Consider the following 110,833-nt stretch of genomic DNA (forward strand, 5'->3'; position numbering starts at 1 on the left):
TATTATTTTAGAGAGTACGAGGACGACTACGAGCACCACCTAGGCCTTCGTCGGCGGCGTCAGATGTGTATAGGGGCACCCGCCGACGGGCGCTGGATTCCGCCGGGTGCCCCGGGCAGCAACTGGGTGTCGCGCGGCAACGGATCGACGACCGAGTACGTCGGCAGGCGCCGGGCCCCAGAAGCCGAGGACGATGTCGTCGGCCCGGTCGCCGAGCCCGACCTCTCGACACCGCCGCCCGAACCGCCACGTGGCAGACATTCGGCGCCGCCGGCCAGCGGCGATTCGCGGCGCCCCGCGCAGCAGACCGTGCCCACAGAACCGCCGGAACCCTCCCCGGAATCACCGGCTCCCACCGGGCGGCGGCACCGCAACGCCGACGACCCCGACACCGCCGGACAGTCCGTCGCCGAACTGTTGGCCCGGCTGCAGGCGAGCCCCACACCGGGCGGGCGTCGCAGACGCCGCGAGGAGTGAGTTAATCTCGTAGCGACCGTCCGGTACCCGCACCGCGGGACTGGAACGTACACCCATCAACTCGCAGCGAGGTCGACTTCATGGTCGCCATGGGGACCCCACCTGGCGGATTCCGCCCGGCGCGGCTCACTGTCGGCATCGTTTCGGCAGGTCGTGTCGGTTCCGCGCTGGGTGTCGCCCTCGAGCGCGCCGAGCACGTCGTGGTGGCGTGCAGCGGGGTTTCGCGTGCGTCGCGCGACCGCGCCCAGCGCCGGCTGCCCGACACCGCGGTGCTTCCGGTCGACGAGGTGGCCAGCCGTTCCGAACTGCTGATCCTCGCGGTGCCCGACGCCGAGCTCGAGAAGTTGGTGTCCGGTCTGGCCGCGACCGGGTCGGTGCGGTCGGGCACGATCGTCGCGCACACCTCCGGTGCAAACGGAATCGCCGTGCTGGCACCGCTGACATCGCAGGGCTGCATACCGTTGGCCATCCATCCGGCGATGACCTTCACCGGCACCGACGAGGACATCGACCGCTTGGCCGACACCTGCTTCGGGGTGACGGCCGCCGACGAGGTCGGATACGCGATCGCCCAATCGCTTGTGCTCGAGATCGGCGGGGAGCCGTTCCGGGTCCGCGAGGACGCGCGCACGCTCTATCACGCGGCACTGGCGCATGCCAGCAATCACCTGGTGACGGTGCTGCTCGACGCGGTCGAGGGCTTGCGGTCGGCGCTGTGGGGCCAGGAGCTGCTCGGCCAGGAACTGGTCGGCGATGCGCCGGGCGGTCTGCCCGAGCGGGTCGTCGGCCCGCTGGCGCGCGCGTCTTTGGAGAACGCGCTGCAACGCGGGCAGGCGGCATTGACCGGCCCGGTGGCACGCGGGGACGCCGCCGCTGTGGCGCGTCATCTGGAAGCCCTGACGGAGGTGAATCCCGAATTGGCGCAGGCATATCGGGCGAACTCATTGCGCTCCGCCCAGCGTGCGCACGCACCGGACGAGGTGGTCGCCGTGCTCGCCGCCGATCCGGACCGCGGCGGGAGCTCGCGACGGACGGAGATGGGCCGATGACCATTCGCAAACCGCAGTTCACGGCGGGCGAACTGAACGTCTACTCGAAACCCGGTGACGTCACGGCGGTCACCAGGGCGCTGCGTGCCACCGGTCGGCGCGTGATGCTGGTCCCGACGATGGGCGCTCTGCACGAGGGTCACCGCATGCTCATCCGCTCCGCAAAGCGTGTCCAGGGCGCCGTCGTGGTGGTGTCGATCTTCGTCAACCCGCTGCAGTTCGGGGCGGGTGAGGACCTCGAGGCGTATCCGCGCACGCTCGACGACGACCTCGCCGCCTTGGGCGAAGAAGGCGTCGAGATCGCGTTCACGCCGACCGTCGCCGACATGTACCCCGACGGCACCCGCACGTCGGTCCATCCCGGGCCGCTCGGTGCCGACCTCGAAGGCGCTTCTCGGCCAACGCATTTCGCTGGTGTGCTGACGGTGGTGCTCAAGCTGCTCAACATTGTCCGTCCCGACCACGCGTTCTTCGGGGAGAAGGACTACCAGCAGTTGGCGCTGATCCGGCAGATGATCGCCGACCTCAACGTCGACACCAGGATCGTGGGTGTGCCGATCGTGCGGGAGGCCGACGGGCTGGCGATGTCGTCGCGCAACCGGTATCTGGACTCCGAGCAGCGCGAACATGCGGGCGCGCTGTCGGCCGCGCTGCTGGCCGGGATGTACGCCGCGGGGGAGGGGACCGCGGCAGCGTTGGACGCCGCACGTGCGGTGCTCGACTCGGTGCCGGCCATCGAGGTCGATTATCTCGACGTGCGCGACCCGATGCTCGGGCCCCCGCCGGAGGTCGGGGCGGCGCGCATGTTGGTGGCCGGCCGGCTGGGGCCCACCAGGCTGGTGGACAACATCGCCATAGATATCGGGGTGCCGTCGGGGGCTGGCCCGGACGTCGCGTTTGACGAGCACGAACTTCCTTGGAGGAACTGATGTTACGGACAATGCTGAAATCGAAGATCCACCGCGCGACGGTCACGAAGGCCGACCTGCACTACGTCGGATCGGTGACCATCGACGCCGACCTCATGGAGGCCGCCGACCTGCTCGAGGGGGAGCAGGTGACGATCGTCGACATCGACAACGGCGCCCGGCTGGTGACGTATGCCATAACCGGTGAGCGTGGCAGCGGCGTGATCGGGATCAACGGTGCGGCGGCGCATCTCGTGCATCCCGGGGATCTGGTTATCCTGATCGCCTACGGCACCATGGAGGATGCCGAAGCCAGGGCGTACCAACCGCGGATCGTGTTCGTCGACGCCGACAATAAGCAGGTCGACCTCGGTCACGATCCGGCGTTCGTACCGGCCGACGCGGCCGAGTTGATATCGCCACGGTGAGACCGTGTTACTAGCCATCGACGTCCGTAACACCCACACCGTCGTGGGTTTGGTGTCGGGTTCCGGAGAGCACGCCAAAGTGGTGCAGCAGTGGCGGATTCGCACCGAATCGGAAGTCACCGCCGATGAACTCGCCCTGACCATCGACGGACTGATCGGCGACGACTCCGAACGCCTGAGCGGGGCGGCCGGGCTGTCGACCGTCCCGTCGGTGATGCACGAACTGCGCGAAATGTTGCGCCAGTACTGGCCGTCGGTGCCGCATGTGTTGATCGAGCCCGGTGTCCGCACGGGGATCCCGCTGCTGGTGGACAACCCGAAGGAAGTCGGCGCCGACCGCATCGTGAACTGCCTGGCCGCCTACCACAAGTACGGCACCGCGGCCATCGTCGTCGACTTCGGCTCGTCGATCTGCGTCGACGTGGTCTCGGCGAAGGGCGAGTTCCTCGGCGGCGCGATCGCTCCCGGTGTCGAGGTGTCGTCTGACGCGGCTGCGGCGCGATCGGCGGCGTTGCGTCGCGTCGAGCTGACCCGACCGCGTTCGGTCATCGGGAAGAACACCGTCGAGTGCATGCAGGCCGGTGCGGTGTTCGGATTCGCCGGCCTGGTCGACGGCCTCGTGCAGCGCATCCGAGACGACGTCGACGGCTTCGGGGGCACCGACATCGCGGTGGTCGCCACCGGGCACACCGCGCCGCTTCTGCTGCCGGATATGCGCACGGTTCAGCATTACGACCAGCACCTCACCCTCGACGGCTTGCGTCTGGTGTTCGAGCGCAACCGCGACAACCAGCGTGGCCGCCTCAAACAGGCCCGCTGAAGGATGATTTCGGTGCCCAACCGGTTGCCAGGTCAGCGTCGACGCACCGAAATTCCTCGTCGGCGCACGTTCATTTAGGCTGGCACGACGTGACCGAACCCGACCCCTCCCGCACCGCACCGGCCGCGGACGCCACAGCCGAGCCTGACCTTCCGGAGCAGTACCGGATCCGTCAGGCCAAGCGTGAGCGGCTGCTCGCCGAGGGGCGCGAGCCGTATCCGGTGGAGATCGCGCGCACCCATTCCCTGGCCGAGATCCGCGCGGCCTATCCGGATCTGGCCGCCGGCGACGAGACGGGCCAGATCGTGGGTGTGGCCGGACGGGTGATGTTCGCCCGCAACTCCGGAAAGCTGTGCTTTGCCACGCTGCAGGAGGGGGACGGCACCCAGCTGCAGGCGATGATCAGCCTCAACAAGGTAGGACAGGAATCGCTGGACGCGTGGAAGGCCGACGTAGACCTCGGCGACATCGTCTTCGTGCGCGGTGAGGTGATCAGCTCCCGGCGCGGCGAACTCTCGGTCCTTGCCGACTCGTGGCAAATGGCTTCGAAGGCCCTTCGGCCGCTGCCGGTGGCGCATAAGGAGATGAGCGAAGAGGCCCGGGTTCGGCAGCGCTACGTCGATCTCATCGTGCGTCCCGAGGCCAGGACTGTCGCTCGCCAGCGGGTCGCGGTGGTGCGCGCGGTGCGGACGGCGCTGGAACGGCGCGGATTCCTGGAAGTCGAAACTCCGATGCTGCAGACACTCGCGGGCGGCGCTGCGGCGCGGCCGTTCGTGACGCACTCCAATGCGCTCGATGCCGACCTATATCTGCGTATCGCGCCCGAACTGTTTCTCAAGCGCGCACTGGTAGGTGGATTCGAGCGCGTCTTCGAGTTGAATCGGGTGTTCAGAAACGAAGGCGCCGATTCCACGCATTCTCCGGAATTCGCGATGCTCGAGACATATCAGGCATACGGGACCTACGACGATTCCGCCGTCGTGACCCGAGAGATTATTCAAGAAGTCGCAGACGAGGCGATCGGAACACGTGAGGTGCCATTGCCTGATGGCACTGTCTATGATCTTGATGGCGAATGGCAGTCCGTCGAAATGTATCCGTCACTGTCTGAAGCTCTGGGCGAAGAGATCACACCGGAAACACCGGCCGAGAAGTTATGGGCGATCGCCGATCGTCTCGGAGTCGAGATCCCTCGCGACCGGGGTTACGGTCACGGGAAATTGGTCGAGGAACTGTGGGAGCACACCGTCGGGAACACCTTGTGGGCGCCCACGTTCGTCCGTGATTTCCCCGTCGAGACGACCCCCCTTACGCGGCCGCACCGCAGTATTGAGGGCGTCACCGAGAAATGGGATCTCTATATCAGGCGTTTCGAACTGGCGACCGGCTATTCGGAGTTGATCGATCCCGTAATCCAACGCGAAAGGTTCGAAGCCCAGGCGAGGGCGGCGGCCGCAGGTGACGACGAGGCGATGGTCCTTGACGAGGATTTTCTGGCAGCCCTGGAGTATGCCATGCCGCCGTCGACGGGAACCGGAATGGGTATCGACAGATTGATGATGGCCCTGACGGGACTGTCGATTAGAGAGACGGTTTTGTTCCCGATTGTTCGGCGCCACGGCAACTGAACGCCGCGGCGTATGATCTTTGTTGTATAGCGCACACAGATATGGCACATTGGTGCCGGGTTCGATACTTTACTGCGGTCCTGTGATCGCGCAGAAGGGCGTGTTTAAATGGCGAAGAAAGTTACCGTCACCTTGGTCGATGATTTCGACGGCGAAGGTGCGGCCGACGAGACTGTTGAATTCGGCCTCGACGGGGTCACCTATGAGATCGACCTTTCTTCGAAGAATGCCGCAAAACTGCGCGACGCCCTGAAGCCGTGGGTCGATTCCGGTCGTCGGGTCGGCGGCCGTCGGCGCGGACGTGCCGCCGGGTCGGGCCGCGGGCGGGCGGCGATCGATCGCGAGCAAAGCGCGGCGATCCGCGAGTGGGCCCGGCGTAACGGACACAATGTGTCGACGCGTGGGCGCATTCCCGCCGATGTGATCGACGCCTTCCACGCCGCCACGTAGAGGTGCTCCTCACGCGCGCCGTGTCGGTTGTTCGCTAGCCGCGAAGCCATCGGGGCTCGATTGGGAAACGAATCGGCCCACCGATGCGTTGCTCTCCCATAGCGGCGGGTATTCGATCCCGTGCGCGTCGATGCCCCCCGGGTGTCCGCTTAGAGCAGACCGGCGGGCGGGACGCGCCGCCCTACTGCCCACTAGAGTGGACGGTGGTGTGGTGCGTACTCGAGACCGTTGGGCGCGCGTGGCACCGACCAAATGATGGAGAGCAGGTAACCACCGATGTTTGAGAGATTCACCGACCGTGCCCGCAGGGTCGTCGTCCTGGCTCAAGAAGAGGCCCGGATGCTCAACCACAACTACATCGGCACCGAGCACATCCTGTTGGGACTTATTCACGAGGGTGAGGGCGTAGCGGCCAAGTCGCTGGAGTCGCTGGGCATCTCGCTCGAGGGCGTGCGCAGCCAGGTCGAAGAGATCATCGGCCAGGGCCAGCAGGCGCCGTCGGGCCATATCCCGTTCACCCCGCGCGCCAAGAAGGTGCTGGAGCTGAGCCTCCGCGAGGCGCTGCAACTCGGCCATAACTACATCGGCACCGAGCACATCCTGCTCGGCCTCATCCGTGAGGGCGAGGGCGTCGCAGCCCAGGTGCTCGTGAAGCTGGGCGCCGAGCTCACCCGCGTGCGTCAGCAGGTCATCCAGCTGCTTTCGGGCTACCAGGGCAAGGAGACCGCGGAAGCCGGCACCGGCGGACGCGGCGGCGAGGCGGGCAACCCGTCCACCTCGCTGGTGCTCGACCAGTTCGGCCGCAACCTGACCGCGGCCGCGATGGAGGGCAAGCTCGACCCCGTCATCGGCCGCGAGAAGGAAATCGAGCGGGTGATGCAGGTGCTGAGCCGTCGCACCAAGAACAACCCGGTGCTGATCGGCGAGCCCGGCGTCGGCAAGACCGCCGTCGTCGAGGGCCTGGCGCAGGCCATCGTGCACGGCGACGTGCCCGAGACGCTGAAGGACAAGCAGCTCTACACGCTGGACCTGGGGTCCCTGGTGGCGGGCAGCCGGTACCGCGGCGACTTCGAAGAGCGCCTGAAGAAGGTCCTCAAGGAGATCAACACCCGCGGCGACATCATCCTGTTCATCGACGAGTTGCACACGCTGGTCGGTGCGGGTGCGGCCGAGGGCGCCATCGACGCCGCTTCGATCCTGAAGCCGAAGCTGGCCCGCGGCGAGCTGCAGACCATCGGCGCCACCACGCTCGACGAGTACCGCAAGTACATCGAGAAGGACGCCGCGCTGGAGCGTCGCTTCCAGCCGGTGCAGGTCGGTGAGCCGACCGTCGCGCACACCATCGAGATCCTCAAGGGTCTGCGCGACCGCTACGAGGCGCACCACCGTGTCTCGATCACCGACGGCGCCATTGCCGCGGCGGCCACCCTGGCCGACCGCTACATCAACGATCGGTTCCTGCCGGACAAAGCGATCGACCTGATCGACGAGGCCGGCGCCCGGATGCGCATCCGGCGTATGACCGCGCCGCCAGACCTGCGCGAGTTCGACGAGAAGATCGCCGACGCGCGCCGGGAGAAGGAGTCCGCGATCGACGCGCAGGACTTCGAGAAGGCGGCCAGCCTGCGCGACAAGGAGAAGCAGCTCGTCGCGCAGCGTGCCGAGCGCGAGAAGCAGTGGCGCTCAGGTGATCTCGACGTTGTCGCCGAGGTCGACGACGAGCAGATCGCCGAGGTGCTCGGCAACTGGACCGGCATCCCCGTGTTCAAGCTGACCGAGGAGGAGACCACCCGGCTGCTGCGCATGGAGGAGGAGCTGCACAAGCGGATCATCGGCCAGGAGGACGCCGTCAAGGCGGTCAGCAAGGCGATCCGGCGTACCCGTGCAGGCCTGAAGGACCCGAAGCGGCCGTCCGGTTCGTTCATCTTCGCCGGCCCGTCCGGTGTCGGTAAGACGGAGCTGTCCAAGGCGCTGGCCAACTTCCTGTTCGGCGATGACGACGCGCTCATCCAGATCGACATGGGCGAGTTCCACGACCGGTTCACCGCCTCGCGGCTGTTCGGCGCCCCTCCGGGCTACGTCGGCTACGAGGAGGGTGGCCAGCTCACCGAGAAGGTGCGGCGCAAGCCGTTCTCGGTCGTGCTGTTCGACGAGATCGAGAAGGCCCACCAGGAGATCTACAACAGCCTGTTGCAGGTCCTCGAGGACGGCCGCCTGACCGACGGCCAGGGCCGCACAGTCGACTTCAAGAACACCGTGCTGATCTTCACGTCGAACCTGGGCACGTCCGACATCTCCAAGGCGGTCGGGCTGGGCTTCTCCCAGGGTGGCGGAGACAACAACTACGAGCGGATGAAGCAGAAGGTCAACGACGAGCTGAAGAAGCACTTCCGCCCGGAGTTCCTCAACCGTATCGACGACATCATCGTGTTCCACCAGCTGACCCGCGACGAGATCATCAAGATGGTCGACCTGATGATCGGCCGCGTGTCCACTCAGCTGAAGGCCAAGGACATGACGATGGAGCTGACGGACCGGGCCAAGGAGTTGCTGGCCAAGCGCGGGTTCGATCCGGTGCTCGGCGCGCGGCCGCTGCGGCGCACCATCCAGCGCGAGATCGAGGACCAGCTGTCGGAGAAGATCTTGTTCGAGGAGATCGGCCCCGGCCAGCTCATCACGGTCGACGTCGACAACTGGGACGGCGAAAGCGCCGGAGAGGACGCGGTGTTCACCTTCAAGGGCACCAAGCGGCCGGCTCCGGTGGCCGAGCCGGACCTGGCCCAGGCCGGTGCGGCAGGCGCTGCAGGCCCAGCCGAATAGCGGCATCACGCAGAGAGAACGGGCGGTACCCACACGGGTGCCGCCCGTTTTCCGTCCGATCCCGCTACCGCTGGACCGAGTGGTTAGGATGTGCGATGTTATCGGCGGGCGAAGGAATCTGGTGAGAATCCAGAACGGTCGCGCCACTGTGTCAAGTCAGACCCGACGCTCGCCGTCACCTTAGAACTCGGGACGCGAAAATCCCGGAAAGGACACCGACATGACCTCACCCGACGCCCGCAAAAGCGTTGCACCCGCACTCGACCTGTCCGCCACCGGAGCGGCCGTGTGGCTGTCGGCAACCACCTTCCTGGCGCTGTTGGTGCTCTACTTCATCGGCTTGGACCAGGGCGCGACGTCGGTGTTCGGTGCGGACAACACCGCGATCCACGAGTTCGTGCACGACGCTCGCCACCTGCTCGGCTTCCCCTGCCACTGACGGGCCGAGGTAACCGAACATGGAAAAGCAGATCATCTGGCGTGGCCTGCTCGCAGGTGCCGTCGCCGGCGTGCTCGCGTTCGTCTTCGCGCGCATCTTCGTCGAACCGCAGATCGACCTGGCCATCGCCTATGAGGACGGTGTCGGGGCCGCGCACGAGGCGCTGGAACACGCCGAAGGCGCGGGTCATAGCCACGGTGAGGGCGGCGGATTCGAGCGCGCCGTTCAGATGAACATCGGTATGGGGCTGGGCGTATTGCTGTTCAGCCTGGCGATCGGCGCGATCTTCGCGGTGATCTTCGCCGTGGCCTACGGCCGCATCGGCAATATGTCGGCACGCCTGCTGTCGGTGTATGTGGCCGGCGGAATGCTGTTGAGCCTGTACGTCGTTCCCGCCCTGAAGTATCCCCCCAGCCCGCCTGCTCTGAGCCTGGACGAGACCATCCGCCAGCGCACGCTGCTGTACCTGCTGACGGTGGTTTTGTCGGCGGCGCTTCTGGTCGGCGCGGTGTATCTGGGCCGACGGCTGGCCGAACGCCTGGGGACATGGAATGCGGCGCTGGCCGCTGCGGGGTCCTACATCGTCGCGGTGGCGGTCGTGATGCTGGTGCTGCCGAGCATCAACGAGACACCGGGACCGTTGACCGACGACGCCGGAAACATTGTCTACGAGGGCTTCCCGGCGGATGTGCTCTATGAGTTCCGGCTGTACTCGTTGGGCACCCAGATCGTCATGTACACGACGATCGCATTGGTCTTCGGTGCGATGGCCGCGCGGCTGCTCGAACAGAACCGCCGGGAGAGCATCCCTGCGTGAGTGAGGTCGTCCGGCTGACGCTCGTATCGCACGCGCTGACCGATGCGATGTCGGCCGGACGATTCCCCACCGACGAGCCGTTGAATCCGACCGGCCATCGGCAGGTCGACGCGTCGATCAACCTCGGCGTCGTCGACGCGGCTCTGTGCGGTCCCGAGAAGCGCACCAGGCAGACCGCCGAACTGCTCGGCCTGCAGGCCGAGGTGGAAGGGCGGTTGGCGGACCTGGACTGCGGCCGGTGGCGCGGCGACGTGCTGAGCGGGGTGCGACCGGCGGATCTAGCGATCTGGCTGACCGACCCCACCCGGTCGCCGCACGGCGGCGAATCGGTTGTCGAGGTGGTCGACCGGGTTCGCGACTGGATGGACTCGTTGACCGACCGTCGCAGCAGGCTCGTCGCCGTGACACATCCGGCGGTGATCCGTGCCGCGATCCTCATCGCGCTGGACGCTCCGCCGAAGTCGTTCTGGCGCATCGACATTGCCCCGGTGAGCCGGACGGTGATGCACTTTCGCGGGCACGCCTGGACGCTGCGGTCGAACCGCTGATCAGCCTGAGCGGTCGAACCGCTGATCAGCCTGAGCGGTCGAGCTAGAGCGGTCGAAACGCCGTTCAGCCGATCGGCACCAGGTCGAAGGTCTGGCGCACGATCGACAACAACCACCCCGCGGCGGTGGGGCTGCGGTAGCGGGGCCAGTTCAACTGGAAGCTGACCACCCACGGCTGCCCCGTGTGGTCGACGGCATACCAGCTGAACGTCAGATCACCGGGCAGGTTTCCACCCTTGGCGCCGATGTAGCCCCACTTGGACCCGTCGAGATCGATGCCGGGTATCGCCGACAGGATGTCCTTCACCGGCGCGGCCTCACCCACGGCGGCGGCCTGCAGCGCGATGTGCACACGGCAGATGTCGGCGGCGCTGCCGTACCACTCCGCCCCGAAGTTCGACGCCGGGGTATGCGTGCGCTGCGGATCCGGTTCGTACGGGCGGGAATTGGTCTGCTGGAGCAGTTGCGCCCGGACTTGCGGACCACCCTTTTCGACCGCTTGGCGCCACTGCTCGCGCAGATCGGGCCGGCCCCAGCCGACCGAGAACATCTCGTGCATGGTCGGAAACGGCGTCATGCTGGCCGGGTCGTGATGGCGCGCCAGGACCAGTGCCCGCTCCACAGCGCCGGTCCCCAGACGGTCGATGAGAAGGTCGGTGGCCATGTTGTCGCTGGCCGAGATCATCTGCTGCGCAGCGGTTCTCACCGACACCCGGGAGCCGGGAGGGAGTTCTTCCAGGCCCGCGGAGCCGACCGCCTTGGCTCGTTTCGTGACGGTCAGCGGGTCGGTCCACTTCAGGGTGCCCGCCTTGACCGCCTCGGCGACCGCGAGCAGCACGTAGAGCTTGAAGATCGATGCCAACGGCAACGACAATTCGGTGTTGGTTCCGGCCACCACATCGCACTTCGACTGGTCGGCAACGACCTTCGACACCTGGTACGAGTAGCGGGCCCCAGATTTCGTGATCTCGGTGTCGATATCGGACCATTCGTCGATCTCCGGCGGGCGCAGCGTCACATCGAACCGGTCGACCATGCCGGCGTCGTTGGTGCGAAGGTCGATCTCCTGGGCGACGCCGTACGACGTCACCACCCCGACCTCGGCTTGTCCGGCTCGGATGTCGACGTCGGTCACCTTGAACGGCCGGTCCCACCAGATCCGGTCGAGCTTGGCGACGATCTCGTCGACCTTCTCGGGCTCCGCCATCGTGCGCACGCCCACGGGTCCGATCGGCCAGTCGGAGTTGAGCATGTCCAGCGTCTGCTTGGCCCGCAGCCCCTGGGGTGTGTTGATCTCGATGGGCGTGCCGTACGCGGCGTCGGCCGGTGCAGGCCCGACTTCCGCGCAGCCGCCGACGGCGACGACCAACGAGGCCGCGACCGTCAGCGCGAGCGCCCGGCACGCGATGAGCGAGCCTTTACTTGTCAGCACCCGCAACGTCGAGGACGACCTCGAACTCGAGCAGAGACGCACCGGTGGCCACCGGGTTGGCCTGCTGGCCCTTGTGGGCTTCGATGGCCGGGCCCGTCGCCCAGGCCTGGAACGCCTCCTCGGACTCCCACTGCGTCACCACGAAGTAGCGGTCCTCGCCCTTGATGGGGCGCAGCAGCTGAAAGCCGAGGAAGCCGGGCTGGTTGTCGACGGCGTGGGCCCGGTGCGCGAAGCGCTTCTCCAGTTCGGGACCGGCATCGGGCGGTACCTCGATCGCGTTGATCTTCACGACGGGATTCTGGCTTGCCATGCGCATCAGGCTACCGAATGCATCGGGGTCACCCGGAGGCACGATGATGTCGGGATGCAGTCACCAGGCGGTACGCGGGCCCCGCTCACCCACCGCGGCGGCAGGGGGCGACCGCTCGTCCTGGTGCACGGGCTGATGGGGCGCGGCAGCACGTGGTCGCGCCAGTTGCCGTGGTTGACCCGGCTGGGTGAGGTCTACACCTACGACGCGCCCTGGCACCGCGGCCGCGACGCCGACGATGTCGGGCCGATCAGCACCGAACGGTTCGTCGCCGAACTCGGCGACGCGGTGGCGAGCATCGGCCAGCCGGCGGTCATGATCGGTCACTCGATGGGCGGTTTGCATTCGTGGTGCCTGGCCGCGACGCGACCCGATCTCGTGGAGGCGTTGGTGGTCGAGGACATGGCACCGGACTTTCGCGGCCGCACCACCGGGCCCTGGGAGCCGTGGCTGCATGCGTTACCGGTCGAATTCGATTCCGCCCAGAGGGTTTACGACGAGTTCGGTCCGGTGGCGGGCCAGTATTTCCTCGAGGCGTTCGATCGCATTCCAGGCGGTTGGCGCTTGCACGGCCGAACGGACGTCTGGATCGATATCGCCGCGGAATGGGGCACCCGCCACTACTGGCGCGAGTGGCAGGGCGTCCGCGTGCCGGCATTGTTGATCGAGGCGGGTAACTCGGTCACCCCGCCGGGACAGATGGCCCAGATGGCGGAGTCCGGCCCGCACACGACGTATCTGCGGGTGCCCGAGGCCGGTCACCTCGTCCACGACGATGCGCCGCAGGCCTATCGGCAGGCGGTCGAGTCGTTTCTAGCGACGCTCTCCGAGCGCACCTGAGGAAGGCCAGACGGGGTGGCGCTCAAAACGGGTGCGGATCGCGTCGATGTCGCGCTCGAGACGCAACAGGTCGCGGTCGTCTTCGAACACCCGGCCTGCCATCGGCGCGGCCATGCGGAACTGGTCGCGGTGCAACCGCAGGTACCCGGAGCGGCTGGCCGCCCAGGCGAACGCGGCTGCGACCGCGACCGGGGAAACGAGAACCAGAAGTGCCAGTAAAGTGCTCATGGCAGTAATTCTTCGACAGGCAAAATCCCGCCAACAGTGGCAGCAATGACACTTTGCGATAAAATGCTGCCATGTCAATCAGGAGCGTATCGACGCTCGTCCTGGACGATCTGGCGATATTCGAGTTCGGCGTCATCTGCGAAGTCTTCGGCATCGACCGCTCCGGCGACGGCGTCCCCAACTTCGACTTCAAAGTGTGCGGTCCGGTTCCCGGCAAGCCGCTTCGCACCTCCGTCGGCGCGACGCTGACCCCCGACCACGGCCTGGACGACCTGATCGGCGCCGACCTGGTCGCCATCCCGGCGATCGGAGGGTCCCAGTACCTGCCCGAGGCGTTGGCCGCCGTCCGGGCCGCCGCCGAGTCGGGATCGATCATCCTCACCGTGTGTTCGGGAGCGTTCGTCGCAGGCGCCGCCGGTCTCCTCGACGGAAGGAAGTGCACGACGCACTGGATGCACGCCGACGAACTCGCGCGCAGGTACCCGACGGCCAAGGTCGACCGCAACGTGCTGTTCGTCGACGACGGAAACCTGATCACCAGCGCGGGCACGGCAGCAGGTATCGACGCGTGCCTGCACCTGGTCCGGCGTGAGCTGGGCAGCGAGGTCACCAACAAGATCGCGCGCCGCATGGTGGTGCCGCCGCAACGAGACGGTGGTCAACGCCAGTACATCGACCAGCCGATTCCAGTGCGGTGTTCGGAACGCTTTGCGCCGCACCTGGATTGGATACTGAGCAACCTCGACAAGCCGCACACGGTCGCCACCCTGGCCGCCCGCGCGCACATGTCGGCGCGTACTTTCGCCCGCCGGTTCGTGGAGGAGACGGGACGTACCCCGATGCAGTGGGTGACCGACCAACGCGTGTTGTACGCGCGAACCCTGTTGGAGGAGACCGATCTCGACGTCGACCGGATCGCCGAGCGCAGCGGTTTCGGGACAGCGACGCTGTTGCGGCACCACTTCCGCAGGATCATCGGGGTGACACCGTCGGACTACCGCCGCCGGTTCTCATGCAGCACTTGTGAACCCGAGCCCGACACCGATACGGAAATGGCCTCGGCCTGACCTCATGCCGTGCGCGCTCAGCCGCCTTCACCGGCGAGTGCGAAGCGGCCGTCGGCGGTCTGTTCGACGAGGCCGTCGACCAGAAGCGAGTCCAGCGCGCGGTCGCGTTGTGCGGTGTCGGACAGCCACGCGACGTCCAGCTGCGCTCGGGTGACCGGAGAGGCGTTGTCCCGCAGGACATCCAGCAGCCTGCCCCGGACCTGCCGGTCGGTGCCCGCATAGCGTTGAACGCGCCGTGCCGGCGAAGGCGACGCAGGGAAGCCCCGAGACCGCCACGCGCACGTACTCAGCGGGCACAGCCCGCAACGGGGCGCCCGCGCGGTACACACCGTCGCGCCCAACTCCATCAAGGCGATAGAGAACTTGGGCGCCAGAGCGGTTTCGGGCAGAAGAGCCTCGACATCGGCAAGGTCGCGCGTTGACGACGCCGCGTCAGCTCGACCGTGGACGACCCGGGTTACCACCCGCCGAACGTTGGTGTCGACCACCGGTACCCGGTCGCGGTATGCGAAGCAGGCGATGGCCCGCGCGGTGTAGGCCCCGACGCCCGGCAGCGTCAGCAGCGTCTCGACGTCCGACGGTACGACGTCGTCGTACTGCTCGGCGATCACCGTCGCGCATTCGTGTAACCGCTTGGCGCGGCGCGGATAGCCGAGCTTGCCCCACGCCCGCAGGATGTCTGCGGCGCTTGCCGCCGCGGTCGCCGACGGTGTGGGCCACCGCTGCACCCACGCGAGCCAGACCGGTTCGACGCGTGAGACCGGCGTCTGCTGCAGCATGAATTCGCTGACCAGGATCTGCCACGGGGTGACCCCCGGCCGGCGCCACGGCAGATCTCGCTGTTCGCGGTCATACCAATCCACCAACTGGGGCACAATGTCGGTCATGCCCAACACCAGCCCAGTGACCGCGTGGAAAGCACTCAAAGAGGGTAACGAGCGCTTCGTCGCCGGCAAGCCCCTGCATCCCAGCCAAGGCGTCGAGCACCGCGCCAGCCTGGCCGGTTCCCAGAAGCCGACCGCGGTGGTGTTCGGCTGCGGAGACAGCAGGGTCGCCGCCGAGATCATCTTCGACCAGGGGCTCGGCGACATGTTCGTGGTGCGCACCGCCGGGCACGTGATCGATTCGGCGGTGCTGGGCTCGATCGAGTACGCGGTCGCGGTGCTCGACGTGCCGCTGATCGTCGTGCTCGGCCACGACAGCTGCGGGGCGGTGAAGGCAACGCTGGGGGCGCTCGACGAGGGCGTGGTGCCTGGCGGTTATGTCCGCGACATCGTCGAGCGCGTGATGCCGTCGATCCTGTTGGGTCGTCGCGACGGGCTGACCCGCGTCGACGAGTTCGAGGCTCGTCACGTCAGCGAGACCGGCGCCCAACTGCTGTCCCGCTCCACGACCGTCTCCGAACAGGTGGCCGCGGGCGAGCTGGCGATCGTCGGCGTCACCTATCACCTCGCCGACGGCCGGGTGGTGTTGCGGGACCACCTCGGCGACATCGGCGAAAGCTGAGGGCGACACGCCGAGCGACCTCGACCGATAAGGCGTGACCTGGCCTTACCGTGAGGTTGTGCTGGATCTGGAACCGCATGGCCCGCTACCGACGCAGATTTACTGGCGTCGCAGGGCACTGGCGTTGGGCATAGCGGTCCTCGTGATCGGCGTGATCGCGGCCATCGTGGTCGTGGTCGTGAAGAACACCGGGGGCTCCGAGACGAAGGGCGCCGACGCGTCCGCCCCCGCTGCGGCAGGCGAAACGACGCCGCTGCCGGGGGAGAACCCCGAGGTGAAGACGCCGGTGATGCCGCCGGCGCAGGACGCACCGCCGCCCACCCCGACACCCACCGCGGCCGTCACACCGCCACCGATCCTCAACGAGGGCGACGACTGCCCCGACTCGACACTGGCGGTCAAGGGCATCACCAACCAACCGCAATACGTCGTCGGTGAGCAGCCCAAGTTCACGATGGTCGTCACCAACATCGGGCTCGTCGGCTGCAAGCGCGACGTCGGCGCCGCGGTGCTGGCCGCCTACGTCTACTCGCTGGACAACGCCCGGCTCTGGTCCAACCTCGATTGTGCGCCGTCGAACGAGACGCTGGTCAAGGCGTTCCAGCCCGGTGAGCAGGTGACCACCGAGGTCACCTGGACGGGCATGGGATCGGCTCCGGGCTGCCCGCTGCCGCGTCAGCCCATCGGGCCGGGCACCTACAACCTCGTCGTCCAGCTGGGCAATCTGCGGTCGGCGACGGTGCCGTTCATCCTCGCCGCGCCGCAGTCGCCGGAGCACGGTCAGGGCGTCGCCCCGCCGCCGGGACCCGTCCCCAACTGAGGTTCGGCGCAGATTCAGGCCAGCCGGTCGGCGATCGTCGACTCGGCCAATTGCGACAGGCCCTCCCGGATGTGGCGCGCCCACATCGAGCCGATGCCCTCGACCGACTGGAGGTCGCCGGCGCTGGCCGCCAGCAGGCCCTGTAACGACCCGAACGAGCGCACCAGCAGGTCGACATGCGCGAACTGCAGGCGGGGGATGCCGGCCATCGCGCGGTAGCCGCGCGAGCTCATCGCCGAATCCTGCGCCTCGATCGTGGACGGATAACCGAAAACCCTTGCCAACGTCGTGAAGTCGAGGAGCTCACTGTCGGAGAGCCCGTCGAGCTCCTCGAGGGTGGCGCTCACCTGCGCCGCCGATGGAGGGTCCGGGTTGGCGTGATAATCGCGCACGATGAGCTCGCGGGCGGTGTCGTTGTCGCCGACGAGCTCGTCGAGCTGCAGTTTGAGCTGGCGGCCGTCTGTGCCGAGTTCGACCACGTACGAGTCGATTTCGAGGCTGATGCGGCGCACCATCTCGAGCCGCTGCACCACGGTCATCACGTCGCGCAACGTGACGAAGTCTTCGATCTCGGCGGTCGAGAGCTGCCTGCTGACCTCGTCAAGACGCGTCTTGTACCGCTCGAGGGTGTCGATCGTCTGGTTCGCGCGCGACAGGATCGTCGCCGAGTCGGGGACCACGTGCCGCTCACCGGCGACGTACACGGTCACGATGCTCATGGAGTGACTCACCGAGATCACCGGATAGCCGGTCTGGATCGCCGTGCGCTCGGCGGAGCGGTGCCGGGTTCCGGATTCCTCGGTCGGGATCGACGGGTCGGGCACCAGTTGCACGTTGGCCCGCAGGATGTGGGCGCCGTCGCTGGACAGCACCACCGCGCCGTCCATCTTCGACAGCTCCCGCAAGCGAGTCGGCGCATAGCGGACGTCGAGGGAGAAGCCGCCGTCGCAAATAGCCTCGACGCTCTCGTCGTAGCCGATCACGATCAGGGCGCCGGTGCGGCCGCGCAGGATGCGCTCCAGGCCGTCGCGCAGCGCCGTTCCCGGGGCCAAGCGGGCGATCGTCTCGCGCATGGTGGGTCGCGCCAACGGCACCACCGTGCGTCCCGATCTGCCACCCGACTTCACGGCCATCGCCCCTCCCTAGGATCGGCCGTCATTGCTCTATCTTTGCTGATCTTTGCTGATATCGCGCAAAACTCGCAACGCCGAGCCGATGTCGTGGGCGGCGATCGCCCGCAATCCCGCGGGCACCGATGTCACGCCGGGTGGTACGACCGCCGAGGTGAAGCCGAGCCGGGCCGCCTCGGCCAGGCGGCGGTCCATGCCGGTGACCCGCCGTAGATCGCCCGCCAGGCCCACCTCGCCGATTGCCACCGCGGCGGCCGGCACGGGCAGGTCCATCTTCGAAGACGCGATGGCCACCGCGATCGCCAGGTCCGCCGACGGATCGGTCAGCCGCATGCCGCCCACGGTCGACAGGTAGATGTCGTGGGCGCCCACCGACAGGCCCGCGTGCTTGTCCAGGACCGCGGTAATCATCGCGGCACGCGAGGAGTCGATTCCGCTGACGGCGCGGCGGGCGGTCCCGTTCGCAGGCGCCCCGATCAGCGCCTGCACCTCTCCGATCAGCGGACGCTTACCGTCCAGGGCGACCGTGATCGCCGTTCCCGCAACGGGTTTGGGTCGTTGGTCGCGAAACAGGCCGGACGGGTCGGCCACGCCTTCGATCCCGTTGTCGTGCAGAAGGAAACAGCCGACTTCGTCCGCGGCGCCGAAGCGGTTCTTGATGCCGCGGACCATCCGAAGCGACGATGCGCGGTCGCCCTCGAAGTGCAGCACGACGTCGACGAGATGTTCGAGCGAGCGCGGCCCGGCGATCACACCGTCCTTGGTCACGTGGCCGACGAGGATCAGCGCGACGCCGGATGTCTTGGCCGCCATCGTCAAAGCGGTGGTCACCGCGCGTACCTGGGTGACGCCGCCGGTGACGCCGTCGGCCTCGGTGGTGGACATGGTTTGCACCGAGTCGACCACCACCAGGCTGGGCTGCACCTCGTCGATGTGTGCAAGTGCTGTGCCCAGATCCGACTCCGCGGCCAGGTACACCTCGTCGTGAGTGCAGCGCGTGCGTTCCGCCCGCATCCGGATCTGGCCTGCCGACTCCTCACCCGAGAGGTACAGCGCCCGTTTCCCCGCCGCCGCCCACCGGTGCGCGACCTCCAACAACAGCGTCGACTTGCCCACGCCGGGATCACCGGCGAGCAGCGTCACCGATCCGGGCACCAGGCCGCCACCGAGCACCCGGTCCAACTCGGTGACACCGGTGTGGCAGTGACGGGTGCGCCCGGGATCGATCGAGCTGATCGGCACGGCCGCTGAGGAGGGGGCGACCGAACGTCGCGCTCCGGCTCCGGCCACCGCGGACAACACGGCCACCTCGTCGACGGTGCCCCAGGTGCCGCATTCAGGGCAGCGGCCGACCCATTTGAGGGTTACGTGGTGGCACTCCGAGCAGCGGTACTGCGAGCGCGCTTTGGCGCCACTTTTGGCCACGCGTTGACGGTAGCCGTCGCCTCCGACAGACAGCGACAGAAACTCAGCGCCGAGCGGTCGTGTCGCGGACTTCGCTCAGTGCCCGCCGCCGTGTCCGCCCGCTTCGGCGGCTTCGCCTCGACGCGGCGACTCACCGGCGGAGATCGGCACCCGCACGGTCGCCTCGCCTGCCTTCTGGAACTTGAACGTGAAGTCGTAGAGCAGGCCGTTGGTGATCGGCTTACTCAAGGTGACCATGGCTTCGGCGGCTTCTGCGGCCTCGACGCTCTCCAATGGGGTGATCTGCCCGTCCGGTGCGCCAACCGTGAGCATGCCGCCCGCGGGCACAGTGGTGTCACCGGTCAGGGTCACGGTGCCGACCTCGGAAGTGACCGACTCCAACTTGTCGGCCTCTTCAGGCGAGGTGTTGGCCGCCACGAAGATCAGCTCGACCTCTTTGCCCGGCCGGACGAAGTCGGTCACTTGCTGGGCCCGCAGGTGAACGTTGCGCAGCGCGATCTCGCCGAGGTTCGCGCTGGTGCCGTTGACGGCCGGCTCCTGCGTGGTCATCTGGGAGACCTGTCCCGAACTGCAGCCGACGAGCGCAACGGCAGCGGCCAACCCGCAGGCGGCCAGTTTGAAGCGGTCCACTCTTGCCTCCTGCTCGGGCCGTCGAAGCGACCGATCCGGTCGGTCGCGGGATTCGACTATGCAGAGTAGTAGGTGCGTGCGGGCGGCGGTAGCTGAGGTCCGGCACGCCGTCGGGAATACGCGGGCGGCACCGCGAAAGTGGCACCGGAAGTGCCACTGCCCCATGCTCGATGCCCCGCCCCAGCTACTGGATGGACGTCTCGAAGACGCCTGAGCCATGCATGGATTCGTCGGCGTGTCAACCCCTAACGTTCCCCCGAGGTGCCCCTGACCTGCACCGTTGGTCCACCCCTGTCTGGGCACCGTGCTAGCATTGAGGTGTGAAAGGGGCTCGAAACTGATGATTTTCAAGGTCGGAGACACCGTTGTTTATCCCCACCACGGTGCTGCGTTAATTGAGGCGATCGAAACCCGGACCATCAAAGGCGAACAGAAGGAATACCTCGTCTTGAAGGTCGCTCAGGGGGACCTCACGGTTCGAGTGCCAGCCGAGAACGCAGAGTATGTCGGGGTGCGCGACGTCGTCGGACAGGAGGGCCTGGACAAGGTTTTCCAGGTGCTCCGTGCCCCCCATACCGAGGAACCGACCAACTGGTCGCGGCGGTACAAGGCCAACCTCGAGAAGTTGGCCTCGGGTGACGTGAACAAGGTCGCCGAAGTGGTCCGCGACTTGTGGCGACGCGATCAGGAGCGTGGCCTGTCGGCGGGTGAGAAGCGGATGCTGGCCAAGGCGCGACAGATCCTGGTGGGCGAGCTTGCTCTCGCCGAGAACACCGATGACGAGAAGGCCGCGACCATCCTCGACGAGGCACTCGCCGCCGCTTCCTGAAGCCGATGACGAGCCTGCCAAGGGTCGGGCTCGGCACCGACGTACACCCCATCCAGGCGGGGCGGCCGTGTTGGCTGCTGTGTCTGCTGTTCGACGGGGCAGACGGCTGCGAAGGCCACTCCGACGGTGATGTCGCGGCGCACGCGCTGTGCGACGCGCTGCTTTCCGCCGCCGGTCTCGGCGACCTCGGCGAGGTCTTCGGAACCGGTCGCGACGAGTGGCGCGACGCTGGCGGCGCCGACATGCTTCGGCACGTCCACGGGCTCGTCACCGATCAGGGCTTTCGGATCGTCAACGCGGCAGTGCAGGTGATCGGCAACCGTCCGAAGGTCGGTCCGCGCCGCATCGAGGCGCAGACGCTCCTGTCCGAACTGCTCGACGCCCCCGTGTCCGTCAGTGCGACCACCACCGACGGCCTGGGTCTGACCGGCCGTGGTGAGGGTCTGGCGGCGATCGCGACCGCGTTAGTGGTCGACCGCGATTAGGCCTGTAAGCTGGCCCTTCGTGATTGGGGGCGAACGATTGGGTGCCGTGAATCAGACGAACGGTTGGGCGGTCAGCGCGTGACCGACCTGCGGCTGTACGACACCATGAGCGGTGCCGTCCGCGACTTCGTTCCCGTGCGTCCCGGGCACGCCTCGGTCTACCTCTGCGGAGCCACGGTTCAGGGTCTGCCCCACATCGGACATGTGCGCAGCGGAGTCGCCTTCGACGTGCTTCGGCGCTGGCTGATGGCCAAGGGCTACGACGTCGCCTTCATCCGCAACGTCACCGACATCGACGACAAAATCCTCAACAAGGCCGCCGACGCGGGACGGCCGTGGTGGGAGTGGGCAGCCACCTATGAGCGCGCGTTCTCGGCCGCCTATGACGCGCTCGGGGTGATGCCGCCGTCGGCCGAACCGCGCGCCACCGGACACATCACCCAGATGGTCGAGCTGATCGAGCGGCTGATCGAGCGGGACCACGCGTATGTCGGTAACGGCGACGTCTACTTCGACGTACTCAGCCTGCCGGGCTACGGCAAGCTGTCCGGTCACAAGATCGACGATGTGCACCAGGGTGAGGGCGTAGCGACCGGCAAGCGCGACGAACGCGATTTCACCTTGTGGAAAGGCGCCAAACCCGGTGAACCGTCCTGGCCGACGCCATGGGGTCGTGGAAGACCGGGCTGGCATACCGAATGCGTCGCGATGTGCCAGGCGTATCTCGGCGCGGAGTTCGACATCCACGCCGGCGGCATGGACCTGGTGTTCCCTCATCACGAGAACGAGATCGCCCAGGCCGAGGCGGCCGGCGACCCGTTCGCCAGGTACTGGCTGCACAACGGCTGGGTGACCATGGGCGGCGAGAAGATGAGCAAGTCGTTGGGCAACGTGCTCGCGATTCCCGCTGTGCTGCAACGTGTCCGGGCCGCGGAGTTGCGCTATTACCTGGGCAGCGCGCACTACCGGTCGATGCTGGAGTTCTCGGAGACGGCGCTGCAGGACGCGGCGCGGGCCTACAGCGGTATCGAGGACTTCCTGCACCGCGTGCGCAACCGGGTTGGCGCCGTCGTGCCCGGCGAGTGGACTCCGAAGTTCGCCGAGGCGCTCGACGACGACCTGTCCGTTCCGATCGCGCTTGCCGAGGTGCACGCCGCGCGCGCCGAGGGCAATCGCGCGCTGGACGCCGGTGACCACGAAACCGCCCTGGCACAGGCGATGTCGATCCGCGCGATGATGGGTATTCTCGGCGCGGACCCGCTCGACGAGCGCTGGGAATCCAAAGACGAGACGTCGGCCGCACTGGCCGCGGTCGATGTGTTGGTGCGCGCTGAGGTCGAACGGCGCGAGGACGCACGGGCGCGGCGGGACTGGGCCGAGGCCGACGCGATCCGTGATCGCCTCAAGGAAGCCGGGATCGAGGTTACCGACACCGGCGATGGTCCGCAGTGGACGCTGCTCGACGGGCACACGAAGTAGATGGCCGGAAACTCCAAGCGCAGAGGCGCGGTACGCAAGCCGGGAACGAAGAAGGGCCCGACGGTCGGGTCCGGCGGCGTTAGGCGGCGCGGTCTGGAAGGCCGCGGTGCCACTCCGCCCGCGCATATGCGTCCGCACCATCCGGCGGCGAAGCGGGCGGCCAAGGCCGCGAAATCCCAGCCGCGTCGGCAGGGCAAGAAAACCGACGACACCGAGGTGGTGCTGGGACGCAATCCGGTCCTGGAGTGTCTGCGCGCAGGGGTGCCCGCGACGGCGCTGTACGTCGCGCTGGGTGCGGATGCCGACGAGCGGTTGACCGAATCTGTCCAGATCGCCGCGGACGCGGGGATCTCGATCCTCGAGGTCGCGCGCCACGACCTCGACCGCATCGCCGCCAACGGTCTGCATCAGGGTGTGGCGCTTCAGGTTCCGCCGTACTCGTACGCGCATCCGGACGATCTGCTCGCGGCCGTGACGGCCGATGGCGCCTCGGCGCTGCTGGTCGCATTGGATAACATCTCCGACCCGCGCAATCTCGGTGCGATCGTGCGTTCGGTCGCCGCGTTCGGCGGTCATGGCGTCCTGATCCCGCAGCGCCGGTCGGCCTCTGTGACCGCGGTTGCGTGGCGTACCAGTGCGGGTGCCGCCGCGCGGCTTCCGGTCGCGCGGGCCACGAATCTCACCCGCACACTGAAGAACTGGGCCGACGAGGGCCTGCAGATCGTCGGCTTGGACGCCGATGGCGACATCACGGTCGACGAATTGGACGGCTCGGGACCGATCGTCGTCGTGGTCGGCTCCGAAGGTAAGGGGCTTTCGCGCCTGGTGCGGGAGACCTGCGACGCCGTGGTCTCCATTCCGATGGCCGGCCGCACAGAGTCGTTGAACGCCTCGGTGGCCGCGGGCGTCGTGCTCGCCGAGATCGCCCGTCAGCGCCGAGGCTAGAGGCCGAACAACCGTAACCCCACCCACAATCCGGTGACCGCGGCCACCACCGTGGCGGGTACCGTGCACAGTCCGATGCGGCTGAACTCGCCTGCGGTGGTTGTCATTTCGCGGCGTACTGCGCTACGCCAGAGCAAGTTGGCCAGCGAGCCGACGTAGGTCAGGTTCGGTCCGATGTTCACTCCGATCAACACCGCCAGCACGGCGCCCGGTCCCGATGCCGATACCAGCGGCAGCAGCAGCAGCACCGCGGGCAGGTTGTTGACGACGTTCGACAGCAGCGCCGCGACGGCCGCGATCCCAAGCAGGGCGAGCAGTCCGTGACCGCTGGGCAGCAGGCCGCGCATCGCGCTGTCGAGACCGTTGACCATGACGGCGTCGACCACGATGCCGAGGCACAACACGAACAGCAGAAACGGCGCATCGGCTGCGGCTGCCATCCGCGCCACGGTCGTGTGCCGTCGCGCCAGGCTCCGCCCGCCGAGCACCACCACTCCGCCAAGTGCCGCCCAGGCGGGCGAGACTCCGAGCATCGAGGTGACGACGAATCCGGCCAGCGTCAAGCCCAGTACGACAAGGGGGAACACGGGGACGTGCACCGTCTCGTCGGGCACCGGCCGGGGCGCGATCGAGAGCTGCTTCCTGAAAAGCAAACGCAGCACAACGAATTCGACGAGGATGGCCAACAGCCAGGGCAGTGTCATGAGCGCGGCGAAGTGCAGGAAGGTAATGCCCGCCGCGGTGAACGCCAGCAGATTGGTCAGGTTCGACACCGGTAACAGCAGCGACGCGCTGTTGGCCAGGTGCGCGGTCGCATAGGCATGCGGTGTGGCCGGCACCGACAGCATGCGAGCAGTGGCAAGCACGACGGGGGTCAGCAACAGCACGGTGGCATCCAGGCTCAGGACCGCCGTCGTCGCCGCGGCGATCGCGAATACCCCTGCCAGCAAGCGGTTCTGGCTGCCGTCGGCGGCACGCGCCAACGCCGCACCCGCTGCGCGGAACACTCCCTCGTCGGCGCACAGCCGCGCCAACACCAGAACGACCGCCAAAAAGCCCACCACCGGCACCAGGCGACCGACCTCCGCGGCGGCCTCGTCCAGCGAGACGATGCCGGCGCCGATCAGCAGCGCGGCCACGGGTACCGCCACGACGGCTTCCGGCCACTTGTGCGGGCGGGCCACCGCGAAACCCAGTATGACCGCCAGGGCGGCCACCGCCAGGATCAGATCCACGGATCGGCAGGCTGCCACAGCGTGGGCAGGTGCAATGCGACGCCATCGTCGTAGGCCAGCCGCGACAACACCCGCATCGAGACGTCGAGGTCGTCGGCTGCGTAGGGGAGCGCGCGCAGTGGTTCGTGCAGGGGACGGAAGAAGTCGTCCCAGTGGATGAGCACCACGCGGCGCGCGCCCACGGTCCGCACGGTTTCGCGCCAGTAATCACGCAGGTAGCGCTCCGGTTGCAGCCCGAGCTGGCCGACTCCGAGGTACACGACATCGGCGCGGTGTCCGGCCAGGGCCCCGGCAACGAATCCCGCACTGCCGACGATCAGCAGACGACGATCCGACGGACGGTGACGAACGAGTGTGGACCACGCCTCACCGCACCGGTACGCCGACACTCTGACCGGCGGCACGACCGGACCGGTGATGACACCCGGAAACCGGTCGGGCGGGCAGTGATCCCCCTCGATGAGCGTGACCTCGTAAGCGCCCAGCGCGACGGGGTCGCCGGGACTGACCACCACGATGCGGTCCTCGGGCAGCCGGTGGCCGCGGCCCACGTGGGCGGCGGATAGGCCGCCGACAAGTCGCGCGCCGGTCCGCTCGGCGACAGCCGCACTGTCCATCGCGTGGTCGTAGTGGGTGTGTACGGGAAGGACGGCCTCCAGCCGGTCGATCCGCAGGCGGGTGAGGCAGCCGTCGATGCGCGGCTCCGCCGGTGACAGCCGCCGCAGCCCGACTTCGGCCAGGCTCGGGCGTGAGAAGAAGCCGTCGGTCAGCAGCGCCGATTCGCCATCGTCGATCAGCAGCGTTGTGACGCCCGCCCAGGTGACCCTCAGCGGCGTATCCGCACCCGCCGGCGGGACGTCGAAATAGCGCTCGTAATCCGCCAGGTTGGGCCTGCCGAGTTTGAGACGCATAGCGCCAACTCTAAGTGGCCCACGCGATGGTGCGCTCGATCGTGACTGTCGACCGCGTCCTTCACCGATCCTCCCCTTCGTGGCGGCTGCTGATTTCGCCGGCATGTTCGGCCCTGTCGTCACACGGATCCTCGTGCCAGTCGCCGAAAGGGTCTGCATATGCGGGCCATTCGTGTGGGCGCGCCCATTCCTCGTCGGTGATCAGTGCCGCGCGCAACGCGTCGACGATGTCCTCTGGTTCCGCTCCGCGCACCAACACGGTGATCGAAACGTGACGGTCGCCGAGACGGCCGTCCCAGTCGGCGGCAGCGAGCGCAACACGTTGCGGGTCTGCGTAGGTCCGTTCGGTTTCGGTCATGGCGGCCAGCCATCGACCCGCATACTCGAACCGCATACCTCCGCCGGCTGATTCGAGCCACATGACATCGTCGAACCGGTTGGCCAACCACAGCCGTCCCCTCGTGCGCACCACGCCGTCGAGAAGCACCTCCAGCGCGTCGTGCAGTCGCTGGGGATGGAATGGCCGACGGGCGGAGAACAGCAACAACCCGATCTCGCCGTCGGCATCCAGTGACGGCTGTCCGGCGAGCAGCGGGTCGTGCGGGTGGTCGCTGCGTCCGCGCCTGCTGTCAGGCTCGAGGTTGGCCAGCGCCATCTCGATGCGTTCGGAACCGACCGTCAGGCGCGCACGAGGTGCCAACCGTCGCAGTACTTTCAGCGTCTGCGCATGAGCTTGGTCCAGTACGAGCGCGTCGGCGAATTCGGCCTGCCCGACAGCCACCTGCGCCACGGTCCGTCCGTCGTGGAGGTCGTGGTCGCCGGTCGCCTGAGCCAGCCAAACGGCAGAGTCGACGCAGGTCACCACCGCCTCGATGCGCACGTCACGAGCCGCTGGTGCGTCGATGTAGCCAGGACCCACGTGCACCCGCACGTTGTTGATTGCCCAGCACACCGGTTCGGGCTCAAGCCATGGCATGAGTTGCACCGCAATGCGATTGACATCGCAGCGGCGGTGTAGTCGGCGCAACAGCGCCAGTAGGTCCTCGCGCACGGTGCAGGTCACGCATCCGCGGACCAACTCGATGTTCCAAGCCGTGGTGCCCGACGACGTCGTGACGGTACGCACCACGACTTGACCGTCGTATCCATGTCTGACGACCACCGTGCCGGTCGCCCGGGCCAGCACGGTGGCGACGCCTTCTGTGTTGCCTTGCCCGCAGATCAGCACCAGTGGAGTGCGCACAGCGACCCCTTCCTCAGTTGAAAATGATTTTCATTAACGCTAGGTTACCGCCGAAGGAGGAATATGTCCGCGCACTGTCAGGTCACCGGCCGAGCACCAAGTTTCGGCAACTCGGTATCGCATTCGCACCGACGCACGCGTCGTCGCTGGAACCCCAACATCCAGACGAAGACGTATTACCTGCCGTCCGAATCGCGCCGGATCAAACTGCGGGTGAGCGCGAAGGGCATCAAGGTCATCGACCGAGACGGCGTCGAGGCCGTCGTGGCGCGGTTACGGAAGGAGGGGAAGAAAATCTGATGGCGCGCACCGATATCAGGCCCACCGTGAAACTGCGTTCGACGGCCGGTACGGGCCACACATATGTCACACGCAAGAACCGGCGCAACGACCCGGATCGATTGGTGCTGCGCAAGTATGACCCCACCGTCCGCCGCCACGTCGACTTCCGAGAGGAACGCTGATGGTGGCCTGTCCTCGTCCGGCGCACAGCCCCGCAGACGATCGGCAGTGGCTGTTGCACGCACGGTGCCGTGGGCTGCCGACAGAGATCTTCTTCGCGGCCGAAGGTGAGCGCGGGCAAAGTCGAGTAGCACGCGAAGAACAGGCGAAAAGAGTTTGTCGGCCGTGTCCCGTGCAGCCCGACTGCCTGCGGTACGCACTCAGAGCCGTGGAGCCATGGGGCATCTGGGGCGCAACGACGCCAACAGAACGACAGCGGCTCACCGAGCCGGCCGAGCCGTCGGGACGAGCGCCCACCGACGCCCGTGTGGCAGGATCATGCCCGACAGGCGATCGCGACTCGAGGAAGCCGGTGTGAATCCGGCGCGGTCCCGCCACTGTGACCGGCGAGGTCTTTGCGATCGACCCGGGAGCCAGATACTCACCGCGGTCGCCTCCTCATAAGGCTGGGGCGGATTTCCCCGGTGAGGCTGACCTCGGCGTACCGAGAGCGCTTCCCGTGGCATCCGCGCACGACGGAAGGCACGGCATATGGCGCGTCGACATCTTGCGGCGGCGGTGATCTCGGCGCTGCTGCTTACCGCGTGCGGCACTGCGAGCCCGCCGGCCGGCACCACCGCTGCCGAAGCCGTGGCGGGATTCCCGGTGAGCGTCACCAACTGCGGCATCACCACAACCTACGACCGCCCACCGCGCCGGGCCGTGGCCTTGAACCAGCACTCGGTCGAGACGATGTTGGCGCTGGGACTTCAGAAGTCCATGGTGGGCACCGCATTCCTCGACGATCAGGTGCTGCCCGAATACCGCGACGCCTACGAGGGCATACCGGTGATCGCCGAGGAATACCCGTCGTACGAGACACTGCTCGCCGCCGAACCCGACTTCGTCTACGGCGGTTGGGAAAGCGCATTCGACGAGAAGGAGGGGCGTGGGCGCGAGCGGTTGCGCGATGTCGGCATCGACACCCACCTCAACCCTGAGAACTGCTCTTCTGAGCCGATGACGTTATCTGCGGTGGACGACGAAATACGCACCATGGGGCGGATATTCGGTGTCAGCTACCGAGCCGAGTGGGTGGTCGAACGCCAGCAGCGGAGCCTGCAGGATACCCGCCAGCGCGCGCGCGACCTGGCACCGGTCGATGTGGCCGTCTACGACAGCGGTGAGGCCACCGTGTTCACCTCCGGCGGGCAGGGCATCGGCAACCAGATCATCGAATCCGCGGGCGGGCGCAACCTGTTCGCTGACGTACCGAAGGTGTGGGCCGACGTCTCGTTCGAACAGTTCGCCGAACGGGCGCCCGAGGTCATCCTGATCTATGACTACGGCGATCAATCGGTCGAGCAGAAGAAACGGTTTCTGCAGGACAACCCGCTGCTGCAGCGGGTACCTGCCGTCCGCGACCAACGCTTCGCGGTGTTGCCGCTGTCCGAGATCACCGCAGGCGTGCGTGTCGGGCGCGCGGTCAAATCCCTTGCCGAACAGCTACATCCGGAGCAGGCGCGATGACGGCCGTCATCCTGGACAAGCCGGTGCGGTCGGTGACCCTGGGCTCGCAACGCGTTCCGTACGGCCTCGTGCTGACCATGCTCGCGGGGCTCCTTCTGTTGTGCGCGACCGCAGGGGTCACCATCGGGTCGGTGGCCCTTCCGCCCGGGCAGGTGTGGCAGATCCTGCTCCACCAGCTCAATCCGATGTTGGTCGACCCGACATGGCCGCCGGTGCGTGCCTCGATCGTGCTCGACGCACGGCTACCCCGGGTTGCGTTGGCGGCGGTCATCGGAGCCGGCCTGGCATGCTGCGGGATGGTGCTGCAGGCTGTCGTGCGCAACCCGTTGGCCGACCCGATGCTTTTGGGTGTGTCGTCGGGTGCGTCGGTGGGTGCGGTTGCGGTGCTGGTGGCCGGCGCAGGGCTCGGCGTGTTCGTGCTGCCGCTGGCGGCGTTTCTCGGAGCGTTGGTCGCGTTGGTCGCCGTCTACTTTCTCGCTCGTACGGGCGGACGGATGACCACGCTGCGTCTGATACTCGCCGGTGTCGCGGTCGCGGAGGTGCTGTCGGCCGTCGCCAGTCTGCTGATCGTCACTTCTGACGACCCGCACAAGGCCCAGTCCGCGGTGCGCTGGATGCTCGGCGGCCTCGGTGGGGCCACCTGGTCGACGGTGTGGATCCCGGCTGTGGCCGTTGCCATCGGTATCGCGGTGCTGCTCGCCGTCACCCGGCCGCTGAATCTGCTGTACACCGGTGAAGAGGCCGCTGCGGCACTGGGTTTGGACGTTCATCGCTTTCGCGGGGCGATGTTCGTCGTGGTCGCGTTGATGGTGGGCGCCATGGTCGCGGTCAGCGGTGCGATCGGATTCGTCGGCCTGATCATGCCGCACATCGTGCGGATGCTCGTCGGCGCCGACCACCGTCGCGCCTTGCCCGCGGCCGCGCTGCTCGGGGCCTCGTTCCTGATCGTGTGCGACATCGCCGCGCGAACCGTCGCCGCACCGGAGGAACTGCCGGTCGGCGTCCTGACCGCCCTCGTCGGCGGCCCGTACTTCCTGTGGCTCATGCGGCGCAAGGTTTCGGCGTGACCGGCGGAGTCCTCATCGACGATGTGACGGTGACGAAGGGGCGAAAGACGTTGATCCGCAACGTCTCCATGCGGGTGGAGCGCGGTGAGATGGTGGCGGTCGTCGGACCCAACGGCGCCGGTAAGACCACGCTGTTGCGCACGCTCTACCGCGCTCAGCGGCCGACATCGGGGCGCGTGCTGGTCGGCGGCGAAGACGTCTGGCAGATGTCGGCCAAGCGCGCGGCGCGCCGCATCGCGGCGGTGTTGCAGGACGCGCCGGGCGATTTCGCGCTCACGGTGTTCGACGTGGTCGCGATGGGCCGGACCCCGTACAAGCGCGCGTTCGACGGTGACAACACCGACGACCGCCGCATCATCGCCGAGGCGCTCGAATCGGTGGAGGTATCCGGTCTGGCGAACGAACCGTTCGACCGGCTCTCGGGTGGTCAGAAGCAGCGCGTGATGATCGCTCGTGCGCTCACACAGAGAACCGACACGATCGTGTTGGACGAGCCGACCAACCACCTCGATCTGCGCCACCAGCACGATGCCCTGCACCTGCTGCGGAACACCGGCGCCACCGTCATCGCGGCATTGCACGACCTCAATCTCGCTGCGGCATACTGCGACCGGGTCTGCGTCCTCGATACCGGCCGCGTGGTGTCGATCGGCACTCCCCCACAGGTCCTGACCGAGGACATGCTCGCCGAGGTCTACGGCGTCGCGGCCAGGGTCGGCCTCGATGCGGGCACCGATCGAATCCGGGTCGACGTGACACCCAAGGAGTGGACCCGGTGAGGATCGACGCTCAACTCACCGAGATCGCCCGCTACGGAGGGTTCTTCGCCATCGCCCATGGGAGCGCCGAAGCGGGTTGGCGGCCGGTGAACGCATGCTACACCGACGGATACCAGGACCTGATCGAGGCGACGGCTAAACGCTACCGCACGAGCGACCTTCGCATCAGTGCGTCGGCGGTGCAGTTGAGCCACGCGTCGAGGCTGTGGTCACCGGTGCTCGCGTGCGCCGTCGCATACGGTGTGGTCCCCGACCTTACGAGCCTGCAGCGTGCGGAGGACAGCCCAGCGTTGAGAGTTACTGTCCCCGAGGGTAATCAGCTCGTCCGGGATCCGTCGGTCACGCTGTACCGCATCGTCGTCGAGGAGCACCTGGAGCGGTTGGCCGACGGGCTGCGTGTCAAGGTCGCACCCGGCCTGCTCTACGGCAACATCGCCTCGGCGTTAGTGGCCGCGACCAGAGCGCTCTACTCGGTGCGGCCGCAGCTGCGCGATTCCGCGACCGCCCTGGCGCGGTCTCTGCTGGAGACCGGCAGACTCACCGGAACCGGAACGGTCAAATACAACTTGGCGTTTCGTCGCCGAAGCTGCTGTCTGTACTACCGCGTGAGCGACGGATCGAAGTGCGGAGACTGTGCGTTGCGCTGAATCAGGTGAAGGGGGCGATCTCCACGCCCTCGGCCAGCAGCCTGTCGCGTACTGCCGTGGCGATCTGCACGGCGCCCGGTGAGTCACCGTGCACGCAGATCGAATCGACGGTGATCGGAATCGTCGAGCCGTCGACCGCGTCGACGCGCCCGTCCGACACCATCGACGCGATCCGGTCGGCGATGACGTCGGTGTCGTGCAGGACGGCACCGCGCTGGCGTCGGTCCACCAACCGGCCGTCGGGACGATAGGCCCTGTCGGCGAACGCCTCGGGCACCGTGCGCAATCCGAGCTGTTCGGCCTCGCGGAAGAACGCCGAGCCGGTGAGCCCGAGCACCGGAAGGGCGGGATCGACGTCGTGCACAGCCTCCGCGACCGCTCGGGCCTGATCGTTGTTGGTCACGATCGCGAAGTACAGCGCCCCATGAGGCTTGACGTAGGTGACGGTGGATCCGGCAGCGTGCGCGATCGCCTGTAGCGCACCGATCTGGTAGATCACGTCGGCCTTGAGATCCTCGGGTGTCGCGTCGATGAACCGGCGGCCGAAGCCGGGCAGATCGCGATAGCTGACCTGCGCGCCGATCCGCACGTCGCGCTCGGCCGCCGCTCGGCATGCCCGCAAGAGCAGGGCCGGGTCGCCGGCGTGGAAGCCGCAGGCGACGTTGGCGCTGGTGACGATGTCGAGCATGGCATCGTCGTCGCCGAGGCGCCAGACCCCGAAGCCCTCACCGAGGTCGGCATTCATGTCGATGGTTCTCATGTCGGAAACTCCGCGGATGTCGATGACGGCCAACGGTTTTCGGCGACGAATTCGGTCAACGGGCGTCCAGTCGTCCATTCGTCGATCTCGAGCTGGGGACGATCCGGAAACTCGGGGACCGGGCCGAGGCACAGGATCGCCACGGGCTCAGCGCCGTTGGGCATGCAGAGCAACTCGGCGAGCCTGTCCGGTTCGAAGATCGACACCCAACCCATGCCGAGCCCCTCTGCGCGCGCGGCGAGCCACAGGTTCTGTATCGCGCAGGAGACCGAGGCCAAATCCATGTGTGGAAGGGTGCGACGCCCGAACACATGCTCGTGTCTGCCGTCGCCCAGCGCGACGACGAGGAGCTCGGCGCACTCCAGGATCCCTTCGACCTTGAGAGCCAGGAACTCCTCGCCACGTGGCCCCAACGCCTCGGCGGTCCGCACACGCTCCTCGTCGACGAGGTCATGGATGCGTGCCCGCAACCGGTCGTCGGTGATCCGGACGAATCGCCATGGCTGCATCAGGCCGACGCTCGGTGCGGCGTGTGCGGCCTGCAGCAGCCGCACCAGTACGTCTTCGGGTATCTGCGTGCAGGGCAGGAACCGGCGCATGTCGCGGCGTTCGGCGATCACCCGATAAACCGCGCGGCGTTCTTCGACGTCGAACGCGTGCTGGTTCACGCGGCCAGCTTAGACATCCGGGGCCAGCGTGACGCCCGCTGCGCGGTCCGGGCAGCGCCCACTAATGGAAACGGTTATCGTTATCGGTGTGATGACCCCCCGCATTGCCCGCACGATCCTCGCCGGTGCGGTGCTGGCCGCGCCGTTCGCCTTGGCGGCGTGCGCCGGCAGTGACGAGCGAGCCCAGGAGGCGAGTACCGTTCCGTGTCCGGTCCGGCCGGTCGACGTCGTCGTCAGCGTGGATCAGTGGGGTGACATCGTCTCCCAGTTGGGCGGTGCCTGCGCGGAGGTCTCCACGGTGCTGGCCGGCTCGGCGGCCGACCCCCATGACTTCGAGCCCGCACCGTCGGATGCGGCGAAGTTCGACGGGGCGCAGCTCGTGGTCCTCAACGGAGGTCACTACGACGAGTGGGCGGTCAAGCTCGCCGCGAGCACGGCCCCGGACGCGCCGGTCGTGGCGGCCATGGCCGTCGACCACGAAGACGGGGCCAACCCCCATGCCTGGTACGACCCCGCCGCGGTGACGGCGCTGGCCGACGCGGTCACCGCGCGACTACGCCAACTCGCGCCGGAGGCGGCGGGCTACTTCGACGAACGTCGCGTCGCGCTCGCGCAGAACCTCAAGCCGTACCATGAGCTCATTGATTCCCTGAGGGCCAAAGCGTCCGGCAAGAGCTATGCGGCGACCGAGACGTCATTCGATGACATGGGTGCGGCGCTCGGTCTGGCCAACCGCACCCCGCGCGGCTATCAGGTCGCATCGTCCAACGACTCCGAACCGTCCCCGGCCGACCTCGACGCCTTCTTACAACTGTTGTCCGATCGCGGCGTTGACGTCCTGGTCTACAACGTGCAGACCGAAGGCTCTGTCCCGCAACAGCTTCGGGCAGCGGCCGAGCAGTCGGGGGTTCCGGTGGTCGAGATCACCGAGACGCTGCCGCCGGACGCCGATTCGTTCCCGAGCTGGCAGGTCGACCAGTTGATCGCACTCGGCGAGGCGCTCGGTGTCGCAACATAGTTCCGAACCTGAGGCCGAGCCCGACGTCGAGCAGACGGCGCTGACCTTCGAGGACGTCAGCGCGGCGCGCGGCGGGCGGCTGATCTGGTCGGAGGCGACGTTCGAGGTCCCCGCCGGCGGCATCGTGGCCGTCATCGGGTCGAACGGGGCCGGAAAGACGACGCTGCTGCAGATCGTGCTCGGTCTGGTGCCGCCGGCGTCCGGACACGTCCGCGTCTTCGGCCAACCGGCCGGTGCGCTCAACAAGTCGATCGGTTACGTCCCGCAGAACTACGCGTCGGCCTCCGGCGAGGCGATCCGGGCGCGCGACGCCGTGATGCTCGGCCTCGTCGGGCACCGGTGGGGTTTCGGCTGGCCGAGTCGTGAGGACAACCGTCGCGTGGACGAGGTGCTCGCCGCCGTCGACGCGACCGCGGTGGCGGACAAACGGCTCTCCCAACTCTCGGGCGGCCAGCGCCAGCGGGTCGCGCTGGCCGAGGCGCTGGTCTCCAAGCCCCGCATGTTGATCCTCGACGAGCCGTTGGCCGCACTCGATCTGCGCAGCCAGCGCGAGATCGTCGCCGTGCTCGAGCGGATCAGCAAGGAGTTCGGGGTGACGATCCTGGTCGTCGCACATGACCTCAACCCACTGCTGGGCGTGTTGACCAGCGCCATCTACCTGCTCGACGGACACGCGCACTTCGACACGTTCGACGGCCCCGTCGACGAGACACTGCTGAGCCACCTCTACGGCACCCGAGTCGAGGTCGTTCATACGCCGCAGGGCGATCTCTACGTGCGGAGGCCGTGATGAACACGACCATCGTCGCGCTTGGCTACCAAGACCATTGGTGGCAGATCCTCATGTCGTCCTTCATGCGCAACGCGTTGATCGGCGGCACGATCGTCGCCCTGGCCGCCGGCCTGATCGGTTACTTCGTCGTCGTGCGCAACACCGCCTTCGCCGCCCACGCGCTCGCTCACATCGGGCTGCCGGGCGCGACGGGAGCGGTACTCGTCGGCGTCCCCGTCGGGGTGGGGCTCGGCGTGTTCTGTATCGGCGGCGCCCTGGTGATCGGAGTGCTGGGCCGCCGGGCGGCCGACCGCGAGGTGGCCACGGGAACCGTACTGGCGATGGCGACCGGTCTCGGGTTGTTCTTCAACTCGCTGGCGACCAAGAGTTCGAGCACGCTGACCAACGTCCTGTTCGGCAACCTGCTGGCGATCTCGCGCCAGCAGATCATTACGTTCGCGGTGCTGGTGGCGGTGCTGGCGGTGTGCATCGCGCTGATCTACCGGCCGCTGCTGTTCACGTCCGTCAACGCCCAGGTGGCCGACGCCAGGGGAGTGCCGGTGCGCGCGCTTTCGGTGGCGTTCATGGCGCTGCTCGGCCTGGCGGTGACGATGGCCGTGCAGGCAGTCGGCACGCTGCTGCTGTTCGCGCTCGTGGTCAGTCCCGCTGCGGCGGCGATCATGCTGACACCGCGACCGGGCAAGGCGATCGCCCTGTCCACGGCGTTCAGCTTCGCAGCGGTGTGGGTGGGTCTTGGGCTCTCGGCGATGTTCAACGCACCGCCCAGCTTCGTGATCGTGACGGTCGCGTGCAGCGTCTGGGCGGTGGTGTGGGCCGGGCAGCGCGGGCTGCGACGAACCGCCGATCAGGTGCTGGTCACCTGAGCTTGAGCCGTGGTCGGCTACCCTCACGGAGCATGCCGAGGAGTCCCACGCCGCGACGGCGTGCCACGCTGGCTTCTCTGGCCGCCGAACTGAAGGTCTCCCGCACCACGATCTCCAACGCCTACAACCGGCCGGACCAGTTGTCGGCCGAACTCCGCGATCGCGTACTGGCCACCGCGAAGCGGCTGGGATACCCCGGCCCCGACCCGGTGGCGCGTTCGCTGCGCACCCGCAAGGCCGGTGCGGTCGGTCTGATGATCACCGAACCGCTCAACTATTCCTTCAGCGATCCAGCCGCACTCGACTTTGTGGCCGGCTTGGCCGAGTCGTGTGAAGAGGCCGGGCAGGGACTGCTGCTCGTCGCGATCGGCCCCAATCGCAGCGTCAGCGACGGGACGGCGGCGATCCTCGCTGCCGGGGTGGACGGTTTCGCAGTCTATTCGGCCTCCGACGACGACCCGTATCTCGCGACCGTCCAGCAGCGGCACCTCCCGATGGTGGTGATCGACCAGCCCAAGGACGTGCCCGGTGCCTCGCGCGTGTCCATCGACGACCGTGGCGCCATGCGCCAACTCGCCGAACACGTTGTGCAGCTGGGTCATCGGGAGATCAGCCTGCTGACGATGCGGCTGGGCCGGGATCGGCCGAAGGGCGGGGCAGGGCCCACGGTGGCCGACCCGCAACGATTGCAGACTCCGCATTTTCACGTACAGCGCGAGCGCATCGCAGGGGTTCGTGACGCGATGAGTGCAGCCGGGCTCGACCCGGAATCGCTGACCGTGGTGGAGAGCTACGAGCACCTGCCGACGTCGGGCGGGGCGGCCGCGGCAGTCGCCTTGACCGCCAATCCCCGGCTCACCGCGTTGATGTGCACTGCGGACGTACTGGCCCTCTCGGCGATGGATTACCTACGGGCGCGAGGCATCTACGTTCCCGGCGAGATGACGGTCACCGGATTCGACGGAGTGCCAGAGGCGCTGCGGCGCGGTCTGGCCACGGTCGCACAGCCCAGCATCGAGAAGGGTCGCCGGGCGGGACGGCTGCTGCACCACCCGCCACGATCGGGTCTGCCGGTCGTGGAAGTCCTTGACACCGAGCTGGTCCGGGGCCGCACGGCGGGACCGCCCGCCTAGAGCGCGGTGACCGGCGAGGATGCCCGCCACTGCTGGACCATCGGTGCGATACCCGAGGTGAGCATCGGCAGCTCGGGAGCCATCGCCAGCGCCGCGACTATCGCGAGCCTGCCGGCCGCCTCGGTGATCCGCAGAACACGTTCATCGGTCGGGCGCAGCCCCATGGAGACCGCCGCCGCGTCGTAGGCTGCGAGGGCGTCGGCGCCCACCGTCGCGAGGTCCGATTCGACCGCACCGAGCGTCACGAGTTCGAAGTCCGACCACAGCTCGCCGTGTGGTGTGGTGATCATGTTGTGGTATGGCGCGTCACCGTGAATGGGCTGAACGCCGACTCCGGGGAACGCGGACTGAAAGGCCGTGCGCGAGGCCAACACTGGGCCGATTATATCCCATTCACGTTGCGCCCGTTCGAGATCGGACGTTGGAATGAGTTCGGGCAGGTCCCTTAACGCCGCCAGCCCCTCCGGTATGTAGGAGCCGAACGGCGCCCAGAAATCCAGCTTCCCGTCGTAGTCGCGCAACGCGGCGTGTAGCTGCGCGGTCTGCTCCATGCGGTGACTCAAATCCGGGTTCGTATCGGGGACCTGCTCGACGAACTGCCAGAATGTCATCGAAAACCCGTCGCGGCGAACAGGTTCGGCGGGAACCAGTGGGGTCGGTGCCACTACCGGATGCCCGCGCTCGGCGAGCCATCTGGTGACGGCGAGCTCTGCGCGCTGTTGTCTGGTCTGCACATCCGGATTTCGGGTGTACGACGGCGGCAGGACCGTGGGCACCCGGACGACGACCGGCTCGGGATGAAGGTGGACGATCACGGAGAACACGTCGTAGAGCACGCGGGGATCGTCGCAGCGCAGGCCGAGGTCGGCCCCGGCGGCAACGGCCGCGGCGACTGCGGAAGCGGTCCGCTCGGCGATCTCGGCGTCGGTCAGCACCGTCAACCCGATTGTGAGCGGCGCGCGTCGAGCAGGTAAGCCAACGCTGCCGCAACGTCTTGCGGCGATTCGACGCGATAGGCCGCCAACGTATCGCCCGGCCCGATCTTCACCCCGACGTCGTCACCGCGAAGACGACGGAACGCCTTCTCATCGGTGACATCGTCGCCGAAGAACACCACGGCGTTCGCGTTCTCCTGCTCTCGCAGGATGTCGATCGCCTCGCCCTTGTCCGTCCGGATCACCGCGAACTCCAGCACTTCCTTGCCTTCGGTCAGCTGGGCATCCCAGTCGGTCGACGCCTCGCGAGCCGCGGAGAGCGCGGCCGCGCCGTCGTCTGCCGAGGCGTTGCGCACGTGCAGCGCGACGCTGGCCGGTTTGGTCTCGACCGTAACACCCGGCTTACCCGAGGCGATCTCGCGCAGCTCCGCCGTGATGCGCTGCAGCGCAACATCGTCGACCTCGTGCGTGAAGCCCGTGTCGAACTCGGCACCGTGGCTGCCGACGAGATGCACCGCAGGCGGCATCCCCGACAACTCGCGCAGCACCTCGAGCGCGCGTCCGGAGATCAGCGCGGAAGCCGTGTCGGGCAGGTCGGCGAGCGCGACCAACGCGTCCGCGGCCTCGGCGAGTGGCCGGGCGTCGCCCGGGTTACTGACGATCGGCGCCAGCGTGCCGTCGAAATCGGAGGTGATCAGCAGCCGTGGCGCCGCAGCAGCCGAAGCGAGCGCGCGCTGCAGATCGGCTGGAAGCACGCCTAGATCTTAGGATGCTCTCCGTCGCCGATCAGCAACCGCACCGCGAGGTCCAACCGCTTGCTGACGTCGGTTGCCGAGGCCCGCCTGGTCAGCCAGGCGAGCAGGTTGGACAGCCAGACATCGGAGATGACGCGCGCGATGTGGTACTGGTCCTCGGTGGGCTCACCGTCGCTCATGGCGCGGGCGAACATCGAGTCCATCAGCTTGCCGACGTGGTCGACCTCGCCGGCCGCCGACGCGTCGGCGAACACGAACGCTCGCGTCATCGCCTCGGTCAACAGCGGATTGCGCTGCATCGCGCGGTTGAGCTTGCCCACCATGATGTTCAGCCGCTGATACGGCGTGCCACCGGCCAGCGAGGCGCGGTCGGTCTTGGCGTCGATGCGCTCGAACTCGCGACCCAGTGCGGACACCAGCAGGTGCACCTTGGACGGGAAGTACCGGTAGAGGGTGCCGACCGCGACATCGGCCCGTTCGGCAACAGCCCGCATCTGGACGGCTTCGTAGCCGCCCTTGGAGGCGATGGCCAGCGTCGCGTCCAGGATGCGCTTGCGGCGCTCGCGCTGGGCTTCTGAGCCGAGCTCTGACTCGGACAGGACCGCCACGTTCATCACCTGGCGTGGTCGAGATTCCGACCCCGAGCCCGGGTTGGCGGCTGCTGGCTGGGACGGGCCGGACATGCGGCGGGCTTCTCCTTCGTTACGCGTTCTCGCTGGAAACGATACGCATGCCGATGCACTTTTTCTCACCCCGATGTCGCCGATGGCACCGACGTGTCCTGCTGTAATGGCGGTCGACTTGACGGTCGGTCGCTGGCACTATTAGAACACGTTCTAGTGAGGAGCACCGCCTTCTCACCCAATAGCTAGGAGTGGACGGTGTCGCTCGCATCCCCGGGGACCATTGCCGACGACCAGGCAGCCGTGAGGGAGCTGGTGCGTGACTGGGCAACAGCTTCTGACGTCGTCACCGCCGCGCGAGACGTCGAGCAGGGGCAGGCGGACGCCTGGCGCCGGGCCTATGCGGGGATGGCCGAACTCGGGATCTTCGGGGTGGCGTTACCGGAGGCGCAAGGCGGCGCCGACGGCACGGTCGACGACCTGTGCGCGATGGTCGACGAGGCGGCGGCCTCGCTGGTGCCCGGCCCGGTAGCGACGACCGCACTGGCCACGCTCCTGCTCGAATCGCCGGAAGTGCTGCAGGCGCTGGCTTCGGGTGAGCGGGTTGCCGGGGTGGCGTTGACGGCCGACCTGCGCTTCGCTGACGGCCGCGCCTCGGGCACAGCGGACTACGTGCTCGGCGCTGATCAGGCGGGGGTGCTGCTGCTTCCGGCAGGCGACGTCTTCCTCATGGTCGATGCCGGCGCGGACGGCGTGACCGTCGAGCCGCTGAAGGCCACCGACTTCTCCCGACCGCTTGGGCGCGTCGTGCTCGAGTCCGCGCCTGCCGAGGCGGTCAGCGCTCCGGCGCAGCGAGTGATCGACGTCGCCGCGGCCGTGATGGCGGCCGAGGCCGCGGGTCTGGCCCGCTGGGCGCTGCAGACCGCGACCGAGTACGCGAAGGTGCGCGAGCAGTTCGGCAAGCCCATCGGCAGCTTCCAGGCCATCAAGCACATGTGCGCGGAGATGCTTCTGCGGTCCGAGCAGGCCTCGGTGGCCGCCATGGATGCGGCTAGAGCCGTTTCGGAAGGCGACGAGAACCAGCTCTCGATCGCCGCTGCGGTGGCGGCTGCGGTCGGAATCGAGGCCGCCAAGGCCAACGCCAAGGACTGCATCCAGGTGCTGGGCGGCATCGGGATCACCTGGGAGCACGACGCGCATCTGTATCTGCGCCGCGCCTACGGCATTTCGCACTTCCTCGGCGGAGCGCCGCGCTGGCTGCGCCGGGTCGCGGCGTTGACGCAACAGGGTGTGCGCCGGGATCTGCGTATCGACCTCGAATCGGTTGAGGGTCTGCGACCCGAGATCGCCGCTGCCGTCGCGGAAGTCGCTGCCCTGCCCGTCGAGAAGCAGCAGGCCGCACTCGCCGACGCGGGCCTGCAGGCACCGCACTGGCCCATCCCGTACGGCCGCGGGGCCGGGCCCGCCGAACAGCTGCTGATCGACCAGGAATTGGCGGCCGCCGGTATCACCCGGCCCGACCTGGTGATCGGATGGTGGGCCGCGCCAACGATTCTCGAACACGGCACCCCCGAACAGATCGAACAGTTCGTCCCCGCGACGCTGCGCGGCGAACTGCTGTGGTGTCAGCTGTTCTCCGAGCCGGGCGCCGGATCGGATCTGGCCGCGCTGCGCACCAAAGCCGTACGCGTCGACGGCGCGACCGCGGGCGGCGCAAAGGGCCCGGGTTGGAAGTTGACCGGCCAGAAGGTGTGGACCTCCGCGGCGCACAAGGCCGCGTGGGGCGTCTGCCTGGCGCGCACCGACCCGGACGCGCCGAAACACAAGGGGATCACGTACTTTCTGGTCGACATGAAGTCGCCGGGCATCGACATCCGCCCGCTGCGCGAGATCACCGGCGACAACCTGTTCAACGAGGTGTTCTTCGACGAGGTGTTCGTGCCCGACGAGATGGTCGTCGGTCAGGTCAACGACGGATGGCGGCTGGCCCGCACCACGCTGGCCAACGAGCGGGTCGCGATGGCTCACGGCACCGCGCTCGGCAACCCGATGGAGGAGTTGCTCAAGCAGGTCGCCACGCTGGACTTCGACGTGGCCGGTCAGGACCGCTTGGGTTCGTTGATCGTGGCGGCTCAGGTCGGCTCACTGCTGGATCAGAAGATCGCCGAACTCGCTGTGGGAGGGCAGGATCCGGGCCCGCAGGCCAGCGCGCGCAAGCTGATCGGCGTGCGCTACCGGCAGGCGCTGGCCGAACTGCGGATGGAACTGTCCGAAGGTGGCGGCGTGGTCGAGAACTCGACGGTGTTCGACTTCCTCAACACGCGCTGCCTGACCATCGCGGGCGGCACCGAGCAGATCCTGCTCACCCTCGCGGGTGAACGGCTTCTGGGCCTACCCCGCTAACTGAACGAGGCCTGCGCGCACGCGTCCGGCGAGGTGATGTTGACCCCGCTGTAGACCACCTGGATGTGCGAGCACACGATCAAGGGAACGTCGGTGCGCGGCGCTCCCGTGCGCTGATCGACCGGCCAGGCGATCCCGCGGAGCTGGAACTTCTCGGGCGGTCCGCCCCCGAAGTAGATGGTCGTGAACTCCACGTCGGTGAGCGATTTGAACGACCGGGTGTTCGGGGCGTCGAAGTTGAAGTTTCCGACGTACACGCCCCGGTCCATGGTGCGCAGCGTGGTGGTCTGGCGGGCCCACAGGTCGCCGGGGAAGCCGAGAACGTCCGGGCCGCGGCGCAGATTGGCCCTGGCGTCGAACAAGCACTTGGCCTCGGCCGCGATGCAGTTCGCGGTCGCGTGCATCTCGAGGTTGGTGCCGGGGTCGACCGGGATCGACGAGTCCGCGGTGTCGACGGCCGCGGCCGCCGTCGGGGTGGGTGCCATGAACGTCAGCGCCAGCAGCACCGCCGAGATCGCCGCAGCGACGCCGGTCAACCGGTTCGTCACGTTTCTCCCCTTCCACGTGCGGCGAATGCTAGCCCGCGCGCTATTCGTCATAGGTGACTTCGATCGAATCCGAGCGGGGTAGGGCCTGGCAGCCCAGGATCAGACCCTCATCGAGGTCGGACTGCTCGAGGACGTCGTTGACGTCCATCTCGACCTCGCCGCTCTTCTTCAGCACGGCGCACGCGCCGCAATGGCCCTCGCGGCAGGAGAACGGCGCGTCGAGTCCCTTGTCCAGCAGCACGTCGAGCAGTTTGGCGTTGCGGGGCCAGCGCACCTCGTGCGTTTCGCCGTCGAGCGTGACGATCGCCGTGGCCGGCCCCTCGTCGCTGTCGTCCTCCTCGATGACCACCGCCGCGAACGGGTCGGAGTCCAGCGACTTGAACACCTCGATGTGCACCCGTTCGGCGGGCAGTCCTGCGCCCTTGACCGCCTCCTCGGCCGCGGCCATGAACGGCCCGGGACCGCAGATGTAGGCGTCGTGGCTCGTGTAGGGAGCGGTCAAAGCGGCCAGCGCCGCCGCGCTCGGCAGACCCTGCACCGTTTCCAGCCAGTGCACGACGACCAACCGTTCGGGGTACTTCTCACTCAGCTCACGCAGCGCCGAGCCGAAGATCACCGACTTCTCGTCGCGGTTGGCATAGACGAGCACGACCTTGCCGCTGCCCTCGGCCAGCGCTGACTTGCAGATCGACATCATCGGCGTGATCCCGGAACCCGCGGCCAGCAGCAGGAAGTCGGTGTCCAGCGTCTTGGGCACGAACGTGCCCGAAGGCGCGAGGACGTGGATCTTCATGCCGGCGTGCGCGTGGTCGCACAACCAATTCGATGCGTACCCGTCGGCGGTGCGCTTGACGGTGACGGTCAGCCGGTCGTCGGTGAACGGGGAACTGCACAACGAATAGCACCGCGCCACCGAACCCGTCCGGTCGCTGGGCACGCGCAGGGTCAGGAACTGGCCCGGCGCGTACCGCAACCGTTCGGCGGGGATGTCGGCACCGGAGGGCACGCTGAACACCAGCGAGCGCGCATCGTCGGTCTCGGTGACGACATCGGCAAGTTCCAACTCGAGCACGTGGCTGCCGAGTGGCTCGTCGGTCACTTTTGCGTCCACCTCTCACGTCCGCCGACCCTGCGATCCAGGGCAATAACTAGAACAGGTTACAGAAATGCATGTGTGCAGGTCCAGGTCCTACAGGTATGCCCTACTCGACATGAATCGTAACGTGTTCTAATCTGACGGCTAAGCGGTTCGCGCTTCGCGTGCGTGCTCATCGCAGTCCGTCCTATCGGGAGGCACATCAGTGACGTCCATTGAACAGCGTGACGTGCAGTCGGTCCTAGCCGGGATCGACGACCTCCGGCCGCTGATCGCCAAACGCGCACAGGCGACCGAAGACCTGCGCCGCCTCCCCGACGACACCGTCAACGAACTGAACGAGGTCGGCTTCTTCAAGCTGCTTCAGCCCGAGCAGTGGGGCGGGATGCAGTGCGATCCGACGCTCTTCTACGAGGCGGTGCGCCGCCTGGCCAGCGCCTGCGGTTCGACCGGTTGGGTCAGTTCGATCATCGGCGTCCACAACTGGCATCTCGCGCTGTTCGACCAGAAGGCGCAGGAGGAGGTATGGGGCGAGGACCCGGCCGTGCGGATCTCCTCGTCGTATGCCCCGATGGGTGCGGGCACCGTCGTCGACGGCGGCTACATCGTCAACGGCTCGTGGAACTGGTCGTCCGGTTGTGACCACGCCACGTGGACGTTCGTCGGCGGCCCGGTGATCAAGGACGGCAAGCCGGTCGACTTCGGCAGCTTCTTGATCCCGCGCTCCGAATACGAGATCGACGACGTGTGGCATGTGGTCGGCCTCAAGGGAACCGGAAGCAACACCCTCAAGGTCAAGGACGTGTTCGTGCCGCGGCACCGCTTCCTGTCCTACAAGGCGATGAACGACCGCACCGCGGGCGGGCTCCAGACCAACACCGCCCCGGTCTACAAAATGCCTTGGGGCACAGTGCATCCCACCACCATCTCCGCTCCGATCGTCGGTATGGCGTACGGCGCGTACGACGCGCACGTCGAACATCAGGGCAAGCGTGTGCGCGCGGCGTTCGCGGGGGAGAAGGCCAAGGACGACCCGTTCGCGAAGATCCGCATCGCGGAGGCCGCCAGTGATATCGACGCGGCCTGGCGCCAGCTGATCGGCAATGTCGGCGACGAGTACGCCCTGCTGAAAGCGGGCGAGGAGATCCCGTTCGAGTTGCGCGCCCGCGCCCGCCGCGACCAGGTCCGCGCGACCGGCCGCGCGATCGCCTCGATCGACCGACTATTCGAGGCCTCCGGCGCCACCGCGCTCAGCAACGACGCACCGGTGCAACGGTTCTGGCGCGACGCCCATGCCGGGCGCGTGCATGCCGCCAACGATCCCGAACGCGCCTACCTGATCTTTGGCAACAACGAGTTCGGGCTGCCGCCGCAAGACACGATGGTTTAACGGAAGGCCAGATGACCTCATACATCCAGGAGACCGAGCAGCAGGTCGAGGTCACCTTCGAATCGACGTCTCGGTACGCGCAGGTCCGCGCCGGTGAACGAGACATGCGGCTGCACTACCACGAGGCCGGTGTCGGCCACTCCGAGACGGTGGTGTTGCTGCACGGCGGCGGGCCGGGAGCGTCGAGTTGGTCGAACTTCTCCAAGAACATCGCGGTGCTGGCCAGGCACTTTCACGTCATCGCTATTGACCAGCCCGGTTACGGTCACTCGGACAAGCACACCGAACATGAGCAGTACAACCGCTACAGCGCGAACGCGGTGCTCGGGCTGTTCGACCACCTGGGCATCGAACGTGCTGCGCTGGTTGGTAACTCGCTCGGTGGCGGGACCGCGGTGCGGTTCGCGCTCGACAACCCCAAGCGGGCGGGCCGGCTGGTGCTGATGGGCCCCGGCGGGCTGTCGGTCAACCTCTTTGCGCCCGATCCCACCGAGGGCGTCAAGCTGCTGGGCAAGTTCACCGCCGAGCCCACGCGCGAGAACATGGAGAAGTTCCTGCGCATCATGGTTCACGACCAGAAGCTGATCACTCCCGAACTGATCGACGAACGGTTCGAGATCGCCAGCCGGCCCGAGTCGCTGGCCGCGGCCAAGGCGATGGGAATGTCGTTCGCGGGTGCGGACTTCGAGCTCGGCATGATGTGGCGCGAGGTGTACAAGCTGCGTCAACCGGTGCTGTTGATCTGGGGTCGCGAAGATCGCGTCAACCCGCTCGACGGCGCGCTGGTGGCGCTCAAACAGATTCCGCGGGTTCAACTGCATGTCTTCGGGCAGTGCGGACACTGGGCTCAGCTGGAGAAGTTCGACGAATTCAACAAGCTCACCATCGACTTTCTGACGGTCAAACCCAAGGAGGTTGCGCGATGACCATCAAATCGCTTGGCTACCTTCGGATCGAGGCCACCGACGTCGCGGCGTGGCGCGAGTACGGCCTGAAGGTACTCGGCATGGTAGAGGGCTCCGGCCAGACCGATGGTGCGCTCTATCTGCGGATGGACGAGTTCCCGGCCCGGCTGGTGATCGTGCCAGGAGAACACGACCGGTTGCTGCAGTCCGGCTGGGAAACCGCCAACGCCACTGAGCTGCAGGACATCCGGAACCGGCTCGACATCGAAGGCGTACCGTACAAGGAGGCCTCGGCTGCCGAGCTGGCCGAACGCCGCGTCGACGAGATGATCCGCTTCGACGACCCGTCCGGTAACACGCTCGAGGTCTACCACGGTGTCGCGCTCGAGCACCGTCGCGTCGTCAGCCCGTACGGCCACAAGTTCGTCACCGAGCAGCAGGGCCTGGGCCACGTGGTGCTGACCACCCGTGACGACGCCGAGACGCTGCACTTCTACCGGGACGTGCTGGGGTTCTACCTGCGTGACTCGATGCGGCTACCACCCCAGCTCGTCGGACGGCCCGCCGACGGCGCGCCCGCGTGGCTGCGCTTCCTCGGGGTCAACCCGCGCCACCACAGCCTGGCGTTCATGCCGGGTGAGACGCCGAGCGGCATCGTTCACCTGATGGTGGAGGTCGAAAGCGCCGACGATGTCGGGCTCTGTCTGGACCGCGCGTTGCGGCGCAAGGTGCCGATGTCGGCGACGCTGGGTCGCCACGTCAACGACAAGATGCTGTCGTTCTACATGAAGACGCCGGGCGGCTTTGACGTCGAGTTCGGTTGTGAGGGTTTGCAAGTCGAGAATGAAGACTGGGTCGCGCGGGAAAGTACCGCGGTCAGCCTATGGGGCCACGACTTCAGCGTCGGCTTCAAGTGACGGTGAAGACCACTCGATAATGGCGGCCGAACCGATCGATCCGCGCACATTCCGCAGCGTGCTCGGACAGTTCTGTACGGGCATCACGGTGATCACGACGATCCACGACGGCGTGCCGGTCGGGTTCGCGTGCCAGTCGTTCGCCGCGCTGAGCCTGGATCCACCGCTGGTCCTGTTCTGCCCGACGAAGATGTCGCGGTCGTGGCAGGCAATCGAGGCCAGCGGTAATTTCTGCGTGAACGTGCTGCACGAGAATCAAAAGGACGTTTCGGCGCGGTTCGGCTCGAAGGAACCCGACAAGTTCGCCGAAATCGAGTGGTATCAGTCCAAACTCGGCTCGCCGGTCATCGAAGGCACGCTCGCTCACATCGACTGCTCGGTGCATTCGGTGCACGACGGAGGCGACCACTACGTCGTATTCGGCGCCGTGCATTCGCTGTCGGACGTCCCGCACCGCAAGCCGCGGCCGCTGCTTTTCTACCGCGGGCAGTACACCGGTATCGAGCCGGAGAAGAACACGCCCGCCCAATGGCGTGACGATCTCGAGGCCTTCCTCACCGCGACCACCGACGACACCTGGTTGTAGGCGCGCTACAACAACCCGTCGATGAAGTCGACGATCGCGGCCGCGACCTCTTGGTGCATGGTCTCGTTCAGAATGTCGTGACGAGCCCCCTCGAACTCGGCGAGGCGCAGCGCGTCGATCTGCTCGGCGTAGGCACGTACCGCCCCGACCTGGGCGAGGGGGTCGTTTGAACCGTGCACGGCCAGTGTCGGCACCGTCAGCTTCGGCAGCACCGCGCCGAACCGGTCCCAGGCCCGGTCGAGCTCCCGCACCAGCGCCACACCGTCGGCGTCGACGAACGTCAGTGGATCGTTCGCCAGCAGGTCGAGGTAAAACGTGTCCTCGGACAGCCAACTCGGCTCGAGGGCCAGTGAGGTGTCATTGTCGAGCATCGCCGCCGTCGGTACCAGCGGAGCGCCGGAGACGATACCGCCGGCGTAACGGTCGGGCTGGTCGAGCAACCGGAACAGCGTGACGATCGAGCCGAACGAATGTCCTTGTGCGATCAACGGTATTCCGGGAGTGGCGCTTTCGGCGAGCGAGATCAGGTCGTCGGCCAGTGAGGAGCTGTCCTCGGTCGATCCGAAGTCACCGCGGGTGCCCGGGCTCAGCCCGTGGCCGAACTGGTCCACCGCCCAGAGGTCGAAGCCCGCGGCGTTGAGTGCGAAGCCGTAACGGTGGTAGAGACCGGTGTGCTCGCCGAAGCCGTGCAGGAAGATCACCGCCGCGCGGGGCTGCGGCGACGCCCAGTGGCGGTAGTAGGCCCGACCCTTCGGGTGGTCGATGAACGGCATACCGACGACGTTAGCCCTTGCCCAGTAACACGTCGTGCTGGTCGTCCATCCGATCGCGAATAGCGTCGACGACGGCCGCCACCTCCGGCCGCCGCAGTGTTTCTCCTCGGGTGACGAGCCAGTACGTCAGCCGCACCGAAACCTCGGTGCGCAGGACGCGTACGAGATCGGCGTGGCGGTCGGCCATGAAGCAGGGCAGCAGCCCGAGGCCCGCGGCCGCGCGGGTCGCCTCGACGTGGACGAAAACGTTCGTGGACGTCACGGATTCGCGCATCGCGGGCGCGAAGCTCGTCGCCGCATCGAGGTCGTCGACCTGCAACATCGAGTCGATGAAGTACACCAGCGGATAGCGGTTCAGATCGGCTACGGTCCTCGGCGTACCGTGCTCGGCCAGGTAGTCGCGGGACCCGTAGAGGCCGAGGCAGTAGTCGCCGAGCCTGATCGCCCTGGCCCGATGGACACGGGGTTCGCCGACGACCACCTCGACGTCCAGCCCGGACCTCTGCTGGGTCGCACGGCGGGTGGCGGCGACGATCTCGACCGCCACATTCGGATGCTGCCGCTGAACGCGCGCGGCGGCGGGTGCCGCGATGTAGGCGGAGAAGCCGTCGGTGGCCGAGATCCGGACGACACCCTCGAGCGCGCGCTCGCCGGCGGGATCGACGGCAAGTGATCGCACGGCCGACTCGATGGCCTCCGCGGCGGCCAGGGCGTCGCGTCCGAGTTCGGTGAGTTCCCATCCGCCCGCGCCGCGGGCCAGCACCCGTCCGCCCACCGACTCCTCGAGCGCGGCGATGCGCCTGGAGATCGTGGTGTGGTTGAGGCCGAGTTCCTCGGCGGCCGCGTTGTACCGCCCTGATCGGCCGACGGCCAGCAGCACCAGGAGGTCATCGGCGCTCGGTCGTCGCCGAGCCGACGGCTGCGTCATATGTGCATTTTTGCAGATACTCCCTGCGCCTTTCGCCATTGCCCGAGGGCGTATCTGCGTGAATACTCACAGGCGACTTGTCTGCCATCACAACCCGAAGGAGTGTGCGATGGGTGTCACCAACGCCGACAGCGGCGCCGCGCCGGTCCCCCCCGGGCTCAAACGCGTCGTGGTCGCCTCGATGGCAGGCACCGTCGTCGAGTGGTACGAATTCTTCCTCTACGCCACCGCCGCCACCCTGGTGTTCAACAAGGTGTTCTTCGCAGAAGGCACCAGTGAGGCCAGCGGCCTGATCGCCGCACTGTTGACCTACGCAGTCGGATTCGTGGCACGGCCGCTGGGCGGCATCGTCTTCGGGCACTTCGGCGACAAGTACGGACGCAAGAAGCTGCTGCAGTTCGCGATCCTGCTCGTCGGTGCCGTCACCTTCCTCATGGGCTGCCTGCCGACCTACGCGCAAATCGGCGTGTGGGCGCCGATCCTGCTGGTGGTCCTGCGGTTCATGCAGGGGTTCGCGGTCGGAGGTGAATGGGGCGGAGCGGTCCTGCTCGTCGCCGAGCACAGCCCCAACGACAAGCGCGGCTTCTGGGCCAGCTGGCCGCAGGCGGCGGTGCCGGTGGGCAATATGCTCGCCACTGTCGTCCTACTGGTGCTGACCGCCGCGCTGCCGGAGACGGCGTTCCTGTCCTGGGGATGGCGGGTCGCGTTCTGGCTGTCGGCCGTGGTGGTGCTGATCGGGTACTACATCCGGACCAAGGTCACCGACGCCCCGATCTTCGTGGCCGCACAAGAGGAGGTCGAGCGCGCCAAGGCCGTCTCGTACGGCGTGGTCGAGGTGCTGAAGCGTTATCCCCGTGGAGTTTTCACCGCGATGGGCCTGCGGTTCGCCGAGAACATCATGTACTACCTGGTGGTCACCTTCTCGATCGTGTACCTCAAGACGCACGTCGGCGCCGACACCAGCGACATCCTCTGGTGGTTGCTGGTCGCGCACGCCGTGCACTTCGTGGTGATCCCCCAAGTGGGGCGCTTGTCTGATCGGTTCGGTAGGCGGCCGGTGTATATCGTCGGGGCGATCCTCGGAGGCACGTGGGGCTTCTTCGCGTTCCCGATGATGAACACCGGTTCCTATGGGTTGATCATGGCCGCCATCATCCTCGGACTCGTCATCCACGCGCTGATGTACTCACCGCAGCCGGCGATCATGGCCGAGATGTTCCCGACCCGTATGCGGTATTCCGGTGTCTCCCTTGGCTATCAGGTGACATCGATCGTCGCCGGATCGCTCGCGCCTGCCATCGCCACCTGGCTGCTCGACAAGTTCGACTCGGCGGTGCCCATTGCTCTCTATCTCGCAGGCGCCTCGGTGATCACCCTGGTGGCCGCGTTGTTCAACCGGGAGACCAAGGGCCTCGATCTGGAGACGGTCGACGCCGCCGATCGCGAGCAACTCGCCAAGGCCGGTGTCATATGAGCGATCTCGACGGGCGCACCGCGCTGGTCACCGGTGGCGCAAGCGGGATCGGTGCGGCTTGCGCGCGTGCGCTGGCCGAGCGAGGCGCTTCGGTCACCGTCGCGGATCTCGACGAGGCCGGTGCCAAGGAGGTTGCCGACGAGATCGGTGGAAAGCCATGGGCGGTGGACCTTTCCGAGGTGGCGGCGCTCGAGGACCTTCGGCTGCAGATCGATATTTTGGTCAACAACGCCGGGGTGCAGCACGTCAGCCCGATCCACGAGTTTCCGCCCGAGCGCTTCCGCTTCATTCTGGCGTTGATGCTGGAAGCGCCGTTCCTACTGATCCGCGCGGCGTTGCCACACATGTACGAGCAGGAGTTCGGGCGCGTCATCAACATCTCCTCGGTGCACGGTCTACGCGCCTCGGAGTTCAAGAGCGGCTACGTCACCGCCAAGCACGGTTTGGAGGGGCTGTCGAAGGTGACCGCTCTGGAGGGCGGGCCGCACGGCGTCACGAGCAACTGTGTCGACCCGGGCTATGTGCGGACCCCGCTCGTGACCAAGCAGATCGCCGATCAGGCCCGCACCCACGCGATCGACGAGGATAAGGTGGTCGCCGACATTTTGTTGAAGGAGAGCGCGATCAAGCGACTTGTCGAACCCGAGGAGGTTGCCTCCCTGGTCACCTGGCTGGCCTCGCCGGCCGCAGTGATGGTGACCGGAGCGTCGTACACGATGGACGGCGGATGGAGCGCCCGATGACCGCCACTCCGCAATGGACACCCACCGAGGACGATGTGGCCGGAGCGCGCGTCACCGACTTCGCACAGTTCGTGCAGCGCCGCACCGGCCGAAATCACCCCGACTACGAGTCGCTGTGGCAGTGGTCGACCGACGAGCCCGATGAGTTCTGGGCCGCGTTGTGGGACTACTTCGACCTCGGTGAACGCCCGGAGCTGGTGCTCACCTCTGCTGAAATGCCTGGAGCGCAGTGGTTTTCGGGCGTGCAGCTCAATTATGTGGATCAGGTGATTCGCAACGCCCGGTCGGACCGGCCCGCCATCCTGTACCTGCGCGAGGGTGGGGATCCCGTCGAGGTGTCATGGGCCGAGTTGTTGGGACGCGCGGCGGCATTCGCCCAGACGCTGCGCGACCTCGGTGTGCGCGCCGGCGACCGGGTCGTCGGATATCTGCCCAACATTCCCGAGGCCGTGATCGCGTTCCTGGCGACCGCCAGCATCGGCGCGATCTGGAGTGCGTGCGGCCAGGACTATTCGGCCAAGGCCGCACTCGACCGTCTCGGTCAGCTCGAACCCACCGTGCTGGTGACCACCGACGGCTATACCTACGGCGGGAAGTTCCACGATAAGGCCGCCGAAATCACCGCGCTGCAGAAGGGATTACCTACGCTGCGTGCGACGGTGATGGCACCCGACATGGCGGGCAGCAGTAGCAAGGAGTTGACCACGACGCCGGTCGACTTCGCCCACCCGCTGTGGATCCTGTTCTCCTCGGGCACCACCGGGCTGCCCAAGGGCATCATTCACGGCCACGGCGGTGTGCTGGTCGAACACCTCAAAGCCGTGAGCCTGCAGTCCGATATCGGGCCGGACGACATCTTCTTCTGGTACACCAGTCCCAGCTGGATGATGTGGAACTTCCAGGTGGCGGGCCTGCTGGTCGGGTCGACGATCGTCTGCTACGACGGCAGTCCCAATGCACCGCGTCCGGATGTGCTCTGGGAGATCGCGGCGCGCGTCAAGGCGACGGTGCTGGGGACGAGCCCGGGCTATGTGTTGGGCTGCGCGAAGGCAGGCGCGGTGCCGCGCAAGGAGCATGACCTGTCGGTGCTGCGCACGGTCGGCATCACCGGCTCGTCATTGCCCCCGTCGTCGTCACTGTGGTTGCGCGACAACGTCGGTGAGCACGTGCAGGTGTCCTCGATCAGTGGCGGCACCGACGTGGTGTCCGCTTTCATCGGCGGGGTCCGCACGGTTCCGGTGTGGCCGGGCGAGCTGTCGGCGCCGTATCTCGGATGCGCTCTGGACTCGTGGGACGAGTCCGGACAGCCGGTGCGCAACGAGGTCGGCGAGCTCGTGGTGACCAAGCCGATGCCGTCGATGCCGGTCGGGTTCTGGAACGATCCCGACGGGTCGCGTTACCGCGCAGCGTATTTCGAGATGTTTCCCGGAGTGTGGCGGCACGGCGACTGGATCACGATCACCGATCACGGCAGCGTCATCGTGCACGGCCGGTCGGACTCGACCTTGAACCGGCACGGCATACGGATGGGCAGCGCCGACATCTACCAGGCGGTCGAACGGCTGCCCGAGGTGGCCGAAGCCTTGATCATCGGCGTCGACGAACCCGACGGCGGGTACTGGATGCCGCTGTTCGTGGTCCTCACCGAGGGCGCCGAACTGACCGACGAGGTGCGCGACCGCATCAAGAACACCGTCCGCGAAGAGGTCTCACCGCGGCATGTACCCGACGAGATCATCGCTGCGCCAGGTGTTCCGCACACCCGCACGGGCAAGAAGCTCGAGGTGCCGATCAAGAAGATGTTCCAGGGCGCCGACGCCGCGAAGGTGGTCGAGCGCAGCGCCGTCGACGACCCGGACCTGCTGGACTGGTACGTCACGCAGAAGCGCTGAGTTATCCCGACTCATTTCGGTGTCCATTCGTGTCGCCCTGGCGTGGCATAATCGAATATGTGTTCGAAGATGTGGATGAAGCGGGGTTGGTGGCCACCATCGAAGAGGCCACCCGCGCCGAAGCGTCCGCGAGCGCATTGCGCACGGCGGCGATTGGGGAGCTGATGTCGCGCCGCGGTGTCGGCGACGAGGATCATCCGCGCGCGTTGTGGGCGTGTGATCCGTGGGCTTCGGCCGCTGCCGAGGTCACCGCGGCCATGAACATCAGCCACGGCAGGGCCTGCGGCCAGATGCGCATCGCCGAAACCCTGCGCGATCACCTGCCCAAGGTCGGCGCGCTGTTCGGCGCGGGTCGGCTCTCAGCGCGGGTGATCGGGATACTCACCTGGCGTACCCGGTTGATCGCCAACGACGCGGTTTGGGCGCTGGTCGACGCGGCGCTGGCCGAACGGGCGGATGAGTGGGGACCGCTGTCGGAAGAGGATCTGCGCATCGGCGTGGACGCGTTGGTGCTGCAGTACGACCCCGACGCGGTGATCGCCAGCCAGGCCCGCACCCGTGGCCGCGATTTCAAAGTCGGGTCCTACGAAGACGAGCACGGCGCCACATCGGTGTGGGGCAAGTTGCAGCCCGCCGATGCCGCGGTCCTCGACCGCAAGGTCGCCGCGATGGTGGCCACCGTGTGCCCTGATGATCCGCGTTCGTCCGGCGAGCGTCGCAGCGACGCAGTCGGGGCGCTTGCGAACGGCAACGACCACCTACCGTGCGAATGCGGCTCCCCGGCCTGCCCGGCGCGGGCGGCCCAGCCCGCCCCGTCATCGTCGGTGGTGGTGAATGTTTACGCCGACCAGACCGCCGTCGATGCCACCCACGCGACACAGGAGTCCGTCCGCCGCACCGCGGCCTGCCGACGGGACGCGGGCACCGCAGTGATATCCGGAGTCGGGGGCCCCGAGGTGCTGACCACGCCGATGCTGGCCGCGCTGCTGCGCAACGGTGCCACGCTGCGGCCGCTGGGCGCACCGGACGAACAGCCCGAGCACGGATATCGGCCGTCGGCCAAGCTGGCCCGTCGCATCCGCGCCCGGGATCTGCGCTGCCGCTTTCCGGGATGCCATCGGCGAGCGGAGTTCTGCGATATAGACCACGTCACGTCCCATCCGAACGGGGCAACGCATCAGTCGAATCTGGCTTGCCTCTGCCGTCTTCACCACCTACTGAAAACCTTCTGGGTCGGTGACTGGTCGTATCTAATGCGAGCAGACGGCGCCGCGGTCTGGACGTCACCGACAGGCCGTACATATACGTCGTATCCAGGGTCTCGAAGTCTGTTCCCCGGATGGGACACCAGGGCAGCCGAGCTGCCGCCGCGGGCCACCAGCCCACCGCATGGTGCCGGCCCGCCACCCGACAACCGCGGGTTGAAGATGCCGATGCGCAAGAACACCCGATCGGTCGAACGTGCCCAACGGATTAAAGCCGAACGGGCACAGAACGCCTCGGAGTCGCCGTCGTTTTGACTCCGGTCGACGTGCGCACCGGAATGCTAATGCTGCAGTTGACCCAGCCAGCTGCCGATTCGCCGTAGCGCCTCGGTGATGTCGCCCGCCGGCCCGGCGAACGACAACCGGACGAAGGATCCACCGCGGGCCGGGTCGAAGTCGATGCCCGGTGCGATCGCAACTCCGGTGTCGGCGAGCAGCTTCGAACAGAACGACAGCGAATCCGATGTCAGATGCGACACGTCGGCGTACACGTAGAACGCTCCGTCGGTTGGGGCCAGGCGATCGATGCCGAGGGCGCGCAGGCCGTCGAGCAGCATCTGCCGGTTGGCGGCGTAGTGGTGCAGCAGCGCGTCGGACTCCGCGATCGACTCCGGGGTGAACGCCGCGATCGCGGCATACTGCGGCAGTGTCGGCGGGCAGATCGTGAAGTTTCCGGTGAGACGGTCGACCGCCCGCTGCAGTTCCTTCGGCACCAGAAGCCAGCCGAGCCGCCAGCCGGTCATCGCGAAGTATTTCGAGAAGCTGTTCACCACAATCGAATCCCGTGATGTCGCCCAGGCGCAGCTGACGGCGGGAGCACCCTCGTAGACCAGCCCGTGGTACACCTCGTCGCTGATCAGCCGGACATCGCGCGACGCGCACCACGAAGCGATCGCAGCGAGCTCGTCCGGCGGAATCACCGTGCCTGTCGGGTTGGCGGGGCTCGCCACGATGACACCCTGTACGGCCGGGTCGAGTTCCGCGAGCATCTGCACCGTCGGCTGAAAACGGGTCGCGGGGCCGCAGGGTATCTCCACGACCTCACAACCCAGCGCGGAGAGGATGTTGCGGTAACAGGGGTATCCGGGGCTGGCGATCGCGACGCGGTCACCGACGTCGAAGCAGGCCAGGAACGCCAGCAGAAAGCCACCCGACGAGCCCGTGGTGATGACCACGTCTTCCGGGTCCACCTGCAGGCCATGCCGATCCAGGTACGAATGGGCGATTGCTGCGCGCAGCTCCGGGATCCCGAGCGCGACGGTATAGCCGAGGACGGTGGTCTCCAGTGCCTCCTTGGCCGCTGCCCGCACGGCTGCGGGAGCGCCCGCGCTCGGTTGGCCCGCGGACAGGTTGACCAGGTCGCCGTGACTGCGCTGCCGCTCGGCGGCGGCCAGCCAGACGTCCATGACGTAGAACGGGGGGATCCCTGCGCGCAGTGCGACGCTCATCGGGGGCATTCCGTCAGCTGGTCGAGATCGTGGAAGAACCCGTGCACGTCGGCGTAGTAAAACGGTTTGAGGGCGCCGTACACGCCGCTCCAGTCGGGCACCCAGGTGAGCAAAGCGTCGAGAAGCGTTGCACAGGAGGCGTTGTCGACTGCTTCTTTGACGAGGACGACCGGAGGCCTACAGTTGTCGTATCGAGCGACGATCCTGGTCGTCGACGCGTTCTCGGGTGTCATCTTCCATACATCTTCGAGGACCATCGTCGCCCGAACTCGCCCGGAGACAACGGCATCGATCTGTCCCTGCCAGGGGGGAACCGCAACGAAATGCATCGCGAGTTTCCGCTGGCCGGTGAACAGAATGGCGGGAGCGAAGTAGCTCGATGTGCATGAAGTGTTGATGTAACCGCATTGCGCTCCGGCCAGGTCGTCCAGTCCGCTAGCAGCGTCGTCGCGTCGGACGACGAGCACGCTGGTCTGGCGGGGCTCACCGGTGAACTTCGATGTTGCGATCGCCAATCCCCGGTAATGGTGATCACCGCTTCGGAGCAAGCGGTGCAAGCTGGGTGCCGGGACATAGGCGATGTCCGGCTGATGTTGCGCCAGCGCCCGGTCGATGCCGGCGAGGTCGGTGCTCTCGGCTGCGGAGATCCCCTCCGCGGCGAGAAGTGTGGTCCACGGCTCGTCGCAGGCGGGCAAGCCGAGGTTCTGATCCACGACGAAGCTCAACATTGCCGCGAGCCTACGTCGGAAGCTCGACAGCCAACGCTAGAACACTTCGGATTCGAGGCGGCGCAGATGATCGCGCGGAGCACCGAGCAACTGGGCACTGCCGTGCGCGCGCTTGAAATACAGCTGAATGTCGTGCTCCCAGGTGATCGCGATGCCGCCGTGCATCTGGACGGCTTCGGCGGCGACGTTGGTGAACGCCTCGCTCGCCGAGAACCGGGCCAGCGCAGCCGAGGTCGGTGACGGCGCGGCGATCGCCTCGTCGACGACGGCACGCGCGGACTGAACCGCGACGTACAAGTCGGCCATCCGGTGCTTGAGCGCCTGGAAACTGCCAATGGGCCTGCCGAACTGCACCCGGTCCTTCGTGTACTGCACCGTCAGGTCGAGGCACCGCGACGCCGCGCCGATCTGCTCGGCGGCCATCAGCAACGCAGCGGTGTCGGCCAGTCCCGGATCCGAGCCGATGTCGGTGCTCTGTTGGACCTCGACGCGCGCCAGCCGGCGGGTCAGGTCCATCGCATCCAGGCGCGTCGCGGTGAACTCGGTCCACCGGGCCAACAGGTCGCCGTCCGCCCCGATCACCACGTCGGCAATGTCGCCGTTGATCACATAGTCGGGGTCGAAGACCACCGTGCCGACGATGGCGCCCTCGGCCATACCCTCGAGCGCTTCGGTGTCCGGCTCGTCGCCGGCCAGTAGTGCGAGCTCGGCGAGAGTGGTCCCCAACAGGGGAGTCGGAACCAGTGCCTTGCCGAGCTCCTCGAGCACGACCGCCGCATCGGCAAGCTCACCGCCCGCGCCGCCCAGCTCCTCGGGCACCACAAGCGCCGCCGCACCGACCTGCTCGCACAGCAGCGTCCACAGCGATTCGTCGTATCCGCGTTCGGATTCCATCGCCTCGCGCACCGCGGCGGGCGACGCGTGCTTGTCGACCAGCGCGGCGACGGTCTCGCGTAGCAGTTGGCGTTCTTCACTCATCAGAGGGCCTCCAGTACGCGCCGACGGTGGACAGCGGGATCCCCCCACGCCGAGCGCAGCGCCTGCGCACGCAACAGCCACAACGACAGGTCGTGCTCCTGGGTGAATCCGATCGCGCCATGTGTCTGCAGTGCCGAGCGGGCCGCCAGCAGTGCGGCGTCGCTGGCCGCGGCCTTGGCGGCGCTGACATCGCGCGCCGTGTCGGCGGATCCGTCGGCAAGCGATAGGGCCGCGCCGTACACCAGCGGTCGGGCCAACTCCACCGCGATGTGCACGTCGGCGAGTTTGTGCTTGATCGCCTGGTAGGTGCCGATGACCTTGCCGAACTGGCTGCGCTGCTTGGCGTATTCGACCGACGTGTCCAGCATCGCCTGGCTCGCGCCCACCAGTTGGGCCGCGGTGGCGAGCACGCCGAACTCATAGGCGCGGGCCACGTCGGCTGGTCTGCCATCGCCTGACGTGTTGACGTCGAACAGCTTTCGGCTCGGGTCGACCGATTCGTGCTCGGCTCCCGCGGCGCCGTCATGTACTTCACCATCGTCGGCCACGAGGATGAGCCCCGCGGTGTCGGCGTCGACAGCCCTCGGCACCTGTGGCGGCAGGGCGACGGTCGCGATCAGCTCGCCGGAAGCCAAGCCGGCGCAACGCTCGTCGTCGGCGAGCAGGATCGGCGCGACCGCGATGGATTCGACCACCGGGCCGGGAACGCACCACCGGCCGAGTCGCTCGATGGCGACCACCAGGTCGACCGGATGAGCCTCGATGCCGTCGTACTTCTCGGGCACCAGAAGCGCCGTGACGCCGAGGTCGGTCAGCTGCGCCCACACCTTGCGGCCCGGTGACGTGTCCCCGGCGGCCCACGCGCGAACCGCGCCCGGCAGGTCGGCCGCACTCAGTGCGGCGTCGATGCTGGCGGCGAAATCGCGCTGCTGTTCGTCCAATTCGAAGTTCATGTGGTTACTTTCGCGGCAGGCCCAGCAGGCGCTCGGCGATGATGTTGCGCTGAATCTCGTTGGTTCCGGCGTAGATCGGTCCGCCGAGCGAGAACAGCAAGCCTTCGGTCCAGTTGTCGGCGAGCTCGGCGTCGGGACCGCGCATGTCCAGGGCGGTCTGGTGGATGGCGACGTCGAGGTCGGACCAGAACACCTTCGTCACACTCGACTCGGCGCCCAATTCGCCGCCTGCGGCGACGCGCGTCACGGTGCCGAATGTGTGCAGGCGGTAGGCCTGGGCCTTGATCCAGGCATCGGCCACGCGGTCGGCGTAAGCGGGGTCGGGGTTCTCTTTCCATTGCGCGACAAGCCGTTCGGCGGGGGCAATGAAGCGAGCCGGGCTTCGCAACGACATGCCGCGCTCATTGCTCGACGTGCTCATCGCGGCGCGCCAGCCCTCGTGCACCTCGCCGATGACGTCGTTGTCGGGCACGAACACGTCGTCGAGGAAGATCTCACCGAAACCGGTGTCACCGCCGAGTTGCGCGATGGGGCGGACCGTGACGCCGTCGGCCTTGAGGTCGAACATGAAGTACGTGAGGCCGCGGTGGCGTTCGGCCTCGGGGTCGGAGCGGAACAGCCCGAAGGCGCGTTCCCCGAACGGCGCGCGTGAACTCCAGATCTTCTGCCCGTTGAGCAGCCAGCCGCCGTCGGTGCTGGTGGCCGTCGACCGCAGCGACGCCAGGTCGCTACCCGACTCGGGTTCCGACCAGGCCTGCGCCCAGATCTCCTCACCGCTCGCCATTTTCGGCAGGATGCGGTCGAGCTGTTCGGTGGTGCCGTGGGCGAACAGAGTCGGCGCCAGCATCGACGTGCCGTTGGCGCTGGCGCGGCCGGGAGCCCCGGCGCGGAAGTACTCTTCTTCGTACACCACCCACTGCAGCAGGCTGGCGTCGCGGCCCCCGTATTTCTCCGGCCAGGTGATCACGGACAGCCCGGCGTCGTAGAGCACCTTGTCCCAGCGTCGGTGCTGTTCGAAACCTTCGGCGGTGTCGTACGACTTAGTCGGGAAGCGGTCCTTGTTCTCGGCCAGGAACTCGCGCACCTCGGCCTGGAACTCTCGCGTCGCGTCGTCGATATTCAGGTCCATCAGGAAGATCCAGCCCTCTCACGCAGCAGCGGTTTGACTACCTTGCCCCCGGGGTTTCGCGGCAGCGCATCGAGAAACTCGACCGAGCGGGGAGTCTTGAAGTTCGCCAGATGCTCCCGGGTGTAAGCGATTACGGTTTCCTCGTCGAGTTCGGCGCCGGGCTTGACCACGATATAGGCCTTGCCCACCTCACCGAGCCGTACGTCGGGCACGCCGATCACCGCGGATTCCGCGACGCCGTCCAGTCGCGCGAGCACCTGCTCGATCTCGGCGGGGTAGACGTTAAACCCGCCGCAGATGTACATGTCCTTGAGGCGGTCGGTGATGCGCAGGTTGCCGTTGTCGTCGACGGTGCCTACGTCGCCGGTGTGCAGCCAGCCGTCGGAATCGATGGCCGCCGCGGTGGCGTCGGGGTCGTCGAGGTAGCCCAGCATGACATTCGGTCCACGCAACAGCACCTCGCCCGCGTCGTCCTCGCCCGGGCTGTCGATGCGCAGTTCGAAATCCGCGATCGGGCGGCCCGATGTGGTGGCCACGGTGACGGCGTCGTCGTCGGGACGGCACATCGTTCCGAACCCACTCGCCTCGGTGAGGCCGTAGGCGGTCAGCACGATGTCGATGTCCAGTTCGGTTTGCATCCGCTCGATCAACACCACCGGGATGGTCGCCGCGCCGGTGACGGCGAACCGCAGCGAGGTCAGGTCAAAGTCGGCGCGATTGGGATGGTCGAGCAGCGTCTGATAGATCGTCGGCGGCCCCGGCAACACGGTGATGCGGTGCTCCTGCACGGCGGACATCGTCTTCTCGGGATCGAACGTCAGCTGCGGGATCAGCGTGGCGCCGGTCTGCAGGCAGGCCAGGATGCCCGCTTTGTAGCCGAAGTTGTGGAAGAACGGGTTGATGCACAGGTAACGGTCGTCGCTCGTCAGTCGGCCGCACTCGGCCCACGCCGCCGGGGCGTCGAGCGACTGGCGGTGCGCGCACAGCACGCCCTTGCTGCGGCCGGTGGTGCCGGAGGTGAACAGGATGTCGGAGACGTCGTCGGGTTCCACCGCGTCGGCACGCGCATCCACCGCGCCGAGGTCGGTGCCGCGGGTGAGGAACTCGTCCCAGGTGCCATCGTGCTTCTCGATCGGCACCCGGACCACGTGGTGTAGCTGCGGCAGGGCGTCGCGGTCGATGGAGGCGGCTTTGTCGGCGCCGAGGAACTCACCCGATGCGAACAGCAGCGGGGCGCCGGTGCGCGAGAGGATGTCGGTGGCCTCGCTGGCGGTGTAGCGGGTGTTGAGAGGTACGACGACGCCGCCCGCGTAGTGGGTGGCCAGGCAGGCGACCACCCAGTGCCAGGTGTTGGGGGACCAGATCGCGACGCGGTCACCGGCGTAGATGCCGAGGTCGATCATGGCTGCGGCCGCCCGGCGGACCTCGTCGCGCAGCTGGGCGAACGTGAACGTCCGGTCCTCGGTCAACAGGGCCGGGTGGTCGGCGAATCGGTCGGCAATGTGGTCCAAGACCTGGGGAATGGTCCTTGGATCCGAACTCATCGCTGCTCCTCTAACAAAGCAAGTGCTTGGTAGGTTAGCCTACAAGGGTGATTGAGGTCGAGGAGTTCCGGGCCGAGGTCCGCGACTGGCTCGCCGACAACCTCGTCGGGGAGTACGCCGCACTCAAGGGCCTCGGCGGGCCGGGCCGAGAACACGAAGCATTCGAGGAACGCCGAGCGTGGAACCAGCATCTGGCGGCGGCCGGACTGACATGCCTGGGCTGGCCCGAAGAGCACGGCGGTCGCGGTCTGTCGGTGGCGCACCGGGTGGCGTTCTACGAGGAGTACGCGATTGCGAACGCTCCTGCGAAGGTCAACCACTTCGGTGAGGAGTTGCTGGGACCGACGTTAATCGCGTACGGCACCCCCGAGCAGCAGAAGCGCTTCCTGCCGAAGATCCTCGACGTGACCGAGTTGTGGTGCCAGGGCTACTCCGAACCGGGTGCCGGCAGCGACCTCGCCAACGTGTCCACGACCGCCGAACTCGACGGCGACCAGTGGGTGGTCAACGGGCAGAAGGTGTGGACCTCGCTCGCGCACTGGGCGCAGTGGTGCTTCGTCGTCGCCCGCACAGAGAAGGGCTCCAAGCGGCACGCCGGTCTGTCGTATCTGCTGGTGCCGCTGGATCAACCGGGCGTGGAGATTCGCCCCATCGTGCAGCTGACCGGCGACTCGGAGTTCAACGAGGTTTTCTTCGACGACGCCCGCACGGATGCGTCGCTGGTGGTCGGCGAACCGGGTGACGGCTGGCGGGTCGCGATGGGCACGCTGACGTTCGAGCGCGGGGTGTCGACGCTGGGCCAGCAGATCGAGTACGCCCGCGAGCTCTCCGGTGTGGCGGAGTTGGCGAAACGCACTGGCGCAGCGGATGATCCGTTGGTCAGGGAGCGATTGGCGCGGTCGTGGGCCGGCCTGCGGACGATGCGGTCGTACGCACTGGCGACCATGGACGTCGAGCAGCCGGGTCAAGACAACGTTTCGAAGCTGTTGTGGGCCAACTGGCATCGCGAGCTCGGCGAGATCGCGATGGACGTGCTCGGCCGCGAGGGTCTGACGCTGACCGACGGCGACTTCAGTGAGTGGCAGCGGCTGTACCTGTTCTCGCGGGCGGACACGATCTACGGCGGGTCCAACGAGGTGCAGCGCAACATCATCGCCGAGCGGGTGCTCGGTCTCCCCCGAGAGGTCAGGCCTTCGTGAACCTGTCAGAAGCCCCGAAAGAGATTGAGGGACACGGCCTGCTGACCGGCAAGGTGGTCGTCGTGACGGCGGCTGCGGGCACCGGCATCGGGGCCGCGGTGGCACGCCGGGCGCTGCTCGAGGGCGCCGACGTGGTTGTCTCCGACCATCACGAGCGGCGCCTCGGCGAGGCCCGCGATCAGTTGCTCGAACTCGGGTTGGGGCGGGTCGAAAGTGTCGTATGCGACGTGACCTCCACCGCACAGGTGGATGCGTTGATCGCATCTACGACGGCGCGGATGGGCCGACTGGACGTCATGGTCAACAATGCCGGCCTCGGCGGGCAGACCCCCGTCGTCGACATGACAGACGAAGAGTGGGACCGCGTCCTCAACGTCACGCTGACGTCGGTGATGCGTGCGACGCGGGCGGCGTTGCGGTACTTCCGCGACGCCGACCACGGCGGCGTGATCGTCAACAACGCCAGCGTGTTGGGTTGGCGCGCACAGCATTCACAGTCGCACTACGCCGCAGCCAAGGCCGGGGTGATGGCGCTGACTCGGTGCAGTGCGATCGAGGCCGTCGAGTACGGGGTGCGAATCAATGCGGTCTCACCGAGCATCGCGCGGCACAAGTTCCTCGAGAAGACCAGCAGCGCGGATCTGTTGGACCGGTTGTCGGAGGGCGAGGCGTTCGGCCGCGCGGCCGAGCCGTGGGAGGTCGCCGCGACGATCGCATTCTTGGCCAGTGACTACTCCAGTTATCTGACTGGAGAAGTGATTTCGGTGTCGAGTCAACGGGCCTAGGTGGTAGTCCGACCGTCGACAGCCCGACGCGCCGGCTTTGTAGGATCCCAGATACACCATCGCGATGACGCCCAGGGTCAGCACGGTCACCAGGGCGAGCTGCACTTTCTGTCCGGCCGCGATGGGTCGGTGGGCCAACGCATCGCGATATCCGAGGGAGAAGGCGCTGAATAAGACGATGGCGCCCATACCAACCGGCTCGCCAACCGGGACGCAAGTAGCCAAGCAAGCGCTTGGTTGATATCATGTGTCGGTGGATCAGGTGCCACAGAAGCAGCCGGCGAGTCAGCCGCCGACACGCCGCGCCGAGCTACTCGAGCTCGCCGCGACGATGTTCGCCGAGCGAGGCCTGCGCGCGACGACGGTGCGCGATATCGCCGACTCCGCGGGCATCCTCTCAGGCAGCCTGTATCACCACTTCTCATCGAAGGAAGAAATGGTCGACGAAGTCCTGCGGGGCTTCCTCGACTGGTTGTTCACGCGCTACCAGGAGATCGTCGACACCGAACCCAACCCGCTGGAGCGCCTCAAGGGTCTGTTCATGACCTCGTTCGAGGCGATCGAGCACCGGCACGCGCAGGTCGTCATCTATCAGGACGAGGCCAAGCGGTTGTCCGGGCAGGAGCGGTTCTCCTACGTGGAGCAGCGCAACAAAGAACAACGCAAGATGTGGCTGGACCTGCTCAACCAGGGTGTCGAAGAGGGCTACTTCCGGCCCGACATCGACGTTGATCTGGTGTACCGGTTCATCCGCGACACCACCTGGGTTTCAGTCCGCTGGTATCAGCCGGGCGGACCGCTCACAGCCGAAGAGGTCGGCCGTCAGTATCTCGCTATCGTTCTTGGTGGCATCACGAAAAAATGAGGAAACCATGACTCCAACATCGCAGGCTTACGTCATCGACGCGGTTCGCACCGCAGTCGGCAAGCGCAACGGATCGCTGGCCGGTGTGCATCCCGTGGATCTGGGCGCTGCCGCATGGCGGGGCCTGTTCGACCGCGTCGAAGTGGATCCCGGCGCGGTCGACGATGTCATCGCCGGTTGCGTTGACGCGATCGGTCCGCAGGCCGGCAACATCGCCCGGCTGTCGTGGCTGGCGGCCGGCTACCCGGAAGAGGTGCCGGGCGTCACCGTCGACCGACAGTGCGGGTCCAGCCAGCAGGCCGTTTCCTTTGGTGCACAAGCGATCATGTCTGGAACGGCCGACCTCATCGTCGCCGGCGGCATGCAGAATATGAGCCAGATCCCGATCTCGTCGGCGATGACCGTGGCCGAGCAGTTCGGCTTCACCTCGCCGACAAACGAGTCCAAGAGCTGGCTGCACCGCTACGGCGATCAGGAGATCTCACAGTTCCGCGGCGCCGAGCTGATCGCGGAAAAGTGGGACATTTCGCGCGAGGAGATGGAGCAGTACTCGCTGACGAGCCACGAACGGGCACAAGAGGCGATCCGCTCCGGTTACTTCGAGAACGAGATCATTGCGGTCGACGGGTTCGCCACCGACGAGGGTCCTCGCGACACCTCGCTGGAGAAGATGGCCGGCCTCAAGACCCTCGTCGACGGCGGCCGGCTGACCGCCGCGATGGCCAGCCAGATCTCCGACGGCGCCAGTGCGGTGCTGCTGGCCTCCGAGCAGGCCGTCAAGGACCACGGACTCAAGCCCCGCGCCCGCATCCACCACATCAGCGCCCGCGGCGCCGACCCGGTGTTCATGTTGACCGGGCCGATTCCGGCAACGGAGTACGCGTTGAAGAAGACGGGCCTGTCGATCGAGGACATCGACACCGTCGAGATCAACGAAGCCTTCGCGCCGGTCGTGATGGCCTGGCTCAAGGAGACCGGCGCAGACCCCGCGAAGGTCAACCCCAGCGGCGGCGCGATCGCGCTCGGTCATCCGCTGGGTGCGACGGGTGCGAAGTTGTTCGCGACGATGCTGAACACGTTGGAGCGCACCGGCGGTCGCTACGGCCTGCAGACGATGTGCGAAGGCGGCGGCACCGCCAACGTCACGATCATCGAGCGCCTCTAGGCCTCCCGCGGCCTCGCACTGTCGCCCTCGACGAGCTCTCGCATCGCCGCAAACCCGTCATGGCGGTGCGCACCGAGCGCCCACACCACGGCGATCACGGGCAACAGTGCGAAGGCCGCCCACCAGTTCGCACCGGCCGGCAGTAGATCGGCGATCACTTCCGCTCGTGGCGTTCCGTTCACGTCGGCCGGCAGCCACTCGTTGAGCAGGACCGCCAGCATGCGGGAGGTCTGGAACGGCCCGACGCTGGTCGCGATAATCCAGCTGGCACAGGAGATCCCAAGCGACCACGGCCATGCCAGCAGCAATGATTGTCTGTCGACCAGTTCGGCGGCGCAGCGCACGGTCTCGGCAAGGTAGGCAACGCCGAGCGCAGCCAGGAGCACTCCGATCTGCGCGGTGAGCAGGTCGTTGACCACCGGATGCGCCAGCTCGTCGTCGGGCCGCGTCGGCAGCCCGATCGCCAGGGCGATGAGGCCGGCCACCAATGCGAGCGTCGCCAGGCGCGCGGCCGTATCGCTGACGCGGTCGAACGAGTCGACGACGGTACGAATCACCAACCGTGACGCCGTAGCCGGCGCGGTTCGATACACGACCACCAGCACGAGACCGGACACCACGATGGCGATCAACCACGTCATCACAGCCGTGCCCACAGCCGTCAGGGCCAGCGATCCCAGAAGCGGAACCAGCACGTCGTCAGTGCTGACGCTACTGCGAATGACGATCAGCGGCACGGCGCCGAACGCCACCGCACCCGCCAAACCCAGGACCAACGGGACCGTGAATCGCGTGAGATCGGCGGGATTGAGGTCCAGCTTGCGATTGCGGACGGCGTGAATCTCGGTGCTCAGCACCGACCGCACATGCGACAGCCAGCGCACTATGCCTCCGACATCACGTCAGTGGTCGTGGATGATCACGCCGCGGATGTTGCGCCCCGCGAGCATGTCGTCGTAACCCTCGTTGATGTCGTTGAGTTTGTATTCGGCAGTGACGGTTTCGTCGAGCAGAAGCTTGCCGTCGCGGTAGAGGTTGAGGAGCCGCGGGATGTCGGCGCGCGGATTGGCCTCGCCGTAGAGGCTGCCCAGCAGGCGCTTCTGGAACAGCGTCATCATCGCCATCGACAGCGTCGGCGTGACGTCGGCCATCGACGCGATCGCCGTCATCACAACCGCACCGCCCTTGCGGATGATGTTGAGCGCCTCGTCGATCATCCGCCCTTCGAGCACGCCCATGGTCAGCAGCGCGGAGTCGGCCATCACGCCGCGGGTGAGCTCGGCGACCAGTTCCATCGCCTCCGGCATGGAGGTCACGAAGTGGGTGGCGCCGAACCCGAAAGCTTTCTCCCGCTTGCTCTCTACGAGGTCGACGACCACGATGTGTTCCGCTCCGGCCAGCCGCGCACCTTGAATTGCGCCGCTGCCGATCCCGCCGCACCCGATGATAACGACCGTGTCACCGGGGCTGACGTCTGCGGTGTTGACGGCCGAACCCCACCCCGTCATCACCCCGCAGCCCAACAGGCAGGCCCGGGCCAGTGGCAGATCGTCGTCGATCTTGACGACCGATGCCTCCGACAGCGTGCCGAACTGCGAGAAGCTGCCGATGCCCGACAAGACGCCGACGTCCTGACCGCGGACCTTGCGTCGGTATGTGCCGTCGGCCTGCAGGCCAATCAGGATCAGCGCGCCGAGGTCACACAGGTTCTGATGTCCGCTGGCGCACCAACGGCAGCGTCCGCACGCCGGCAGGAACGACGTGACGACGTGGTCACCAACGTTGAGGTCGCGCACGCCGGGACCGACTTCCACGACGACGCCCGCGCCCTCGTGGCCACCGATGATCGGCAGCGGCACATCGGCGAAATCACCCGTGACGACATGGTGGTCCGAGTGGCACAGCCCGGTGGCCTCGAAGGAGATGAGGACCTCGCCCTCCTTTGGGCCATCGAGGTCGATCTCCTCGATGCTCCACGGCTCGTTGAGTCCCCACAGAACGGCGGCGTTGGTCTTCATGGGCGCGAGTGTAGGAAACGTGGGGCCGGATTACGGGCGAATCGAAAGGCTTACTGTTCAGTGCGCGAGAGCCAGGCCGCCGAGCGCGACGATCCAGCTGGCGAAGCTGCCGACGAGGAAGTACTCGGTCACTTCGTCGATTCCGATTCCTCCGTTTTCGCGTGCCTTCTGAGCGTTGATCTCCGGGAATCGGATGATGCTCTTGGCGGCGACGACGGCCGTGGCCGCGGCGAGCTGGCCTGCCAGGCCCAGCCCGAGGATGAGCACCCGCTCCATCGGACCGAGGAGCCGCCCGCCCTTCAACCGGTCAGAGGCCTGCGGCTCGCCCGTCGGTTTGACCGAGCCGACAGAGCCAAGCACCAAGCGCACCAACTGATTCCCGGTTACGAGTTGCATCAGCATCACACCGACGATCATCAAGAGCCGGTCGGGGGACACCGCGATGCCGACCCAGTCCGGCCACCGCGCCGCCACACCTGCCACCTCCGAACCCCAGCCCGAGAGCAGGATCAGCACCCCGAGCGCACCGCCGAACACGACCAGCGGGGCGATCTGTCGGCGTCCGGTGCGTTCGGCTCGCGCGCTCAGCACCACCCAGCCGACGCCGGCCACCGCCGCCACGACGAGCAGCACGATGTCGCCCCGCCGCCACAACCCGGCCATCGCCGCGCAACCGATCACGACCAGGGGTGCCGCCGCGGCGGATAGCCACACGCGATCGACGAGCCGCCGAAGGACATCGGCGACACCGATCGCGATCAGCAGCACCGCGACCGCGCTCATGGCACGTCCCGCAGATACTGCGCCGCGAGCAGGATGAGGTCCAACCCGTCGCGGCCCGCGCGTTGGGATACCGCCGACGCGCTGATGCCCTCGTCCGCCGCGATGTCCTTCTTGGTCTTGCCGGTCAACAGTCCCTTCACAATCCTCAATGAGCGGTCATCGAGCGATCCAATCAGATGGTCCCGACACAGCAGCGCGGCGTTGATCGCGTTGAGGTCGCGGCGGCTCTCGCCTTCGGCCCGAAACGACGTGCGCACCAAGGCCAGCCCCGGTTGGCGTTGCGCGGAGGCGGTCCACTCGATCGCTTCGCGGGCAGCCCACCATCCCGGCCCGTCCTGGATGCCGGAGTTCGCATCCAATACGGTCACTGAACCCCAGCCGACACCGAATCGAACGTCGATCCCGGGCGCGACGGCCAGCCGAATGACGAACGCCGCTTCGATCGCCGCGCCGACCGTTCGATAGCTGCCCTGGAACTCATCACCGACCGTGAATGCGGGTGCGTCGATGGCGTCGCCGCCGGCGTCGGCGAGCGCCTTGTCGAGTGCGCGATGCGTGGCGGCGCGATCGGCTACGTGGCGCGAGCCGATCACGTCGCCGATCAATGTGGCGCGCGAGCGCGGTGAAGGGGATCGCTTCAGTGCTGACACATGAAGATTATAGCTTCACTACTACAGAATTAAGTGATATCCTTCACTCGATGTAGCCGCTGGCTTGTCGCAGGTGCTTGACCGCATCGGCAACGATCGTCTCGATCAGTTCCGCACACGACGGCAGATCGTCCAGGATGCCTGCGACCTGGCCGGAGGCCAGTACCCCCGCGTCCGTATTGCCCTCGACCAGACCGGCTTTGAGCAACATCGGGGTGTTGGCGGCCATGACCACCTGCGACCAGGTCAACTCCTTGCCGTGCCGCATTGCCAGGCCGTCGCGGATCATCGACCGCCATGTCATACCCGACATCTTCTTGAACTTCTGCGCGTTTCGGACGGCCGCGGAGAATCCCCGAAGTCGTGATCCGCTCTCCAGCTTCTCGACCAGGCCGGTGCGCAGCACGCGGTGCGGCATCCCGTCGACACGGGTCGATACGACGGTGCCGTCCAAGCCCGATTCCAGGTAGCGGCGCTTGACCGCATCCGGCACCGTGGAGTCCGACGTCAGCAGGAATCGGGTGCCCATCGCAACTCCGGCCGCGCCGTAGGACAGCGCCGCCGCCAGCCCGCGGCCGTCGAAGAAGCCACCGGCCGCAATGACCGGGATCTCGACAGCGTCCAGCACCGACGGCAACAACAATGTCGTCGCGATCGGCCCCGTGTGGCCGCCGCCTTCACCGCCCTGCACGATCACCGCGTCGGCGCCCCAGCCCGCCACCTTCTTGGCGTGCTTGGCTAGGCCGACCGATGGAATCACCACGACGCCGGCGTCTTTGAGCTTGGCGATCAGATCGGGTTTGGGAGCCAGGGCGAATGAGGCGACCTTGACGCCCTCGCGAATCAACAGGTCGATGCGTTCTCCGGCATCTCCCGCGTCGGCACGGATGTTGATGCCGAAAGGCTTGTCTGTGGTGCTTTTGACCTTGGTGACCGCCGTCTGCAGTTCCTCGAGCGTCATGGTCGCCGACGCGAGGATTCCCAGGCCGCCGGCGTTCGACGTCGCCGAGACCAGCCGTGCGCCCGCGACCCAGCCCATGCCGGTCTGGACCACTGGATGTTCGATACCGATGAGCTCGGTCAGCGGTGTGCGAAGTGTCGGCTTACCCGGCGTGCTCACCGAATTTCCTTGTCCCGCAGTCCCTTGGGGTCGATCACCTCGCGGATCAGCCTCTGCTCGTCGTCGGTGGGGAGCCGGGTCTGCTCGGCGGAGTCCAGCCCGTGCACCTCGAACGAGGTGTTCTCGGCGACCTGTTCGGGCTCGATACCGGGATGCAGTGACACGGCCCGCATCTGATGATCGGGACCGTTGAAGTCGAACACACCGAGGTTCGTGATCACCCGGTACACGTTGACGAACCGGTACGCCGGGTTGTCGGGATCGATTTTGTCCCAACCGATACCGGAGACGATGTCGACGGATTCACCGAACACGCGCGTCGAGTGGTTGCCCACCCAGTAACTCGTCGCGTGGTTGATGGTGTTGCCCGGTGCCCCGCGCACACCGAACATCTGGCGGGTCGGATGCTGCAGCGGCCCGAACGCCGACAGGTTCTGGTTGCCGTAGCGGTCGATCTGGTTGGCGCCCATGACCACATGGCGCCGACCCCAGGCCAGCGTCTCGAAGACCCGACCGAACGGCATCCAACCTTCGATCGCCCCTGCGGCGCCGAGTGCGGGCGTGTCGGCGAGCAGGCGCGCCTCACCGTCGGTCAGCAGGATGTCGGGGGAGAAGGTCAGCCGGGCCAGTCGGGCGCCGATCGAGACCATGGTCGTCATCGGGCTGACCATGATCTCACCGGCGTCGCGGAACAACTCGGCGCAGGCGACTGCGCACACTTCGGCACGGGATACCGACATCATTGATCCTCCTGCAGCTTGCGCACCGCAGCCTGGTAGTCGGCCTCGGTGCCGGACAGATAGGTCTGCACGAACTCCTGCCACGACTCGTCGGATTTTGCCGCTTCGGCGTAGTGGCGCTGGAACTTCTCGTCGCGACGGTAGTCAGGCTCGGCCGTCGTGAAGTGCGCACCGTTGGGTGCCTCGACGACGGCGTCGACCATCATCCGGTTGATCAGAAGTGCCTGCGGCGGAACGGCCTTGACCAGTTCGTCGGTCGGAACCACTTGCTCGACCGACAGGAACCGGCGTTCGGCCGCCATCAGGTACAGATCGTCGAAGTAGGGGTCGATGCCGGTGTAGGCAGCATTGCCCGCAGCGTCGCCGAGATTCATGTGGACGAACGCGGCGTCCAACGTGAGCGCGGGCATCGCGACGAGTTCTTCGTAGGCCTCGCCGGTGGGGTAGGGGGACCGCACGGTCTTCAGCTCGTCGCCCCAGAACGCGCGGACGTCGCTGCCCAGCCCGGCCCGGATCGGGAGAAACGGCAGTCGCTGGGCCGCGGCCTGCAACCCGCACCGAAGCATGCCCTCGTCCATCTCGCGGGCCTCGATCGCGGGGGTGGTGCGCGCCTTGGCGAACCACGGGTCGTAGAACGGCGGCGAGTCGAGCGACACGAAGCCGTAGTAGGCACGTTTCACCTTGCCCGCCGAGCACAGCAGCCCGAGGTCGGGTCCGCCGTAGGTGACGACCGTGAGGTCGGTGACGTCAGTGCGCAGCAGCGCCCGCACGAACGCCATCGGCTTACGCCGAGAACCCCAGCCGCCGATTCCGATCGTCATCCCACTGCGAATCTGCGAGACGGCGTCGTCGAGAGTTGTTCTCTTGTCGCTCATTTGGACCCCTTTTCGGTGCCGGCGAACGCGTCGCGGTGCTCGTCTGACACGCCTGCGAGGTTCAGCTCGAACGTGAAGCCCTGCTCCATGCGGTAGCTGGAGTTCACCCTCTGTACGTCGATCAAGTTCAGCGCCTCCTTGGCCGCCCGGATCACCCGGGTGTCCTTGGCGGCGATGTCGCGCGCGACGCGCAGCGCGGCCTCGTCGAGTTGATCGCGGGGAACCACCTCATGCACCGAGCCGAAGTGGTGCAGCGTCGCCGCATCGACCGTGGCGGCGGTGAAGAACAACCGGCGCATCATGTGCTGGGGCACCAAACGCGACAGGTGCGTCGCCGCGCCGAGCGCGCCACGCTCGACCTCGGGCAGGCCGAAGGTCGCGTCGTCCGAGGCGACGATGACGTCGGCGTTGCCGACCAAACCGATGCCGCCCCCGACGCAGAATCCGTTGACGGCGGCGACCACCGGGACCGCACACTCGTAGACCGCCTTGAACGCCGCATAGCAGCCGCGGTTGGCGTCGATCAGCGCGGTGAAGCCCTCCGTGCGTTGCATCTCCTTGATGTCGACACCGGCGTTGAAGCCTCGGCCGGTGGCGCGCAGGATCACGACATGCGTTTCCGGATTGGCTCCCGCCTTGGTGATCTCGTCGGCGAGTTCGAACCAGCCGCGCGACGGAATCGCGTTGACCGGCGGGTAGTCGACGGTGACCGAGACGATTCCCGGTTCGGTGATGGTCGAGTTGATAGTCATCTGAGCTCCCGAGCACTTCCTGGGTCCGGTAGGAAAGCAAGCACTTGCTTGGTACGCTAGCACAGTGACCGACCTGCAAAACATGAACCTCGGCCTCGACGGCAGGGTGGTGCTGGTGACCGGCGGTGTGCGCGGGGTCGGCGCCGGCATCAGCGCCGTGTTCGCCGATCAGGGCGCCACCGTCGTCACGTGCGCCCGCCGGCCAGTCGAGGGCCTGCCGTACGAGTTCCACGCCTGCGATGTGCGTGACGACGACGCGGTCGCCGCTCTGGTCGAGACCGTCGCTGAGCGTCACGGTCGTATCGACGTGGTGATCAACAATGCCGGCGGATCGCCGTACGTGCTCGCCGCGGAGTCGTCGGCCAAGTTCAGCCGCAAGATCGTCGAACTCAATCTTCTGGGGCCGCTTTCGGTGTCCACCCACGCGAATGCGCGGATGCAGAAGCAGGAACGTGGCGGGTCGATCATCAACATCGCGAGCGTGAGCGGGCGCAGGCCCACGCCGGGCACCGCATCCTACGGGGCGGCCAAAGCCGGCATGGAAAGCCTCACCTCCACGTTGGCGGTCGAGTGGGCGCCGAAGGTTCGCGTCAACTCGGTCGTGGTCGGGATGGTTGAGACCGAACAGTCCGAACTCTTCTACGGCGATGCGGATTCCATCGCGGCGATCTCGCGCAACGTCCCGCTGGGCCGGCTCGCCAAACCGGCGGACGTGGGTTGGGCGGCGGCATTCCTGGCCTCCGACGCGGCGTCATACATCAGCGGCGCATCGCTTGAAGTGCACGGCGGCGGCGAGCCGCCGCACTACCTCGCAACCACCACTGCCGATATCAAATAGTCAAGGGAGACAACGAATATGGGATTGCTCGACGGCCGCGTGGTCATCGTGACGGGGTCCGGCGGCGGCATCGGTCGCGCACACGCTCTCGCGTTCGCCGCCGAGGGCGCCCGCGTGGTGGTCAACGACATCGGTGTGGGACTCGACGGGTCACCCGCCGGCGGTGGTAGCGCCGCGCAAAGCGTCGTCGACGAAATCACCGCAGCCGGAGGGGAAGCTGTCGCCAACGGTGCCAACGTCGCCGACTGGACCCAGGCCGAGGGCCTGATCCAGACCGCGGTCGACACGTTCGGTGGGCTCGATGTCTTGGTGAACAACGCCGGCATCGTCCGCGACCGGATGTTCGCGAACACCAGCGAAGAAGAGTTCGACGCCGTCATCGCCGTGCACCTCAAGGGGCACTTCGCCACCATGCGGCACGCCGGGGCGTACTGGCGCGCGCAGTCCAAGGCCGGCAATCCCGTCGATGCCCGGATCATCAACACGAGCTCGGGCGCCGGCTTGCAAGGCAGTGTGGGACAGGCGAATTACAGCGCCGCGAAGGCGGGAATCGCGGCCCTGACCCTGGTGGCCGCTGCGGAGATGGGTCGTTACGGCGTCACGGTCAACGCGATCGCGCCGTCGGCACGCACCCGGATGACCGAGACCGTGTTCGCCGACATGATGGCCACCCAAGGTCAGGACTTCGACGCGATGGCGCCCGAGAACGTCTCGCCGCTGGTGGTCTGGCTGGGAAGCGTCGAATCCAAAGATGTCACCGGCCGCATGTTCGAGGTCGAAGGCGGGATCGTCCGGGTCGCCGAGGGCTGGGCGCACGGGCCCCAGGTCGACAAGGGCGCGCGGTGGGATCCGGCCGAACTCGGTCCGGTGGTCGCCGATCTGCTGGCGAAAGCGCGTCCCCCCGTGCCGGTCTACGGCGCGTGAGCGGCCGGGTCGTCGGTCAGGGTTCGCACACCACCAACGGGATCACGCGGTCGGTCCAGGACTGGTAATCCTCGTACGTCGGGTACATCTCGACCAGCCGTGGCCAGTACGTCGCACGTTCCTCTTCGGTCGCGTCGCGCGCGGTCAGGTCGAGTACCTCGCTTTTGATCTGCACCTGGACGCGGGGATCGGCCTTGAGGTTCAGGTACCACATCGGGTGCTTGTCGCTGCCGCCCTTCGACGCGGCGACGATGACCTTGTCGCCGTCGCGGTGAAAGTACAGCGGGCTGACCCGCGGTTGGCCGCTCTTGCGCCCGGTGGTCGTCAGCAGGGCCACCGGGATGCCCTGGAACTCGCCGCCGAGCCCTTCACCGTTGTTGCGGCGATACATAAAGGTGTTGAGCCTCGACATCTGTTTGACGAAGAAGTCCGAAGCCTTCGTATCCATGAAGCGTGGCCGCGACTTTGGCATGGCCGCCATCCTATGCTCGATCGATGGGCACAGTCTCTGACACCGATCGCATCGCCGCTGCGGAGTCCTATATCGATGCGCTGGTCAGCCATCGCGGCGACGACGTCCCCTTCGCGCCGGACTGCATCAGGATCGAGAACGGTCTCAAGACCGGCTTCTCGGGTGCGCATCTGCGCCGCAGCCTGAATGGCGGACCACAGTTCCGGATCATCTCGGCGATCGTCGATCGTGAATTCCGCGTCGACGGCGACGAAGTGCACGCGACGTTCACCGTCGTCACGAAGCCGCGAATCGCGGGTCGCCGCGTGGGTGCCCGCACCGAGGAGACCTTCCTCATTCCGGCTGACGACGGAAAGATCCACCACATCCACGCGCGCGTGCGACCGGTACTGCTGCGCGACTGAGCACGCGCAAACTGCCTCTCTGTCCGACGGTTTCGGGCAGGAGGTGCGACTAGATCCGTTCGATGATCGTGCCTGTGGACAGCGCACCGCCGGCACACATCGTGACCAACGCGGTGCTCTTGTCGGTGCGCTCCAACTCGTGCAGGGCGGTGGTGATCAGCCGGCTGCCGGTGCTGCCGACGGGGTGGCCGAGCGCGATCGCGCCGCCGTTGACGTTGACGCGGTCCATGTCGGGTTCGTGTACCCGGGCCCACGACAGGACGACCGAGGCGAAGGCCTCGTTGATCTCGACGATGTCGATGTCGCCCATCTTCATACCGGCCTTTTCGAGCACCTTCGCCGTCGACTGAACCGGCCCGTCGAGGTGGTAGTACGGTTCGGCGCCGACCAGCGCCTGGCTCACGATGCGCGCCCGCGGGCGCAGGCCGTGGGCTTTGGCCACATCACTGTCCATCCACAGCACGGCGGCCGCACCGTCGGAGATCTGCGACGAGGTGCCGGCGGTGTGGATGCCGTCCTCGAGTACCGGCTTCAGCGATGCCAAACCCTCGAGGGTGGTGTCGCGTAGGCCCTGGTCGCGCGTCACGACGTGGCGCTCACTGGTGGGCTGTTTCTGCTCGTCGAGCACGGGAGCCTCGATGCCGCTGATTTCGCGGTCGAACCGGCCTTCGGCCCATGCCTGCTTGGCCTTGCGCTGGGACTCGAAGCCGAACTGGTCGATGTCCTCGCGGGTGATCCCGCGCCGTTTGGCGATCCGCTCGGCGGCGGTGAACTGGTCGGGCAGGTCGATGTCCCACGACGCCGGCCGCAGGATGCTGCGGTCGGGGCCGGCGTTGGCGCCGAGGCCGACGCGGCTCATCGCCTCGATACCGCAGGCGATGCCGATGTCGATGGCGCCCGCTGCGATCAATCCGGCAATGAGCCCGTTGGCCTGCTGGCCGCTGCCGCACTGGCAGTCCACGGTCATCGCGCCGACGTGCTCGGGCAGGCCGGCCACCAGCCAGCTCACCCGGGTGATGTTGTTGGACTGTTCGCCGTACTGGGTGACACAGCCCCCGACGACCTGTTCGACATCAGCGGCGTTGATCCCGGCCTTCTCCACGAGGGCCTTCTGGGTGGCGCCGAGCAACTCGGTGGCGTGTAGACCGGATAGCCAGCCGTTGCGCTTACCGATGGGGCTACGGGTGGCTTCGACGATGACAGGGTTACCCATTCCGTCAGGCTAGAACACGTTTCATTACTCTGACAAGCGGCGTTGATGACCTGCCTTTTATCTGCGCAGAAGGCATGTTTTACTGGCACTAGAACATGTTGCAATAACTGTTGCGGAGGAGCTTCCCCCATGCCTTGCCCGAATATCCCAGCCGACTTCGACTTCCTCGACGCGAGCCTGAACCTGGAGCGCCTGCCCGTCGAAGAGCTGGCCGAGTTGCGCAAGTCCGAGCCGATCCACTGGGTCGACGTGCCGGGTGGCACCGGTGGCTTCGGCGACAAGGGTTACTGGCTGGTGACCAAGCACGCCGACGTCAAAGAGGTCTCGAAGCGCAACGACGTCTTCGGCAGCTCACCGGACGGCGCCATCCCGGTCTGGCCGCAGGACATGACGCGCGATGCCATCGATTTGCAGAAGGCCGTCCTGCTGAACATGGACGCGCCGCAGCACACCCGTCTTCGCAAGATCATCTCGCGCGGCTTCACGCCCCGCGCCGTGGGACGGCTCGAAGACGAACTGCGTTCTCGGGCGCAGAAGATCGCCGAGACCGCCGCGGCCGAGGGCTCCGGCGACTTCGTCGAACAGGTCTCGTGCGAACTTCCGCTGCAGGCCATCGCCGAACTGCTCGGCGTCCCGCAGGACGACCGCGACAAGATCTTCCGTTGGTCCAATGAGATGACCGCCGGCGAAGACCCCGAGTACGCCGACGTCGATCCTGCGGTGTCGTCGTTCGAGTTGATCCAGTACGCGATGAAGATGGCCGAGGAGCGGGCCAAGAACCCGACCGAAGACATCGTCACCAAGCTGATCGAGGCCGACATCGAAGGCGAGAAGCTTTCCGATGACGAGTTCGGCTTCTTCGTCGTGATGCTCGCGGTCGCCGGTAACGAGACCACCCGCAACTCCATCACCCACGGGATGATCGCGTTCTCGCAGAATCCCGACCAGTGGGAGCTCTACAAGCGCGAACGCCCCGAGACCGCCGCCGACGAGATCGTGCGTTGGGCCACCCCGGTTTCGGCCTTCCAGCGCACCGCGTTGGAGGATGTCGAGCTGGGTGGCGTGCAGATCAAGAAGGGGCAGCGGGTCGTGATGTCCTACCGCTCGGCCAACTTCGACGAAGAGGTCTTCGAGAACCCGCACAAGTTCGACATCCTGCGCGATCCCAATCCGCACGTCGGCTTCGGTGGCACCGGCGCGCACTACTGCATCGGCGCGAACCTGGCGAAGATGACCATCAACCTGATCTTCAACGCGGTCGCCGACCACATGCCCGATCTCAAGCCGATCGGCGAGCCCGAGCGGCTCAAGTCGGGCTGGCTCAACGGCATCAAGCACTGGCAGGTGGATTACACCGGAAAGTGCCCGGTCACCAACAGCTGACGACGTAAGTTGTAGCGACCGCGAAATTTCCCGGTATCAAGGAGGATTCGGGTGGACTTCAGTCCAGACGAAGGGCAGCAGGCTGTCGCCGACGTGGTGACCTCGGTGCTGACCCGGGACAACAGCTGGGACGCACTGGTGTCCGGCGGCGTGACAGCCCTGGCGGTTCCCGAGCGTCTCGGCGGCGACGGCGTCGGCCTGCCCGAGGTGGCCACCGCGCTCACCGAGATCGGCAGGCACGCCACGATCAGCCCCGCGTTGGCCACGCTGGGTCTGGGGTTGTTGCCCCTTCTCGAATCGGCGACCGACGAGCAGCAGGACCGCTATCTGTCCGGGGTCGCCAAAGGCGCAGTCCTCTCGGCCGCGCTCAACGAGTCGGGGGCGCCGCTACCGGATCGGCCCGCGGTCACGTTCGCCGATGGCCGGCTCAACGGTACGAAGGTCGCCGTTCCCTATGCGGAACAGGCGGATTGGCTCGTCGTCACCACCGACACCGCCGTGGTGGTGGTGTCGCCGAAGGCCGACGGCGTGGTGGTGACGAAGACGCCGACCTCCAACCACGGTGACGAGTACGCGGTGACGTTCACCGATGCCGCCGTCGACGGCACGCTCGAGGGCGCGCAGCCGCGACGGATCAATCAGCTGGCCCTCGCCGCGATCGGTGCGTTGGCTTCGGGGCTGGTCGCCGGCGCGCTGCGGCTCACCGCCGACTACGTGGCCAATCGCGAGCAGTTCGGCAAGCCGCTGTCGACCTTCCAGACCGTCGCTGCGCAGCTCGCCGAGGTCTACATCGCCTCGCGCACACTGACATTGGCGGCTAACTCGGTGACCTGGCGACTGTCCGAAGGCCGCGACGCTGACGACGATATCGACATCCTCGGATATTGGCTGGCCTCGCAGGCGCCTCCGGTGATGCAGCTCTGCCATCACCTGCATGGCGGCATGGGTATGGACATCGCCTACCCGATGGACCGCTACTACTCCTCGATCAAGGACCTCGCCCGCCTCGTGGGTGGTCCGTCACACCGGCTCGACTTGGTGGGAGCCGCACTGGGCGAGCGAGGGGACGGGAAATAGGAATGTTCATCGAACTGACGCCCGAACAGAAGCAGTTGCAGGCCGAACTGCGCGAGTACTTCTCCAGTCTCATCTCCCCGGAAGAGGCCAAGGAGATGGAGAAAGATCGCCACGGCAAGGCGTACCGCACGGTCATCAAACGGATGGGCTCGGACGGCAAGCTCGGCGTCGGCTGGCCGAAGGAATTCGGCGGCTTGGGTTTTGGGCCCATCGAACAGTCGATCTTCGTCAACGAGGCGCAGCGGGCCGACGTACCGCTGCCCGCCGTCACCCTGCAGACCGTCGGGCCCACGCTGCAGCAGTACGGCACCGAAGAGCAGAAGAAGAAGTTCCTGCCAGCGATCCTCGCGGGCGAGGTTCACTTCGCGATCGGCTACACCGAGCCCGAAGCGGGCACCGACCTGGCCTCGCTGCGCACCACGGCCGTGCGCCAGGGCGACGAGTACATCGTCAACGGGCAGAAGGTGTTCACCACCGGCGGGCACGACGCCGACTACATCTGGCTGGCGTGTCGCACCGATCCGGAAGCGGTGAAGCACAAGGGGATATCGATCCTCATCGTCGACACCAAGGACCCCGGATACTCGTGGACGCCGATGATCCTGTCCGACGGCGCCCACCACACCAACGCGACGTACTACAACGACGTTCGGGTGCCGGCCGACATGCTCGTCGGCGAGGAGAACGCCGGGTGGAAGCTGATCACCACCCAGCTGAACAACGAGCGCGTGATGCTGGGACCCGCCGGCCGATTCGCCAGCCTGTATGACCACGTGCACGCGTGGGCGTCGAAACCCGGTGGCAACGGCGCCATTCCGATCAATCACGACGATGTCAAGCGCTCACTCGGCGAGCTCAAGGCGATGTGGCGCATCAACGAACTGCTCAACTGGCAGGTCGCCGCGGCGGGGGAGACCATCGACGTCGCCGACGCCGCAGCCACCAAGGTGTTCGGCACCGAGCGGATCCAGTACGCCGGGCGCCTAGCCGAGGAGATCGTCGGCAAGTACGGTAACCCGGCCGAGCCGGAGACCGCCGAACTGCTGGAATGGCTTGACTCGCAGACAAAACGGAACCTGGTGATCACGTTCGGTGGAGGTGTCAACGAGGTGATGCGGGAGATGATCGCGGCCGCAGGCTTGAAGGTGCCGAGGGTTCCGCGGTGAGCGCCGACCTGAGGGCGGACATCGAGAAGATCAAGGCGGACGGCAAGAGCGAGCCGCGCACCGGTCGAGATCCGGTCAATCAGCCAATGATCCACCATTGGGTCGACGCCATCGGTGACCGGAACCCCGTCTACGTGGACGAGGCAGCGGCCAGGGCCGCGGGCCACCCCGGCATCGTGGCGCCGCCGGCGATGATCCAGGTGTGGACGATGGGCGGGCTAGGTCAGGGCCGCTCGGACGATGATCCGCTGACCAAGATGATGCAACTCTTCGACGATGCCGGCTACGTTGGCGTGGTCGCCACCAATTGCGAGCAGACATACCACCGGTATCTGCGCCCGGGCGAAGAGGTCAGCATCCACGCTGAGATCACAGACGTTGTGGGCCCGAAGCGGACAGCGCTGGGTGAGGGATACTTCATCAACCAACTCATCACCTGGCAGGTGGGCGACGAGGGTGTCGCCGAAATGGTTTGGCGCATCATGAAATTCAAGCCCGCCGAGAAAGACGCGGGCGCGCCGGTGCCCGACGATCTGGACGCGGACATGATGATGCGGCCGGCCTCGTCCCGCGACACCAAGTTCTTCTGGGACGGCGTCAATGCCCATGAGTTGCGCATCCAGAAGCGCGACGACGGCACGCTGGTGCATCCTCCGATACCCGCGATCTGGCAGGACAAAGACCTGCCGACCGACTACGTCGTCGCCAGCGGTAAGGGCACGGTGTTCAGTTTCGTCGTGCACCACGCGCCGAAGGTGCCCGGTCGCACGTTGCCGTTCGTCATCGCCCTTGTCGAGCTCGAGGAAGGTGTGCGGATGCTCGGGCAGCTCCGAAACGTTGACCCGGCCACCGTGGAGATCGGAATGCCGGTTCGCGCAACGTATATCGACTTCCCCGAAGGTGACTCCGGTCCGGCGTGGACGCTCTACGCGTGGGAGCCTGACGAGGAGGGCACAGCGTGAGCGCACCCGCAGTCGAGGTCGGTACCAAGCTCCCCGAGCTCGCCCTGTACGGCGACCCGACATTCATCGTGTCGACGGCCATCGCCACCCGTGACTACCAGGATGTCCATCACGACAGGGACAAGGCGCAGGCCAAGGGCAGCAAGGACATCTTCGTCAACATCCTCACTGACACCGGCCTGGTGCAGCGGTACATCACCGACTGGGCGGGCCCGACCGCGGTCATCAAATCCATCTCGCTTCGGCTGGGCGTGCCGTGGTACGCCTACGACACGGTGACGTTCTCCGGTGAGGTGACCGGGATCGACGACGGGCTGATCACGCTGAAGATTGTCGGCAGCAACAGCCTGGGCGACCACGTGATCGCCACCGCCACACTCGTTATCGGAGGGAACGCCTGATGTCGAGTGGACTGTCGGGGAAGGCGGCGATCGTCGGCATCGGCGCCACCGACTTCTCGAAGAACTCCGGCCGCAGCGAGCTTCGGCTCGCGTCCGAAGCGGTGCTGGACGCGCTCGACGATGCGGGCCTGACACCCGCCGACGTCGACGGCATGGTCACCTTCACGATGGACTCCAACACCGAGGTTGCGATCGCGCGGGCGACGGGCATCGGCGAGTTGAAGTTCTTCTCCAAGATCCACCACGGAGGTGGCGCTGCCTGCGCGACCGTTCAGCAGGCGGCGATCGCCGTAGCGACTGGTGTCGCGGATTGCGTTGTGGCATACCGCGCGTTCAACGAGAGATCCGGTGTCCGGTTCGGCCAGGTGCAGATGCGCCTGGTCGAGAACGCCGACTCGACCGGCGTCGACAACTCGTTCTCCTATCCGCACGGTTTGTCGACGCCGGCTGCGCAGGTCGCGATGATCGCCCGGCGGTACATGCACCAGTCCGGCGCGACCAGCAGGGACTTCGGCATGATCTCGGTCGCGGACCGCAAACACGCCGCAAAAAACCCCAAGGCGTACTTCTACGAGAAGCCGATCACCATCGAGGATCACCAGAATTCGCGGTGGATCGCCGAACCCCTCCGGCTTCTCGACTGCTGCCAGGAAACCGACGGCGGTGTCGCGTTGGTCGTGACATCCGCCGAGCGGGCCAAGGACCTCAAACACCGGCCAGCGGTCATCGAGGCGGCCTCGCAGGGTTCCAGCCCGGACCAGTACTCGATGACCAGCTACTACCGACCGGAGTTGGGACTGCCCGAGATGGGGCTCGTCGGCAGGCAGTTGTGGTCGCAGTCGGGGCTGAAGCCGCAGGACATCCAGACCGCGATCCTCTACGACCATTTCACCCCGTTCACCCTGATCCAGTTGGAAGAGCTCGGGTTCTGCGACAAGGGCGATGCCAAGGACTTCATCAAGGACGGGGCGATCGAAGTCGGCGGGCGGCTTCCGATCAACACCCACGGCGGCCAGTTGGGCGAGGCGTACATCCACGGCATGAACGGGATCGCCGAGGGCGTTCGCCAGCTGCGGGGGACATCGGTCAATCCGGTTCCGAATGTCGAGCACGTCCTCGTCACCGCGGGTACCGGTGTCCCGACATCCGGGCTGATCCTGGGTTGATCGGCGTGCGGCTGGGGTCGCTCCGCCTATTACCCTCTGAGGTGTGAACTCGCCAAGGCCGCCTCAGTCGGACGACCGTGATCCGGATTTCTCTGCCGGTCAGGGCAATTGGGGCCGCCGGTACGACGAGCCGCTGACGGTGTCTCCGCGCCAGGTGCAGCGACGGTCCAGCGCAAAGACCGTGGTCATCGGTGCCGCGGTCGTCGGTGTCGTCGTCGCCGTCGGCGCAGTGATCTTCTGGTTGACACAGCCGTCCCAGGACAACGCCCAACCTGCCCAAGCGGAGGAACCCGCGGCGACCACCCAGCCACAGCCGACGGCCACGTCCGAGGACGATGCGCGGCTGCTCCGACTGCTGCCGAAGGGCTACCGCGCCGGCGCGTGTGAACCGACGCAGGCACCCGAAGGTGTTCTGTCGCAGGTGAAATGCGCCCAGAACGACGATCCCGACGGCCCGGTGTCGGCGACATTCAGCCTCGTCGGAGACAGCATGGGGCTCGAAAAGGTCTTCAACGAGACGATCTCGGCCGCTAACAGAGTCGATTGCCCCGGCAATATCCAGTCGCCGGGACCGTGGCGGCGCAACGCCACGCCGGACAGCGTCAGCGGACAGCTCTACTGCGGCCTCGTGGACGGTCAACCGACCGTGGTCTGGACCGACGAGGAGAGAAAGACGGTCAGCGCCGTCCAAGCGGGGCCGGATGGCCCGACCTTTCCACGGCTGTACGCGTGGTGGTCATCGCACTCGTGACGACGCTGACCGTATGACCGGTAGGCGATCCGCTTACGGAGTCGGGACCGGGGTGTAGGTGGTCGGGGTCTGCACCTGGTCACCTGCGGGCAGCGGGGTGCCCTGGCTTCCCGCGGGCTGCGCAACGCCCTCGGTGCCGGCCGGGGCCGGGGTGCCTTGCGCGGGTTGTGCCGGGGTGCCCTCCGCAGGTTGTGCGGGGACGCCCTGCGCGGGTTGTGCGGGGGTGCCCTCAGCCGGCGCGATCGGAGTGCCCTGGCTGCCCTCGGCGATCGGGGTGCCCTGGCTGCCCTCGGGTGCCTCGGCGCCCGTCGCGGCCGGTGCGGCGGTGGTGCCCTCCGGTGCGGCGGCGGTGCCCTCCGGAGCCTCGGTCGCCGGTGCCTCCGCGGGTGCGGTGCTGCCGGTGCCGTACGACGTCGACGGCGAGGACGTGCTCGTGCTCGAGCTTGTGGCCGGCTTGGTCCACACCAACAGATCCTGTCCGCCGGCGTTGTAGACCACGCTGTCGGGCGTCGCGCCGGTGACGTCGAAGTAGACCTTGCCGGACGTCTCCTGTCCCTGAGCCAACGTCGAGGGGTTCACGCCCTGCGGTGTGGCAACTTCGAACAGCGAGCGGTACGTCTGGCCGTCAGCGGCCCGGGCAACCAGATTCGCCACGATCGGCGTCGCCGATCCCTGGATCGCCTGGTCTGTCGCCGTTGCCTCCCACAGCGTGCCGGTCACCGGGAAGGGGATGACGTCGCTACTGGGCTGGAGGTTGGCGATCGTCCAGCCCTGGATGACGGCGCCGTCGACCAACTTGCCCTGGGTTCCGAGTGTCTGGGTCTGAACTGTCGGCCCGGCCGGCGGCGTGGCCTCGGGCTCGGCGGCTGCAAAAGGTGCCGCGATGAATCCCGCCGTCGCGGTTGCTGCCAACATGCTGCTGATCTTGCTGATCTTCATGATGTGCTCCTGACTCGTCCGACAATTGGGATGGTCAACGCAGAAAACTATCAGGCCGCGAATTGTTTGGGTAATCCGGATCGGTTGAAGCAGTTCGTAATACGATCCGAACTAATCGCCCACAGCAATCGAACTTTCGTGCACGTAAGACATATGGCGTTGTGTTTCAGGAATATTCGAACTAAACGGCAAACACGCTATTTCGTCGCCGAGGCGTGGCGGATTCGACCGTGAGAAATTAAGTCCACCATGGTGCAAAGTGCACTGCACCACGCGGCGAATGAAAGCGACGCACTAGGCCGGAGTCAGCTCCACACCGGCGAGAGCCACCGCATCGTCGCGCTCAGGTGCGGTCACGGTGGCGACAAAGCCGTCGCCCTCCTTCCACACGCTGGCCTTTAGCGTCTCGCCGGGGAACACCACACCGGCGAACCGCGCACCGTAGCTGCCCACCCGCGCGGTGTCACCGTCGAGCAGGGTGTCGACCATCGCCTTGCACGTCATGCCGTACGTGCACAACCCATGCAGGATCGGGCGCGGAAATCCCGCCGCGGCCGCGAAGTCGGGGTCGGAGTGCAGCGGGTTGCGATCCCCGCACATCCGGTACAGCAACGCCTGCTGCGGCGACGTGGGTATCGCGATCTCGAAGTCCGGTGCGCGCTGCGGAGGCTCAGAAGACCCCGACGGTCCCCGCTCGCCGCCGAAACCGCCTTCGCCGCGCGCGAAGATCGAGCGCTTCTGAGTCCACAACGGGGTGCCGTCGGGCGCCGTCACCGTGGTCTCCGACCAGATGACCGCGGCCTTGCCCTTGTCCCAGATGTCGGTGAAGCGCGTGACGGCGATACCGGTCCCGGACTGTGGAATCGGGCCCGGAACCGACACCGCCTCGCTGGCGTGCAGCACCTTGGCAAGCTCGATGTCGATACCGGGAAACTGCACCGTCGGTGGGTCCGTCATGTGGAAGCTCTGCGCCACGTTGCCGAATGTCGGTAGCACCTGCGGCGTTTCGTCGGTCAGGTAGCGCAGCTCGCGCTTGTCCATCGGGTCGGCACCTGCGCCGAGCCCGAGGTGGTAGAGCTGAATGTCGCTGCTGGTCCAGGAAAACTCGGCCGCGGGAAGCTCGGCGCCGAGCGCCTCGTCGAGATTGATGGGCATGCGTCAAGCCTTTCCGGCGATGTGTAGCGCTGCAAGGTATCCGAACGTCATCGCCGGACCGATGGTCCCACCCGGGCCCGGGTAGGTGTGGCCCATCACCGGAGCGCTGACATTGCCCGCAGCATAGAGTCCCTCGATCACCGAGCCGTCGTCGCGCAGAGCACGGCCCTGCACGTCGGTCACCACGCCGCCCTTGGTACCAAGGTCGCCGGGCACCATCTTGGCCGCGTAGTAAGGCGGATGCGTGATCTCGCCGAGGTTCGGATTGGGCTTGTTGGTCGGATCGCCGTAATACCGGTCGTAAGCGCTTTCGCCGCGCCTGAAGTCCTCGTCCACGCCCGAGCGCGCGAAGCCGTTGAAGCGCTCGACGGTGGCCTTGAAGGCATCGACCGGCAGGCCGGTCTTTTCGGCCAGTTCCTCGAGCGTGCCCGCCGTGACGATCACGCCCGATTCCAACCACTTCTTCGGAATCCGCTGTCCCGGTTGCAAACCGGCGAAGATATAACGGTCGCGGTACTGCTGATCGAACACCAGCCAAGCCGGGATGTTCTCGCCGGGCCCCGGACCCTGGCCGTACTGCCCGCCGTACATGTGGTGGCATGCCTCGACGTAGGGCATCGACTCGTTCATGAACCGTTTGCCCGCCATGTTGACGATGATCGAGCCCGGCGAGTTGCGTTCTGACAGCGCGAACCACGGGGCGCCGACCAGCGGCACCGTCGGCCCCCACCAGGCGTCCTCCATGACATCGAGTGCAGCGCCCAACTTCTCGGCCGCGATGATGCCGTCGCCGGTGTTGGCCTTGGCGCCGACCGTCCATTCGGTGGTGATCGGGGCACGCTGGTACTTGACCCGCATCTGCTCGTTGTGTTCGAAGCCGCCCGAGCCGAGGATGACGCCGCGGCGGGCCCGGATCAGTTCGGGTTCAGCGGATTCCGGTGCGCTGGCATCGCGTACGTAGATGCCGCGCACGACACCGTCCTCGACATAGAGGTCGGTCAGCGCGGTGTTCAGTCGAACCGGCACACCGGCTTCGCGCAGGCCGATGCGCAGCGGCGCGATCAACGCGCGGCCCATCCCGACCAGGTTCTTGCCGGTGGCCTTGGCCCACATCGTGCGCGCGCCGACCTTAAGGCTGCGCAGCACACCGCGCGGGTGCCGCTTGAGCTGGTTGAGCCGGACGTAATCCTGCTGCATGACAACCACGTTCAGCGGGACCTTGCCGTAGGGCGGCTCCAGCCCGGCAAGGTCTGGACCTAGCTTCTTGGCATCGAAGGGCTTCGGTTCGACCGAACGACCCGTCGGCTTGCCGCCCGGGGTCTCGGGGTAGTAGTCGGAGTAGCCCGGCACCCAGCACAGCTTGAGCGGTGAGTGCTTGAGCACGAAGGTCAACATCTCCGGGCCGCGATCGAGATAGGTGTCGATCTTCTCGGCGGGGACGACGTCGCCGATGATGTGGTGCAGGTACGTGCGGGCGGCGTCGGGAGTGTCTTTGACGCCGTCGCGCTTGAGGACCTCGTTGTTCGGGATCCAGACGCCACCACCTGACCGCGCAGTGGAACCACCGTAGTGCGGAGCCTTCTCGACGACTACTGTGGAAAGTCCCTGGTGGGCTGCGGTGAGCGCGGCGACCATACCGGCTGCGCCGCTGCCCACCACAATGACGTCGTACTCCTGACCAGTCATGTAGAACACGTTATAGAATTGCCCGGCCGACCCACAACCGCGCCGGTCAACAGAACAAGGGGACTTCATAAGGATGCTCAGTGATCAGGTGCGCCAGCAGCTCGCCGCCGATCTCGCCCAGGCCGAGCGCAGCAAGGTTGCCATCCCGCCTCTGACCGACGGTCATCCGGACATGGACGTGGTCGATGCCTACGAGATACAGCTGCTCAACATCCGGCAGCGGGTCGCCGAAGGCGCCACGGTCATCGGCCACAAGGTCGGGCTGTCATCGAAGGCCATGCAGCAGATGATGAACGTCGACGAACCCGATTACGGCCACCTGCTCGACGACATGGCCGTCCACGAGGACACCCCCGTCAAGTCAGCCGACTACCTCTATCCCCGCGTCGAGGTGGAGGTTGGATTCATCCTGGCCGACGATCTGCCCGGTGAAGGTTGCACCGAGGACGACGTCCTGGCAGCGACGGCCGCCTTCGCACCCGCCATCGAGTTGATCGACACCCGCATCACTGACTGGAAGATCAAACTCTGCGACACCATCGCCGACAACGCGTCCTCGGCGGGCTGGGTGCTGGGCGAGAACCGGGTTTCGCCGAAGGACATCGACATTACCGCGATCGACGCCGTGCTGACCCGCAACGGCGAGGTGGTGGCGAAGGGCCGCAGCGACGCGGTGCTGGGTAATCCGGTGACCGCGGTGGCGTGGCTGGCGCGCAAGGTCGACAGCTTCGGTGTCCGCCTCAAGGCCGGTGACATCGTGTTACCCGGCTCGTGCACCAAGGCGTTCGACGCCACCCCCGGCGCCGATTACGTCGCAGACTTCGCCGGGCTCGGCTCGGTCCATCTGAGTTTCGAATAGGAGCGTCATGCCTAAAGCAAGCGTCGCGATCGTCGGGTCGGGCAACATCAGCACCGATCTGCTGTACAAACTGCTGCGTTCGGAGTGGCTGGAACCGCGCTGGATGATCGGCATCGACCCGGAGAGCGAGGGCCTGGCACGCGCCCGCAAGCTCGGGCTGGAGACCTCACACGAAGGGGTCGACTGGCTGCTGGCCCAAAGCGAGAAACCCGACATGGTCTTCGAGGCCACCAGCGCCTACGTGCACCGAGACGCCGCGCCGAAATACGCCGACGCCGGGATCCGCGCGATCGACCTGACACCCGCGGCCATTGGGCCCGGTGTGATCCCGCCGGCCAACCTGCGCGATCACCTCGACGCGCCGAACGTCAACATGGTCACCTGCGGCGGGCAGGCGACCATCCCGATCGTGTACGCGGTTTCTCGCGCGGTAGAGGTGCCCTACGCCGAGATCGTGGCGTCGGTGTCGTCGGCGTCGGCCGGCCCGGGCACGCGCGCCAACATCGACGAGTTCACCAAGACCACCAGCGCTGGTGTGCAGAACATCGGCGGCGCCCAGCGGGGCAAGGCGATCATCATCCTCAACCCGGCCGAGCCGCCGATGATCATGCGCGACACCATCTTCTGCGCGATCCCCGAGGACGCCGACCACGACGCGATCACGCAGTCGATCAAGGATGTGGTTGCCGAGGTGCAGACCTACGTGCCCGGCTACCGGCTACTCAACGAACCGCAGTTCGACGAGCCGTCGGTGGTCAACGGTGGTCAGCACGTCGTCACCACGTTCATCGAAGTCGAGGGTGCGGGCGACTACCTGCCGCCCTACGCTGGAAACCTGGACATCATGACCGCCGCGGCGGCCAAGGTCGGCGAGGAAATCGCGAAGGAATCGCTGGCTGTGCAGGCAGGAGGCCAGGCATGAGCACGCAGGAGATCTACTTCAACCCGATCTGGGACGTCCGGATGACGGACACGTCGCTGCGCGACGGCAGCCACCACAAGCGGCACCAGTTCACCAAGGACGAAGTGCACGCGATCGTCGCGGCCCTGGACGCCGCCGGTGTGCCGGTCATCGAGGTGACCCATGGCGACGGTCTCGGCGGGTCGAGCTTCAACTACGGCTTCTCGAAAACCCCCGAGCAGGAGCTGATCAAGCTGGCCGCCGAGACGGCCACCGAATCCAAGATCGCGTTCCTGATGCTGCCGGGCGTGGGGACCAAGGAGGACATCAAGGAGGCGCAGAACAACGGCGGCTCGATCTGCCGGATCGCCACCCACTGCACCGAGGCCGACGTCTCGATCCAGCACTTCGGGCTGGCCCGCGAACTGGGCCTGGAGACCGTCGGCTTCCTGATGATGAGCCACACGATCCCGCCGGAGAAGCTCGCCAAGCAAGCGCGCATCATGGCCGACGCCGGCTGTCAGTGCGTGTACGTGGTCGACTCAGCGGGCGCCCTGGTGCTCGAAGGCGTACGGGACCGGGTCGCGGCGCTGGTGGCGGAGCTGGGCGACGATGCGCAAGTCGGTTTTCATGGCCACGAGAACCTCGGCCTCGGTGTCGCGAACTCGATCGAGGCAGTGCGTGCGGGCGCCAAGCAGATCGACGGGTCGTGCCGCCGGTTCGGCGCGGGTGCGGGTAACGCGCCGGTGGAGGCGCTGATCGGCGTGTTCGACAAGATCGGTGTCAAGACCGGTATCGACTTCTTCGACATCGCCGATGCGGCCGAGGAGGTTGTCGCACCGGCGATGCCGGCCGAGTGCCTGCTGGACCGCAACGCGCTGATCATGGGCTACTCGGGTGTGTACTCCAGCTTTCTCAAGCACGCCATCCGCCAGTCCGAGCGCTACGGCGTGCCCGCGCACAAGCTGCTGCACCGTGCGGGCCAGCGCAAGCTGATCGGGGGCCAGGAGGATCAGCTGATCGACATCGCGCTGGAGATCAAGCGCGAACAGGACGCCGCCAAGACCGGCTAGCTCGCCTGCAGCCGTCGCACCCGGGGCGGTACTACGCTCACGATCGCGCGGTCCTTTCCGGTTCGATCGCCTCTGACGACGGAGATGCCCTGAGCGACCACCTGACGGCAGTCGCCGCCGCGGCCCGCGTCGCCGACCTCAAGCCCCGCGCCCGCGGCTGGATCCATCTCGGTGCGGCTGGCATCGCGGCGGTGGCAGGGGCGGCGCTCGTATCGGTCGCATGGACCGCCGGGTCACCGCGAGCGGGCGGGGCCGCGCTCGTCTACGTCGTCGCGATGGTCGCCATGTTCTGCGTCAGTGCGACGTACCACCGCGTGACCTGGGTGTCCGCGGCCGCCGAGAAGTGGATGATGCGTCTTGACCATTCGGCGGTGTTCGTGTTCATCGCGGCCACCTACACCCCGCTGGCGCTGATCGCCATGCCGCCGCGCAGTGGGGTGATCATGCTGACCATCGTGTGGATGGGGGCGACCGCCGGCGTGGTGCTCAAGATGCTGTGGCCGTCGACGCCCCGATGGGTCGGGTTGCCGCTGTATCTGATGCTCGGCTACGTCGCCGTCTGGTTCGCCGAGGTGCTGCTGCACGGCGCCGGGTTCGCAGCGGTGGCGCTGCTGGTGGCAGGCGCGGTGCTCTACAACATCGGAGCCCTGTTCTACGGCGCCCGGTGGCCGAACCCGTGGCCGCACACGTTCGGTCACCACGAGCTGTTCCATTCGTGCACCGCCGTCGCCGCGGCTTGTCACTTCGCCGCGATCTGGCTTGTCGTGTCCCAATAAGACGCTGGAGCGAGGGTTAGCCGGCTCGGCTGCGCCGCTTCCCAACCAGCCACACCGCGATCAGGGCAGCGGCGACGGCCAGTACCGCGTACTGGTAGCGAGATGTCCAGGTGGACACGGTTTCCCAGTTGTCGCCCAACTGATAGCCGGCGACCACGAGCAGGCTGTTCCAGGCCGCGCTGCCCGCCGTCGTCAGTGCGAGGAATTGGACGAACGGCATGCAGTAGATCCCGGCGGGAACCGAGACCAGGCTTCGGACCACCGGGATCATGCGCCCGAACAGCACCGCCCGAGATCCGTGGCGGCGGAACCACGCCTCGCTTCGCGTCAGGTCGTCACCGGAGAAGAACGGCAGTCGCCGCGCCAACCGGTGGACCCGGTCGCGTCCGAGGCGGGCGCCGACCAGATACAGCACGATGGCGCCCACCACGGAACCTGCCGTGGTCCCGACAATGGCTTCCCACAGCGCCATCTCGCCTCGCGCGGCGGACAGACCCGCCAACGGCAGGATGATCTCGCTCGGCAGCGGCGGGAAGACGTTCTCCGCGGCGATGACAGCCCCGGCGCCGATGCCGCCGAGCCGCTCCATCAGCGACACCGCCCAGCCGGCCACACCTCCGACGGCGGGGGTTGCCTGCGCGAAAACGGTCAATGTGCGGTTCCCTCAGAGGCGCGAACGTGGGTTACCCGCACGTCTGATCGCGATTTGGCGTGCGGGTAACCCACGTTCGCGGGCGTCACGGCGACGCTTCGGACATTCGGCGACAGCCGGGCAGTCGAACATTGAATGCGCTTGTCGTGTTGTGCCGTAACCATTTCCGCAGCGACACCGGAACCGGACCATCGTCATACCCGCTCTCGGCCTAGGGACACAGGCGTCGAATACCCTTTAGGCCCGGATGCAACCCCTTCATCACACCGGGTCGAAACTGTCGCACCCTCGGGGCACGATGAAGCGGTGACCAACCGCGCGCAGGCCCAGGACATCCTCGAGCAGCTGGCCGGTCCGCAGGCCGTGCTGCGTGACGACCAGTGGACCGCGATCGAGGCGCTGGTGGTCTACCGCCGCCGCGCACTGGTCGTGCAGCGCACCGGTTGGGGCAAGTCCGCGGTCTACTTCATCGCCGCCAAGCTGCTGCGCGCCGCAGGCCACGGCCCGACGGTGATCGTCTCGCCGCTGCTGGCGTTGATGCGCAACCAGGTCGCCGCCGCCGACCGCGCCGGCGTGCACGCCGCCACCATCAACTCCAGCAACGTCACCGAGTGGGACGAGATCCACCAGCGGGTACGCGGTGGCGAACTCGACGTGCTACTGGTCAGCCCAGAGCGGTTGAACAATCCCGACTTTCGCGATGCGGTGTTGCCCGCACTGGCGCACGACGCCGGGCTGGTCGTCGTCGACGAGGCACACTGCGTGTCCGATTGGGGCCACGACTTTCGGCCCGACTACCGGCGGATCCGCACTTTGATCGCCGAACTCGGCGCCGACATCCCGGTGCTGGCAACCACCGCCACCGCCAACGACCGGGTGGTCGACGACGTCGCGGCCCAGTTGGGCGTCGGCGGCGGCGACACTTTGGTGCTGCGGGGCGGACTGGACCGCGAGTCGTTGCGGCTGTCGGTCGTCAACGCCGGCAACCCTGCGCAACGCGCGGCTTGGCTTGCTGCACAACTTGATTCGTTGCCCGGCTCCGGGATCGTGTACACGTTGACCGTCGCGCAGGCGCACGACTTCGCCGCGTTGCTGCGTGAAGGAGGCCATGCGGTTGCGGCCTACACCGGCTCGACCGAAGCCGCCGAGCGCGAACAACTCGAGGCCGACCTGCTGGCCAACCGGGTGAAGGCGTTGATCGCGACGTCGGCGCTCGGTATGGGCTTCGATAAACCCGACCTCGGATTCGTTGTGCACCTCGGTGCGCCGTCCTCGCCGATCGCGTACTACCAGCAGGTGGGCCGCGCCGGCCGGTCGACGGCCAGCGCCGAGGTGATCCTGCTGCCGGGCCGTGAGGATCAGGATGTCTGGCGTTACTTCTCGTCGGTGGCGTTCCCGTCGGAAGCGATGGTGCGCAACGTGATTCGTGCCCTGGATTCGGAGCGGCCGCAGTCAACGGCCGCATTGGAGCCGATGGTCGACCTCAACCGGACGCGGCTGGAGATGGTGCTGAAGGTGCTCGATGTCGACGGGGCGGTGCGGCGGGTGAAGGGCGGCTGGGTCGGAACGGGCCGGGAGTGGGTGTACGACGATGCCCGCTATCGCAATCTCGACGAGGCGCGCAAACGTGAGCAGCAGGCGATGCTCGACTATCAGGTGACCGACGGCTGCCGCATGGCGTTCCTGCGCGCTCAGCTCGATGACCCCGAACTGGCCGAGGGAGAGCGGTGCGGCCGCTGCGACAACTGCACAGGTTCGCGCTATGACGCCACGGTCGATGCCGCCGCCGTGGAGGACACCCGCACGCGGCTCATGCGGCCCGGGATCGAACTGACGCCGCGCAAACAGTGGCCCTCGGGGCTTGGCGTTCTCGGGTTGGACCTCAAGGGCAAGATCTCCGACGGTCCGGAACCCGGTCGAGCGATCGGAAGGCTGACCGATCTCGGTTGGGGCGCGCGGCTGCGGCGGCTGCTCGACGAACCGGATGCCGAGGCGTCCGACGACGTGGTGCAGGCCGCCGTGCAGGTGCTGGCGGCGTGGGATTGGAAGAACCGCCCGACCGCGGTGATGGGGCTCGACTCCGAGACGCATCCGCTGTTGATCACGTCGCTGGCCCGGGCACTCGCCCGGCTCGGCCGGCTGACCGACCTGGGTGTGCTCCGCTATGCGCCCGGGCGTAGGCCGGTGACCGCGGCGAACTCGGCCTACCGCGTGGCCGCGCTGAACGGCGCGTGGGAAATCCCGGATCTGCCTGGGCTCGACGGTCCGGTGCTGCTCGTCGACGACGTCACCGACACGGGGTGGACGCTGACGATGGCATCACGACTGGTCAGATCGGCCGGGGCGCCCGAGGTGCTGCCGTTCGCGCTGGCCAGCGTGAGCTGAGGGTTCTCGTCGGGGACGTGATCGGGTTGCTCGCCAGCGTGAAGTGCGGTTTCAGCGTCGGCGCGGGCGCTTAGCGGGTTGTTTGCACGCACCGGATGCGTGCGATCAACCCGTTGGTGGCGAGCGCTGGGGCTTGCTGACACCCGAAAAACGCCGTCTGTACTGGCGCTGTTTAGCCCGCCCCCCGGGCCGGTTACGCATTACGGAGCGGCCACCGTGTCGCAGACCAAAGGAGTGATTCGATGAACCTGTCCGCAACGACCGTTCGACGCGGCCTGTACGGAATGTTCGCCGGCGGCCTGCTTGCTTTCGGTTCCGCCGCGATCGTGGCACCGGTTGCCAATGCGCAGCCGGCTCCGGCGCCGACGCAGGACAACACCTGCAGTGTGAGCGCGATTGCCAACACCTCGAGCACGGTGTCGGCATCGACGAGCACCTACCTCGCCTCGAACCCCGAGGCCAACGAGGCGTTGACGGAGATCGCCGCGAAGCCGCAGGATCAGGCCACGCAGGACTTCCGCGCCTACTTCGCGCAGAACCCGCAGGTCGAGTCCGAGCTGAAGGCCATCAACCAGCCGGTCGCGCAGATCTCGAGTCAGTGCGGTGTGGAAGTGACACCGACGCCGATCTCGGACGCGTTGACTGACGCGTAACCCGTAACGACCTTGTGGCGCCGGCCTAGGAGCCGGCGCCACAAGTGTCTCCGGGCCGCTACGGATTGAAGAGGACCGGCCCGCCGGGGCCGATCGGCACCACCTCGAACGTGCCGTCGCCCGTGCGCTCCGGGTTCTGGCCCGGACCGGCCGTTCCCGCCCTGGGCGCCTGGACGACTTCACCAGGGCTCTTCGGCGCGGTCTGTGCGGTCGCGGGGGGCGCCTCGCACTTCTGGGCGCCCTCGTTCCATTCGCCGCCTGACTCCTCGCAACACCCTGCGGTTTCCGTAACCCACGCGTCGTAGCTGATGTCTCCGAGCTCGTAACGCGCGTCGTAAATTGCCGTGCATGAGTCGTATTCCGCGACATCCCAAACTTTTTCGGCCTGGGACACCGCGGGAGGCACGAGCACACCGATCGCCACGGCGATCACAGTGGGGCCGAACACCCACAACGAATACTTCTTCATCTTGGTTCTCCTTCAGTCGATCACTTGCTCATCGGCTGATTCCCCCGCGAATGCAGTGATGAGATGACAGAGCCACCGTCGCGAACCGGTGTTGCAGTTGCGTTGCAGCGCGGTTGTGGGCGGTTCAGGCTGGGTCGTGAGCTGCGAGAATCTGCTCTTCGGTTCTGTTCGCCGCGGCCATCGCCTCTGCCAACAGGGTTCTGGCCTGACGCAGAGCGCGCGGACGTCCTTGCGGCGCCAGCCGTTCCACCCACTGCGCAGCCTGCTGACAGGCGAGATCTGGTTGAACGACCAACAACGCTCGGATGAGGGTTTCGTCGCGAATTTGGGCGGTGGCCTCACCCAGCCCCCGTCGGGCAGAGCGCCGCCGTGGTCGGCTCGCCCTGGTGGGTCGACGATCGGCAGCCCGAGCCGCGCGAGTTCGTTGTGGACATGCGCGCGCAACCGTGGCAGCCCCAGCGTCGTTGCGACGCTTACTCCCTCATTCAAGCGCACCGCTGCGGTTTCGAGGTCGCCGCGCGCCGCCCTGACTCGCGCGCTCACGACATGCCGCAGAATCAGGAACTCGACTGTGCCGCCTGATGACCCGAACTCGTAGCATTCGTCCAGCAGCGGGCCGGCCTCGTCGATATCGCCGCGTTCGAACAACAATTCACCGAGAAGTCCGCCGGCGAGTAGCGCCGCATCCGAATGCCTGATCCCCCCGTAGCTTTCGGCCAGCTGCAGCGCCTCGCGAAAACAGCGCTCAGCGCCGTCGTCGAGCTGTTCGCGCGCGGCCATACCCGCCAGGCAAGGCCCGTAGATCCTGCTGAACGGATTGTCGTCGTTCTGGTAGGGCGCGGCCCACTGCTGCCACCCGCGGGCAGCGTCGAAATCGAACCGCCAGAGCACGACGAACGCGGCGACGTTCGCCGCAACGCTGACAAGAAACGGCGGTGTCGTCTCAGGACTTGAAAGGCACTCGGCGACCAGTTCTTCTACGCCGGCGGTGCGATCGGCCCAACTATCGAGCATCGCGCGCAGCCGCCGAGATCGAACGGTTGGCCGTCAACCGGACTGACAGTGAGCGGGGCTAGAACCCCGAACACCGGCGTCGCCGTCACAGCGAGGCTTCACCGAGTTTCACCAGGTCAGCGTAACCCGGTCGGCGCGTCCTGGGTCCCAGTTAGGAGGTGTGCCTCAACGACTCCGAAGGTGCAACAGCCGCCCTGCCGTTGGGCAGGGCGGCTGCTGTGTGGAGGCCTGTCACCTCATCGGTAAGCGATGAACACGCCGTTCTCCAGGAACACTCCAAATGCATTGGCCTCGGCGTTCCACTCGACCTTCAGCGGCTCAAGGTCCGGGAAGTCCGGCCTCAGTTCGACCGGCGGCAGCCAGACGTCGGGGATGTTGAGACGTGCCGGGTCATCCCAGTGTCCCGGCGGAACGCCATAGAACGGGTTCGGAAGCACGCCAATCGTCGGGTCCTTCTTCACCTGTCCAGGCGGGCCGAACGGGTTGTGTCCGGGCGGGTCGCCCGGCGCCCAATTCGAGATGACCGGCCCGGGCGGATTCGGCGGACCAGGGTATTTCGGTCCCGGGTCTGCCTGCGCGAGGCCGCTACCCAGTGCGAATGCCGATAAGCCCAGCGCACCCGCCATTGCTGTTGTGGCCGCAAACTTCTTGATCTCCACCGTTGAACTCCTTGTTCGGTGATGGCCCCGATGGTCACGGGGCTACATCGACTTGTTGTTCGTTACCGCCCCGACCGGTGCGACCGGTGCGGCTTGAAGACCCCCTGACGCGATTCCGGTTACCCCTGAACCGCTCGTGCAAAACGCACCGGACAGGATTTTAGGTTTGCTGAGCTAAGTGATGTCGCGGCGCTTGACCCCGCCCAACTGTTCGGTCACCGCATCGGCCGTCGCGACCAATGCTCGCGCCCGCTCGGTGATCTCGTTGTCGGTCAATGCCTTTCCGATGTGCATCGAGGCGACCATGATCTGTCGCTGGTAGTGGTCGTACACCGGCGCCGAGATCACGCTGATGTCATGGCGTTTGCGGCCGGTGCCGTTCTCATCGCGCAGATACACCCGTTCGCCGATATCGGAGACCAGTTCACCGAGCAGGGCGCGCAACTCGTCAGGCAACTGCGCCGACATCCCCGCCATCAACGAATACAACCGCCGCCCACCGGGCGTCAGCCGCTCGACCAGGTAACCGTCCGCGCGGCATTCGGCGATCACCCGGTGCAACCGTTCGGTGTCCGTGCGCAGAGGCGTGCGCGTCAACACCGTCGGCTCCTTGGCCAACCAGTCGCGTTGCGCCTCCTCGTCCCAGAGCACGAACATCAAGCCGACCGGCGGTGCGAACGGATAGCTCTGCCCGACCTCGACGCCGGCACTGACGCCCGACGGGGATACGAGGTCGAGCACCGTGATGCGGTCGTCGACCACCGCCGACAGGGCCGCCGTGACGCCGAAGCGGGACGACAGCCGGCGCAGTTCCTCGCGGGCGGCGGGGCTCACCCGCAACGCCTCTTGGGCCCGGTGCCCGAGCGTGATCAGCGACGGGCCCAGCCGGTACGTCTTGTCGCTCGGATCGCGCACGAGGTACCCCGCATCGGCGAGCGTACTGACCAGCCCTAGGCAGGTCGGCTTGCTCAAGCCGGTGCGCCGAGCCAACTCTGAGACGCCGAACCGCTGGTCGGGGTGGCCGGCCAGGAAGTCGAGCACGCGCACCACGCGCTCGGTCGGCGGCGACGCACGACCGGAGGTTTCGGCTGAGCTCACGCGCCCAAGGCTACTTTCTGTTCCATATTTGGACCATAGCGGTCGGTATATTGACTAGTGCTAGAACGCGTTCTAGTTTCGCAGTGTGTACTCCCAACCGCTTATCGACGCGATCGCCGAAGCCGAGCACCTTGTGTCCACCGCGCCGTTCATCGAATCGGAAGCCGACCTGCTCGAGGGTCTGCAGTACCTCGCCGGATGCGTCGCAGCCTGCACCCACCTGGCGTTCGACTACGACCGCGACCATCCGTTCATGCAGTCCGGGACGGGGCCGTTCACGAAGATGGGTCTCGACAACCCGGACGCCCTCTACTTCGGCACCCGCGTGCAGGCCGGCCACGAGTACGTCGTCACCGGTAGGCGGGGCACCACGACCGACCTCGCCTTCCAGATGCTCGGCGGGGAGTACACCGACGACAACGTCCCTGACAGCCAAGCCGCGTTCGACGACCGCGAACTCGACATCGCCGAGGACGGCACCTACGAATGGCGGTTCACCCCGAGAAGCCCGTCGCAGTTGGTGGTCCGCGAGGTCTACAACGACTGGTCGGCGCAGCGCGGTTACATCAGCATCGCGCGGACCGACACCGCAGGCACGGCCCCGCCGCCGCTGAGCAAGGCGACTATCGATAAGCGCTATGCCGTTGCCGGCAAGCAACTGGTCCAGCGGGTCAAGACGTGGCTGCAATTCCCGCAGTGGTTTTACAACACGTTGCCGGTGAACACGATGGTGGCGCCGCGGCTCACCCCGGGCGGCCTGGCCACGCAGTACTCGTCGGTCGGCCACTTCGACCTGGCACCGGACCAGGCCATGATCATCACGCTGCCGGTGAGCGAAGCTCCGTATCTCGGATTCCAGCTCGGCAGCCTCTGGTACATCTCGCTGGACTACATCAACCACCAGACATCGCTGAACGGCACTCAGGCACAAGCCGATCCGGACGATAGGATTCGCATCGTCGTCTCCGACGCCAACCCCGGCGTCACCAACTGGTGCGAGACGCTCGGTCACCGAAAAGGATATCTGCAGTTCCGGTGGCAGCGCCTGTCCCGCGCACTGACCGAGGCGGACGGTCCGACGGTCGAGGTCCTCGACGTGGACAGGGTCGCCGACGCGCTGCCCTACTACGACAGCAATAAGATCTCCGACGACGACTGGCGTGCCAGGATCGCGTTGCGACAACAGCAGATTCAGAACAGGATGGTGGGCTGACCATGGCCGGGATGCTCGATGGAAAAGTCGTCGTCATCAGCGGCGTCGGACCCGCGCTGGGCACGACGCTCGCGCGCCGGTGCGCCCAGGAGGGCGCCGACCTCGTGCTGGCCGCCCGCACGGTCGAACGGCTGGAGGACGTCGCCAAACAGGTGACCGACCTGGGCAGGCGGGCGCTGTCGGTGGGCACCGACATCACCGACGACGCGCAGGTGAACAATCTCGTCGACGAGACGATGAAGGCGTACGGCAAGGTCGACGTGCTCATCAACAACGCGTTTCGGGTGCCGTCGATGAAACCGTTGGCCAACACCACTTTCGAGCACATGCGTGATGCGATCGAGTTGACCGTCTTCGGTGCTCTGCGGCTGATTCAGGGGTTCACCCCTGCGCTGGCGGCATCCAACGGATCCGTCGTCAACGTGAACTCCATGGTGGTTCGTCACTCGCAGGCCAAGTACGGCGCCTACAAGATGGCCAAGTCGGCGCTGCTGGCGATGTCGCAGTCGTTGGCCACTGAACTCGGCGAGCAGGGTATCCGCGTGAATTCCATTCTGCCGGGCTATATCTGGGGCGGGACGTTGGAGAGCTACTTCAACCATCAGGCCGGCAAGTACGGCACCACCGTCGACGAGATCTACAAGGCGACCGCGGCCGCATCCGATCTCAAACGGCTGCCCACCGAGGACGAGGTGGCCTCGGCGATCCTGTTCATGGCCAGCGACCTGTCGAGCGGAATCACCGGCCAGGCACTGGATGTCAACTGTGGGGAGTACAAGGCGTGAGCCCACGCACGGACGTCGGTACGGTCGCCGACCTGCACGCTTCGGCGACCAAGGCCTGCGGCCTCGACGATTTCGGCAGCGACGACGACAACTACCGCGAAGCACTCGGGGTGTTGCTCGAGTCCTACCGTCGCGACGCGGATCTCACCGAGTTCGGCAGCAAGATGCAACGCTTCTTCGTGCGCAACGCGCTGGTCGCCCGGCTCGTATCCGAAGCGGCGTGGAAGCAGCACCCGCAGCACGCCGACGTCGCGATCGAGAAGCCGATCTTCGTGACGGGTCTGCCCCGCACCGGCACCACAGCCATTCACCGACTCTTGGCCGCCGACCCCCGCCACCAGGGTCTGGAACTGTGGCTGGCGGAATATCCCCAGCCTCGGCCGCCGCGCGAAACGTGGCCCGACAACCCGGTTTTCGCCCAACTCGACGCCCAGTTCAGCAAGGCCCACGCGGAGAACCCGGACTACACCGGCCTGCATTACATGACCGCCGACGAGGTCGAGGAATGCTGGCAGTTGCTCCGCCAGTCGCTGCATTCGGTGTCCTACGAGACGCTGGCCCACATCCCGACATACTCACAGTGGCTGGCCAAACAGGACTGGGCGAAGCCCTATCAGCGGCACCGCAAGAACCTTCAGTTGATCGGTCTGAACGAACCCGAGAAGCGGTGGGTCCTGAAGAACCCGAGCCACCTGTTCGCGCTCGACGCGCTGTTCAAGACGTATCCGGACGCGCTGGTCATCCAGTGTCACCGGCCGCCGGAGACGATCATGGCCTCGATGTGCTCGCTGGCCCAACACACCACCGAGGGCTGGTCCACCACGTTCGTCGGGGAGACGATCGGACGCGATTCGCTGGAGACCTGGTCGCGGGGCCTGGAATTGTTCAACGCCGAACGGGCCAAACACGATCCGGCCCAGTTCTACGATCTCGACTACTTCGAGCTGATCAAGGATCCCGTCGGCGCTGTGGCCGACATCTACCGTGCGTTCGGAATCGAGTTCACCGACGCCGCGCGTGACGCGGCGACCGCGACTCACGAAGAGAGCAAGAAGGGCCCACGGGCGCCCAAGCACACCTACTCGCTGGCCGATTACGGCTTGACCGACGACGAGGTCAAGGAGCGCTTCAAGGGGCTGTGACTTCGCGCCCGGCTCAAGCGGCGGTGTTGGCCAACTTCTCGATCCGCTCGAGCGCGGCCTCGGCCAGGGAACGCACGTCGTAGCCGTTGGCGGGCCCGCAAGTCGAGATCTCGATCGCGGCGTTGTACGCGGCGACTAGTGCGCTGTCGCAAGCCCAGTCGTCACCCTTGAACGACCACAGCAGAATCTCAGGTGAACCGGAATCGACTGGCGGCAGAAGCTCGAAGAGATACTCGCGTTCGGCCATGCTGGTCACTCGGAAGGTCATGCCCTGACAGGAGTCGATCGTGCGGTTCGCCTGCGCGAGCGCGCCTTTGGCGTCGAAATCGGCGCGGTAGACGCCGACCATCTCCTCGACGTACACGTCCAGACCGCCGTGGATCGTCATCCAGTGCCCGCCGTCGTACGCCGCAGGATCGTGATCGACGATGAACGGCGGATCCACCTCACGCGCCACGCCCGCGCAGCCATCGGGGTCGACGGATACGAACAGGTTGCCGTCGCCCTTGGTGACGTCGGGGCTCAGCAGGTCGCCGACCTGTCCGGCGGTGATAGGGGCGACCGGCGGTTCGGCTGTCGGCTGCGGGCTGTCAACCACCCGCGTGCAGCCCGCAGCGGTCAATGCGAACAGACAGAATGTGACCGCAACGCAGCGCATATCAGAGCACTTTACGACTGCTCGTGTTGAGGAAAGCTAGCCGTCGCCGGGGGAGGGGGCCGACGAAATCTCCTCCAGGCACCCTTCGGCCACAGCGTGTTTGATGCTGTCGGCCAGCCGGGGACAGGTTTTCTCGCGGGCTGGCTCGCCACCGGACTCGCGGATTTCGGTGAAGTACGCACAGCGTTGCGAGGCCCCGGTGTTCCACTGCACTGACGTGTGAGCCGGCCCCAACTTCTTGACGTCCACCGAGACGTGGCAGAAGCGGCAGTCGACGGACACCAGGCCCGACCTCAGATACCGTTCTCGGTCCCGCTGGGTGGCCTCCCGCAGTGCCGCCGCACGCTCGGCGCCGAAAGACGGTGCCTTCGAAGTGATTGCGGGCGCCGAACCGCCGTGACCGTGGCCGTGGTCGTCGTCGTCATGCGCACCGTGCAGCAGCAGCATCGCCCGGGCCAGCCGGTCGACAATCTGGCCGGAGTCGGCGGGGCCGACAATCTGGCCGGAGTCGGCGGGGCCGACAATCTGGCCGGAGTCGGGGGCTTCGTCGCGCGGGCTCATGACGAGGTCTGCTCGGCTCTTTCCTTCTCGTCCTTCTCTTCGGCCTGGCGCTTGAGGTTCTCCTCGACCTCGACATGCCACTTCTCGTTGGCCGCCGTGGTGTCGACCTCGATCTCGAAGCGGTCGGTCATGTCCGGGGTGACGTCGGCTACGTCGACGTAGAACTGCTGATACCACCGACGCATCTGGTACACCGCACCGTCCTCCTCGACGAGGAGCGGATTGTCGATGCGGGTCTTGTGCTTCCAGATCTCCACGTCCTGAAGGAAGCCCTTGCTGACACCCTCGGTGAACGTGTTGGCCAGCTTCTCGGTCATCTTCTCGTCCAGGCCCTTGGGCTTCTCGACGATGACGCCCCACTGCAACATGAACGAGTTCTGCGTGACGGGGTAGTGGCAGTTGATCAGGATCGACTCGGCCTTGTATCCGCCGTAGTTGTTGTGCAGCCAGTTGATCATGAACGACGGGCCGAAATACGACGCCTCCGAGTCGAGGTGCGCCTCACCGTAGGTGGTGCCCATGTCGTTGATGTCGGGCCGGCCCACGTTGTGCAGATACTGCGACGCGATATGACCTTCGAACACGTTCTTGAAGTACGTCGGCAAGCCGTAGTGGATGTAGAAGAAGTGCGCCATGTCGGTGACGTTGTCGATGATCTCCCGGCAGTTGGCGTTCTCGATCAGGATCGAGTTCCACTTCCAGTCGGTCCACTCGTCGCTCTCGACCTCCGGGATGTCGGGGATCCGGACCTCGGGCTGGGGCGGATTGCCCTCGTGGTCGTGCCACACGAACAGGAGCCCGCCGCGAACGTCGGTCTCCCAAGCCCGAGTGCGGGCCAGCCGCGGTGTGCGCTTGGCGTAGGGCACCAGCTTGCACTTGCCGTCCCCGCCCCAGCGCCAGTCGTGGAACGGGCAGGCCACCTCGTCGCCCTTGATCGTGCCCTGGGAGAGGTTTCCGCCCATGTGGCGGCAGTAGCCGTCGAGCACCTTCACATCGCCGTGTGAATCGGCGAAGACCACCAGCATGGTGCCGAAGATCTCGATGCCGTGCGGCTTGCCGTCCAGGTAGTCCTTCACCGGGCCGAGGCAGTGCCAACCCCGGGCGTACCGGTCGGGCAGGGCGCCGGTGTCGATCTCACGAATTCCCGCGCTGTTAGTAGTCACGGTGGGCCTCCCGGTTCTGTGTCTCTAACTAGAACACGTTACAGTTTTGTCCGCTCCACACGCAATCTCTGCAGGTAATCCGCCCCCTTATGAAGCGCTCATTGCGACTCAACTAGGGGTATAACCAAACGATGCCGTTGTACTCCTTCGAGGGGCGCGCACCGACGATCGATCCGGACGCGTTCATCGCGCCGACGGCCACACTTGTCGGTGACGTGCACGTCGAGGCGGGCGCCTCGGTGTGGTTCAACGCGGTGCTGCGGGCCGACTTCGCTCCGATCGTGGTCCGCGAGGGCGCCAACGTGCAGGACTGCTGCATCCTGCACGCGCCACCCGGCATCCCGGTGGACATCGGCCCCGGCGCCACGGTCGCCCACGCGTGCGTCGTGCACGGTGCCCATATCGGCGCGGAGGCGGTGCTCGCCAATCACTGCACGGTGCTCGACGGCGCGGTCATCGGCGCGCGCACGATGATCGCGGCGCACTCGCTCGTCGTCGGCGGCACGAAAATCCCCGACGAGGTGCTGGTGACCGGCGCGCCGGCGAAGGTGCGCGGCCCGATCGCGGGAACCGGCGCCGAGATGTGGGTCAACACCAATCCGGGCGCCTACCAGGAGCTGGCTCGCCGCTACTCGACGGGCCTGAAACTCGTCGAGGACTGAAGTGCGACGTACTGCTATTCCGGCAGGCCGGTGCGCAGGGCGATGTCCTGCATCTTGCCGATGTTGATCACGAATTCGTCGGTGGTGGCATCGCCGAGCGCGCTCTGGAATTCCAGTCGCACCAGCGCCGGCCCCCGGGTGAACAGCAGCAACGTCACCGCCTTGCTGTCGTCGAGAGACTCGCCGATGGCGATGGTGCCGTCGGTGCCGACCGGCGCCGGCCGCGGCGTCGCGTCGGCGACCACTTGGTTGAGCTGGGGTATGGCCTCACGCAGCGTCTTGGTCGCGGTTTCGGCGTCCGGGTAGATCGCGACCGTGTCGGCGATCGCACGGGTGTCGTCCTGGTTGACGAACAGCGCGCTCGCCCCGGGTAGACCGCCAGGGGCCGGGTTCGTCGACTGGACGGTGAAGGTGTCCTCGTCGTCGCTGAGATCGGACGGCTGTAGCAGCAGGCGGCTGTAGTCGACGGTCGTGTCCGGCTTGTCGGTGCCGCTGGTCGTGGTGGCGGCAGGCGTCGGAGAGTCGGCTGGTGACGTGGTCGAGCTCGTGGTGCCCGCGTCCGGACCTGTGGCAACCGCGTCGCAGCCGACGGCGGCGGCGCAGATCAGCGCCGCCGTGGCGGCGGCAGACATCGACTTCAGACGGGTAATACGGCGGTTTTCAGGCAATGCGATCGGACTTCGTTCTCCAGAGTTGGGTCAGAGATCAATAACTCAACGTACCGACCTGACCATCGACGCTGGTTACGGTGCTGCGGGCGGTACGGTGGCGCCATGACCATCGGCCAAGTTGCCCAACTGTGGCGCCACCCGGTCAAGTCGCTGGGCGGGGTCAAGGTGGACGAGACCCACATCGGTCCGCGCGGAGTGCTCGGCGACCGGCTGTGGGCGGTTCGTGACCTCGAACGCGACATCACGGCTTCGGCGCGACGCATTCCGCTGCTGCTGACCGCAACGGCGCGCTACGTCGACCCGCTGCCACCGGACGCGGGCCCGGGGAATGTACCCGAGGTCGAGATCACCTTCCCTGACGGCACTGTTCTGTCGAGCCGCGACCCCGCGGTGCACACCAAGCTCTCCGAACTGGTGGACCGCGAAGTCAAGCTGACCGCGCTGCCGCCCGCCGAGGACACCAGCCTGCACCGCATGCGGCTGCACAACCGGAAGGACGCCGTGGCCTCGGCCCAGTTGCGCGCCGACTTCGGGGTCACCGAGGGCGAGAAGCTTCCCGACCTGGCGAAGTTCCCGATGGGTGAACTGTTGAAGCTCGGCCGCTATTCGACGCCGCCCGGCATGTTCGTCGATCTCGCTCCGGTGCACATCATGACCGCCACCAGCGTGGCCGCCATCGCTGACGAGATCGGTGACGACGTCGACGTGCGGCGGTTCCGGCCCAATGTGCTGATAACGCTCGATGACCCGGAAGGGGACCTCCCCGAATCGAACTGGGTGGGCGCTAAGACCAGAGTCGGTGATGTCGGCCTCGAGGTCATCTCGCAGACCGTTCGCTGCGTCGTGCCCAGCCGAGCGCAGCCGGGACTCGAGGTGGACCGCAGGATCACCCGCGCTGTGGCCGGCCGCGCCCAGCGGTGCCTCGGCGTCTACTGCACAGTCCCGCGGCCCGGCATGGTGCGGGTGGGCGACGACGTCGACATCCGAACGGCCTCCGCGTCACGTCCGAGGAAGCTGCTCGACGACGCCACGATGAGCGCCAAGCGCTTCACCCTCGGCCTGGCCACCGCGGCCGCCGACCGGATCTTCCGTTAGAGCTTGCGCGCGCTGGCGGTCGCGCGGTCCAGCTCCCAATAGGCGCGCAGTGCAACGAGTTTGCCCGCGTCGTCGACGCGGTAGGTGAACACGCCCTCGGCCGTCACCTCGTAGCCCGCGGACTGGATCACGATACGGCCGACGTTGGCTTCCTCGTTGCCGCACTGAAACGTCTCGACGAAGTCGAAACGCAACTCGCTGGGCGCGATCGCCTTGTCGTAGAACGCGGCGATGGCTTCCTTGCCGCGATGGCCTTTGCCCTCCGGGTCGAAATGCGACGGCCCGATCGGATCTTCGACGACGGCGTCCTCGGCGAAGTTGTCCAGCCATGCCTGCTTGTCGTGGGCGATCGCCGCCACGCGGGATCGCTTGCCCGCCAGGTGGACCGGTGCGTCGGGGTTGGTGACGGTCACTGCTGCCAGCCCGAGTGGATGTAGGTGTCGGCGAAGCGCTTCATCGAATCCTGTTTGTCCTTGAGCGGTGCGTCGAAGCCCAATCCTTCGAACACCCAGGGCATCACGATGTTGTCGGTGACGCCGGATTCGGCGAGTTCACGGTGGCCGTCGACGCCGAACTTGTCGATGCACACCGCTTGAAACTCGAACGGTGCATCGGCGCGACCGTATTCGGCGAGCAGCGCCTTGAGCTTGGCGATCGTCTCGGCCAGCTGCTCACCGGTCATCATCGCGCTGGTCCACCCGTCGCCGACACGCGCCGCGCGCTTGAGCGCGACGTCGGTGTGGCCGCCGACGTAGAACGGGACCGCTTCGGTGGGCGCCGGACTCATCTGCAGCTTGTCGAAGTCGTAGAACTCGCCGTGGAACTCGACCATGCCGCCGGCCAGCACGAGTTTGATGACCTCGATCATCTCGTCGACCCGCTTGCCGCGCTTTGCGTATGGCTGGCCGCACCATTCGAACTCCTCAGGTGCCCAACCGATCCCGACACCGAACCCGAACCGGTTGTTCGTCAGGTTGGCCACCGAGCCGACCTGGCGCGCGAGCAGCAGCGGGTTGCGTGAGCCCAACTTCATCACGTTGGTGTAAAAGCGCAGCGTCGACGTCACCGCACCCATCGCACCGGCGGCGATCAGCGGGTCCACCCAGGGGGTGTTCTCGTCCCACATCCGCGAGCCGTCCGGGGTGTAGGGGTAGTCCGCCGATTGCTTCTCCATATAGAAGATGGAGTCCGGCAACGCGATCGAGGTGAAGCCAACCTCCTCGGCGGTCCTGGCGATGTCGACGAGCTGGTCGATCGGGCACATCGGTACCGCGCAGGTGTACTGCATCCGGGTCACGGTCACGCTGCCGGCTTGTCGCTGGAAACCACCCACATCGAGTAGTACTGCGATCCGCCGCCGTAGGCGTGGCCGAGCGCCTTGCGGGCGCCCTCGACCTGGTGCTCACCGGCCTTGCCCATCACCTGGATCGCCGCCTCGGCGAACCGGATCATGCCCGACGCGCCAATGGGATTGCTCGACAGCACACCGCCAGAGGCGTTGAGCGGGATGCGTCCGCCGATCGCGGTCTCCCCGGCCTCGGTCAGCTTCCAGCCCTCTCCCTCCGCTGCGAAGCCGAGGTTCTCGAGCCACATCGGCTCGAACCAGGAGAAAGGCACATAGATCTCGGCGACGTCGATCTCGTCGATCGGGCTCGTGATGCCCGCGGATTTCCACAACGCCTTGGCCGCGTCGCGGCCCGCTTGCGGGTTGACCTGATCGCGACCCGAGTACGCCAGTGGTTCGGTGCGAAGCGCGGTCGCGTGGATCCAGGCGACCGGGTTGCCGTCGGCCAGACGCTGGTCGGCGATTTCCTCGTTGCCGATCACCAGTGCGCAGGCACCGTCGGAGGACGGGCACGTCTCGTCGAATCGGATGGGGTCCCACAGCATCTGCGATGACATCACCTTCTCCAGCGTGATGTCGGGCTGATGCAGATGGGCCAACGGGTTCTTGGCGCCGTTGAGCCGGTCCTTGACCGCAACCATCGCACCGATGTGGTTGGGTGCCCCGGAGCGGCGGATGTAGGCGCGCACGTGTGGGGCGAAGTAACCGCCTGCGCCCGCGCCGACGGGTTTGGTGAACGGCACCGGAATGCTCAACGCCCACATGGCGTTCGACTCGGACTGCTTCTCCCACGCCATCGCCAGCACGCGCCGGTACTTCCCGGACTGCACGAGGCTGGCGGCCACCACCGCGGTCGAACCGCCCACCGAACCGGCGGTGTGCACGCGGATCAACGGCTTGTTCGTCGCACCGACGGCATCGGCCATGAACAGTTCGGGCATCATCACGCCCTCGAAGAAGTCGGGCGCCTTGCCGACCACCACCGCGTCGATATCGTCCATCGTCGCGCCCGCGTCGGACAGCGCCTTGTCGATGGCTTCGCGCACCAGGCCGTTCATCGACACGTCCTGGCGCTTGGCGACGTATTTCGTCTGTCCGGTGCCCAGTACCGCAGCCAGTTGCTTGCTCATGACCGTCCTTCCAGGACCGCGACCAGATTCTGTTGCAGCGCAGGCCCGCTCGTGGCATGCGCCAACACCCGCTGGGCCGATCCGTCGAAGATGTGCCGGGCCGCGAAGCCGATGCGCTCGAGGCCCGCGGAGAACATCGGGTTGGCGGACAAAGCTCCACCCGACGGGTTGACCTTCGCCGACGGGGGCAGCCCGATCGCCTCGGTGAGGATCAGGTGCTGGTGGCTGAACGGCGCGTAGATCTCGGCCACCTCGATGGATCCCGCGTCACCGCCGGTGGCTGCCTGTGCCGATGCCGCCGTCGACGGCGAGGTGGTCAGATCACGGGCGCCCAGTATCGGCGTCTCGATGCGATGTTCGATCCCGGTGATCCACGCGGGGTTCTCGCGGAGCTCACGTGCCCGGTCGCCGGCGGCGAGCACGATCGCCGACGCGCCGTCGGTGATCGGCGCGATGTCGTGGCGGCGCAACGGATCCGCGAAGTACGGACGTTCCAAGAGTTCATCGATCGATTTGGCCGGCTTCTCGCTGTCGGTGCGGCCGGCGGCCGTCATCGCGTCCAACGCCACCTGCGCCATCTGCTCGGCGGTCCACTTGCCGGCGTCCAGTCCGAACCGCGCCTGCAGGCCCGCCATCGACACCGCGTCCGGCCACAGCGGGGCCACGCTGTACGGGTCGGTCTGCAGCGCCAGCACCCGGCGCAGCACGCCGGCGCTCGACTTGCCGAAGCCGTACACCAGCGCGGTGTCCACCTCACCGGTGAGGATCTTGATGTAGGCCTCATACAGCGCCCACGCCGCGTCCATCTCGACGTGCGACTCGTTGATGGGCGGCACCGCACCGATCGAGTCGATCGCGGAGATGAACGAGAAAGCCCGGCCCGCAAGATAATCCGAAGAACCCGAGCACCAGAATCCGATATCGGTCTGTTTCAGGCCGAGCTCGTCGTAGAGCTGATGGAAGCACGGCATCAGCATCTCGACGCCATTGGTGGTCCCGTCGGTGCGCCGTACATGTGGTGCGTGCGCGAAGCCGACGACCGCTACCCCGTTGTCCGAAGTCATGAAGTGAAAGCCCCTTTACAGGTGGTGCTTGTAGGAGTCGTAGTCGGCGTCGGGCTCACCCGTCGGCCGGAAGTGGTCGATGTTGTCGATGCCCAGGCCCCACTCCTCGCGCGGTTTCCAGACCGCTTCCACGCGCATGCCCATCCGGACCTCGGACGCCTCGATCTCGGTCACCAAGTGCAGGAAGGGAATGTCGGCGCCGTCGAGCAGCACGTAGGCGGCGACGTAGGGCGGTTTGATGCGTTGCCCGGCGAACGGGATGTTGATCACCGCGAACGTGGTGACGGTGCCCTTGTCCGAGAGCTCGATGAACTCGTCGAGCGCGAGACCCGTTGCGGGGTCGGCCTCTCTGGGCGGGAAGTACACCTTGCCGGGCTTGCCGTCACGGCCCCGCTTCGAGCGCGCCCCGAGCAGCTTGCCCTCCTCGAGCGCCCGCAGGAATGTGCTCTCGGGCAGCGATGCGGTGTGCTGGATCTCGATCGACGACGGGGACACCTGCACCTTCACCGGGTCACGGTCGTCGGGCTGACCCTCCGGTTCCGCCTCGTCGCCGAGGGCGAAGTACGCGATGTCGGTGATGGCGCCGACCGGTTCGTCGACCCAGTGCGCGTGCACCCGCGCGCCGGTGCTGATCGCGTCGGACGACTCGGCGTCGACGGCGTGCAACAGCGGGGTGTCGGCGCCGTCGAGTTTGATCAGCGCCCATGCGAACGGCCGGTCGAGAGGCTGGCCCTCCAGCGGGGCCGGCTGCCAGGTCCACGAAACCACGGTCCCGACACCGGCCACCGGTACGATTTCCGTCAATCGCTCGTAGGTCACGGGATCGAACTCGGCAGGCGGCACGTGCACCCGCCCATCCGAACCGCGCACTCCGACGATGCGTCGCTCCCGCAGAGCGGTGAAGAACTGGGACAGGAGTGGTCCGACTGAACGGGTGTAGTCGAATGAGAGCTTCAGCGGCGCGGAAAGCGGCCGCTCATGCGGATCGATCTGCACCGGGCTGCTTTGGCTGGTGGTCACGGCATCGAGTAGAACAGGTTCTAACAATGGTTTCAAGACACCGTTATGAGGTCTGCGAATGAAGCTCGGACTGCAGTTGGGGTATTGGGGCGCGCAACCGCCCGAGAACCACGGCGAACTGGTCGCCGCCGCAGAGGAGGCCGGCTTCGACACGGTGTTCACCGCCGAAGCTTGGGGTTCGGACGCCTACACCCCGCTGGCGTGGTGGGGCCGCGAGACCAAGCGCATGCGGCTGGGCACGTCGGTCATCCAGTTGTCGGCGCGCACCCCGACCGCGTGCGCGATGGCGGCGCTGACGCTCGACCACCTCTCGGGCGGGCGACACATCCTCGGGCTCGGGGTGTCCGGACCCCAGGTCGTCGAGGGCTGGTACGGCCAGCGCTTCCCGAAGCCGCTGGCCCGCACCCGTGAGTACGTCGACATCCTGCGTCAGGTGTGGGCTCGCGAAGCCCCGGTGCGCAGCAAAGGCCCGCACTATCCGCTGCCGCTGACCGGTGAGGGCACGACGGGTCTTGGCAAGAACCTCAAACCGATCACGCATCCGCTGCGCGCCGACATCCCGGTGATGCTGGGCGCCGAAGGGCCGAAGAACGTCGCGCTGGCCGCGGAGATCTGCGATGGCTGGCTGCCTATCTTCTACTCGCCGCGCATCGCCGAGATGTACAACGAGTGGCTCGACGAGGGCTTTGCCCGCCCGGGTGCGCGCCGCAGCCGCGAGGACTTCGAGATCTGCGCGACGGCGCAGGTGGTCGTCACCGATGACCGCGCCGAGATCATGGAACTGATGAAGCCGCATCTGGCGCTGTACATGGGCGGCATGGGAGCCGAGGACACGAACTTCCACGCCGACGTCTACCGCCGGATGGGTTATGCGGAAGTCGTCGAGGACGTGACCAAGCTGTTCCGGAGTGGACAAAAGGACGGCAAAGAGCGAGCCGCCAAGATCATCCCCGACGAGTTGGTCGACGACTCGGCCATCGTCGGCGACCTCGGCTATGTGCAGGAGCAGATCAAGGCGTGGGAGGCCGCGGGCGTCACGATGATGGTCGTCGGCGCGCGTTCGCCCGAGCAGATTCGGGATCTCGCCGCGCTGGTTTAACCATTCGGCGTTCGTGCCCAGCTGAGTAGACACTTCCTTGCTAGTTGTCTACCCGGCGTTCTAGATTTACGCGATGACCCAGCACACCATCGCAGGCACGGTGCTCACCATGCCGGTGAAGATCCGCAAGGCGCATCAGCACATGGCGATGTTCTCGGTGGATGCCGACGCCGCCCAACAAATGATCGACTACAGCGGCCTGAAGGTCTGCCGGTTCCTGCCGGGCCGAGCGATCGCGGTGCTGATGCTGATGCGCTACGAGGACGGCGACCTCGGCCAGTACTACGAGTACGGCACCAACGTGATGGTGAACCCGCCGGGATCGGATGCGACGGGTCCGCGGGCTCTGCAGTCCGCGGGTGCGTTCATCCACCACCTGCCGGTCGATCAGGCGTTCACGCTGGAGGCGGGAACCAAGATCTGGGGTTATCCGAAGGTGATGTCGGAGTTCACGATTCGTGACGGGCACACCTACTCGTTCGACGTCACCATCGACGGTCAGTTCGCGGTCGGCATGGATTTCCGTCCCGGCCTACCGGTTCCGGGCAAGTTCACCGCCAAGCCGCAGGCTCACCCCACGTACTCC

The 110,833-nt window shown here is 66.7% G+C and carries 117 protein-coding genes, 1 pseudogene and 1 riboswitch (1 of these 119 cut by a window edge); of the genes and pseudogenes, 66 read left to right on the plus strand and 52 right to left on the minus strand.

The window, feature by feature from the left end:
- From CEX88_RS14355 to CEX88_RS14405, 11 genes and pseudogenes are all read left to right on the plus strand, one after another.
- Positions 1-477 (plus strand): annotated as a pseudogene (locus CEX88_RS14355) (hypothetical protein); the annotation flags it as partial.
- 89 nt (positions 478-566) lie between these two features.
- A complete protein-coding gene (locus CEX88_RS14360) occupies positions 567-1,526 on the plus strand; it encodes a Rossmann-like and DUF2520 domain-containing protein (RefSeq protein ID WP_202931507.1) in 960 nt (319 codons plus the stop codon).
- Entirely contained in the window at positions 1,523-2,455 is a 933-nt protein-coding gene (panC, locus tag CEX88_RS14365; protein WP_066841235.1) for a pantoate--beta-alanine ligase, read from the plus strand. Before CEX88_RS14360 ends, panC begins: the two co-directional genes overlap by 4 nt.
- Positions 2,455-2,862, plus strand: a complete 408-nt coding sequence (gene panD / locus CEX88_RS14370; RefSeq protein ID WP_066841234.1) for an aspartate 1-decarboxylase — start codon at positions 2,455-2,457, stop codon at positions 2,860-2,862. The genes panC and panD overlap by 1 nt, the downstream gene beginning before the upstream one ends.
- A 4-nt stretch (positions 2,863-2,866) precedes the next feature.
- Positions 2,867-3,682 (plus strand): type III pantothenate kinase, encoded by an 816-nt coding sequence (locus CEX88_RS14375; protein ID WP_094293987.1) that lies wholly within the window; start codon positions 2,867-2,869, stop codon positions 3,680-3,682.
- A gap of 89 nt (positions 3,683-3,771) precedes the next feature.
- Entirely contained in the window at positions 3,772-5,310 is a 1,539-nt protein-coding gene (gene lysS, locus CEX88_RS14380) for a lysine--tRNA ligase (protein WP_094293988.1), read from the plus strand.
- A 108-nt stretch (positions 5,311-5,418) separates the two neighbouring features.
- Positions 5,419-5,760 carry a histone-like nucleoid-structuring protein Lsr2 gene (gene lsr2 / locus CEX88_RS14385; protein WP_064347878.1) on the plus strand — a complete coding sequence of 114 codons (342 nt, stop codon included), beginning with the start codon at positions 5,419-5,421 and terminating at the stop codon, positions 5,758-5,760.
- Between the two features lie 276 nt (positions 5,761-6,036).
- Entirely contained in the window at positions 6,037-8,580 is a 2,544-nt protein-coding gene (gene clpC1, locus CEX88_RS14390; protein WP_066810204.1) for an ATP-dependent protease ATP-binding subunit ClpC, read from the plus strand.
- 220 nt (positions 8,581-8,800) lie between these two features.
- Entirely contained in the window at positions 8,801-9,019 is a 219-nt protein-coding gene (locus tag CEX88_RS14395; RefSeq protein WP_066841229.1) for a CbtB domain-containing protein, read from the plus strand.
- A 19-nt stretch (positions 9,020-9,038) separates the two neighbouring features.
- The gene (locus tag CEX88_RS14400) at positions 9,039-9,836 is read left to right on the plus strand and encodes a CbtA family protein (RefSeq protein ID WP_066841227.1); all 798 of its coding nucleotides are present in this window, start codon (positions 9,039-9,041) and stop codon (positions 9,834-9,836) included.
- Entirely contained in the window at positions 9,833-10,384 is a 552-nt protein-coding gene (locus tag CEX88_RS14405) for a histidine phosphatase family protein (protein WP_094293989.1), read from the plus strand. Before CEX88_RS14400 ends, CEX88_RS14405 begins: the two co-directional genes overlap by 4 nt.
- Before the next feature lie 64 nt (positions 10,385-10,448).
- Here CEX88_RS14405 and CEX88_RS14410 read toward each other — a convergent pair whose 3' ends face one another.
- On the minus strand, positions 10,449-11,822 hold the full coding sequence (locus tag CEX88_RS14410) for a serine hydrolase (protein ID WP_420799220.1): 1,374 nt from the start codon (positions 11,820-11,822) through the stop codon (positions 10,449-10,451).
- Positions 11,803-12,126: a mycobilin-forming heme oxygenase MhuD gene (gene mhuD, locus CEX88_RS14415; RefSeq protein ID WP_064399378.1), complete on the minus strand. Its 324-nt coding sequence runs from the start codon at positions 12,124-12,126 to the stop codon at positions 11,803-11,805. The genes CEX88_RS14410 and mhuD overlap by 20 nt, the downstream gene beginning before the upstream one ends.
- Positions 12,127-12,180: 54 nt before the next feature.
- Between mhuD and CEX88_RS14420 the strand changes: the two genes are divergently transcribed.
- Positions 12,181-12,966, plus strand: a complete 786-nt coding sequence (locus CEX88_RS14420; RefSeq protein WP_066841269.1) for an alpha/beta fold hydrolase — start codon at positions 12,181-12,183, stop codon at positions 12,964-12,966.
- Here CEX88_RS14420 and CEX88_RS14425 read toward each other — a convergent pair.
- A complete protein-coding gene (locus tag CEX88_RS14425; RefSeq protein ID WP_066841223.1) occupies positions 12,940-13,194 on the minus strand; it encodes a hypothetical protein in 255 nt (84 codons plus the stop codon). The genes CEX88_RS14420 and CEX88_RS14425 overlap by 27 nt on opposite strands.
- A gap of 71 nt (positions 13,195-13,265) precedes the next feature.
- Between CEX88_RS14425 and CEX88_RS14430 the strand changes: the two genes are divergently transcribed.
- The gene (locus CEX88_RS14430) at positions 13,266-14,261 is read left to right on the plus strand and encodes a GlxA family transcriptional regulator (protein WP_066841221.1); all 996 of its coding nucleotides are present in this window, start codon (positions 13,266-13,268) and stop codon (positions 14,259-14,261) included.
- Between the two features lie 17 nt (positions 14,262-14,278).
- Here CEX88_RS14430 and CEX88_RS14435 read toward each other — a convergent pair whose 3' ends face one another.
- Complete coding sequence (locus CEX88_RS14435) at positions 14,279-15,148, minus strand: HhH-GPD family protein (protein WP_066841219.1); 870 nt, start codon at positions 15,146-15,148, stop codon at positions 14,279-14,281.
- Here CEX88_RS14435 and CEX88_RS14440 point away from each other — a divergent pair.
- The gene (locus CEX88_RS14440; RefSeq protein WP_066841217.1) at positions 15,147-15,767 is read left to right on the plus strand and encodes a carbonic anhydrase; all 621 of its coding nucleotides are present in this window, start codon (positions 15,147-15,149) and stop codon (positions 15,765-15,767) included. The two genes, CEX88_RS14435 and CEX88_RS14440, sit on opposite strands and share 2 nt — an antisense overlap.
- 58 nt (positions 15,768-15,825) lie before the next feature.
- Complete coding sequence (locus tag CEX88_RS14445) at positions 15,826-16,587, plus strand: hypothetical protein (protein WP_068199177.1); 762 nt, start codon at positions 15,826-15,828, stop codon at positions 16,585-16,587.
- A gap of 14 nt (positions 16,588-16,601) precedes the next feature.
- Here CEX88_RS14445 and disA read toward each other — a convergent pair whose 3' ends face one another.
- The 3 genes from disA to CEX88_RS14460 form a co-directional block, all read right to left on the minus strand.
- Positions 16,602-17,720, minus strand: coding sequence for a DNA integrity scanning diadenylate cyclase DisA (gene disA / locus CEX88_RS14450; protein WP_066841215.1), 1,119 nt, complete (start codon positions 17,718-17,720; stop codon positions 16,602-16,604).
- Between the two features lie 30 nt (positions 17,721-17,750).
- Positions 17,751-19,142 carry a DNA repair protein RadA gene (gene radA / locus CEX88_RS14455; protein ID WP_094293990.1) on the minus strand — a complete coding sequence of 464 codons (1,392 nt, stop codon included), beginning with the start codon at positions 19,140-19,142 and terminating at the stop codon, positions 17,751-17,753.
- A gap of 75 nt (positions 19,143-19,217) precedes the next feature.
- Complete coding sequence (locus CEX88_RS14460) at positions 19,218-19,772, minus strand: copper chaperone PCu(A)C domain-containing protein (RefSeq protein ID WP_094293991.1); 555 nt, start codon at positions 19,770-19,772, stop codon at positions 19,218-19,220.
- 340 nt (positions 19,773-20,112) lie between these two features.
- Between CEX88_RS14460 and carD the strand changes: the two genes are divergently transcribed.
- From carD to rlmB, 4 genes are all read left to right on the plus strand, one after another.
- Complete coding sequence (gene carD / locus CEX88_RS14465) at positions 20,113-20,601, plus strand: RNA polymerase-binding transcription factor CarD (protein WP_003888533.1); 489 nt, start codon at positions 20,113-20,115, stop codon at positions 20,599-20,601.
- A gap of 5 nt (positions 20,602-20,606) precedes the next feature.
- A complete protein-coding gene (gene ispF, locus CEX88_RS14470) occupies positions 20,607-21,086 on the plus strand; it encodes a 2-C-methyl-D-erythritol 2,4-cyclodiphosphate synthase (protein ID WP_066841209.1) in 480 nt (159 codons plus the stop codon).
- Positions 21,087-21,164: 78 nt separating this feature from the next.
- Positions 21,165-22,565: a cysteine--tRNA ligase gene (cysS, locus tag CEX88_RS14475; RefSeq protein WP_094293992.1), complete on the plus strand. Its 1,401-nt coding sequence runs from the start codon at positions 21,165-21,167 to the stop codon at positions 22,563-22,565.
- Positions 22,566-23,510 (plus strand): 23S rRNA (guanosine(2251)-2'-O)-methyltransferase RlmB, encoded by a 945-nt coding sequence (gene rlmB, locus CEX88_RS14480; protein ID WP_094293993.1) that lies wholly within the window; start codon positions 22,566-22,568, stop codon positions 23,508-23,510.
- On the opposite strand, the gene CEX88_RS14485 is transcribed toward rlmB, so the two are convergent.
- From CEX88_RS14485 to mrf, 3 genes are all read right to left on the minus strand, one after another.
- Positions 23,507-24,745, minus strand: a complete 1,239-nt coding sequence (locus CEX88_RS14485; protein WP_202931500.1) for an SLC13 family permease — start codon at positions 24,743-24,745, stop codon at positions 23,507-23,509. The genes rlmB and CEX88_RS14485 overlap by 4 nt on opposite strands.
- Complete coding sequence (locus tag CEX88_RS14490; protein ID WP_094293994.1) at positions 24,736-25,656, minus strand: MBL fold metallo-hydrolase; 921 nt, start codon at positions 25,654-25,656, stop codon at positions 24,736-24,738. Before CEX88_RS14490 ends, CEX88_RS14485 begins: the two co-directional genes overlap by 10 nt.
- A 61-nt stretch (positions 25,657-25,717) precedes the next feature.
- The gene (mrf, locus tag CEX88_RS14495) at positions 25,718-26,899 is read right to left on the minus strand and encodes a ribosome hibernation factor-recruiting GTPase MRF (RefSeq protein WP_094293995.1); all 1,182 of its coding nucleotides are present in this window, start codon (positions 26,897-26,899) and stop codon (positions 25,718-25,720) included.
- 63 nt (positions 26,900-26,962) lie between these two features.
- On the opposite strand from mrf, the gene rpmB reads away from it, so the two are divergent.
- From rpmB to CEX88_RS14530, 7 genes are all read left to right on the plus strand, one after another.
- The gene (gene rpmB, locus CEX88_RS14500) at positions 26,963-27,199 is read left to right on the plus strand and encodes a 50S ribosomal protein L28 (RefSeq protein ID WP_094293996.1); all 237 of its coding nucleotides are present in this window, start codon (positions 26,963-26,965) and stop codon (positions 27,197-27,199) included.
- Entirely contained in the window at positions 27,199-27,363 is a 165-nt protein-coding gene (gene rpmG, locus CEX88_RS14505; RefSeq protein WP_094293997.1) for a 50S ribosomal protein L33, read from the plus strand. The genes rpmB and rpmG overlap by 1 nt, the downstream gene beginning before the upstream one ends.
- Positions 27,363-27,719 (plus strand): WhiB family transcriptional regulator, encoded by a 357-nt coding sequence (locus CEX88_RS26070; protein ID WP_202931501.1) that lies wholly within the window; start codon positions 27,363-27,365, stop codon positions 27,717-27,719. The genes rpmG and CEX88_RS26070 overlap by 1 nt, the downstream gene beginning before the upstream one ends.
- Positions 27,681-27,804, plus strand: a riboswitch (cobalamin riboswitch). (Overlaps the previous gene by 39 nt.)
- An 88-nt stretch (positions 27,805-27,892) precedes the next feature.
- The gene (locus CEX88_RS14515; protein WP_094293998.1) at positions 27,893-28,870 is read left to right on the plus strand and encodes an ABC transporter substrate-binding protein; all 978 of its coding nucleotides are present in this window, start codon (positions 27,893-27,895) and stop codon (positions 28,868-28,870) included.
- The gene (locus CEX88_RS14520) at positions 28,867-29,937 is read left to right on the plus strand and encodes a FecCD family ABC transporter permease (protein ID WP_238382073.1); all 1,071 of its coding nucleotides are present in this window, start codon (positions 28,867-28,869) and stop codon (positions 29,935-29,937) included. Before CEX88_RS14515 ends, CEX88_RS14520 begins: the two co-directional genes overlap by 4 nt.
- Entirely contained in the window at positions 29,934-30,716 is a 783-nt protein-coding gene (locus tag CEX88_RS14525) for an ABC transporter ATP-binding protein (RefSeq protein WP_238382074.1), read from the plus strand. Before CEX88_RS14520 ends, CEX88_RS14525 begins: the two co-directional genes overlap by 4 nt.
- On the plus strand, positions 30,713-31,363 hold the full coding sequence (locus CEX88_RS14530; RefSeq protein ID WP_094294093.1) for a (2Fe-2S)-binding protein: 651 nt from the start codon (positions 30,713-30,715) through the stop codon (positions 31,361-31,363). Before CEX88_RS14525 ends, CEX88_RS14530 begins: the two co-directional genes overlap by 4 nt.
- Position 31,364: 1 nt before the next feature.
- Here the strand turns inward: CEX88_RS14530 and CEX88_RS14535 are convergent, their stop codons facing one another.
- The gene (locus CEX88_RS14535; RefSeq protein ID WP_094293999.1) at positions 31,365-32,123 is read right to left on the minus strand and encodes a LamB/YcsF family protein; all 759 of its coding nucleotides are present in this window, start codon (positions 32,121-32,123) and stop codon (positions 31,365-31,367) included.
- Positions 32,120-32,791, minus strand: coding sequence for a 5,6-dimethylbenzimidazole synthase (gene bluB, locus CEX88_RS14540; protein ID WP_094294000.1), 672 nt, complete (start codon positions 32,789-32,791; stop codon positions 32,120-32,122). Before bluB ends, CEX88_RS14535 begins: the two co-directional genes overlap by 4 nt.
- Positions 32,792-32,882: 91 nt before the next feature.
- Between bluB and CEX88_RS14545 the strand changes: the two genes are divergently transcribed.
- From CEX88_RS14545 to CEX88_RS14560, 4 genes are read left to right on the plus strand one after another with little or no spacing between them, the layout of a single operon-like run.
- Positions 32,883-33,809, plus strand: coding sequence for a metal ABC transporter solute-binding protein, Zn/Mn family (locus tag CEX88_RS14545; RefSeq protein WP_238382077.1), 927 nt, complete (start codon positions 32,883-32,885; stop codon positions 33,807-33,809).
- On the plus strand, positions 33,796-34,599 hold the full coding sequence (locus tag CEX88_RS14550) for a metal ABC transporter ATP-binding protein (protein WP_094294002.1): 804 nt from the start codon (positions 33,796-33,798) through the stop codon (positions 34,597-34,599). The genes CEX88_RS14545 and CEX88_RS14550 overlap by 14 nt, the downstream gene beginning before the upstream one ends.
- Complete coding sequence (locus tag CEX88_RS14555) at positions 34,599-35,465, plus strand: metal ABC transporter permease (protein ID WP_094294003.1); 867 nt, start codon at positions 34,599-34,601, stop codon at positions 35,463-35,465. The genes CEX88_RS14550 and CEX88_RS14555 overlap by 1 nt, the downstream gene beginning before the upstream one ends.
- Before the next feature lie 32 nt (positions 35,466-35,497).
- On the plus strand, positions 35,498-36,598 hold the full coding sequence (locus CEX88_RS14560) for an Rv3575c family transcriptional regulator (RefSeq protein WP_094294004.1): 1,101 nt from the start codon (positions 35,498-35,500) through the stop codon (positions 36,596-36,598).
- Here the strand turns inward: CEX88_RS14560 and CEX88_RS14565 are convergent.
- The 3 genes from CEX88_RS14565 to kstR are packed head-to-tail and all read right to left on the minus strand — an operon-like array spanning position 36,595 to position 38,896.
- Complete coding sequence (locus tag CEX88_RS14565; protein ID WP_094294005.1) at positions 36,595-37,533, minus strand: aminoglycoside phosphotransferase/kinase family protein; 939 nt, start codon at positions 37,531-37,533, stop codon at positions 36,595-36,597. The two genes, CEX88_RS14560 and CEX88_RS14565, sit on opposite strands and share 4 nt — an antisense overlap.
- Positions 37,534-37,535: 2 nt before the next feature.
- Positions 37,536-38,288, minus strand: coding sequence for a trehalose-phosphatase (otsB, locus tag CEX88_RS14570; protein WP_094294006.1), 753 nt, complete (start codon positions 38,286-38,288; stop codon positions 37,536-37,538).
- Positions 38,289-38,290: 2 nt separating this feature from the next.
- Positions 38,291-38,896 carry a cholesterol catabolism transcriptional regulator KstR gene (kstR, locus tag CEX88_RS14575; RefSeq protein WP_165593330.1) on the minus strand — a complete coding sequence of 202 codons (606 nt, stop codon included), beginning with the start codon at positions 38,894-38,896 and terminating at the stop codon, positions 38,291-38,293.
- Positions 38,897-39,169: 273 nt separating this feature from the next.
- Here kstR and CEX88_RS14580 point away from each other — a divergent pair, with 273 nt between their 5' ends.
- The gene (locus CEX88_RS14580) at positions 39,170-41,314 is read left to right on the plus strand and encodes an acyl-CoA dehydrogenase family protein (protein ID WP_094294007.1); all 2,145 of its coding nucleotides are present in this window, start codon (positions 39,170-39,172) and stop codon (positions 41,312-41,314) included.
- Here the strand turns inward: CEX88_RS14580 and CEX88_RS14585 are convergent.
- Together CEX88_RS14585 and CEX88_RS14590 are read right to left on the minus strand one after the other, a co-directional pair.
- Positions 41,311-41,862 (minus strand): hypothetical protein, encoded by a 552-nt coding sequence (locus CEX88_RS14585; protein ID WP_202931502.1) that lies wholly within the window; start codon positions 41,860-41,862, stop codon positions 41,311-41,313. The genes CEX88_RS14580 and CEX88_RS14585 overlap by 4 nt on opposite strands.
- Before the next feature lie 40 nt (positions 41,863-41,902).
- Complete coding sequence (locus CEX88_RS14590) at positions 41,903-42,961, minus strand: ferredoxin--NADP reductase (protein WP_094294008.1); 1,059 nt, start codon at positions 42,959-42,961, stop codon at positions 41,903-41,905.
- A 202-nt stretch (positions 42,962-43,163) separates the two neighbouring features.
- Between CEX88_RS14590 and hsaA the strand changes: the two genes are divergently transcribed.
- The 4 genes from hsaA to hsaB are packed head-to-tail and all read left to right on the plus strand — an operon-like array spanning position 43,164 to position 46,756.
- On the plus strand, positions 43,164-44,348 hold the full coding sequence (hsaA, locus tag CEX88_RS14595) for a 3-hydroxy-9,10-secoandrosta-1,3,5(10)-triene-9,17-dione monooxygenase oxygenase subunit (protein WP_064419296.1): 1,185 nt from the start codon (positions 43,164-43,166) through the stop codon (positions 44,346-44,348).
- A gap of 11 nt (positions 44,349-44,359) precedes the next feature.
- Positions 44,360-45,274, plus strand: coding sequence for a 4,5:9,10-diseco-3-hydroxy-5,9,17-trioxoandrosta-1(10),2-diene-4-oate hydrolase (hsaD, locus tag CEX88_RS14600; protein WP_068199145.1), 915 nt, complete (start codon positions 44,360-44,362; stop codon positions 45,272-45,274).
- Positions 45,271-46,170, plus strand: a complete 900-nt coding sequence (gene hsaC / locus CEX88_RS14605) for an iron-dependent extradiol dioxygenase HsaC (RefSeq protein ID WP_094294009.1) — start codon at positions 45,271-45,273, stop codon at positions 46,168-46,170. The genes hsaD and hsaC overlap by 4 nt, the downstream gene beginning before the upstream one ends.
- Positions 46,171-46,189: 19 nt before the next feature.
- Positions 46,190-46,756 carry a 3-hydroxy-9,10-secoandrosta-1,3,5(10)-triene-9,17-dione monooxygenase reductase subunit gene (hsaB, locus tag CEX88_RS14610; RefSeq protein ID WP_064399250.1) on the plus strand — a complete coding sequence of 189 codons (567 nt, stop codon included), beginning with the start codon at positions 46,190-46,192 and terminating at the stop codon, positions 46,754-46,756.
- A gap of 5 nt (positions 46,757-46,761) precedes the next feature.
- Here hsaB and CEX88_RS14615 read toward each other — a convergent pair whose 3' ends face one another.
- Together CEX88_RS14615 and CEX88_RS14620 are read right to left on the minus strand one after the other, a co-directional pair.
- Positions 46,762-47,529 (minus strand): alpha/beta fold hydrolase, encoded by a 768-nt coding sequence (locus CEX88_RS14615; RefSeq protein ID WP_094294010.1) that lies wholly within the window; start codon positions 47,527-47,529, stop codon positions 46,762-46,764.
- 10 nt (positions 47,530-47,539) lie between these two features.
- Positions 47,540-48,496: a LysR family transcriptional regulator gene (locus CEX88_RS14620; protein ID WP_094294011.1), complete on the minus strand. Its 957-nt coding sequence runs from the start codon at positions 48,494-48,496 to the stop codon at positions 47,540-47,542.
- 70 nt (positions 48,497-48,566) lie between these two features.
- Between CEX88_RS14620 and CEX88_RS14625 the strand changes: the two genes are divergently transcribed.
- The 4 genes from CEX88_RS14625 to CEX88_RS14640 are packed head-to-tail and all read left to right on the plus strand — an operon-like array spanning position 48,567 to position 54,086.
- Positions 48,567-49,931: an MFS transporter gene (locus CEX88_RS14625; protein ID WP_094294012.1), complete on the plus strand. Its 1,365-nt coding sequence runs from the start codon at positions 48,567-48,569 to the stop codon at positions 49,929-49,931.
- Positions 49,928-50,674 carry a 3-hydroxybutyrate dehydrogenase gene (locus tag CEX88_RS14630; protein ID WP_094294013.1) on the plus strand — a complete coding sequence of 249 codons (747 nt, stop codon included), beginning with the start codon at positions 49,928-49,930 and terminating at the stop codon, positions 50,672-50,674. Before CEX88_RS14625 ends, CEX88_RS14630 begins: the two co-directional genes overlap by 4 nt.
- Positions 50,671-52,566 carry an acetoacetate--CoA ligase gene (locus tag CEX88_RS14635; RefSeq protein WP_094294094.1) on the plus strand — a complete coding sequence of 632 codons (1,896 nt, stop codon included), beginning with the start codon at positions 50,671-50,673 and terminating at the stop codon, positions 52,564-52,566. Before CEX88_RS14630 ends, CEX88_RS14635 begins: the two co-directional genes overlap by 4 nt.
- A gap of 59 nt (positions 52,567-52,625) precedes the next feature.
- The gene (locus tag CEX88_RS14640) at positions 52,626-54,086 is read left to right on the plus strand and encodes an HNH endonuclease signature motif containing protein (RefSeq protein ID WP_238382075.1); all 1,461 of its coding nucleotides are present in this window, start codon (positions 52,626-52,628) and stop codon (positions 54,084-54,086) included.
- A gap of 26 nt (positions 54,087-54,112) precedes the next feature.
- Here CEX88_RS14640 and CEX88_RS14645 read toward each other — a convergent pair whose 3' ends face one another.
- Genes CEX88_RS14645 through fadD3 form a run of 6 tightly spaced genes read right to left on the minus strand, consistent with a single transcriptional unit; the run spans position 54,113 to position 60,611 of the window.
- On the minus strand, positions 54,113-55,279 hold the full coding sequence (locus CEX88_RS14645) for a pyridoxal phosphate-dependent aminotransferase (protein ID WP_094294014.1): 1,167 nt from the start codon (positions 55,277-55,279) through the stop codon (positions 54,113-54,115).
- Positions 55,276-56,007: a PhnD/SsuA/transferrin family substrate-binding protein gene (locus CEX88_RS14650; protein WP_094294015.1), complete on the minus strand. Its 732-nt coding sequence runs from the start codon at positions 56,005-56,007 to the stop codon at positions 55,276-55,278. Before CEX88_RS14650 ends, CEX88_RS14645 begins: the two co-directional genes overlap by 4 nt.
- A gap of 36 nt (positions 56,008-56,043) precedes the next feature.
- The gene (gene ipdE2, locus CEX88_RS14655; protein ID WP_094294016.1) at positions 56,044-56,985 is read right to left on the minus strand and encodes an acyl-CoA dehydrogenase IpdE2; all 942 of its coding nucleotides are present in this window, start codon (positions 56,983-56,985) and stop codon (positions 56,044-56,046) included.
- Positions 56,985-57,938 (minus strand): acyl-CoA dehydrogenase family protein, encoded by a 954-nt coding sequence (locus CEX88_RS14660; RefSeq protein ID WP_094294017.1) that lies wholly within the window; start codon positions 57,936-57,938, stop codon positions 56,985-56,987. Before CEX88_RS14660 ends, ipdE2 begins: the two co-directional genes overlap by 1 nt.
- A 4-nt stretch (positions 57,939-57,942) precedes the next feature.
- Positions 57,943-59,067 carry an acyl-CoA dehydrogenase family protein gene (locus CEX88_RS14665; protein ID WP_094294018.1) on the minus strand — a complete coding sequence of 375 codons (1,125 nt, stop codon included), beginning with the start codon at positions 59,065-59,067 and terminating at the stop codon, positions 57,943-57,945.
- Positions 59,067-60,611 (minus strand): 3-((3aS,4S,7aS)-7a-methyl-1,5-dioxo-octahydro-1H-inden-4-yl)propanoate--CoA ligase FadD3, encoded by a 1,545-nt coding sequence (gene fadD3, locus CEX88_RS14670; protein WP_094294019.1) that lies wholly within the window; start codon positions 60,609-60,611, stop codon positions 59,067-59,069. Before fadD3 ends, CEX88_RS14665 begins: the two co-directional genes overlap by 1 nt.
- A 47-nt stretch (positions 60,612-60,658) precedes the next feature.
- On the opposite strand from fadD3, the gene ipdE1 reads away from it, so the two are divergent.
- The 4 genes from ipdE1 to fadA6 all read left to right on the plus strand — a co-directional run bounded on the left by ipdE1 (position 60,659) and on the right by fadA6 (position 64,625).
- Complete coding sequence (gene ipdE1, locus CEX88_RS14675) at positions 60,659-61,810, plus strand: acyl-CoA dehydrogenase IpdE1 (RefSeq protein ID WP_066841147.1); 1,152 nt, start codon at positions 60,659-60,661, stop codon at positions 61,808-61,810.
- Positions 61,807-62,595 carry a (5R,7aS)-5-hydroxy-7a-methyl-1-oxo-2,3,5,6,7,7a-hexahydro-1H-indene-carboxyl-CoA reductase gene (gene ipdF, locus CEX88_RS14680; RefSeq protein WP_066841145.1) on the plus strand — a complete coding sequence of 263 codons (789 nt, stop codon included), beginning with the start codon at positions 61,807-61,809 and terminating at the stop codon, positions 62,593-62,595. Before ipdE1 ends, ipdF begins: the two co-directional genes overlap by 4 nt.
- Before the next feature lie 262 nt (positions 62,596-62,857).
- A complete protein-coding gene (gene kstR2 / locus CEX88_RS14685; RefSeq protein ID WP_082961544.1) occupies positions 62,858-63,460 on the plus strand; it encodes a TetR family transcriptional regulator KstR2 in 603 nt (200 codons plus the stop codon).
- A gap of 7 nt (positions 63,461-63,467) precedes the next feature.
- Entirely contained in the window at positions 63,468-64,625 is a 1,158-nt protein-coding gene (gene fadA6 / locus CEX88_RS14690; RefSeq protein ID WP_066841141.1) for a steroid 3-ketoacyl-CoA thiolase FadA6, read from the plus strand.
- Here fadA6 and CEX88_RS14695 read toward each other — a convergent pair.
- The 8 genes from CEX88_RS14695 to echA20 are packed head-to-tail and all read right to left on the minus strand — an operon-like array spanning position 64,622 to position 71,563.
- Positions 64,622-65,509 (minus strand): hypothetical protein, encoded by an 888-nt coding sequence (locus CEX88_RS14695; protein WP_094294020.1) that lies wholly within the window; start codon positions 65,507-65,509, stop codon positions 64,622-64,624. The two genes, fadA6 and CEX88_RS14695, sit on opposite strands and share 4 nt — an antisense overlap.
- A gap of 18 nt (positions 65,510-65,527) precedes the next feature.
- Positions 65,528-66,643 carry an NDMA-dependent alcohol dehydrogenase gene (locus CEX88_RS14700; RefSeq protein WP_066841136.1) on the minus strand — a complete coding sequence of 372 codons (1,116 nt, stop codon included), beginning with the start codon at positions 66,641-66,643 and terminating at the stop codon, positions 65,528-65,530.
- A 57-nt stretch (positions 66,644-66,700) separates the two neighbouring features.
- Positions 66,701-67,426 carry a hypothetical protein gene (locus CEX88_RS14705; protein WP_066841135.1) on the minus strand — a complete coding sequence of 242 codons (726 nt, stop codon included), beginning with the start codon at positions 67,424-67,426 and terminating at the stop codon, positions 66,701-66,703.
- Positions 67,423-68,076 carry a SatD family protein gene (locus CEX88_RS14710; RefSeq protein ID WP_094294021.1) on the minus strand — a complete coding sequence of 218 codons (654 nt, stop codon included), beginning with the start codon at positions 68,074-68,076 and terminating at the stop codon, positions 67,423-67,425. Before CEX88_RS14710 ends, CEX88_RS14705 begins: the two co-directional genes overlap by 4 nt.
- 43 nt (positions 68,077-68,119) lie before the next feature.
- Positions 68,120-69,196, minus strand: a complete 1,077-nt coding sequence (ipdC, locus tag CEX88_RS14715) for a (3aS,4S,5R,7aS)-5-hydroxy-7a-methyl-1-oxo-octahydro-1H-indene-4-carboxyl-CoA dehydrogenase (RefSeq protein ID WP_094294022.1) — start codon at positions 69,194-69,196, stop codon at positions 68,120-68,122.
- A complete protein-coding gene (gene ipdB, locus CEX88_RS14720; protein ID WP_064419314.1) occupies positions 69,193-69,939 on the minus strand; it encodes a cholesterol ring-cleaving hydrolase subunit IpdB in 747 nt (248 codons plus the stop codon). Before ipdB ends, ipdC begins: the two co-directional genes overlap by 4 nt.
- Positions 69,936-70,811, minus strand: a complete 876-nt coding sequence (ipdA, locus tag CEX88_RS14725; RefSeq protein ID WP_094294023.1) for a cholesterol ring-cleaving hydrolase subunit IpdA — start codon at positions 70,809-70,811, stop codon at positions 69,936-69,938. The genes ipdB and ipdA overlap by 4 nt, the downstream gene beginning before the upstream one ends.
- On the minus strand, positions 70,808-71,563 hold the full coding sequence (gene echA20, locus CEX88_RS14730; RefSeq protein WP_094294024.1) for a (7aS)-7a-methyl-1,5-dioxo-2,3,5,6,7,7a-hexahydro-1H-indene-carboxyl-CoA hydrolase: 756 nt from the start codon (positions 71,561-71,563) through the stop codon (positions 70,808-70,810). The genes ipdA and echA20 overlap by 4 nt, the downstream gene beginning before the upstream one ends.
- 82 nt (positions 71,564-71,645) lie before the next feature.
- Here echA20 and CEX88_RS14735 point away from each other — a divergent pair, with 82 nt between their 5' ends.
- Together CEX88_RS14735 and CEX88_RS14740 are read left to right on the plus strand one after the other, a co-directional pair.
- A complete protein-coding gene (locus CEX88_RS14735; protein ID WP_094294096.1) occupies positions 71,646-72,401 on the plus strand; it encodes an SDR family oxidoreductase in 756 nt (251 codons plus the stop codon).
- Between the two features lie 18 nt (positions 72,402-72,419).
- A complete protein-coding gene (locus CEX88_RS14740; protein WP_094294025.1) occupies positions 72,420-73,325 on the plus strand; it encodes an SDR family oxidoreductase in 906 nt (301 codons plus the stop codon).
- A gap of 16 nt (positions 73,326-73,341) precedes the next feature.
- Here CEX88_RS14740 and CEX88_RS14745 read toward each other — a convergent pair whose 3' ends face one another.
- Entirely contained in the window at positions 73,342-73,797 is a 456-nt protein-coding gene (locus CEX88_RS14745; RefSeq protein WP_094294097.1) for a nitroreductase family deazaflavin-dependent oxidoreductase, read from the minus strand.
- Between the two features lie 23 nt (positions 73,798-73,820).
- Here CEX88_RS14745 and CEX88_RS14750 point away from each other — a divergent pair, with 23 nt between their 5' ends.
- Entirely contained in the window at positions 73,821-74,201 is a 381-nt protein-coding gene (locus tag CEX88_RS14750) for a DUF8021 domain-containing protein (protein WP_066841124.1), read from the plus strand.
- A 49-nt stretch (positions 74,202-74,250) separates the two neighbouring features.
- Here CEX88_RS14750 and CEX88_RS14755 read toward each other — a convergent pair whose 3' ends face one another.
- Positions 74,251-75,414 carry a steroid 3-ketoacyl-CoA thiolase gene (locus tag CEX88_RS14755; protein WP_094294026.1) on the minus strand — a complete coding sequence of 388 codons (1,164 nt, stop codon included), beginning with the start codon at positions 75,412-75,414 and terminating at the stop codon, positions 74,251-74,253.
- A gap of 129 nt (positions 75,415-75,543) precedes the next feature.
- Here CEX88_RS14755 and CEX88_RS14760 point away from each other — a divergent pair, with 129 nt between their 5' ends.
- From CEX88_RS14760 to CEX88_RS14790, 7 genes are read left to right on the plus strand one after another with little or no spacing between them, the layout of a single operon-like run.
- Entirely contained in the window at positions 75,544-76,797 is a 1,254-nt protein-coding gene (locus CEX88_RS14760) for a cytochrome P450 (protein ID WP_064399222.1), read from the plus strand.
- Positions 76,798-76,848: 51 nt separating this feature from the next.
- Complete coding sequence (locus CEX88_RS14765; RefSeq protein ID WP_094294027.1) at positions 76,849-77,874, plus strand: acyl-CoA dehydrogenase family protein; 1,026 nt, start codon at positions 76,849-76,851, stop codon at positions 77,872-77,874.
- Between the two features lie 2 nt (positions 77,875-77,876).
- Positions 77,877-79,040: an acyl-CoA dehydrogenase FadE29 gene (gene fadE29 / locus CEX88_RS14770; protein ID WP_094294028.1), complete on the plus strand. Its 1,164-nt coding sequence runs from the start codon at positions 77,877-77,879 to the stop codon at positions 79,038-79,040.
- The gene (locus CEX88_RS14775; RefSeq protein ID WP_094294029.1) at positions 79,037-80,002 is read left to right on the plus strand and encodes a bifunctional MaoC family dehydratase N-terminal/OB-fold nucleic acid binding domain-containing protein; all 966 of its coding nucleotides are present in this window, start codon (positions 79,037-79,039) and stop codon (positions 80,000-80,002) included. The genes fadE29 and CEX88_RS14775 overlap by 4 nt, the downstream gene beginning before the upstream one ends.
- On the plus strand, positions 79,999-80,403 hold the full coding sequence (locus tag CEX88_RS14780) for a MaoC family dehydratase (protein WP_094294030.1): 405 nt from the start codon (positions 79,999-80,001) through the stop codon (positions 80,401-80,403). Before CEX88_RS14775 ends, CEX88_RS14780 begins: the two co-directional genes overlap by 4 nt.
- Positions 80,403-81,569 carry a lipid-transfer protein gene (locus CEX88_RS14785; protein WP_094294031.1) on the plus strand — a complete coding sequence of 389 codons (1,167 nt, stop codon included), beginning with the start codon at positions 80,403-80,405 and terminating at the stop codon, positions 81,567-81,569. The genes CEX88_RS14780 and CEX88_RS14785 overlap by 1 nt, the downstream gene beginning before the upstream one ends.
- A gap of 43 nt (positions 81,570-81,612) precedes the next feature.
- A complete protein-coding gene (locus CEX88_RS14790; RefSeq protein WP_094294032.1) occupies positions 81,613-82,320 on the plus strand; it encodes a hypothetical protein in 708 nt (235 codons plus the stop codon).
- A 33-nt stretch (positions 82,321-82,353) separates the two neighbouring features.
- Here CEX88_RS14790 and CEX88_RS14795 read toward each other — a convergent pair whose 3' ends face one another.
- The 3 genes from CEX88_RS14795 to kstD form a co-directional block, all read right to left on the minus strand.
- Positions 82,354-83,259 carry an MPT63 family protein gene (locus CEX88_RS14795; protein ID WP_094294033.1) on the minus strand — a complete coding sequence of 302 codons (906 nt, stop codon included), beginning with the start codon at positions 83,257-83,259 and terminating at the stop codon, positions 82,354-82,356.
- Between the two features lie 294 nt (positions 83,260-83,553).
- Positions 83,554-84,414 (minus strand): MaoC family dehydratase, encoded by an 861-nt coding sequence (locus CEX88_RS14800; RefSeq protein ID WP_094294034.1) that lies wholly within the window; start codon positions 84,412-84,414, stop codon positions 83,554-83,556.
- A 3-nt stretch (positions 84,415-84,417) separates the two neighbouring features.
- On the minus strand, positions 84,418-86,100 hold the full coding sequence (gene kstD / locus CEX88_RS14805) for a 3-oxosteroid 1-dehydrogenase (protein WP_094294098.1): 1,683 nt from the start codon (positions 86,098-86,100) through the stop codon (positions 84,418-84,420).
- 73 nt (positions 86,101-86,173) lie between these two features.
- On the opposite strand from kstD, the gene CEX88_RS14810 reads away from it, so the two are divergent.
- The 4 genes from CEX88_RS14810 to trhA all read left to right on the plus strand — a co-directional run bounded on the left by CEX88_RS14810 (position 86,174) and on the right by trhA (position 89,709).
- Complete coding sequence (locus CEX88_RS14810) at positions 86,174-86,959, plus strand: 2-keto-4-pentenoate hydratase (RefSeq protein ID WP_094294035.1); 786 nt, start codon at positions 86,174-86,176, stop codon at positions 86,957-86,959.
- Positions 86,960-86,966: 7 nt separating this feature from the next.
- Positions 86,967-87,881, plus strand: coding sequence for an acetaldehyde dehydrogenase (acetylating) (locus CEX88_RS14815; RefSeq protein ID WP_066841104.1), 915 nt, complete (start codon positions 86,967-86,969; stop codon positions 87,879-87,881).
- Positions 87,878-88,933 (plus strand): 4-hydroxy-2-oxovalerate aldolase, encoded by a 1,056-nt coding sequence (gene dmpG, locus CEX88_RS14820; RefSeq protein WP_094294036.1) that lies wholly within the window; start codon positions 87,878-87,880, stop codon positions 88,931-88,933. Before CEX88_RS14815 ends, dmpG begins: the two co-directional genes overlap by 4 nt.
- Positions 88,934-89,022: 89 nt before the next feature.
- Positions 89,023-89,709 (plus strand): PAQR family membrane homeostasis protein TrhA, encoded by a 687-nt coding sequence (gene trhA, locus CEX88_RS14825; RefSeq protein WP_238382078.1) that lies wholly within the window; start codon positions 89,023-89,025, stop codon positions 89,707-89,709.
- Between the two features lie 16 nt (positions 89,710-89,725).
- Here the strand turns inward: trhA and CEX88_RS14830 are convergent, their stop codons facing one another.
- A complete protein-coding gene (locus CEX88_RS14830; RefSeq protein ID WP_318284619.1) occupies positions 89,726-90,361 on the minus strand; it encodes a DedA family protein in 636 nt (211 codons plus the stop codon).
- Between the two features lie 306 nt (positions 90,362-90,667).
- Here CEX88_RS14830 and CEX88_RS14835 point away from each other — a divergent pair, with 306 nt between their 5' ends.
- The gene (locus CEX88_RS14835; protein ID WP_094294037.1) at positions 90,668-92,746 is read left to right on the plus strand and encodes a RecQ family ATP-dependent DNA helicase; all 2,079 of its coding nucleotides are present in this window, start codon (positions 90,668-90,670) and stop codon (positions 92,744-92,746) included.
- A gap of 242 nt (positions 92,747-92,988) precedes the next feature.
- Positions 92,989-93,399, plus strand: coding sequence for a hemophore-related protein (locus CEX88_RS14840; protein WP_094294038.1), 411 nt, complete (start codon positions 92,989-92,991; stop codon positions 93,397-93,399).
- A 58-nt stretch (positions 93,400-93,457) separates the two neighbouring features.
- On the opposite strand, the gene CEX88_RS14845 is transcribed toward CEX88_RS14840, so the two are convergent.
- The 4 genes from CEX88_RS14845 to CEX88_RS14860 all read right to left on the minus strand — a co-directional run bounded on the left by CEX88_RS14845 (position 93,458) and on the right by CEX88_RS14860 (position 96,639).
- Positions 93,458-93,868 (minus strand): hypothetical protein, encoded by a 411-nt coding sequence (locus CEX88_RS14845; protein WP_094294039.1) that lies wholly within the window; start codon positions 93,866-93,868, stop codon positions 93,458-93,460.
- Between the two features lie 12 nt (positions 93,869-93,880).
- Positions 93,881-94,882, minus strand: coding sequence for a hypothetical protein (locus CEX88_RS14850; RefSeq protein ID WP_094294040.1), 1,002 nt, complete (start codon positions 94,880-94,882; stop codon positions 93,881-93,883).
- Between the two features lie 236 nt (positions 94,883-95,118).
- A complete protein-coding gene (locus CEX88_RS14855; protein ID WP_094294041.1) occupies positions 95,119-95,541 on the minus strand; it encodes a hypothetical protein in 423 nt (140 codons plus the stop codon).
- A gap of 174 nt (positions 95,542-95,715) precedes the next feature.
- Complete coding sequence (locus tag CEX88_RS14860; RefSeq protein ID WP_094294042.1) at positions 95,716-96,639, minus strand: IclR family transcriptional regulator; 924 nt, start codon at positions 96,637-96,639, stop codon at positions 95,716-95,718.
- 85 nt (positions 96,640-96,724) lie between these two features.
- On the opposite strand from CEX88_RS14860, the gene CEX88_RS14865 reads away from it, so the two are divergent.
- From CEX88_RS14865 to CEX88_RS14875, 3 genes are read left to right on the plus strand one after another with little or no spacing between them, the layout of a single operon-like run.
- Complete coding sequence (locus tag CEX88_RS14865; RefSeq protein WP_094294043.1) at positions 96,725-97,852, plus strand: hypothetical protein; 1,128 nt, start codon at positions 96,725-96,727, stop codon at positions 97,850-97,852.
- A gap of 2 nt (positions 97,853-97,854) precedes the next feature.
- Positions 97,855-98,637 carry an SDR family oxidoreductase gene (locus CEX88_RS14870; protein WP_094294044.1) on the plus strand — a complete coding sequence of 261 codons (783 nt, stop codon included), beginning with the start codon at positions 97,855-97,857 and terminating at the stop codon, positions 98,635-98,637.
- Positions 98,634-99,779, plus strand: a complete 1,146-nt coding sequence (locus tag CEX88_RS14875) for a sulfotransferase family protein (protein WP_094294045.1) — start codon at positions 98,634-98,636, stop codon at positions 99,777-99,779. The genes CEX88_RS14870 and CEX88_RS14875 overlap by 4 nt, the downstream gene beginning before the upstream one ends.
- Before the next feature lie 13 nt (positions 99,780-99,792).
- Here CEX88_RS14875 and CEX88_RS14880 read toward each other — a convergent pair whose 3' ends face one another.
- From CEX88_RS14880 to CEX88_RS14890, 3 genes are all read right to left on the minus strand, one after another.
- Positions 99,793-100,377: a sensor domain-containing protein gene (locus CEX88_RS14880; protein ID WP_338016228.1), complete on the minus strand. Its 585-nt coding sequence runs from the start codon at positions 100,375-100,377 to the stop codon at positions 99,793-99,795.
- A gap of 96 nt (positions 100,378-100,473) precedes the next feature.
- Positions 100,474-100,998 carry a hypothetical protein gene (locus CEX88_RS14885; protein ID WP_420799221.1) on the minus strand — a complete coding sequence of 175 codons (525 nt, stop codon included), beginning with the start codon at positions 100,996-100,998 and terminating at the stop codon, positions 100,474-100,476.
- Positions 100,995-102,161 (minus strand): 3-ketosteroid-9-alpha-monooxygenase, oxygenase component, encoded by a 1,167-nt coding sequence (locus tag CEX88_RS14890; protein ID WP_094294047.1) that lies wholly within the window; start codon positions 102,159-102,161, stop codon positions 100,995-100,997. Before CEX88_RS14890 ends, CEX88_RS14885 begins: the two co-directional genes overlap by 4 nt.
- A gap of 131 nt (positions 102,162-102,292) precedes the next feature.
- Between CEX88_RS14890 and CEX88_RS14895 the strand changes: the two genes are divergently transcribed.
- Positions 102,293-102,823 (plus strand): gamma carbonic anhydrase family protein, encoded by a 531-nt coding sequence (locus CEX88_RS14895; protein ID WP_094294048.1) that lies wholly within the window; start codon positions 102,293-102,295, stop codon positions 102,821-102,823.
- A gap of 14 nt (positions 102,824-102,837) precedes the next feature.
- Here the strand turns inward: CEX88_RS14895 and CEX88_RS14900 are convergent, their stop codons facing one another.
- A complete protein-coding gene (locus CEX88_RS14900; RefSeq protein ID WP_094294049.1) occupies positions 102,838-103,455 on the minus strand; it encodes a hypothetical protein in 618 nt (205 codons plus the stop codon).
- A 141-nt stretch (positions 103,456-103,596) separates the two neighbouring features.
- Between CEX88_RS14900 and CEX88_RS14905 the strand changes: the two genes are divergently transcribed.
- Positions 103,597-104,589 carry an MOSC domain-containing protein gene (locus CEX88_RS14905; RefSeq protein WP_202931504.1) on the plus strand — a complete coding sequence of 331 codons (993 nt, stop codon included), beginning with the start codon at positions 103,597-103,599 and terminating at the stop codon, positions 104,587-104,589.
- Here CEX88_RS14905 and CEX88_RS14910 read toward each other — a convergent pair.
- From CEX88_RS14910 to CEX88_RS14930, 5 genes are read right to left on the minus strand one after another with little or no spacing between them, the layout of a single operon-like run.
- The gene (locus CEX88_RS14910; protein WP_094294050.1) at positions 104,586-105,002 is read right to left on the minus strand and encodes a nuclear transport factor 2 family protein; all 417 of its coding nucleotides are present in this window, start codon (positions 105,000-105,002) and stop codon (positions 104,586-104,588) included. The genes CEX88_RS14905 and CEX88_RS14910 overlap by 4 nt on opposite strands.
- Entirely contained in the window at positions 104,999-105,877 is an 879-nt protein-coding gene (locus tag CEX88_RS14915; RefSeq protein ID WP_094294103.1) for a TIGR03619 family F420-dependent LLM class oxidoreductase, read from the minus strand. Before CEX88_RS14915 ends, CEX88_RS14910 begins: the two co-directional genes overlap by 4 nt.
- Before the next feature lie 11 nt (positions 105,878-105,888).
- On the minus strand, positions 105,889-107,064 hold the full coding sequence (locus CEX88_RS14920; RefSeq protein ID WP_094294051.1) for a thiolase domain-containing protein: 1,176 nt from the start codon (positions 107,062-107,064) through the stop codon (positions 105,889-105,891).
- Complete coding sequence (locus CEX88_RS14925) at positions 107,061-108,128, minus strand: thiolase domain-containing protein (RefSeq protein ID WP_094294052.1); 1,068 nt, start codon at positions 108,126-108,128, stop codon at positions 107,061-107,063. The genes CEX88_RS14920 and CEX88_RS14925 overlap by 4 nt, the downstream gene beginning before the upstream one ends.
- Before the next feature lie 15 nt (positions 108,129-108,143).
- Positions 108,144-109,148 (minus strand): Zn-ribbon domain-containing OB-fold protein, encoded by a 1,005-nt coding sequence (locus CEX88_RS14930; protein WP_094294053.1) that lies wholly within the window; start codon positions 109,146-109,148, stop codon positions 108,144-108,146.
- Positions 109,149-109,206: 58 nt separating this feature from the next.
- Between CEX88_RS14930 and CEX88_RS14935 the strand changes: the two genes are divergently transcribed.
- Both CEX88_RS14935 and CEX88_RS14940 read left to right on the plus strand, forming a co-directional pair.
- Complete coding sequence (locus CEX88_RS14935) at positions 109,207-110,247, plus strand: LLM class F420-dependent oxidoreductase (protein WP_094294054.1); 1,041 nt, start codon at positions 109,207-109,209, stop codon at positions 110,245-110,247.
- 73 nt (positions 110,248-110,320) lie between these two features.
- Positions 110,321-110,833, plus strand: the 5' portion of a protein-coding gene (locus tag CEX88_RS14940) for an acetoacetate decarboxylase family protein (protein ID WP_094294055.1). It continues 207 nt past the right edge of the window; the window shows 513 of its 720 coding nt (coding positions 1-513); the start codon lies at positions 110,321-110,323; its stop codon lies beyond the right edge, outside the window.

Source organism: Mycobacterium neumannii (genome assembly GCF_002245615.1).
Taxonomy (GTDB): domain Bacteria; phylum Actinomycetota; class Actinomycetes; order Mycobacteriales; family Mycobacteriaceae; genus Mycobacterium; species Mycobacterium neumannii_A.

Excerpts from the sequence above, each read along its gene's own strand:
- CEX88_RS14360 (WP_202931507.1), top strand. The coding sequence starts at position 567 with ATGGGGACCCCACCTGGCGGATTCCGCCCGGCGCGGCTCACTGTCGGC.
- panC (WP_066841235.1), top strand. The coding sequence starts at position 1,523 with ATGACCATTCGCAAACCGCAGTTCACGGCGGGCGAACTGAACGTCTAC.
- panD (WP_066841234.1), top strand. The coding sequence starts at position 2,455 with ATGTTACGGACAATGCTGAAATCGAAGATCCACCGCGCGACGGTCACG.
- lsr2 (WP_064347878.1), top strand. The coding sequence starts at position 5,419 with ATGGCGAAGAAAGTTACCGTCACCTTGGTCGATGATTTCGACGGCGAA.
- clpC1 (WP_066810204.1), top strand. The coding sequence starts at position 6,037 with ATGTTTGAGAGATTCACCGACCGTGCCCGCAGGGTCGTCGTCCTGGCT.
- CEX88_RS14395 (WP_066841229.1), top strand. The coding sequence starts at position 8,801 with ATGACCTCACCCGACGCCCGCAAAAGCGTTGCACCCGCACTCGACCTG.
- CEX88_RS14400 (WP_066841227.1), top strand. The coding sequence starts at position 9,039 with ATGGAAAAGCAGATCATCTGGCGTGGCCTGCTCGCAGGTGCCGTCGCC.
- mhuD (WP_064399378.1), bottom strand. The coding sequence starts at position 12,126 with ATGGCAAGCCAGAATCCCGTCGTGAAGATCAACGCGATCGAGGTACCG.
- CEX88_RS14420 (WP_066841269.1), top strand. The coding sequence starts at position 12,181 with ATGCAGTCACCAGGCGGTACGCGGGCCCCGCTCACCCACCGCGGCGGC.
- CEX88_RS14425 (WP_066841223.1), bottom strand. The coding sequence starts at position 13,194 with ATGAGCACTTTACTGGCACTTCTGGTTCTCGTTTCCCCGGTCGCGGTC.
- CEX88_RS14430 (WP_066841221.1), top strand. The coding sequence starts at position 13,266 with ATGTCAATCAGGAGCGTATCGACGCTCGTCCTGGACGATCTGGCGATA.
- CEX88_RS14440 (WP_066841217.1), top strand. The coding sequence starts at position 15,147 with ATGCCCAACACCAGCCCAGTGACCGCGTGGAAAGCACTCAAAGAGGGT.
- CEX88_RS14435 (WP_066841219.1), bottom strand. The coding sequence starts at position 15,148 with ATGACCGACATTGTGCCCCAGTTGGTGGATTGGTATGACCGCGAACAG.
- disA (WP_066841215.1), bottom strand. The coding sequence starts at position 17,720 with ATGGCCGTGAAGTCGGGTGGCAGATCGGGACGCACGGTGGTGCCGTTG.
- carD (WP_003888533.1), top strand. The coding sequence starts at position 20,113 with ATGATTTTCAAGGTCGGAGACACCGTTGTTTATCCCCACCACGGTGCT.
- ispF (WP_066841209.1), top strand. The coding sequence starts at position 20,607 with ATGACGAGCCTGCCAAGGGTCGGGCTCGGCACCGACGTACACCCCATC.
- rlmB (WP_094293993.1), top strand. The coding sequence starts at position 22,566 with ATGGCCGGAAACTCCAAGCGCAGAGGCGCGGTACGCAAGCCGGGAACG.
- CEX88_RS14490 (WP_094293994.1), bottom strand. The coding sequence starts at position 25,656 with ATGCGTCTCAAACTCGGCAGGCCCAACCTGGCGGATTACGAGCGCTAT.
- rpmB (WP_094293996.1), top strand. The coding sequence starts at position 26,963 with ATGTCCGCGCACTGTCAGGTCACCGGCCGAGCACCAAGTTTCGGCAAC.
- rpmG (WP_094293997.1), top strand. The coding sequence starts at position 27,199 with ATGGCGCGCACCGATATCAGGCCCACCGTGAAACTGCGTTCGACGGCC.
- CEX88_RS26070 (WP_202931501.1), top strand. The coding sequence starts at position 27,363 with ATGGTGGCCTGTCCTCGTCCGGCGCACAGCCCCGCAGACGATCGGCAG.
- CEX88_RS14515 (WP_094293998.1), top strand. The coding sequence starts at position 27,893 with ATGGCGCGTCGACATCTTGCGGCGGCGGTGATCTCGGCGCTGCTGCTT.
- CEX88_RS14520 (WP_238382073.1), top strand. The coding sequence starts at position 28,867 with ATGACGGCCGTCATCCTGGACAAGCCGGTGCGGTCGGTGACCCTGGGC.
- CEX88_RS14535 (WP_094293999.1), bottom strand. The coding sequence starts at position 32,123 with ATGAGAACCATCGACATGAATGCCGACCTCGGTGAGGGCTTCGGGGTC.
- CEX88_RS14545 (WP_238382077.1), top strand. The coding sequence starts at position 32,883 with ATGACCCCCCGCATTGCCCGCACGATCCTCGCCGGTGCGGTGCTGGCC.
- CEX88_RS14555 (WP_094294003.1), top strand. The coding sequence starts at position 34,599 with ATGAACACGACCATCGTCGCGCTTGGCTACCAAGACCATTGGTGGCAG.
- CEX88_RS14560 (WP_094294004.1), top strand. The coding sequence starts at position 35,498 with ATGCCGAGGAGTCCCACGCCGCGACGGCGTGCCACGCTGGCTTCTCTG.
- hsaD (WP_068199145.1), top strand. The coding sequence starts at position 44,360 with ATGACCTCATACATCCAGGAGACCGAGCAGCAGGTCGAGGTCACCTTC.
- hsaC (WP_094294009.1), top strand. The coding sequence starts at position 45,271 with ATGACCATCAAATCGCTTGGCTACCTTCGGATCGAGGCCACCGACGTC.
- hsaB (WP_064399250.1), top strand. The coding sequence starts at position 46,190 with ATGGCGGCCGAACCGATCGATCCGCGCACATTCCGCAGCGTGCTCGGA.
- CEX88_RS14615 (WP_094294010.1), bottom strand. The coding sequence starts at position 47,529 with ATGCCGTTCATCGACCACCCGAAGGGTCGGGCCTACTACCGCCACTGG.
- CEX88_RS14620 (WP_094294011.1), bottom strand. The coding sequence starts at position 48,496 with ATGGCGAAAGGCGCAGGGAGTATCTGCAAAAATGCACATATGACGCAG.
- CEX88_RS14625 (WP_094294012.1), top strand. The coding sequence starts at position 48,567 with ATGGGTGTCACCAACGCCGACAGCGGCGCCGCGCCGGTCCCCCCCGGG.
- CEX88_RS14630 (WP_094294013.1), top strand. The coding sequence starts at position 49,928 with ATGAGCGATCTCGACGGGCGCACCGCGCTGGTCACCGGTGGCGCAAGC.
- CEX88_RS14635 (WP_094294094.1), top strand. The coding sequence starts at position 50,671 with ATGACCGCCACTCCGCAATGGACACCCACCGAGGACGATGTGGCCGGA.
- CEX88_RS14645 (WP_094294014.1), bottom strand. The coding sequence starts at position 55,279 with ATGAGCGTCGCACTGCGCGCAGGGATCCCCCCGTTCTACGTCATGGAC.
- CEX88_RS14650 (WP_094294015.1), bottom strand. The coding sequence starts at position 56,007 with ATGTTGAGCTTCGTCGTGGATCAGAACCTCGGCTTGCCCGCCTGCGAC.
- ipdE2 (WP_094294016.1), bottom strand. The coding sequence starts at position 56,985 with ATGAGTGAAGAACGCCAACTGCTACGCGAGACCGTCGCCGCGCTGGTC.
- CEX88_RS14660 (WP_094294017.1), bottom strand. The coding sequence starts at position 57,938 with ATGAACTTCGAATTGGACGAACAGCAGCGCGATTTCGCCGCCAGCATC.
- CEX88_RS14665 (WP_094294018.1), bottom strand. The coding sequence starts at position 59,067 with ATGGACCTGAATATCGACGACGCGACGCGAGAGTTCCAGGCCGAGGTG.
- fadD3 (WP_094294019.1), bottom strand. The coding sequence starts at position 60,611 with ATGAGTTCGGATCCAAGGACCATTCCCCAGGTCTTGGACCACATTGCC.
- fadA6 (WP_066841141.1), top strand. The coding sequence starts at position 63,468 with ATGACTCCAACATCGCAGGCTTACGTCATCGACGCGGTTCGCACCGCA.
- CEX88_RS14700 (WP_066841136.1), bottom strand. The coding sequence starts at position 66,643 with ATGAAGACCAACGCCGCCGTTCTGTGGGGACTCAACGAGCCGTGGAGC.
- CEX88_RS14705 (WP_066841135.1), bottom strand. The coding sequence starts at position 67,426 with ATGAGCGCGGTCGCGGTGCTGCTGATCGCGATCGGTGTCGCCGATGTC.
- ipdB (WP_064419314.1), bottom strand. The coding sequence starts at position 69,939 with ATGATGTCGGTATCCCGTGCCGAAGTGTGCGCAGTCGCCTGCGCCGAG.
- ipdA (WP_094294023.1), bottom strand. The coding sequence starts at position 70,811 with ATGAGCGACAAGAGAACAACTCTCGACGACGCCGTCTCGCAGATTCGC.
- echA20 (WP_094294024.1), bottom strand. The coding sequence starts at position 71,563 with ATGACTATCAACTCGACCATCACCGAACCGGGAATCGTCTCGGTCACC.
- CEX88_RS14735 (WP_094294096.1), top strand. The coding sequence starts at position 71,646 with ATGAACCTCGGCCTCGACGGCAGGGTGGTGCTGGTGACCGGCGGTGTG.
- CEX88_RS14740 (WP_094294025.1), top strand. The coding sequence starts at position 72,420 with ATGGGATTGCTCGACGGCCGCGTGGTCATCGTGACGGGGTCCGGCGGC.
- CEX88_RS14745 (WP_094294097.1), bottom strand. The coding sequence starts at position 73,797 with ATGCCAAAGTCGCGGCCACGCTTCATGGATACGAAGGCTTCGGACTTC.
- CEX88_RS14750 (WP_066841124.1), top strand. The coding sequence starts at position 73,821 with ATGGGCACAGTCTCTGACACCGATCGCATCGCCGCTGCGGAGTCCTAT.
- CEX88_RS14755 (WP_094294026.1), bottom strand. The coding sequence starts at position 75,414 with ATGGGTAACCCTGTCATCGTCGAAGCCACCCGTAGCCCCATCGGTAAG.
- CEX88_RS14760 (WP_064399222.1), top strand. The coding sequence starts at position 75,544 with ATGCCTTGCCCGAATATCCCAGCCGACTTCGACTTCCTCGACGCGAGC.
- fadE29 (WP_094294028.1), top strand. The coding sequence starts at position 77,877 with ATGTTCATCGAACTGACGCCCGAACAGAAGCAGTTGCAGGCCGAACTG.
- CEX88_RS14785 (WP_094294031.1), top strand. The coding sequence starts at position 80,403 with ATGTCGAGTGGACTGTCGGGGAAGGCGGCGATCGTCGGCATCGGCGCC.
- CEX88_RS14795 (WP_094294033.1), bottom strand. The coding sequence starts at position 83,259 with ATGAAGATCAGCAAGATCAGCAGCATGTTGGCAGCAACCGCGACGGCG.
- CEX88_RS14800 (WP_094294034.1), bottom strand. The coding sequence starts at position 84,414 with ATGCCCATCAATCTCGACGAGGCGCTCGGCGCCGAGCTTCCCGCGGCC.
- kstD (WP_094294098.1), bottom strand. The coding sequence starts at position 86,100 with ATGACTGGTCAGGAGTACGACGTCATTGTGGTGGGCAGCGGCGCAGCC.
- CEX88_RS14810 (WP_094294035.1), top strand. The coding sequence starts at position 86,174 with ATGCTCAGTGATCAGGTGCGCCAGCAGCTCGCCGCCGATCTCGCCCAG.
- CEX88_RS14815 (WP_066841104.1), top strand. The coding sequence starts at position 86,967 with ATGCCTAAAGCAAGCGTCGCGATCGTCGGGTCGGGCAACATCAGCACC.
- dmpG (WP_094294036.1), top strand. The coding sequence starts at position 87,878 with ATGAGCACGCAGGAGATCTACTTCAACCCGATCTGGGACGTCCGGATG.
- CEX88_RS14840 (WP_094294038.1), top strand. The coding sequence starts at position 92,989 with ATGAACCTGTCCGCAACGACCGTTCGACGCGGCCTGTACGGAATGTTC.
- CEX88_RS14845 (WP_094294039.1), bottom strand. The coding sequence starts at position 93,868 with ATGAAGAAGTATTCGTTGTGGGTGTTCGGCCCCACTGTGATCGCCGTG.
- CEX88_RS14850 (WP_094294040.1), bottom strand. The coding sequence starts at position 94,882 with ATGCTCGATAGTTGGGCCGATCGCACCGCCGGCGTAGAAGAACTGGTC.
- CEX88_RS14870 (WP_094294044.1), top strand. The coding sequence starts at position 97,855 with ATGGCCGGGATGCTCGATGGAAAAGTCGTCGTCATCAGCGGCGTCGGA.
- CEX88_RS14885 (WP_420799221.1), bottom strand. The coding sequence starts at position 100,998 with ATGAGCCCGCGCGACGAAGCCCCCGACTCCGGCCAGATTGTCGGCCCC.
- CEX88_RS14895 (WP_094294048.1), top strand. The coding sequence starts at position 102,293 with ATGCCGTTGTACTCCTTCGAGGGGCGCGCACCGACGATCGATCCGGAC.
- CEX88_RS14900 (WP_094294049.1), bottom strand. The coding sequence starts at position 103,455 with ATGTCTGCCGCCGCCACGGCGGCGCTGATCTGCGCCGCCGCCGTCGGC.
- CEX88_RS14905 (WP_202931504.1), top strand. The coding sequence starts at position 103,597 with ATGACCATCGGCCAAGTTGCCCAACTGTGGCGCCACCCGGTCAAGTCG.
- CEX88_RS14915 (WP_094294103.1), bottom strand. The coding sequence starts at position 105,877 with ATGCAGTACACCTGCGCGGTACCGATGTGCCCGATCGACCAGCTCGTC.
- CEX88_RS14920 (WP_094294051.1), bottom strand. The coding sequence starts at position 107,064 with ATGAGCAAGCAACTGGCTGCGGTACTGGGCACCGGACAGACGAAATAC.
- CEX88_RS14925 (WP_094294052.1), bottom strand. The coding sequence starts at position 108,128 with ATGACTTCGGACAACGGGGTAGCGGTCGTCGGCTTCGCGCACGCACCA.
- CEX88_RS14935 (WP_094294054.1), top strand. The coding sequence starts at position 109,207 with ATGAAGCTCGGACTGCAGTTGGGGTATTGGGGCGCGCAACCGCCCGAG.